Raw genomic sequence first — 115,343 nt, forward strand, 5'->3', positions numbered from 1 at the left:
TATCTGTATTATATCCAATAGCGGATATTCCTGCTTCTTCTGCAGCTTGTAATGGTCCTGCAGTATCTTGATGCTGGGTAATTACGTCTACACCTTCTGCAATAAGTGCCTTTCCTGCTTCTTTTTCTCTAGCTGGGTCATACCAAGTATTAGTCCATTTTACTTTTACTACAGCTTTCGGATTCACTGATTGTACCCCTAGAGCAAAAGCATTTATTCCTCTTATTACTTCTGGAATTGGGTGTGCTGCTGCATATCCTATTTTATTAGTTTTAGTCTTCATTCCAGCAACTATCCCTGAAAGATACCTTGCTTGATAGATACGTCCAAAATAGTTTGACATATTTTCTGAAGTTTTGTATCCAGATGCATGTAGATATTTAACTTCAGGATGTTTCGCAGCTGATGCTTCCATTCCATCCATAAATCCAAAACTTGTTCCTACAATAACGTTAGCTCCTTGATTAATCATTTCTTCACATACTTTTTCAACTTCTGCTAAATCCTCTTTTACTGATTCTTTATACAAAGTTTTTACAGCTAGCTGTTTTTCAATCTCTTTTCTTGCAACATCATGAGAGTAAGTCCAGCCTTCGTCACCTACAGGTCCTACATATATAAACCCTACGTTTATTTCCTTTTTTTGCGTACCTTTTGTCTCAGTTTTCTTATCAGTGCCACATCCTGCAAGCATTAAAGGCATAACTAATGTAAGTACTATTAATAAACTTCCTAATTTTTTCTTCATTGTTAATTCCTCCCGTATAATAAATAATAAGTCTTAGCTAAAAACTATCTTGTTATCTTGTAAAGATTTTATTATGGCTAATGATTCTACTTTAACACCCTCCTTTTCTATGCATATTCTTCCATTTTGAAATGCTTTTTCGATTACAATTCCCACTCCAACCACTTCGGCTTCAGCCTGACGTACAATTTTTATAAGTCCTAATGCAGCATTCCCATTAGCTAAAAAGTCATCAATTATTAAAATCTTATCTTCTTTTTTTATATATTTTTTACTAGTTCTAATTTTATAATTCTTATTTTTTGTAAAAGAAAACACATCAGCTTCATATGTATTGCTATCCAAATTAGTGGCTTCATGTTTTTTTGCAAAAACTACAGGAATGTTACCAAAGTATTGTGCCACAATACATGCTATTCCTATACCTGATGCTTCAACTGTTAATATTTTTGTGATTTCATGTTGTGCAAACCTTTTTTTAAATTCTTTTCCAATTTCATTTAATAGCACTATATCAATTTGATGATTCAAAAAACTATCAACCTTTAAAATTCCACTACCTATTACTGACCCTTGCGTTAATATTTTATCCTTTAATATTTCCATAATCTTCTCCTTTATTAACTATATTTTCAACATACGATTCATTGCAAAACAAAAAACTCCTCTATTAACGGCTTAACGCGTTAGCTAGGGAGTTTATAATAAAAAAATTCATTTTAGAATTATTTAACTATTTTTATTAAAACACCCATAGTCAAGTATTTTACGGCTACTTGGTAGAAACGCTTAGTCCATATTTCTAAGCTTATATGAGTTTGCGAATATTAAGTTTTGTTTTTTATTAATTGTTCGTATTTATAGTTGTATATCAATACTACAACATTTTTTTCGTTAAATCAATATGTATTTAAAAAAATGCTGTACTAGATAATAATCTAGTACAGCATTTTTATACAATTATAATTTAATATTAACCGCAGGAATTCCCCAAATTTCTTTTGCATATTTCTCTACAGTGTTATCACTTGAAAAGATACCCGACTTAGCAATATTTGTAATGGCCATTTGTTGCCAAATGGACTTTTGTCTATATAACCTGTCAATTTCTCTATGTGCCTTTACATAAGCATCAAAATCTTTAAGCACAAAATACTCATCATTGTGTAATAGTAAACTATCATATATGCTCATAAATTCCATTTTAGGAGTTTCTAAAAATCCATTTACCAATTGATTCACTATAGTATTTACTCTTTGATCGCTATTATATATATCATAAGAGTTATAACTTTTATTCTTGTAATATTCTATTACTTCTTCTGATGTTAGTCCAAATAATATAATATTTTCTTTTCCGACTGCTTCAAATATTTCTACGTTTGCCCCGTCTAAGGTTGCTAGTGTTATAGCCCCATTCATCATAAATTTCATGTTACCAGTTCCAGAAGCCTCCTTAGATGCAGTAGAAATCTGTTCACTAACATCAGCACAAGGAATAATTTTCTCAGCTAATGACACACCATAATTTTCAAGGAATACTATCTTTATTTTACCGCGCGCTATAGGATCATTATTTATCTTAGAGGCTATTGTATTAATAAGTTTAATAGTTTGTTTTGCTATATAATAACTTGGAGAAGCTTTCGCACCAAATATAAAAGTTCTTGGAACCATATCTAAATTAGGGTTTTCAAGAAGCTGGTTATATAAATGCATTATATGGAATACATTTAAAGTTTGTCTTTTATAGGAATGCAGTCTTTTTACCTGAACGTCAAATATGGAATTCGGATCAATTTCAGTTCCATAGTTGGTTAATATATAGTTTGAAAATTTTATTTTATTATTCGTTTTTATGCTATGTGTCTTTTCTTGAAAAGCGGTATCCTTTGAATAATCCATTAATTTATGGAGCTCATTTGGAGACTTTACCCACCCATAACCTATAGTTTCCGTTATAAGTTCTGCGAGCTTTTGATTAGAATTTAATAGCCATCTTCTATGAGTTATGCCATTAGTTTGGTTGTTAAATTTTTCTGGGAAGAACTCATAAAAATCAGCCAATTCTTGATGCTTTAATAATTCTGTATGCAATTTTGCAACTCCATTAACAGAATGGCTTCCTACAATAGCGAGATACGCCATCCTTATATATCCATCATAAATAATAGACATTTTATTGACTTTATTCCAATCTCCATTGTACCTATGATACACTTCATTACAAAAACGCCTGTTTATTTCTTCTACAATCATATAAATACGTGGAAGTAATTTTTTAAACATATCTACAGGCCATTTTTCTAGTGCCTCTGCCATAATTGTATGGTTAGTATATGCCATAGTTCGCGTTGTAATATCCATTGCAGCGTCCCAGGATAAACCCTCCTCATCAATTAATAGCCTCATTAGTTCAGCCACAGCTACAGCCGGATGGGTATCATTTATCTGCACCGCCACGTGTTTATGAAACTCACTAAATGAAAGTTTCTTCTTTTTATAATTTCTTAAAATACTTTGTAATCCAGCACTCACAAAAAAATACTCTTGCTTAAGCCTTAGTAATTTACCCTTTTCATAGCTATCATCTGGATATAAAATTTGTGAAATAGCCTCCGCTGAATATTTATTTTCACCAGCTTTTGCATAATTTCCTTGACTAAAGGATGAAAAATCAAAATCTTCCTCCATAGTTTCTGCGCTCCAAAGCCTTAATGTATTTACAGTATTATTCTCATATCCTTTTATTGGAGTGTCGTATGGTACCGCCCTTACACACTCATAATTTTCATGGCTAACTCTTGTTAATCCATTCTCTTTATTTAAATGTACATCTCCACCAAATCTTACTTCTACAGACTTGCTTTCTTTTCTTATTTCCCACGAATTACCATTTCTTAACCAATTATCAGGAACTTCTACTTGATAACCATTTTCTATTTTCTGTTTGAATAATCCATATTTATACCTTATGCCGCAACCATGACCCGGTATCTGCGTAGATGCCATAGAATCTAAGAAACATGCTGCCAATCTTCCAAGCCCACCATTACCGAGCCCCGCATCCGATTCTATATCCTCTATCTTTTTTAAACTAATTCCTAAATCATTAAGAGCATCCTCACAAATATCCTTTATACCTAGATTAACTAGATTACTATCTAGTAATCTACCAATTAAAAATTCCATAGAAAAATAATACACTTGTTTTCCTCTATTTTTTCCATACGCTTTATTACTTTCTATCCATGGTTTAGAGCAATAGTCTTTTACTAGTGCACCTAAAGCATAATATTGATGCAGAGGCGATGCATCAATTTCATCTTCTGCAAACATTGTTTGTAGTTTCTCTACATAGTCCAATTTAAATATTTCTTTATCTATTACTATAATATTCACCACCTAGCAATTTTAAAATTTACTTTTCAGATTAGTATATAATTCCATATAGTTTTCAGCCGAATTTTCCCAACTATTGTTTGAAATCATGGCATTTTGAACTAATTTATTCCAAGACTCTTTGTCTTTGTATAAATCCAGAGCCCTCTTTATAGCATCTAACAATTCTTGACTACTATAATTTTCAAAAGAAAAACCATTACCAATACTAGTATATTTATTATAAGGGATAACGGTGTCTTTGAGCCCTCCAGTTTCCCTGACAATTGGAATACTTCCATATTTCAAGGCTATAAGCTGGCCTATGCCACAAGGTTCAAATAAAGATGGCATCAAAAACATATCTGAAGCAGCGTATATTTGCTGCGCTAGCTCCTCATCGAAAATAATATTTGTAGATATCCTACTTGGGTAAATAGACGCAAAGTATTGAAATATATCTTCATAATATCCTTCACCATTACCAAGCAGTACTATCTGTATTGGAAGAATAAGCAATTCCTGGAGTTTATCCACAATTAAATCTAAGCCTTTTTGTTTCACTAGTCTAGTGGTAATTCCTATCATTGGCATTTCTTCATCTACGGTAAACCCTAGTTTTTCTTGTAGCTTTAATTTGTTTTTCACTTTCTGTTTTATACTTTTTTCATCATAATTGCAAAATATTTTTTTATCCACCCTAGGATCATAGAGATCATAATCTATACCATTTACTATGCCATATATATTTTCAGCCTTTGAGGCTAATAATCCATCTAGCGATTCCCCATAAAAAGGAGTTTGTATTTCTCTTGCATAAGTGTTGCTTACAGTAGTTACTGCATCTGAGAAAACAATCCCGCCCTTCATAAATGATACATTGTCATAAAATTTTAATGCTTCATCATTAAAATATTTCCAATCTAAATCTATTAAATCACCTAGTATCTCTTTGTTGAATACTCCTTGATATTTCAAATTGTGTATAGTGAATACACTTTTTATTTCATTATATCGCTCGTCTTCACTATAATTTTCTTTAAGTAAAGCTGGTACTATTCCAGAGTGCCAATCATTACAATGAATTATATCTGGCACGAAATCCCCCATGTATTTTATAGATTCTAAGATTGCTTTTGAAAAGTAAGAGAATCTCTCTCCATCATCATAATATCCATATATCTCAGGCCTTTTAAAATAATCTTCATTATCTACAAAATAATAAGGCACCTCATCATAAGTCAAATGTTGTAGTCCACAATACTTATCTCTCCAACCAACTTTAACCTTAAAACTAGCTATAGTTTCCATGCAATTTTTAAATGACAAAGGAATTTTACTATATTTAGGTATAATTACTCTTGCGTCAATGCCGAGCTTTCTTAAAGCTTTAGGCAGTGCATATGCAACATCCCCAAGGCCTCCAGTTTTTATAAAAGGATATGCTTCAGAAGCCACAAATAATACTTTCATACTAAACCCCCCATTAAATATATGAAAATAAATAACAAGTAAGTATACTTGTTATTTTGTAAACAAGCATACTTACTTGTTGGTTTGTTAACAAGTAAGTATACTTGTTATTTTGTAAACAAGCTGAACAAGTAAGCATACTTGTTATTTATTTTCATATACCTTATTTTTTAAAATTGTTATGGCCGAAATTTTTTTTCAATAACCACCGGAAAATCTTCATCCCCATTTAGTACTGTATTTTCACTTATAATTGTATTTTTATCAATTATAACATTAGTCAGTTTACAACCTTTTTTAATTTCGCAATTCTGAAATATTATACAATTTTTGATTTCTGCCCCTTCGTGTACCGTCACCCTTCTTGAAATTATACTTTTCTCTATACTTCCTTTTAAAATACATCCATTGGAAATCAAAGCATTACTAACCTTTGATCCATTAAAGTATTTAGTAGGAGCTTCATCTTTACTCTTTGTATAGATTAACCCTTTGTTAAAGAATAATTCCTTGGTTACTTTACCATTTAGCATATCCATACTAGTTTTATAATAATTTTTTACAGAATTTACACATTGGAGGTATCCTTTAAACTCATATGCATTTACATTAAGTTCAGTAATTTCACTACAAATAACTTCTTTCATCGAATTATGATATCCAGTCTGAATGCACTTGTTTACAATAGCTATAAGAGTGCTTTTTTTCATTATATACATTTCCATTGATATATTTAGTTCGTCCTCTGCTCCTATGTTTTTTCCAATGTTCAAAACTTTATTTTCTTCATCAATATATAAAGTGCTACAACTTACATAATGCGTCTTCCCATTATTTGTTTTTTTGTATACTACCGTTATATCGCTACCGGATTCTTCGTGATACTTAGCAGCCTCATTGTAATCCATGTTACATAACATATAAGAAGAAGATATTATTACATACTCTTGCTTAGTTCTATAAATATATTCCATGTTTTCACTTATTGCATCTATATCTTTTAATTGTGATGTTTCTGAGGTAAGATTAAACAAAAATAGTCCATTTATTTTTCTATCTAAATCCCATGGTTTCCCTGAACCTAAATGATCCACTAAGGACCTCGATTTTGTGTTAGTAAACATACCTATATTATGAATACCCGAATTAATCATATTCGAAAGCACAAAATCAATAATTCTATATCTCCCACCTATAGGAATCGACGCTATAGGTCTCGATTTTGTAAGACTTTTAATATTATCTTCTTGCTCATTTAACATTAATATTCCTATATAATTTTTAAGCATGCTCTCACCTCGCAAGTTTTATAATTTAGTTACTTTCTTTGAATCAACCTTAATTTCTCTTCCTTGTTCTATAACAATAATGTCTTCTCCATTGCCAATATGCACATTACGTCTTACGGTAACATTACTTCCTATAATAGCTTTATCTATTACCACATTATTGCCTATTTTAGTATTAGGTAGAATTACGGAATTAGTTATTTTAGTGTTTTTTCCTACATGTACTCCATGAAAAAGCACACAATTGCTTATTTCTCCAAAAACAGTACATCCCTCATTGAGCATTGCATTGTCAATGCTTGCGCTAGGTCCGATATATTGTGGTGGCATCATAGGGTTCACTGTATATATTTTCCATTGATTATCATGTATATCGAGTTCGTTATCGTCAGATAGCAAATCCATATTAGCTTCCCATAAACTTTCAATAGTACCAACATCTCTCCAATACCCTTTGAATGGATATGCATATAATTTTTGATTATTTATCAACATTTTTGGTATTATATTCTTACCAAAATCGTTACTGGAATTTTTATCAAGGTTATCATCTTTTAAAAGCTGTTTAAGAACAGACCATTTAAAAATATAAACTCCCATAGATGCTAAATTGCTTTTAGGCTCTTCTGGTTTTTCATCAAATTCAAAGATGCTGTGATCCTCTCGTGTGTTCATTATTCCAAATCTACTTGCCTCGGCCTTCGTTACTTCTAATACTGCAATGGTAACATCTGCGCCTTTTTCTTTGTGATAATCTAACATTTTGGAATAATCCATTTTATAAATATGGTCTCCTGATAAAATAAGAACATACTCTGGTTCGAAGCTATCGATGTAATTTGTGTTTTGATATATAGCATCTGCTGTGCCGTTATACCAATTTCCACCATCTTGACTTTGGTAAGGTGGAAGTAGACTCACCCCTCCGTTTTTCCTATCTAAATCCCAAGGTGCGCCTATACCTATATGAGAGTTTAAAGCCAAAGGTTGGTATTGAGTAAGAACTCCTACAGTGTCTATATCCGAATTAGAACAATTACTTAAAGAAAAATCTATAATTCTATACTTTCCTCCAAATGGAACCGCAGGCTTTGCTGTGATTTTAGTTAATTGTTTTAGTCTTGACCCTTGGCCTCCTGCCAATATCATAGCTATCATTTCTTTTTTTATCATGCTAGTTCTCTCCTTTCTAAACCTTTACTAATTAAATCATCTCCTGCGGAGCTACAATACTAACTTTTACTAAAGCTAACATCTTACTTAATAAAGATTTTTACACATTTTTACACCTAATTACCTCATCATGTAAAAACACAAAAAAAAATCTTTAGAAAATGCATACATTAATGAGAACAAATACGTTTCATAAAATTTATCTACAAGGTACATAGAATCTTTAGGGATTTTCAAAACAACTAATCAAAGAAAAATATTTGATGGCTTGCCATCCCCAAGAGGCTCATCCACAATTTCGCTTTAAAAATTAGGAATATACCCTCCACTTTAAACATATAAAAATTATAATTTAGTAATTGTATATAATAAATTTTGAATTCTAAAATTTATTAAAACGAAAGCAAAGCCTTATTTAACTGCATTTATTTGAATATTTATAATAATATTTTTATAATGTTTTTATAATTGTATCATAATAATAGGGAAAATATTGGTGGATTTTGCTCCTTATAATAATTATTTATCTACAAGTTTACTAAAGTTTCTTTTAGGATTAGAATATTATTACACTGTTTTAAGTTTCATAATAAAAATATATAAATATTTAAAGATAATTACATTTTTTTTATATCAATAAAATTTTTTTGGGAATAAGTGTTACATTTATAACTATATTACCCGCCAATATTCTGTTAAATATTTACAATTATTTTTCTGTATCAGTTTTTATTACAGATAGCTAAAAATCTATAACTCTATAATCATGCTTTATGATAAAGCTCATAATTATTAAGGCACATTAAAATGAATAATTATTCATTTTAATGTGCCTTAGATAAAATTTCATAGAAATTTACTCATTAGAAATATCCATACCATAAAATATTTCGCCCATTTCCTTTTTTAATTTTTGTATAATATCACATTTTTCATCTTCATTTAAATCTTCTTGTTTAATCTCAAATAAATAATTATCAAGCTCAAAATCGTTTAATATCATTTTAGTATGAAATATATTAGATTGATATATATTCATATCAATTAAGTTGTATTTATTTATAGTTTCTTTTGAAATATAATCTTGTATAGAATTAATTTCATGATCTATAAAATGTTTTTGCCCATCCATATCTCTAGTGAAGCCGCGAACTCTATAATCAATAGTAATAATATCCGAATCAAAACTATCTATTAAGTAATTTAGAGCTTTTAATGGCGAAATAGTACCACAAGTGGCTACATCTATATCTACTCTAAAAGTGCTTATATCATTTTGAGGATGGCTTTCAGGATAAGTATGTACTGTTACATGACTTTTATCTAAATGTCCCACGATATTCTCACGAATCGGAGTTAAAATTCCTCTATTACAGGAAGGATCCACCACATATAATGGAATTTCTTCCTCTGAAATAAGTAATGTTACGCTTGCTCCTTGGGGATCATAGTTCTGCTTTGCAATATTTAGCACACTTGCGCCTATCGTCTCAGTAACGTCGCTAAGAATTTTTGTTAACCTCTCAGCGTTATATTGTTCATCAATATACTCTATATATCTTTTGCGATCCTCTTCTGTTTTTGTATAGCAAATATCATAAATGTTAAAACTTAATGATTTTGTTAAGTTGTTAAATCCATATAGCTTTATTTTATTTTTCTCATTTTTAGCCAACTTTATTCCCCATTTCTATTAGACTTCTTCTAAAGAAAATTATATAACTTATGACTTCATTGTCAAGATATAAATTTATCGTTTCTTTCCATTCTATATAATAAATTGCTTGAAGTATATACTTTTTAACATTATAATTATTTATAATAGCAATATATATAATAGTAATATTTATATTTTTCTACAAATGTATATCATTAGAATCGGAGGTATTAATACAATGTATAAAAAATTAAAAGTTGGATTATTAGGTGGAACTGGATTTGTTGGTCAACGTCTTGTTACACTACTTGAAAATCACCCTTATTTTGAAATAGCTGTTATTGCTGCTAGTGAGAACTCTGTGGGTAAAACTTATTATGACGCAGTAAATAACAGATGGAAACTAGACGTACCTATGCCTGAAAGCGTTAAAAATATTGTAATTAAAAATATAAATGAAGTAGATGTAATAAGCAGCGAGGTAGATTTTGTCTTCTGTGCTGTTAATATGAACGCTAATGAAATAAGAGAAATTGAAGAGAAATATGCAAAGGCTGAAACTCCTGTAGTTTCAAATAACTCTGCACACCGAGGTACACCTGATGTTCCAATGGTTATTCCAGAAATAAATGCTGACCATTTTGAACTAATTAACGCACAACGTAAGCGTTTAGGCACTAAAAGAGGCTTTATTGTTGCGAAACCCAACTGCTCAATTCAAAGTTATGTTCCCGCTATAAGCGCCCTTATGGATTATAAACCCACAAAAATATTAGTTTGCACCTATCAGGCTATATCAGGTTCTGGAAAAATATTTTCAGACTGGCCGGAAATCATTGACAACGTTATACCCTATATAGGTGGAGAAGAAGAAAAGAGCGAGCAGGAACCCCTAAAAATTTGGGGCCATATGGAGAATAATAAGATAGTTAATGCTGCGGAACCTATAATTTCAACTCAATGCATTCGTGTTCCTGTGGCAGATGGTCACTTAGCTGCAGTTTTTGTTTCTTTTGAAAATAAACCATCAAAAGAAACTATTTTAAAGCATTGGGCAAGTTACGAAGGCAAACCACAGCTTTTAGAACTACCAAATGCCCCAGAGCAATTCCTAACTTATTTTGAGGAAAATGATAGACCTCAAGCTAGACTAGATAGAGATATTGAAAAAGGAATGGGCATATCACTTGGAAGACTTAGGGAAGATAAATTGTTTGACTATAAATTTGTTTGCCTATCTCATAACACTTTACGTGGTGCAGCCGGTGGCGCAGTGCTTTCTGCTGAACTTTTAATGAAAGAAGGTTATTTAACTTCAAAATAAAGAGAAAAAAAGTATATATTACGCGTATTGCAATACGATTAATGCATTCACTTGACTAAGAACTACTAATTTTATTTTTAATTAATCTGCTAGAAAACATAAACTCGCTGTCGCTCAAACATATGTTTTTCGAAACGCATCTTAATTAAAAATAAAATAAGAAGTTCTAAAGCTTGCTTCAATGCATTATACGTAATATATACTTTTTTTGCGCCTAAAAATCAGTGTTTTGCGAATATAAAATTCTCTGCCTCTGGGTAGTTCTCTTAGATACATAACAATTATTAATTATTATGTGACCACACTCGACATCCTGCCTCAGGTTCGCTAGCACATCCTTCTGCTTATCTTTTATGTTTTACAACCTTTAAGAGAATCCCCAAATTTTGAGTTTACCTTAATTCAGATTATAAGAATGATATGTCTTAACTTTATAGGTAATTTACCTAAGATAATACTCATTAGCTTTATATCTTATTAATGATCTTAATGAATTCATTATCTAAATGTTCTCTTAGAATATATAAAATTGAATTAAGACTTTTCTTTTCAAAAGCTAAGTCGTTGGGGCCAGCATTATTGTAATACATAATTTTCACTTCATGTGTTTTATTGTAAATTTCCACTCTTTTTACTTGACTCCATGCCGTACTAGAATTGGTACATGCCAAAAAACCGTTCTCATAAATACCTTGTCTTAATTTTGAGATAAGGTAAAATTCAATAAATAAACCTAATCCAAGTAACACCTCAAAAGATTTTTGTCTTTTATAAATCATTAAACTTCATAAGATTGCACCGATAAGAAGCATTACAATACTAAAAATTTTACTGTGCTTGGATTGTATGATTAATTTTCTTTGTTTAACAAGTGATAATATAGTAATGAATAGCATATAAGCCATTTGAATCAATATTGGGATATCTGTTCTATCCATATTTTCTCCTTTCTTATCTAATATAACTTAGTATTATTTCGACGTATCACCATTCTTCTTTTTCCCAACACTCATCAATTAAATGTTCATTTTCCAGCTTCACATTATAGACATAACCTGTCCAGTTTATCTGACTTTTTTAATAAATCTCCTTCTGCTTATCTTTTATATTTTACACCCTTTAAGAGAATCCCCAAATTTTGAGTTTCCCTTAATTTGAATTATAAGAATGTTCCGAAGCAACATCTTTAATCAGCGCCTAAATTTAATACGTAAATCAACCTTTATTAAAGCCCAAGCAATGATTGATATTAAGCAACAACCAAGCCAGACAAAGGATGATATACCTATTTTTCTTAGATACCTAAGGGGAACGTCTTCATTACTGCTACCTATAATTATATTTTTGCTACCCTTCTCTGTGGTAATCTGCTTGCTCGTAGCTCCAATACCCTCCTCAACAGCTTCACCTTGAAAATCACTTGGATATATGTATTCTATATTTTCCAACTTAAAATTAACATTAAATGGACTAGCCAGTGCTACATATATAAGCTTTTTTTTAGATTTATTAAATACTGTACTAATATCTTTATTTATAGAATCTATGTTATCTTTTCTATATGAATTCATTATAGTAAAAATTTCATTATTTCTTGTCTCAATTTGTTTCCAATAAATGTCGGTGCCTATTATAGAAACAGCACCAGATATTATGGTTATTAAGAGAAAGGCTACTGCTATTATTAATGTTTTTTTTGCCTTCTTGTTCACAAACTTAAATATACCAATTAATTCATTTTTAATTTGATTTTCTTCACCAAATCTATTAATTGCAATGGAAATGCTTTCTTCTTCAGATTTTCCTTCAGACTTTAACTCTTCTATCAGTTGCAATAAATGATTTTTCATTTCATATTTTAATGATTCGATTTCTTCTTTATTGCCACCTACATGTTTGTAAACTGAATTAACATACTTATCAATCTGTTCCATAAAATTATACCCCCCTGTAAAATGTATCAATAATTTTTTTAAAAAATATCCACTCAGTTTTTTTATTGTTTAAATAATTCATTCCTTCGGCTGTAATTTTGTAATACCTACGCCTTCCTCCACCACTTTCAGTATCATCCCAATATGGGGAAATTAGCTCGTTATTTTCAAGTCTTTTTAAAACAACATACATTGTTCCCTCTTTAATCTCAAATGTTTCTTGACTTATATTTCTTATCTTTTTGGCAATGTCATATCCGTATAAATCTTCACCTACTAAAAGGCTCAATATTATACTTTCGATATATCCTTTTATCATCTCTTTATTTATTTCCAATTTTTCTCACCTCATAATTACATAATAGCACAAACTACTATATAGTGTACAGTAGTTTGTGCTATATAATTTCACAATAAAAAACACAGAATTAATTAAATCTATGTTTAAGTGACAACTCTTTGCTGCGTCATATTTTACAATGATGTATGTATCGTTCTTTTATGATATAGGAAACAGCTTGCGGAAAACAATGTGGATAACCTTTTTTACAATTAATAGTCAAGATTGATTTTTCATTTGCCAATATTAAATTCAAAGCCTCTGAATAGTTCTCTGGAGACATAACAGTTGTTAATTGTTATGTGCTCACATCCAATGGTATGTATTTTAACAATAAAAGATAAGTAGAAGGTTTAACGACATTTTAGGAGCAAAGTCTAACACTTCTATAAGTGGGGGTTACATACTCTAACAAATAGAAAACTTCAGTGGGAGTATAAATCTCCTTCTAAAATCGTTAATATTGCAGCGACCCAGGAGATGATTTAACACATCTTTCTGCTTATCTTTTATATTTTACACCCTTTAAGAGAATCCCCAAATTTTGAGTTTCCCTTAATCGGGATTAACCCTCTATAAGTTCCAATATTTGTTTAGGGTTTTGAAAAATATAATTTGCATTAATCCCAATTGAGGATTTAGCACCCCATAACGCTAATGCAAAATCTATACCAGCACTGAATGCACAGTCCATATCATACTTAGTGTCACCAATGTAAATTGTCTTTGATTTATCTGCTCCTGATAATTCAATAAATTTTAAAATAGGTTCTGGATTAGGCTTATGTTTTTCTGTATCATCTGCGCAAACTACTAATTTAAAGTAATTGGTTAACCCAAAAGGTACAAAGTCATTTATGTACTCTTTTTTAGTCTTTGAAGTAACTATACCTACTGAAATCCCCCTTTCATTTAATTTAACTAATGTATCCTTAATGTCATCGAAAACTTTTACATGAGAAATATATTCTTTTAAATATCTATTCCATTTATCATTAGACTCGGGGAGATTAGTTATTCCAAGTTTATTTAATGTTACCTCTCCTGGAATACCTAACGCGAATCTTAATTCTTCAAAGCTAAAATTTTTATTAAATTCTTCAAACATTAATTTTTGGAGTGATGAAAGAACTGCAAATTCAGTATCTAAAATCGTACCATCAATATCAAATATAACATAATTATACATTATTAACCTCCGTTGTTAAAATTGAGTAGTTTCACATAGTTTACATACCTACAATTTGTAAACTAGCTATTTAAGCCACTTCTATGATACTAAATATAGATAAGTCAAAAAACAATTAATCTACGATTATCTATCAATCATACATTTGTGGTTAATGCACCCTTCATGAATAATTATACATCAAATGCCCATAATAGTATTTTTGTTTTTTCTTTAATTTAAGGCTCTGACTCTGGGTAGTTCTCTGGGGGGACATAAAAATTGTATTGAAAAAGCGTCAGAGGCTTAGAGTAACTTTTCTTATAATATGCTATTTAGCACAATATATTTTTAGCCAAAGAATTATTTTCTTAATACCCCATCAATTCTTTAACCTTCTCCTTATTTTCTTTATTTGTCAATTTCTCTAACAATATGAAAGCCACTTCCATTGCAGTCGATGGATTCCAAGATGTAATTATATTCTGGTCAATTACTATTGGTTGATTGATAACTTCAACACCAAAATCTTTCAACTGTTTTTGCCTTATTCCATCTCTTTTATTGTAGGTAGTTCCTCTTCTTCCTTTTAAAACTCCACTTTTCCCTAGTGGTAATGCAGCAACACATATTGTGGCTATAGTTTTACCTTTTTTATCAAATCCCCTTAGAATTTCTAAAAACTGTTCGTTATAAGCATCATTATAGAAATCATATTCTATAAATCCTCCTGGAATTGCTAATGCGTCATAATCATCAATATTTACCTCATCAAAAGTGTAGTCTACAATAATCCTTTGATTAAATGTACTGTTTACTTGCTTGGTCCTTCCACATGTAAATAATTGTGTGGATTTATCACCATCAATGTAATTCCATCCAATTACATCAATAAAAACACTTGCTTCAAATGTTTCAAATCCATTTGCCAATAATAATAACACTTTTTTCATATTTATTCTCCTCTTAATTTGTAGATAGTGTAAATACTATCGAAAATAAAATAAACTAACAATACTTAATATTCATAATATCAGCATACACTTGTAACTTTTTTATAAAAACTTTTAATTAATAAATATATGTATACAAAATAAAGTGCAATTTTTATACTTTTAGGAAACCATACATAAACAGATTTCCATGATACTCCCTTAAAAATATATGGAATTAGATATAAACAACTAACGCCTTAATATTAATCTTTGAGTTTTAATTTCTATGGTACCTTTGTGATTTAACACGAAAAACGCTGTAGATAAGTGAATAGTTCTCTAGGGATCATAATAATTATTAATTGTTATACGCTCACATCAATGGTATGTATTATAAGCAGAAGGTTTAACATTTAGAGCCTAGCTCATAGTTTATATATCACCAACGTTTTTCAACTGCAATACGAGTATCTGACAAGAAGCCTATTATTGCCACTATACTCATACAACATTTTTCAAACATTGTACCTAAAAATTGTTGAACAATACCCATTAATCCTAAAGGTAATGTCACCACTAAAAACACCGTTAAAAATTTCGACCAAAATTTATTCATTTTCAAAAGAATTATTTTGCTCCACTAACAACAAATATAGGGTTATTTGCCATTAACATATAACTCTTTCCTTTTGTCTTGCTTACTTGAATTTGTACACATTCTACTTCATAATTTAACGCTTTTAAAGCTTCCATAGCCTTGTACACATTATTTATTGTTATGAAGTTTAAAACAATATTTCTGTTTTTCTTAAGCTTACCTCCGTACTTCTCGATAATATCAGCTATATTTCCACCACTTCCACCTACAAATATAGCATCAAATTCTCCTGTTATATCGGTTTCTATCTCCATGGCTTCTGAACTTAGTATTTCCAGGTTACTCGTTTTAAATTTTTCTTTATTTTGTTTTATAACCTCTAATGCATCAACATCTTTTTCTATAGCGATTACTTCACCACTACTGCATATCTGAGCAATTTGAATACTTACTGATCCTGTCCCCGCACCGATGTCTAATACCCTATAATCCTCTTGAAGCTCAAGTTTTACCACACTTAATATTCTTACTTCTTCCTTAGTCATTGGGCAATTGCCCCTTATAAATTCATCATCTTTAATAAATCTCATGTTTTACACTTCCTTCAATTTTAGAAATTAAGTATTTTTTCTTAATAGATACTAACAAAAGTATACATCGCGTAAAATGCGTTTGAGCAAGCCTTAGTTATTCTTAATTTGTTTTAGTTTTAGATGCGTTAAGAAAAACACATGTTTGAGCGCTAGCGAGTTTGTGTTTTTTAGCAACTGTAAATAAAATAAATTTTAGAATTACTTGGCAAAGCGAACGCATCTGTAGCGATATATACTTTTCGTTATAGCATACAGCAAGAAAAAATTGTTACTTCACATATTGTGCCTGTTATTCACTGAACTCTTATATTTTAAAACTATTAAACGCCTCTAAGAATTTTTCAATATCATTATCAGTATGCTTAACGCATAAGAATATTGCCTCAAATTGAGAAGGTGCAATATTTATTCCACTTTTTATCATATGTTCAAAGTATTTTGCAAATAGCGATGGATCACAAGTTTTAGCATCTTCAAAAGTTTTAACTTCACTCTTCTTTGTAAAGAAGGCTGTAAGCATTGAACCACATCTATTAACTACCATAGGTATACCTTTTTCTTTTGCAATTTCGAGTAGTCCCTTTTGAAGTTTTTCTGAAAGTTTCTCCATGTGCTCGTATTGACTAGGGTTATTATAAAGCTTAGTTAATGTTTCATATCCTGCTGCCATTACCACTGGATTCCCAGACATAGTGCCCGCTTGATAAACTGGTCCCATAGGTGATAATAACTCCATTATTTCTTTTTTCCCACCATATGCACCACAAGGAAGTCCCCCTCCCATGATTTTTGCATAGGTTTCTAAATCAGGAACTATTCCATAAATGCTTTGTGCTCCTTTATATGCCACTCTAAATCCACTCATTACTTCATCAAAAATAAGTAGACTCTTGTATTCATCACATAAATTTCTAAGCTCTAATAAAAATTCTTTTTCAGCTGGTATAACTCCCATATTTCCTGCTACTGGCTCAATTATTATGCAGGCAATATCATCACTATATTTCTCAAACAATGCTTTAACGCTGCTAATGTCATTGTAATTTGCAATTAATGTATGTATAATACTTTCCTCAGGAACACCTGCTGAACCTGGTATTCCCGCGGTCATTACTCCTGAACCGGCTTCAACTAAAAATCCTTCAAAATGTCCATGGTAGCAACCTGCAAATTTTATTATTTTATTCTTTCCTGTATATCCCCTTGCAAGCTTAACTGCACTCATTGTGGCTTCTGTACCTGAGTTAACCATTCTAATCATGTCTACACTATCTACAGTGCTGCAAATGTGCCTTGCGAGTTTTAGTTCTAATTCTGTAGGTGCACCAAAGGCAATAGCACTAGTGCAAGTATTTTGTATAGCTTTTACTACATCATCATCACTATGCCCAAGTATCATAGGTCCCCAAGCACATACGAAATCTATGTATTTATTTCCATCTTCATCATAAATATATGCGCCCTTACCTTTTTTAATAATTGGAGGAGTTACACTTACATCTTTAAACGCTCTAACTGGGCTATTAACTCCACCAGGCATATATTGCTTTGATTCATTAAATATATCTAAATTTCTCATCGTAATTTCCTCTTTTCTAAATATTTAATTTCTAACTATCCCTTAATCCATCTACATAAATCAAGTGCATAATAAGTGATTATCATATCCGCTCCTGCTCTTTTCATAGACATATGCATTTCCATAGCTACAGCTTTTTCATCAATTAATCCCATTTTTGCAGCTGCTTTTACCATAGCAAATTCTCCACTAACACTATAAGCTGCTATTGGCACATCATGTCTATCACGAGCCCATCTTATTACATCTAAATATGATAATGCTGGTTTTACCATTACAATATCTGCGCCCTCTTCAATATCGCATTCTATTTCTCTCATAGCTTCTCTGATATTTGCTGGATCCATTTGATAAGTTTTTCTATCCCCAGACTGTGGCGTTGAGTTAGCCGCTTCTCTAAAAGGGCCATAAAACGCTGACGAGTATTTTGCACTATAAGCCATTATTGATACATCTTTAAATCCATTTCCGTCTAAAATTCCTCTTATTGCAGCTACGTGACCATCCATCATGTCAGATGGTGCTATCATGTCCGCTCCAGCTACAGCATGAGATAATGCTATTTCTGCCATATATTTTAAACTCTTATCGTTATCTACTTTCTCGTTTTCTAATATTCCACAGTGTCCATGACTAGTATATTGACACATACATACATCTGTTATTATAACTAATTTTTTTGATATCTCCCGTACCTTTTTAACTGCTCTTTGAACAATACCATTTTTATCAAAGGCCCCACAACCAACTTCATCTTTATGATCTGGTAATCCGAATAAAATTACTCCACGTACGCCCACTTCTTCAACTTCTCCAATAATTTCATGAAGTCTATCTAATGAAAAATGATAATTTCCTGGCATTGAAGATATTTCTTCTTTAATATTTTCACCTTCTACTACAAAAATAGGAAATATAAAATCTGATGGTGTTAATATCGTTTCTCTTACTAAATCTCTTATGTTACTTGTTTCTCTTAATCTTCTATTCCTTTTGAACACAGTTATCCACTCCTAATTAAATAAATTATCATTTTATCCACAAATTGTTATTAAATCATCACCTGCGAAGCTGTAAATTTTCTCTAAATTAACATTATATTTTTACAAGCTTGCTTATAACCCCTTCTGCACTATATTCATCACATATAATAGCTTCTATACCATTACCTGAAAGTTCCTTTGCAGTTATAGGTCCTATAGCCAGTGCCGTTTTCGATTTTATAACTTCAATACCTACCATTGTAATCATATTTTTAACAGTCGACGGTGAAGTAAATACTATCAAATCTACATCTTTTATTTCATTTTCATATCTTAATTTACCACAAACCGTTTCATATGTGAAAACTTCATCCACGCTGCAGCCAGTACTTCTTAATTCTTCTACCAAATAAGGTCTTGCATCTTTAGATCGAGGAACTAATATTTTATCTTCCGCTTTTACGTATGTCTTCATTTTCTCAAACAAACTTTCAGCAACAAAATGATCTGCAACTATTGCTGCCATAATCCCTCTATTTTTAAGAGCGCTTGCAGTGGCTGGTCCTATGGCTGCAATTTTAGCTTTGAGCTTCCTAATATCAAATTCAATATCCTTTAAGTAATCGAAAAAAATATTCACTCCATTTACACTGGTTAAAGTTAAAAAATCATAACCCGCAAGCTTTGTTTTATAATCATCTAAATTATATGAGGTGTTTTTAAATTCAATGGAATTTATCTCAAGTACTTCTGCACCTAAATCTATTAATTTTTCTCTTAATTCCTTTGATTGCTCTTTGGAACGAGTTATACAGATGTTCTTCCCGAATAAAGGTTTCTTCTCGTACCAATTGAATTCATCATTAAATTTAATTACTTCCCCCACTACGATAATGCAAGGAGAAGATATTTCTGATTTTTGCACCTTACATAAAATATCTTCTAGCGTTCCCACTACCTTCTTCTGTTTTGATGTAGTTCCTCTCATTATTACCGCGCAGAGAGTATCTTTACTTTTTCCATTGGATATAAGATTTCCTGCAATCTTTTCTAGATTTTTAAAGCCCATCATAAAAACCAAAGTTCCGCCAAGTCTTGCTACCGCATTCCAATCAATATTAAGCTTTTCTGCGGTCATTGCAGTGAATATATGGAAACTTTGAGCTATCCCTCTATGAGTGATAGGTATCCCAGCATAATTGAGCACTGATATTGGTGAAGTTATTCCTGGTATAACTTCAAATTCAATGTTCTCTTCAAGAAGTGCTAAAGCTTCCTCGCCGCCACGTCCAAATACAAATGGATCTCCGCCCTTAATTCTTCCAACTACATGTCCTTTTTTAGCCAGTGTTACTAGCATTACATTTATCTCTTCCTGAGTTTTATAATGACAGCCTGGTTCTTTTCCACAATAGTATATTTCACAATCCGCTTTTAAATATTTAAGTATACTAGTACTTGCTAACCTATCATACATAACTGCAGTACATTTTTCTAGCATTCTTATTGCTTTTAGGGTTATTAGTTCCTCATCTCCTGGACCGACTCCCATTAAATAAACCTTTCCCATTAGTATCCCCTTTCTACTTTTTTATATGATTAATTATCTTCTAATATTTTTTTAGCTAGATCAGCACCTAGCTTTATATATTCATTTTTATCTCCTGAAAGTTGTTTTTTTACTATTTTCCCATCAACGTCAAACACACCAAGCATGTGCATAGTTTCTCCTTCAAAATAAGCATATGCTCCTATACAACCATGACAATCTCCATTAAGGGTCGCCATAAAGCTTCTTTCTGCGTCTACGCAAATTCTAGCATCGTAGCAATCTAATTTTCTAATCATAGATACTTGTGGATGGCTTTTAACCATTTCAATACCTAATGCACCTTGGGCTATTGCTGGTACAACTTCCGTTGGTTCAAAATAGTTGGTAATTATATTTTCCATACCTAGCCTTTTTAGTCCTGCAGCTGCAAGGATTATGCCATCTAGGTTTTCCTTTTCTATTTTTGCTATTCTAGTCTGTACATTACCTCTTATAGGTATAATTTCTACATCCGGTCTTAGTGTCTTAATTTGAGCGCCACGTCTAATACTACTAGTACCTATTCTTGCACCCTTAGGTAAGTCATAAAAGCTAACGTTGTTAAATGCAACAAATGCATCTCTAACATCTTCTCTAACTGGAATAGCCACTATTTCAAACTCCTCTGGTATGTCGTAGGGTACATCCTTCATACTATGTACTGCCATATCAACTTTTTGCTCCAGCATTGCAACCTCTATTTCCTTTACAAAAAGACCCTTACCTCCTATTTTATCTAAAGTTACATTTAAAATTCTATCTCCCTTAGTCTCAATAAGTACCTTTTCAGAGTCAATATTAAACTTTTCTTTAATCATAGCTATAACTGTATTTGCTTGTACTTGTGCAAGTTCACTTCTCCTAGTTCCTATATTAATTTTCAAAATTTATTCCTCCTTTAACTTTAACTTTCAATTCTCAACTATCCCAAATTCAGCTTCATAAAACATTTGTAAAATAGTATTTTGCACTCCCTTAGTATAAAAAAAGTGGAAATCTTCACTACATACAAAATTCATAATTTCCTTTTTTACTTCACTCTTCTTTACCATAGTTCTCATGCTACATGTATAATTTATAAAACCTTCATACTCACAAATTTTATCTTCTATGACTTTCGACATGAAAAGTGTTGTTTTAGGGCTACCGTTTTTAGTATGTAATGCAAATTTCATATTGGGTGTACTTCTTTGAACTGGTGTTACAAATAACCCTTGTTTATAATCCCCGCAGTGTACATATAGTTTACTTTTTCTATCGCAGTATTCTTTTATACCATCATTTGTCTCTATATTATCTGTAGCAATAATTACAATATGATTCTGATCCACATATCTTTCATCATATTCACCCTTTATTAATTTTAGGTTATAAATATTTTGTAGTGTGTAAAATTCTAGGCAAAACTCTTTTGATACTACGGTAATATTACAACCTTCCTTTGAGAAAGTTTTACATTTTATAAGAGCTGCCTCTCCCCCACCAACTATAAGTATATTAATCTTATCTGATAGCAGTGAAATCATGGTATAATTTAAACCTGAAAAATCCTGCTTATTATGTCCACGCATTCCTTAGACCTCCCCTTCAAATGTTCCTCCTTTAACACCTCTATAGCTTTGTTTACATAGGCATTTGAAGTACTCTTCAAAAGTATCTCTGCTAATTTTTCATTATCCTTAGTCTCTTTCTTGTGCTTAAAAGTCTCTAGTCTTTCTTTGTAAACACCTTCACCATTGTGTTTTAATTTTTTTATAAAAGGCGATAACTCTTCCATGGTTTTCCACTCTATATACTCTTTTATAGCTTCATCCACAATGTATCTATTATCCCTCATAGAGGCTTCACGTCTTTTGTAGTTGGCATCATGGATATCGCCTAACATATCTATGTCATACACTTCATATAAGGGGTTTTCACTTACTATTTCTTCAATGTCCCTTGGTACAGCTAAATCAAATAATAATAAATGTTTGCTCGGTAACTCCTTTAAGTGAACCACAGTGTGAGGGGCCGTTGTACAAGATATAACACAATCCACCTTTTCATAATATTTATGTATGTCGTTAAACGGTATCATTTTCACCCTCGGATCTTCTATATTAGCCTTATGAATATCCCTAACTGCAATATATAGTAAATTTATTTTTCCCTCTAGTATATATTTTGAAGTTAATTCTCCTACCGCTCCATAGCCTAAAATCATAAAATTTTTGTGTCCCCTATCTATTGCTTCTTTAACTACCATAGAAGATGAAGAAACCGGTATCTCACTTATTTTAGATTTATTTCTAAACTTCTTGCCACAAGCGATAGCATTTTCAAAAAGTCTTTGAAGTTCCTTTTTAGTTGATTTTGAACCTTTTGCAGCTTCATAAGCATCCCTAACTTGCCCTAAAATTTGGTCCTCTCCAAGTAATAGTGAATCAAACCCACAGACCACATCCATTAAATGTTGTATTGCTTTTTCTTCCTTATAATTTTCTACACACTTTATTAAAGACCTATCCCAATTTAATGCCTTAAAAATCTTATCAACAATCTCTTCATCCTTAGATTTAAAATATATCTCTGTCCTGTTGCAGGTACTTAAAATAACTGCCTCTTCGCAAATATTTAAAAGTTCCTCTAAGCACTTTCCTTGGCGTTTTGGTATAATTGAGAGTTTTTCTCTAATTTCTATTTTCACATCATGCTTTAGCCCTATAAGTTGTATCATTATATCATCTCCAAAAATACATCACTATTACTAATATTTCATATATACGCATATTTCATATAACATGCATATTATTATTAAATAAAACATTGCCCCATACATTAATTTTATTGTATCTATTATATGTTCTTTCCCCAAATCGTTTATTTTGTTTCCTATTGTTGGTTTATACATTTTTTCTCCAAAATATTCATTCGTACCACCTAGTCTAACTCCCATAGCCCCCGCTGCTGCTCCTTCTGGATAAGCACAATTAGGACTTTTATGATTTTTTCTATCTCTTATCATCACTTTTATACTGCAAGCAATATTTCCTCGAACAAGTGGTGATGCCAAACAGATTAAAAATCCTGTTATTCTTGCTGGTATAAAATTAAATACATCGTCTGTTTTAGCTGGAAAGAAACCAATATATTTATATTTTTCATTCATATATCCAAGCATTGAATCCATGGTATTTATGCCCTTATACATCATAGCTAAAGGTGCTCCCCCTAATAATGCATAGAGAATAGGGGCTATAACACCATCTGCTGTATTCTCTGCAATGGTCTCCACATCAGCTCTTACTATTTCATACTCAGTAAGGGTTTTTGTATCTCTCCCTACAAGGTACGATAATTTAACTCTTGCGTCATAAATATCATTATTAACTAAAGAATCATAAACCTTCTTACCTTCTTTATGAAGGCATCTAGCAGCTATTGTCGTCCAAAGCAATATTATATTGAGAATATGGTACAACCAAAAAAACTTATTAGAAATTCTCAAAATTATAAAAGGCACTAAAAAACTAGAAAGTGCTACTATAACTACAATAATTCCGCCAAAAACTTTAATTTGACCATTAGTTTTACATATCGTTCTGCCTAACTTATCTAATTTAGAAATAAGCTTTCCTATATAAATCACCGGATGTTTAAACCAATATGGATCTCCAATTAATAAGTCTAACATTACCGCTAAAATTAAATCTATTATGTTCGTCTGAAATAGTATTGCCATTTTAATTCCTCACTATCTTATACTGTTATAATTTTTTAAATAGTTGTTAACTGTCCCTAACTTTTTCTTTTTATTCCTATGATTTTATAGATTGAATCCATATCTACATTATCTCTAACTATATCTGCTAGCTTGTCTAATTCTTTTTCTCTTAGATTTTCATAAACCTTAGATTTTTTAGGTTCCATAGCTTTTTTTACCCTTAAAGTATTAATCATATGTTCTCTAAACTCTACTCCATCAAAAACTCCATGAATATATGTACCCATAACATTTCCACCTGCATTTATTGCTCCATCGAAGGATGACGTATCAGAACCATTCTTATCATAGATTTCAAAAAGTGGTTTTGCATTATGACCATATTTACAAATTCCCATATGTATTTCGTAACCATAAGTTTCTATACTAGTATCCCTAATGTTAATGCTACGAGCCTTTACTCTTGTAGTTATTTTCTCATCTTCAAATATTGTGTCTACGTCTAAAAGCTTCATACCCTCTGTTTCTTTTGAATTTCCCTCTAAGCCATTAGGGTCACTTAAGCTATTTCCTAACATTTGATAGCCTCCACAAATGCCTAATACGTTACCTTGTACACTATATTGCTGAACCGCTTCTGCAAGTCCCGAATTTCTTAAAGAAATTAAATCATCAATAGTATTTTTTGTTCCCGGTATGATAAGGAGGTCTGGTGTGCCCAATTCTCCTTTAGTTGTAACAAATCTAACTGATACATCTTCTTCAGCCTTTAATGCGTCTAAATCCGTAAAATTCGATATATGTGGAAGCTTTATTACAGCAATATCAATAGGTGCAGTAATTTTTTTGTTAAATTCTACTGCACCATCTTCATCTTCGAGTTCCAATCTAAAATAAGGAACTACTCCTGCACATGGAATATGTATAATATCCTCAAGCATTGTAAGTCCTGGCTTTAAGATTTCTAAATCTCCTCTAAACTTATTAATAATAGTGGCTTTAACTCTTTTTTTCTCGGCCTCATTAAGCAAAAGCAAAGTCCCTGCTAGTGACGCAAATACTCCACCCTTATCTATATCTCCTGCGAGTATCACAGGTGCATCTATAAGTTCCGCCATTCCCATATTCACTATATCTCTATCTCTTAAATTAATTTCTGCTGGGCTACCTGCTCCTTCCATTACTATAATATCAAACTTCTTCTCTAATTCTTCAAACTGCTTTTTTAACATGTCTTTGAATTCCAATTTCATATTATGATATTCCATAGCTGTACTATTCCCAAAAACCTTTCCATTAACGATAATTTGGCACTTTTTATCCGAGGTAGGTTTTAATAAAATCGGATTCATATATACCTCTGGCTCCAATCCTGCGGCATAGGCTTGAAGCACCTGCGCACGTCCCATTTCTTTTCCATCCAATGTAATATAAGAATTCAATGACATATTCTGTGACTTAAAAGGACATACTGAAAACCCATCTTGCACAAAAATTCTGCAAAGTGCTGTTACTAATATGCTTTTTCCTACTGATGAAGCGGTTCCTTGAACCATTACTTTAGCCATTACTATTTCTCCTTTCTTCCTGCTTGTATTCTTATTTGGCACACAACAAAAAAACAGCAAGCTTGCGCACCTGCTGTTATGTACAAATTTTTCATTGCACTAACTTGAATTCTACAGTTCTTTCCCGCCGAAAGCTTAATATTACTAATTTAGGCAGGTCTCCTGGCTCTTGATACACTTTCTCTTATCACTTTCCCTTTCAGGTAGTTATATAAGATTTTCTCTCAATTACAGTAGCGGGGGCTGCTGTGGAATTACACCACATTCCCTTTTCACCTTACTAATCATATACTAAAGTAGCTGCATCCACTTTAGTGGCTGATTAATAAAAGGCACCTAAACAAATCTATTCATTTTTAACTAATATAATTCATAATTTTCATTTTTAAAATTTTCAATTTAATACATTTCTATGTAATTAAGTTTATAGCATTATGTTAATCCTGTCAATAAATAAGAATCTAAAATGCTTAAGCCTCATATGGTTATAAGTTATCTCCTGCGAAGCTGCAACAGTTCCACAGGAGATGCATTAATTCGCTAAATTAATTTTGCCTGTAGAAACATAGCTTGTTTGCCTATTTCTGTGAATTTAGCTTCATATTCTGTAACTACGTTATCTTTAAAATCACTCTTATGCAAATCATAGGCTGAAAATAATATTTCAAACCCACACTCTTTGAAATAATCTACTGATTCTTCGAATAACTCTGTATCATCTGTTTTGAACCAAACTTCAGATTCCGGTTTTAAGAATTTCTTATAGCTCGTCAAGAACTTAGTATGAGTTAATCTTCTTTTATTATGTCTGTCTTTTGGCCAAGGATTACAAAAATTTATATAAATTCTGCTTATCTCATCTTTTGCAAACACATCATCAATAAGCATAATGTTCATTGGCATAAGACGTACATTTATGTCTTGTTCCCCTTCAACTTCTCTTACTTCTATAACTTTTCTAAGGGCAAATACCAGAACCTCATCTTTTAAATCAATGCCTACAAAATTGATATCGAGATCTCTCCTGGACTTTTCTGATATAAATCTACCTTTACCGCAACCTAGTTCTAGATGAATTGCATTGTTATTTTTAAACTCTTCATTCCATTTTCCTTTGTGATCATATTGGTGAGTTATTACAATATGACTAGTTTCCAGCTCTGGCCTAGCCCAATATTTTTTTCTTAAGCGCATATATTTTTCTCCTTACATTCTAAATAATAAAAAATCACTATATGATTTTCTTAGCTTTATATTAATATTAAAACATCCCTGCAATATTTAAAAATTGTTTAAATAACCATAACCCTGGCGCTTGCACGATATAAGTAAAAATTGATTGTCCACCAGGTAATATAGGCAATATTAACACCATAAATATTAAGAATTGATACCTATAAATTGTATCTGGTAAATTGTAAAAAAACTTTGGGAACAAATCCCTAACTATATGAGATCCATCAAATCCCGGTATTGGCACTAAATTAAGAAAAAACAAAATACAATTTAGGTACCCTGTAATTATTAAAATTTGGCTAATAATAGTATATAATCCACCATGAATTGGTGGAAATTTCGAAAATAACACAGTAAGAATTGCAAATACAAACCCTAGAATTAGATTAGCAATTGGGCCTGCAACTGAAACTTTCAAATCATCCTTATAATAATTTTTAAATGCACTAGGATTTGTCTGAACAGGCTTTGCCCAACCAAACCCTACTAATATAATCATAAGAAATCCCATTGGATCTATATGTGCGATTGGATTCAGCGTAAGTCTCCCTTGAAATCGCGGAGTTTTGTCTCCTAACCTATCTGCTACGATAGCATGCGCATACTCATGAAAAGTAAATGCTAATAAAATTGCCGGTATCATCAAAATCTTATTTAATATTTGTTGTGTATCCAAATTTATTCCTCCTTATACTCCTACATGGTAGGCAATGTTAATCGCTACTCACCTTGCTAATGCATCTTTGACTTGTTATTTTTTAAGATGTCTACTATCCTATTATAACAAAGTTTATTGTTATTTTGAATTGAATATTCTTAAAATAAAATAATATATCACCACAACTATATCCTTATGAATTAACTTATATCTTCAGATTATAGAAAAAACCTTATCTTAAAAAGATAAGGTCTTAAATAAAACATCATAGTATCGACTACTTAAAAAGAACAAAAGATACTTCTTTATTATTAACCAATGATACTATTCCCTTAGTATACAATTGCAATAATTCTCCTTTATAGCTAGTTTCAGTTCCAGAACTAATATCTTTTATTACAGCTTTCATTGCATCATTTTGATAGACCTTACCAAGAGATGTAACGAATAGATCATTTTTTTTAGAAGGTTTTTGTAAATCAATCACCTTCCACTTTTCAGTGTTTTCTGATGTTTTACCATAATAAACTTTGCTTACCAAATTATCTTTTAATTCTCCAAGATACACATTGTCATCATCATCAGTGCCTATTAAAGTAAGTTTTTCTACGCCTTTAATATTTATAGGTTCCTCAAGGGTGGTAGAATACATTTTATTATAGACTAATCCCTCGTACACCAAATTATCTTCATGGCGCGCTAATGCCATATTACTCACACTCTTTGGTATTGTATCAATTTTTGTCATATCTTTCATTCTTGTAATTCTATATATACTGCTTCCCTCACCACTACTTGAAACTTTTACGTAAATAAATCCTGTTAAAATTGATAATTGAGTATCTTCTACTTCAGCATTTGTATCAGTCCAGGCTAAATCTTTAATCTTCGCTTTTTCACCTTTTGCTACGTCATAAGAATACAATACTAAATTACTAGACTCATCATCACTTTTCTCTACTAAAAGCATTCTATTTCTATCTGGAAGCCATTTATAAAAAGAAATTTTGCTTCCATCTTCCGCCTCTATATTTTTAACGCTTCCATCCTTACAGTTAGCAATTTTTAATTCTTCATTCTCATAATAGCATAAATATTTAGCATCATAGGATGCTAATATATTTTCTACGTTTGCTGGCAATGTAATATCAATATTTTTTAATTTATCGCTTTTATTTTCAACAATTTTTTCCGTAACCATTTTTGAATCAGTAGCTAAAAAATAATGATCTATATAAAATAAACCTAAACATTGCATGGATAATGAAAATATTATCCATATACTTATTCTTTTCTTCCAGCTCATAGTTTCTTCTCCTTTAATTTAAAATGTACTATGCTCAAATTTCACTTCATTACCTACTCTCCACATAAATAATTGAAGGTATAGATCTTTCTCCTAAACTATCACTAGGATTGTTTATAATTTCATCATCATAAAACAAGGTAGAAGAAGAACCTCCATCTAAGTTAGTAGCATTATAAGCCCCATAATTATACAATATATCTTGCACCTCTCTTAAATTAGCACCTAAACTACCTATCTGTCTACCATCGATAACTAATAATATTATTGCTCCATCTTTTCTTTGTCCAATAGCTGTTCTAGGTGCTATACCCTGACGCCCATCACCCGTATTTATAGTTTTATGTCCATTAACTATAAGTGCTGGACCAAAAGATACCGCTTCCATCACTTCAAGCTCTTTCATTTCTTTAATTGAATGAGCTCCAACTAATAAATTTCCCGATTTAGTAAATGCTACAACCTCTGTTTTTTCATTTTCATTTTTTATATCATTAAAAATTTCTTTTCCATTAGACATTATAATTCCTGTTGGATTTGCTCCCGTTCCTGCCCAAAGTGTGTCACCAGCTTTATCTGTAAACGCGCCACCATTAACCGCTGCAATTGCATTATTATCTTTTGCAATATCACTAGTTAATTGCCCTTCCCTTAATTGCCCTTCCTGGTTGAGCTTACTACTATACCCTACTTTTAATCTAGTCGCGTCACTGATTACTAACACATGCCCTTTATATTTTGTCCCTTTAATATCATATCTTTCAATACTATTATCATCTTTATTTTCTACATTTACGCCATCCGAGTTATTTTGAGCTATAGTTTCCACTACTTGGTCCTTCATAATTTCTTTTATTTTTTCATCGGATAAAAATGATGTTGCTAGCCATTGTAATGTAAGAGTGGTCATTGCTGCGCCTACCACTGTAGTCTTTACATTTTTAAACGGACCATAATAAATCATAAATGGGCCTGTAATAGCTGTAAAAGTTAATTCAAATATTATAAAAAATAAAACAAGCGTGCTTTGACTTCTTTTTTTTCTCTTCCCACATTTTTCTATTTTTTTCATCTTTCCCATCCTTTTCTTTATTATGTACTATCATATTATACAATAAAACTATATATTTTAACACATCTTTTAAATGTAATTTTTGTGAATATAAATATCATATGATAAATTAATACAAAAGAGAGTATAAATTTTTATACTCTCTTCTATAGAATTAAATTTTTATAATTTTTTAGAGCCTTCGTATGCTAGGGGCGACCTCTCACATTCATCATATTTCAAAGTTACTTGATAACACAAGTCACTACCCTTCATTTTTTCAGAGGCATAACACAAACCATTTGACCTTGAATCAAGAAAAGGATGATCTATTTGTTCTGGGTCACCTATAAGAATCAACTTAGTTCCCTCTCCAACTCTAGTTATTATTGCTTTAACTTGTTTTGGCGACAAATTTTGTGCCTCATCTATAATTACCCAATTTTTAACTATGGACCTTCCTCTAAGATAAGCAACAGCTTCAGTAGTTATAATTCTCCTATCAAACAAGTCATTTATTTTATCTAATAGTTGCTTCTCATTTTTGTAACGTTCTTTTTCATCAGATTCCACAAGTATCTCTAAATTATCAAATATCGGCCTCATGAATGGTGATATTTTTTCTTGTTCTGTACCCGGTAAAAACCCTATTTCCTCATCCATAGTAACATTGGGTCTGCAGATTAAAATCCTTCTATAATGTTCATTACTATCCTGTAATATTTTTTGAAGTCCTACCGCTAATGAAAATAATGTTTTAGCTGTTCCTGCAGGTCCTTTTATAATTACGAGTGGTGCTTTTACTGAGTCAGCGCTTAAAGCTTCCAGCATAAATTTCTGACCTACATTTCTTGGCGAAACTCCTGAAGGTTTACTTTCCTTATTATAAAGAGGTACTACATTTTTACCATCATATCTAGCGAGTGCTGTTTGTTTAGGATTTTCCATTGAATGAATTATTAAAAATTGATTTGTGTATAAAAATGGAGTGGTATATTCTTCTGTTTCCTCATCATATTTAAGTAAGGCACCAACTTCCAATTTTTTTTTACTAAAAAACTCCTGAAGCTTTTCTGGAGATACAAATACCTCTATTCTTCCTGTATACTGATTGTCATATTCCGGTACAAATTTTTCATAAAAATCTTCTACATTAATATCTACGGCATCTGCCTTTATCCGTTGGAAAATGTCTTTGGTTATTAACCATACATCCTCGCCTTGCTCTTTAAGCCCTTTACATACCTGCAATATTCTATTGTCAGCTTTATCTTTATTCCAAGAATCAGGAATTTTGGTATCATAATGATTCATCTCTACTCTAAGTCTTCCTCCACTTGTTAAATCAATACCCTCATTTAGTTTTCCCTGCTTCCTAAGTTTATCAATAAGTCTAGCCGCATATCTAGCATTAGCCCCTAAATCACTTTTATCTTTCTTAAAACTATCTAATTCCTCGAGTACCACTTCAGGTATTATTACATCATTATCTTCAAAAGATAATATGGCGCTTGGTGAATACAAAATAACATTTGTATCTAGTACATAGGTTTTTTTCAAAATGTCAGCTCCCCCTTTCTCTATTACTAATATATGTTACTTATCCTATAAATGAATTAAAAATAAAATAAAATTTGAAATTCCTATTAATTCTAAATATATTATTTTTTTGACAAGTAATAGTTTTTATTATATAATAAAACCTACAACAGATTTGATAACATTATAGGATGGTGTATATGGATAACATTACAACAATTTTTAAAGAGAAGAAATTAAAACTTACACCTCAACGGATTGCTGTTTATAAATATTTGCAATCAACAAAAGAGCATCCTTCTGCAGAAGTGATTTACAAAGCTCTGCAACCAACGTATCCTACTATGAGTTTAGCTACGGTTTATAAAGCATTGAAAACTCTTATAGAAGTTAAATTAATAATTGAACTTAATGTAGGTGAGGGTAACTTTAGATATGATGGCAATGTGTCTTCACATCCTCACATACATTGCATAAGTTGTGGCAGGGTTGATGACATAGAAGGCATACGTTTTTCAAATATACGCGAAGATGTAAAACAGCATACTAGCTATGAAGTTTTAGAGAGTAAAGTATATTTTTATGGTTTATGTGAAAATTGCAAAATAATTAAATAAAGAAAGAAGTATGAAATCCAATTCATACTTCTTTCTTTATTTACCAAATCATTTATAACTTTCTTTTAATAACTCTTCCCATTCTTTAGAGCTATAACCACCACCTAAAATCTTTTTCAAAGCCAAAAGTACATTGTTTTTGAGTTTATCAGGTAAATTATATAATATAGGTATATTATTATCATTAGCTTTATATATATGTTGAACCATTATTTTACCAATACCTGTGACTTTATTATTTGCGATTTTATTTCCACTTATAATTCCTTTCTGCACAATTCTTGCTTGAACCTCATCACTGTAAATATATTTAATAAACGCATCGGCATTATCGCCATTCTTTGCATTTACAGGAACACTTAATAAAGAATTAATTATAATAGGCCCATTAGACCCATACTTTGAATTATTCTCGTAATCTCCTATTATGCCTATGTTACTTCCATTAAGTTTAGAATTATAATAAGAAATACATACTAATAATGGAGAATCGCCATTATTAAAACCCGTAATATTTTGTTCATTACCTAATTCAAAAGAGTCTTTAGTAATTCCATTATTTTTTGTTAAAGAATCAAATTCTTTAAATATTCCCTGTACATCTTTCAATTTTTTATAAGATTCCTCACCACTATCATATTTTTCCTCAACGTCATGAATACTTATGCTCTTGCTAGCTATTAATGAAAATAGAAATCCACTCGCATCTACATCTCCCGTTAACACTACAGGAGTTTTCATACCCTTACCATTAATTTGCTTTAGCACATTTAACCATTGTTCTAAATTATTAGGGTTAGATATTTTTAGTTTCTCAAGATTCGCTTTATTATATAGTAGCTCAATAGAATATGGCACAACCCCTATTCCATAGTATTTATCTCCTACTCTACCATAAGAACTCATAATATTATAGTATCTATTATTTATAGTATTATCATCATAAGAATCTTTCATATCACTCAAAACTCCATTTTTACTAAGTTCAATAAGTTTATTCCTATTAGTAAAAATCACATCAATTTCTGTTCCTAAATTAATGGTCTCCATGATATCACTTTTATCACCTAGTGCATCATTTAGTTTTACTTCAACATCAGGGTTGTTCTTTTTAAAATCATCAATTAAAAGCTTAATTACTTTTGAAGAAGACTCATCAGTTGTGTCTAAAAATATATTTAATTTTTTTTCTTTTTCATCCATTTTGCATGATGAAAAGCTAAACACCATAGTTAAAACTATAAGAACGCAACATAAATTTTTTAATGATTTTTTCATAAGTTCACCTCACTTTATTAATAAATATGAATCTTTTTTAAATTTATTTAATATAAATTAATTAAACATACAATTGTTACATATAATTTAGAGGGGGGTGTAATATATGAAATTACAGATACTATTTTTTAAGAAGAAAATTGTCTATTATACTTTAGCAATTATTACCTTTACCATAATGCTTACATTTTTTTTGTTTTTCAGAAAATGTTCAATAAGTACGTTTAATGTTGTTAATGAAAACAAAATGATGCAAGCTGATCTAACAGCAGATGGGAATAAGGATATTCTCTACATAAAAACAGATGCAGATAAATATTATATCCAAATAAATTCAGAATCTAAAAGTTATTACCTAGAGCCTTCTAAAAAAAGTAACACAGTGGGAAATTATTATTCACAGTGGCCGATGCGACTTACTTTAATGGACATATCTAGAAATAATACACCTGAAATATTTACTCAAGCATCAGTAAAGGATGAGGCTATTCAGCATGTATTTCTTTGGACCGGAGAAAAATTTGATGATATATTTTGCAGCACAAACAATATTTTAGGTTTTATAGATAGTAAAAATAATAAAACTCCTAAAGTTATATCTGGAAATATTAAAGATGGTGAAATGAACTTAGTCAGTTATATTTTCATTAAAAATAATTTAAAGTCTTTTAACTATAATTATGCCGATAATTATATGGGTAAAAACACCATGTTAGGTTTTGTAAACCTGATGGAAAGCTTTCCATTATCAGAATTAAATATGTCAAAAGAACTTTTCGCACCTTATTTAAATGGTAATGATATTTCACTATTAGGCGATTTATCAAGCCAAAAAATACATTTTACTTTTCAAGATGCTGTTTTCAAAGATTATAATTGGGACAAAGACGGTAATGCCAGTGAAATTCTATGGACATTAAATTTTAAAGGAACTAATACAAATGATTTAAAAGAAACAAAAAACTATACTATAGACCTAATTGTAAAGCTTATGCCTAATGAGAATAAAGTTTCTATCTTCAAGATCAGCTCTGTAACCCTTAAGTAATAAAGCGATATTATTAAGATATACACAATTATAAAAGGGACCGTATTATCGGTCCCAAGGGGGATGGGGGGTTACGCATAAAATAATTATTTTATGCTAATGGAGATTTCAACTCCGATTACATTTATAATATTACCCTTTTTACGGAGTTTTATTCATTATAAAATATATTTAAATTTTTTATATAGAATACACATTTATTTGTAGAAATTCTAATGTCTTGAGGTATCATTTTCCTCTACGATTTTATTGAGCACTTCAATTTTTTTATCATCTACTAGATGAGCTAATATAAAAATAAGCTGTTCCTTATCCTCATCCTCTAAGAATTGTAAAATGCTATGTGTACTTTCTTTAGGACTCGTATGTTTAAATTCAACGTCTTTGCTTTCAAAAGAATCATTATTCGATATGGAATTCATAATATCATCAAGATTTGGATTGTTTAAGTCTAGATTATTTAAATCTATTCCAGATAGCATATTTGAAATTTCGCTTAAATCTATACCACCCATACCTGAAAATATATTTGATAACATGTTATCTTGCCCATCTTCATTTGAATTTACTAAATCATTATTCTCATTAAGATCATTGTTTTTTTCATTACTATTACTATTACCATTATTACGATTACTATTATTACTATTATTACTATTATTATTTTTATTATTTTTATTTTGATTATTTTGATTATTATTACCATTTTGATTATTATTATTATTTTTTGCTGAATTCGATGTTGAATTTACATTTCCTGAATAACTATCCGCTGAGTTGCCTCGCATGTTATTACCTTGCCCTCCTAAACTGTCCATCAAATTTCCTAACATATTATTGTCTTGTCCGCCTAAACTGCCAATTAAATTTCCTAGCATATTATTGTCTTGGCCACCTAACCCAGAAATTAACCCTTCAAGCATATTATTGCCCCCGCCATTATTTCCTCCAAGAAAGCTAGTTAATAATCCCATCAAAGGATTTGCAGAATTTCCATTAATCATTTGTGCTAATGGGTTATTGCCAGAATTGTTATTGTTATTATTGTTGCCGTTGTTATTATTATTGTTACCGTTATTATTACTGTCATTGTTATTATTTGCATTATTATTATTATTTTCATTATTCATATTATTTCTATCATGTTTATGATGTTTTGACATATTTATCACCTCATTTATAAATGGGAGAGCATAAGCTCTCCCTGATTTTTAGAATTAACAACAACATCCTCTCGCTGGTGTTTCAACATTTCTACCTTTACAACAACAACAAACTATGAATATCAATATTAGCAAGAAAGCATTTTTGTTTTCAAGTAGACATGTTCTTTGAAGTATAATTAAGAGTATTAACGCACAACATGGATTTGTACATATACTTGAAAACTGATTTCCATTTCTACATCCACATTCTGATGTTCTATCACAACATCTTCTTACACGACGTCTTCTTTTTGACATATAAAACTCCCCTTCCTGGGCCATGTTTTAATGCACTATTTATTTTAACTCAAGTTAATTAATATTTTAATTTATCTATTTGTGCAATTACAATTATTTATCTAACAATCTTCATCACAGTTATCTAGATTTATAAAATTATTTGTGCATCCTCTGCCTTGTCTACCATTATTGCCACCACATGCGAATATAAGAATTAAGATTATTATCCAGCAACATGCACCGCCGCCGCCGAATCCGCCACATCCGCCACCAAATCCACCAAATCCGCCAAATCCACCTCTACTACTTGAGCCACATCTGCAAAGTTCCTTGCAGTGTTTAGGATCGCATCCGCAGACAGTTCCACTCTCTTGTCCTTGACCCCATCCTCCGCATAAGCATAATAGAATAATGATCCAAATTATTGAGCTTCTTCCGCCGCCGAATCCGCCACATCCGCCACCAAAGCCGCGTCCACAGTCACAGTCTCCTCTGTTGTTACAGTTGCCACCTCCGATGCCACAGTTGCCACCGCCTAAATTTCCTTTGCCACTACTCAAGCCACTTAATAAGCTATTCATATCCATTTACTTGCCTCCTTATTGTTGTTTTACCTTTTAAAATCTTTTTCTTTGGTTCTAATATATACTATTCTTGTAGAAATAAATTGACACAGATTTTCAAATTAAATCATCTTTTCCATGTGCTTAAATCATTACCTGCGATCTGTATATTTTTTACACATGCTAAAGGCAAAAAAAAATAGACCTCATTACTTTATGCACAAAGTACTAGTTTGCACGCCGTAATGTAGGTCTCTTTTATTTTTTATTCTTCTATGTGATCATCTTTAAACATGTTTCCTAGTAACTCTTTTACACCTATTTTCTTTAGTGAGGAAATATTAATAATTTCCTCATTCGCCTCAAGAGCAAATGTTTCCCTTATCAACTTATTATTTTTTACAAGCTCTGCTCTATTTAACTTATCTTTTTTTGTTGCCACTATTACAACTTCATAACCAAAATGTTTAATCCATCCGTACATTAGAAGATCATCTTTAGTTGGCTTACGTCTACAATCCACAAGTAATGCTACCTTTTGAAGTTGTGGTCTACGAATTAGGTAGTCCTCCATCATCTTACCCCATTTAGCTTGTTCAGTTTTTGATACTTTTGCATATCCGTAACCTGGTAAATCAACAAAATAAAAGCTATTGTTTATTAAAAAAAAGTTTATAAGTCTAGTTTTTCCAGGTGTTCCACTAACTTTAACCAGCTTTCGCCTATTTGTTAAAGTATTTATTAAAGAAGACTTTCCTACGTTGGACCTACCAACGAAAGCATACTCTACCATATTATCTGTAGGATACTGGTTAGGTTTTACTGCTGAAATTATGAATTCAGATTGTTTTATCTCCATTATATATCTCTCCAATTAATGCATTTTCAAGCACATGTTCTACTTTACTTGCAATTATAAATTTTAGTTTATTTTTAATACTATTTGGTATTTTTTGTATGTCTTTTTCATTATTTTTAGGTATTATAATTGTATCAATTCCTGCCCTATAAGCAGCTAGCGATTTTTCCTTAAGTCCACCAATAGGCAGCACTCTTCCTGTAAGTGTAATCTCCCCTGTCATCGCTACATTATGTCTTACTTTTTTGTTAGTTAAGGCAGATACCATTGCAGTTATCATAGTTACCCCGGCCGATGGTCCATCTTTAGGCACCGCTCCCTCTGGTACATGAATATGAATATCTTTATTTTTATAAAAATCTTTATCAATATTATATTTGGCTGCATTAGCTCTAACATAGCTGTATCCAGCTTTAGCAGATTCTTTCATAACATCTCCTAATTGACCGGTAAGTTGAAGCTTACCAGTTCCATCCATAGCACTTACCTCTACAGGCAAGATAACCCCACCAACCTCTGTCCACGCAAGGCCTGTTACAACTCCTACTCCATCTTCCTCGTCAGCTTTATCATAGGTATATAAAACTGGACCTAAATATCGTTTAACATGTGAAGTTGTAACATTAACATTAACATTTTCTTTACCCTTTTCTACCGTTTCAGTTATTGCCTTTCTTATAACTGAGGCAATTTTTCTTTCAAGATTTCTAACCCCTGATTCCCTAGTATAATTTTCGATAATGCAATTCACCGAAGAATCGGAAAAAGTTATTTTATCATCATCCATATTATGTTCTTTTAACATCTTTGGAATAATGTGATTTTTAGCGATATGGAATTTTTCTTCTGAAGTATAGCCTGACACCTCAATAACTTCCATTCTATCTAGTAATGGTCTTGGAATGGTATCTAATTTATTTGCAGTAGTTATAAATAAAACTTTCGATAAATCAAAGTCTAATTCTAGGTAATGATCCCTAAAAGTTGCATTTTGTTCACTATCCAAAACTTCTAAAAGCGCATCTGCCGGGTCACCCTTAGAATCACTGCTCATTTTATCAATTTCATCTAATAAGAATAATGGATTTCTATATCCGGCTTGTTTCATGGCATATATAATTCTACCTGGAATTGCTCCCACGTAAGTTTTTCTATGTCCTCTTATTTCAGCCTCATCTTTTACTCCACCAAGTGACATTCTAACGAAATTTCTATTTAATGCATTAGCAACAGACTTTGCTATAGATGTTTTTCCAACTCCTGGTGGACCTACCAAACAAAGTATAGGACCCTTAAGCGTATTACTGATTTTTTTAACTGCTAAATATTCTATTATTCTTTCCTTAACATCCTCGAGCCCATAATGTTCCGCTTTAAAAACTTCTCTAGCCTTGTTAATATCAATGGTATCTTTAGTCACTTTATTAAAGGGTAGTGCTAATATCCAATCCAAATAGGCTTTTGTTACTCCACTTTCAGAAGAATAACTCCCTGAACTTTTCAATCTATTTAGTTCATAAATTGCTTTTTCTTTTGCCTCTTTAGGAAGCTTTGCCTTTTTTATTTTATTTTCATATTCTACTATTTCTCTCTTATCCTCGTCATCTTCTCCTAATTCTTCTTGTATAGCTTTTATTTGTTCTCTTAGGTAATATTCCTTTTGGATTTTATCAATTCTACCTTTAACCTTGGTTCCAATCTTCTTTTCTATTTTTAATACTTCAACCTCATTTTTTAATATAAATAACAATTTTTCTAATCTTTTAATAACTTCTACTGTTTCAAGCAATTCTTGTTTTGTCTCTGGCTTTAGTATTAAATATGAGCTTACCATATCACAATATCTTCCTGGCTCTTCCGTCTCTTCTAAACTGAATAAAGCATCTGGGAAGTTGTTAACTGATAGATTTATGTATTCTTCAAAGGCTTTATCTATACTTCTAATGTATGCCTTACATTCCTTATTATCTTCATACAGTTCATCTTCAATAATTTCTACTTCCACCCGTACAAAAGGTTCCTTCTCTTTGTACTCAAGAATCTTACCTCTCTTTATTCCCTCAACTAGTACCCTAATTGCATCTCCTGGCAACTTTAATATTTGTTTTACGTTACAAATAGTACCAATATTATATATATCCTTCTCTTCTGGTTCTTCAATTTTTGATACTTTCTGTGAACCCAGAAAAATCTCTTGATTATTTAGCATAGCATCCTCTAATGCAAGTATAGATTTTTCCCTACCAACATCAAAGTGCAATACCATATATGGAAATATATTCATGTCTCTTAACGGAATTAACGGAAGAAGTTTTGTAATTTTATCCATTTTTCTCCCTCTTTTCTATATTATATTAATTTTTTTCTATTAATGTAAAATCAAACTTCTACTTTACAAAGAATAGATATCACAAACTATAAATATTTGATCATTATATTTTTATGTTTTTATATTTCGACTACTATAGTATACCTATAATACAATTATTTTTCAATACTACAAAGTTTAAAATAAAAAAGGTAATCTACTATAATTAAATAGTGATCACCTTTTTTTTAAAATATGATTTATCCTTTTAATGATTCAGCTGCTATAACATCCACATCTTTCTCAAATGCAATTGAAATATTTTTAGGATTCTCCTGAAGTAACGCCTCACGAATTACCTCACTAATATTACTCACTGGTATAATCTTAATATTTTCAATACTTTTAAAACTATCTTGCCAATTATCCCTCGGAATAATAACTCTTGTGGCACCTGCTTTTTTTGCAGCAGCGATTTTAGCATTGACACCGCCTATCGGCTTTACATTACCATGAATTGATATCTCTCCTGTCATTGCAACCATATTATCAACTGGCACACCTTTTATTGCACTATATATTGCAGTTGTTATGCTAACCCCGGCTGATGGGCCATCTACTGGTGATCCACCTGGAAAGTTTACATGAATATCATAATCATCACAATCTATATCAAAATATTTTTCGAGTACTGTAACCACATTTTCTACTGATGATCTCGCAGTACTTTTTCTTTTCAATTTTTTATTGCTACTACTTATTTCTTCTTCTTCAATAATTCCTGTAATTTTAAGAACACCTTTTCTAAGCTTTATTTTTTTTGCACTAGCTTCAATTTCCATTACCGCTCCTATATTAGATCCGTAAACCGCAAGCCCGTTTACATATCCAATTTGTGGTTTATCGGATATCATATTTTCGAACCTTGGGGAGTACTGACCATTTTCTATAACCCACTCAACATCCTCAACACTTACTTCATCTCTATCATCGTTAATAGCCATACCACTAGCTAACTGAATTAAATTAACAGTATCACGTCCATTGCTAGAGTATTTACCAACAAGCTTTAATGCTTTTTCACATATTTTAAGACCTATTTTATTTATTGAATTTTCAGCGATTGTTTGTAATTCTTCTGGTAGTAATGCCCTAAAAAATATCTCTATGCACCTTGACCTTATTGCAGGCATTATTTCTTCTGGATTACGTGTAGTTGCACCTATAAGTCTAAAATCAGCTGGAAGCCCTTCATCAAATACTTCTTTTATATAAAGCGGCATGTTAGGATCTTCTCCATTATAATAAGCGCTATCTAAAAATACTTTTCTATCTTCTAATACTTTAAGGAGTTTATTCATTTCTATAGGATGTAGCTCTCCAATTTCATCAACAAATAGAATTCCGCCATGTGCTTTTGTAACCGCTCCAGGCTTTGGTTGAGGTACTCCAGCCGCTCCGAGTGGTCCGGCTCCTTGGTAAATGGGATCGTGAACGGATCCAATAAGCGGATCTGCAATCCCTCTTTCATCAAATCTAACAGTTGTTCCATCTATTTCTACAAACTTAGAACATTCATTAAATGGAGATCGTTCTCTTTTTTTAGCGTCTTCAAGTACTAATCTAGCAGCCGCTGTTTTTCCTACTCCAGGTGGCCCATAAATTATGACATGTTGAGGATTAGGTCCGCATATTGCTGCTTGCAGTGCCTTAATTCCTTTTTCTTGTCCTATAACCTCCTCGAATCTTGTCGGTCTGCTTTTTTCAGTAAGTGGTTCTGTAAGGCTTATGCTTTTCATTTTTCTTAAATTTTCCATTTCTTTTTTGTTTCCTTTATTAACAACCACCTTACTACTTTGCTGACTTTTTAATGCATTAAAAAAATATAATCCAATAACTATTGTAAAAAAAAGTTGTATTGCCATAAGAAGTTTCATTGTCATATTATTTAAAGTTTAATATTTAATATATTAAACTAATCCTCCTTTCTCATATTAAATTTGCATATTTTAGTAAATATTGCATCATTTATATTATGGTCAAGAAATGAATAATATATTCTTCTTATTCCATATATTATTCAAATTTTTAATTTTATAATTTCCTCAAATCGAGTAGGAGCTAAATAATTAATTTATTTAGCGACCTCTCACACCACCGTGCATACCGTTCGGTACACGGCGGTTCAATAGAAATTAATGTTTTAATAAATATGTCTCAGATATAGAAACTAATCCTATATTTTTAAGGTATTTATTGGTCAATGTTTTGTTTAATATAGGGCTATTGGATGTTCTCCAATAGCCTTTCCTTGTATTTGCATATTGCAAAGCTTTATTGTTTGGTATTCCTAATTTAACAAGGTTCCCATATTTTGTTTTAATCTTTTTCCATTGTTTCCAAAAACACATTCTAATTCTTCGCCTTAACCATTCATCAAGTGTTTTAAGAATACTTTTAATGTCTGCAATAGCAAAATAATTTATCCATCCAACTATCACTTGCTTAAGTTTCATAAACCTATATTTCATGCTCATCGCATTACTTCTTGAAGTTAATTCTTTTAGCTTTGCTTTGAATTTGATTATAGGTTTTTGAGGAACTCTCATTCTGTATTCACCTTTTGCTCGGTAAAATGAAAATCCTAAAAATTTAAGTTTCCAAGGTCTATCTACTGTACTCTTTTCTTTATTCACTCTAAGCTTTAACTTTTCCTCAATAAATCTCGTAATACTCTTCATTACTCTATTTGCTGATTTCTCACTTTTGACGTATATATTCGCATCATCAGCATATCTACAAAAGTTTAGTCCTCGTTTTGTTAGTTCTACATCGAGTTCATGTAACATTACGTTACTTAATAATGGGGACAAAGGCCCGCCTTGAGGTGCTCCTTCTTCTGTATTCATAAATACCCCATTTATCATCACTCCACTTTGTAGATACTTTCGTATCAGAGAAATTACTCTACTATCTTTAATATCTTCCGATAGTATCCTTATTAATTTATCATGATTTATCGTATCAAAGTATTTAGAAAGGTCTATATTCACCGTCCATGTATGTCCAGCATTAATATATCCCCTACATTTTTCAACAGCTTGTTTTCCACTTCTTAAAGGTCTAAAACCGTAACTATTATCAGAAAATTTCTTTTCATATACTGGTATTAGAGTTTGTGATATCGCTTGCTGAATAACTCTATCTAATACAGTAGGTATTCCAAGTAGCCTAATTCCACCGTCAGGTTTTGGTATTTCTACCCTTCTTACGGCTAGAGGTCTATATCTACTTTCTAATAATGATTGCCTTAATTCTTGTCCATGCTCTTTTAGATAATGTAGAAGTTCATCTACTGTCAAACCATCAATCCCATGACTTCCTTTATTGGCTTTTACTCTTTTATATGCTTTATTCATATTATCTCTCGATAATATCTGCTCGAGTAAACCATTATCATATTCATTCACATCGTTTCTTCCTTCTTCTGACATAGAGGAAATACTATGCACTTCTACATTACCTTCGAGTTCCACTCTATTCTCTCGTAGAGAGCCTTCTTTATGAAGTTGTCTGCTTTTATCATATTTTCTCGTATCCTTCAAAATTCCAAAACCTCCTATTGTTCAGTCCTTCCCACGCTAACGCGTTTTGCATGGTACTATGACGTCTGCTGACTTCTGATAGTTCAGCCATACATCACTGTATGGGTTGTTATTTCTAAATTCATATCCACAACTTACCTATCAGATCTCCCCGGGTAAGAACGCAATCTTTCACTCCATCTATCTGCTACATTTACACCACTTGTTTCGAATAGTTTTGGGCTTCGTTTTGTATTGCAAACTTACCCACAAGCATATGCCTTATATGTAGTTTCTGTTCGTCAGACCGGAGTTTGGCCGCCAACTTCCTTCAGATTCCATCTCACGATGGACACCCTTGTCTTAAGCTATGCACTTGGCACTATTAACCCGTGCTAGGGACTTTCACCCATTAGATTGCGCCCATGCCGGGCGCACAATAAAAAAAAGACAGATATATAATCCGTCTTTCTTCTACATTAATATTACACCTGCGTAGGTGATGATTTAGTCTTAGTTTACTATGCTGTTTCTGGGCCTTTTTTAGTTTTAATTTTCTGTGCAATCTTTAATTTTTCTCTTTTTCCACTTTCAGCTAAGACTAATTGTGGGTTTCTAGTTCTAATAGTATCCTCATTAACTATTACTTTAGATACTTGTTCATTAGATGGAATATCAAACATAATTTCCTTCATTGTATCCTCTATAATAGATCTAAGTCCACGGGCTCCAGTTTTTCTTTTGATAGCTTCTTTAGCTATAGCTTTTAACGCTTCTTCTTCAAACTCTAATTCTACGTTATCCATCTCAAACAATTTCTTATATTGTTTAATGAGCGCATTTTTAGGTTCACTAAGAATTTTAACTAATGCTTCTTCATCTAACGCTTCAAGAGTAACTACTATCGGAAGCCTTCCTACAAACTCTGGAATTAATCCAAATTTCAATAAATCTCCTGGCATTATAAATTTCAACATTTCTCCTACATTTGCTTCTTCTTTTGATCTTATTTCAGCTCCGAAACCAACAGATGTAGTTCTAGTTCTTTTTTCTATAATTTTATCAAGTCCATCAAATGCTCCTCCACAGATAAATAAAATATTTGATGTATTTATCTGAATAAACTCTTGATGAGGATGCTTTCTTCCACCTTGTGGTGGAACTGATGCTGTAGTGCCTTCTAATATTTTAAGTAACGCCTGTTGAACGCCTTCTCCAGATACATCCCTAGTTATAGAAGGATTTTCAGATTTTCTAGCTACCTTATCTATTTCATCTATATAGATAATACCTTTTTCTGCTTTTTCTACATCATAATCAGCATTTTGTATTAATTTAAGTAAGATGTTTTCTACATCTTCTCCTACATATCCTGCTTCAGTAAGTGTAGTCGCATCGGCTATTGCAAAAGGTACATTTAAATATTTTGCTAATGTTTGAGCTAGTAAAGTCTTACCACTTCCTGTAGGTCCAAGTAATAATATATTACTTTTTTGAAGTTCAACATCACCTTCATTAACATTTGAATTTATTCTTTTGTAATGATTATATACTGCTACAGCCAAAGATTTTTTAGCGGTATTTTGCCCAACTACGTACTCATCTATATATTTTTTTATTTCTGCAGGTTTTGGTAACGACCCTAGGTCTAGTTCAACATCCCCCTGGAATTCATCTACAATTATTTCAGAACATAATTCTATACACTCATCACAAATATACACTCCTGGTCCTGCAATTAATCTTCTAACTTGTTCTTGGGTTTTACCACAAAAAGAACATTTAAGTTGTTTTTTTTCATCAAACTTTGTCATATTTTCACCTCAACTAACCTTATTTCGTTTAATGTTATTTCTTTTTAGATATAACTTCATCTATTAATCCATACTCCATAGCTTCTTGTGCACTCATGAAGTAATCTCTTTCAACATCATGTTGAATTTTTTCAATTGATTGTCCAGTTCTTTCACTATAGATTTTATTTAGTGTAGCTTTAGTTTTCATAATTCTTTTTGCGTGAATATCAATATCAGTTGCCTGACCTTGGAACCCACCTAAAGGCTGATGTATAAGTATTTCGCTATTAGGTAATGCAAATCTTTTTCCCTTTTCACCAGCATTTAATAAGAACGATCCCATGGATGCTGCCATACCAATACAAATAGTTGAAACTTGTGGTTTTATATATTGCATTGTGTCATAAATAGCCATCCCTGCTGTAATTGATCCACCTGGACTATTTATATATAAATAAATGTCTTTATCAGGGTCTTCCGACTCTAAATACAATAACTGAGCAACAACTAAACTAGCAGTGACATCATTTACCTCTTCTCCTAGGAAAATTATTCTATCATTTAATAATCTCGAATAAATATCATAGGATCTTTCGCCCCTATTAGTTTGTTCAACAACCATTGGCACTAAACTCATATAATTCACTCCTTTACTCTAATAATAGTACTGTTTAACTAGGTAATCTATTCCTTAATTCTATCCCAAGTAATTATTTTTTAATCAATTAATTTTATCCTGTATTTAAAATTAATTGCCAGAGAAATATCTGGCAATTAATTCTAGTATAAATTATGCAGTAACTTTTGCACTATCAACTAACATATCTATTACTTTTTCATTTACAACATCAATTTGTAGATATTGTTTTTGCGCTTTCATAATTAAGTCTGCTGTTTTATCTATTTCTTTGTCTCCATATTGCGCCGCAACTTGTTTAGCTTTTTCTAACAGTTCTTCATCACTAGCTTCAAATTTTTCTATTTTCGCTATCTCTGTTATTACTAAATCAGTTTTAACTCTCTTTTCAGCTGCTTCTTTCATGAACTCCCTAACCTTTTCTTCAGTGTTGTTAGTGTACTGATAGTACGATTCAAGATCTAACCCTTGTTGTTTTAATTTCATTTCTAAATCTTTGAGCATTATATCAGTTTCTCTTTTCACCATAATTTCTGGAATATCCATTGCTACGTTAGAACAAACTGCATCTATTACAGCTTCTTCAAATTCTTTCTTTTCTCTATCTGCACTTGATACCTCAAGTGATTTTTTAATGTTATTTCTTAATTCTTCTAAAGTATCGAATTCTGACACTTCTTTAGCAAATTCATCATCAATAGCTGGTAATTCTTTTTCTTTCATGCTTTTAATAGTTACATTAAAAGTTGCAAGTTTTCCATTTAAGTCTTCTCTTCCATATGCTTCTGGAAAATTAACTTTAACTTCTTTAGTTTCTCCAGCTTTTAAGCCTATTAATTGTTCTTCAAAGGTATCAATAAATGATCCTGAACCAATTTCAAGTTCAAAATCTGTTCCTTGTCCGCCTTCGAAAGCTACATCTTCAACAAATCCTTCGAAGTCTATAATTGCTATGTTGCCCATTGCAACAGCGCCATCAAGCTTCTCTTCAACTCTAGCATTTTTTTCTTGCATGCCTTTTAACTGATTTTCAATTTCACCATCTGTTACCTTATATTCAGTTTTCTTAACTTCTAATCCTTTGTATTCTCCAATTTGAACTTCGGGTGCTACTGCAATTGATGCAGTGTATACAAAATCTTTTCCTTCCCCTATTTCAACAATATCAATTTGAGGATAATCCAATGGCTTTATATCATACTCTTTTAAAGCTTCTGGATATGTATCATCACAGCAGAAGTTTATAGCATCTTCAAAGAAAACACCTTCACCATACATTTTCTTTATTATATTCATTGGAGCTTTACCTTTTCTAAACCCAGGTATATTAATAGTCTTTGAGTTTTTTGCACAAGATTTTTTCAAAGATTCATTAAATCTTGTTGCTTCCACCGTTATTTCTAATTTAATAATATTTTTTTCTAATTTTTCCATTTTAATGTTCATTATATTACTCCTCCTAATCGCCACAAATGCTTATTACTTTAAATATTATAACATAACTTTTCATGTATTTACAAATATTCTTAAGCATATTTGCTCAAATAGTCTAATGCTATAATTATAACCAAATTGCTTATAATTTACAAGTTAATTTTGCCAAGCTTTTCTCCTTGCTATAGTATAGAACTGTCACTTATAGAAGTGCGAGGCTTTCCTTCTGAACTATTGTTAAATTTTTCAAGAACAAATTCCTTTGCTTGTGTCAGTTCCTCGCAACTTAAATAATTGCTGCTATAAACTTCTATAGTTCCTTTTCCACTATACTAAACGCTCTTAAGTTTGTTATTTATATATTCATAATCCAAATTACCTTTTCCAGGTAAAAGACAAGGGGAATTTTCATCTCTATCATTAATATGAAGGTTCACTATATTTTCGCCCATAACCTCAATATACTTTTCTATAGAAACATTGGCTTTATACGCTTGTTTAAAATCTAAAGTAAAATATATTGGGTACTTACATTTAGCAGCCAAAAATGTTAAAAACTTTAAATTTCCGGACATACACCAAGATACATTTTCCTGCGCCAATTTAATCCCCATTTCCATTGCAATATAGGAAAGTTCATTATATGTATCTATAACAAATTTAGTATCAAGCTCATTAAAATCTGCACTGCGCATACCATGAAATGTATAACAGCTTGCACCTAATATCTTTGCTGCCCTACAAACCTTTTTAAAATGTTTTAACATGTCCAGGCGTCTTCTGTCATATTTATCAAAAAGATACGGCTCAAATGAACTTGAAAATGCATGAACCGAATTTACATTGAATTCATAGGTTTCTTTTTTTTCAAGTAACCTCTTTAAAAAATCTTCCTCGTACTCACCCGGTGTATTAAAAAATATTTCACCATGATTAAACCCTAACTCTTTCATCTTTTTTATACTGTTTTCCGTACTCAAATTAGGATAAAAACATGCCGAAGATAATCCTATATCCATGCTTAACCTCTTTTCTCTACTGCGTTACTTCACCTAATAAATTTACATACACTACCTGACCATCTACAATTGTTTCAAGCCCCTTTGCCGTTATGTTTTTAAAAGTAATTTGTTTACCAGATAATGACATTACCTGCATATGCTCATTATTTTTTAAATTCACCTTCCATATATATTGAACTTCCTTTTCCTTCATCCAAGGTAATTCACTAACGTATGCAATATTATCTTCATCAATGAACTTAGGTGTAATTGACCAAATATATGTTGGTTTCTCTTTAAGCTTATTTACTTTAGGAAAAACTTCACCTTTACTAGATTTATATTCTTTTTTTGTGATGTCTTTAGTGATTTTATTCACATCAATGTATAGCATATCCTGGTTTTTCGTACTCTGCACTACTATTGCTTTCTTACTTGGACTTATGTCATATGATATATCTTTAGTGTTTGATACACCTTTTATATTTTTTTCGCCTGATTTTACATTATATTCAACGCTAATTTTCTGCCCATCCGAAAATGAAGCAGTAAAGATCTCATTTTTTTCAACCGCTTCCGCTTTTAAAGCAGCCTCTGCCTTTGCTTTTGCTGAAGCCTCTGCAGCTTTCGACTTTTCATCATCTGCCTGTTGTTTAACAACTTCTTCTGATTTTTTTTGTGATTCCGCTGCCTTACTTCCCTTATCCTCTGCATTGATTTTTGGTTTACTTAATAAAAAATCAAAATCTGTAGCTAAAAATATGCTCAACCCTATTATAGGTACAATAATCAATAATAATATTGTTTTTCTTCGTTTTTTCACTTCTTTCTCATAATCCTTACTAAACATGCTAGGCTTCTTCATATAATTTACCTCCATTATAATTGATGCAGTATTATTAATTATACATCATTGTAAATGAAAATAATATGGTTTTTTAAAGATGACATATATGTCTCTTTGTTTATCCCATATCATCTACCCCTTTAGCGATATATATTTTCCAAGTAGTCTATATTAAATAATCTTCTGCAAAACTGCAACATCTAATTTGATTAATAGTCTGCATTGATATAATTTGTTAAAGTTTCAAGTAATTAAGCATATTTTTCTATTATAATCCAATCCAGTATGGCCTTGTTTCATTTTAAAAACATCCTGTTGTTTTTCTTCGTTAAATGTTTAACACTTCTAAAGTGTTGTATTTCAACGTTCGCATAGTCATCTGAATATTCTCAATTTTCCAACTTTTATAAAACACTTGAACTGTTTCATTTTTAATATTACAATATATATATCGACATAATCAATTTAAATTACCACTACTATATATCGATTATTTTATGAATTTGTTGTGATTTTATGTAAAACCAATCACTTTAAAAAATATTATAACATTAATGTAGAGTAGTCACGGAAACTAATATGTAAAACTTAATTATGTATAGAGTCATTATAGTGCTATAAATTTTATGTTCAGAGAGCAGTTAGGAATAAAAATAGGTATAGCAAACAAGCCTACACGATGCAGGAATTTTCAGAAAAAAGTACTTAATTGTCAAACAGCTACTCTAATAAATTTAAAATACTAAAACCTGAAACTTTAAGTCTTGCATCTAGATGAATATTAATTCCAGCAATCATAGTCATAAATGAATAACGTTTTTTACCATGTATTCGTAAAGTATGAATTTTATAATCATTTAGAATACGATTGTTTATACGTTCTGAGCAGGTTCTAGTTTTATAAATAGTTTTCCATTGTTTTGAGCCGCGAGGCACAGGAGTAAACAACCGCAAATCCCATGATGGTTTAGTGTAGATTACTCGCCCATAAGGTGAAGGTGAGCACTGTTCACAGCAAGAGCAACTAGCAACCTTTTTTAAAACTAAAGGGCAACGCCATTTAAGGCGTGAACGACTTTTTTCATAACCGTTATAGACCATTTCATGGCCACCAATACAGATAGGAAATCCTTTTTCATTAATATCTAGAGTAACTGGATATTTTGAATTTCCTTTGTTTTTGGAGTTCAGATCAATAAAGGGATTAATGTTCCATTTAGAACATAATTCATATGTAGGGTAGTTATCATTAGCTGAGTCAAGAACATAATTTGATATAGTGAACTGCGGTAACAGTTCTCTAAATTCAGCTAATGCTACTATTCCAGTGACACTGTCGTGTCTGCTTGCCTCTACAAATCGTAGATAAATAGGTAGATCTATCTTATATTTTTTATTATAGACAGATAAAGCATAGAGAGTGTAGCCATAAAACCAACGATTTTCATGGCTGTCCCAACCCCAATTAGCATTTATGTCAGAAAGTCTACGAGGGCATTTGCAATCGTAAATTCCATTTTCACGGCAGTCACAAACTTTAGAACCATAGTAAGAAGACTTACAGTGAACACAAGTACCATCGCCGCCAACTGTAAGGTTATCTTTTTCTATTAAGTTAAGATTAAAAGAGGGTTCTACAGCAACTAATGAGAATATTTTTTGAAGCAGCCTTTCGGCTCTTAGGGAAAATGAGCGACCAGCTTCAAAAAAATCTGAAATTCTCTTAACAACACCAGTTTTTTTATTAGGAAGCTTTTTATTTTTCCCGGGTGCCTTAATTTTAGAGGGTTTCTTCTTATACGAATATATTTTTTTTAGGTTTACCCTGTCGGTAGACAGATTTGAAAGCCATAATCTAGAGATAAAATCATAATGAGCACCAAGTGATGGGACATTATTTTTAGTGCAGCCTATACAGGTTGCAAGTAACTCACAGGCATGAATCTTTTTAACCCAGTTGGTAATGCTTGTTTCCTTTTGAAAAAGCATTAAAGAAAATGAACGAAATATCTCAGGTTGAAGAGTTGCAGGTCTACCAATATTAGAATAATAAGGTTTTAATATCTCTCTAAGAATATCTAAGTCTAAGCAATACAACTTAGAGATAGAAGGTTCAAGTTCTATAATTTTTTTAGGAAAAGCTTTGTAGAAACATGAGAGATTTAAAATAATAAATTGCTGATAATCAGCATGAGAGCTCCAATTTTTAAGCATAAAATAATCCTCCTATTAAAACATGTCTTTAAGAGGAGGACCGCAAAATTTTACAGGCTTGTCAAGTGTTTTATGCAAAAAAAGTGGGGGAATCAACAAAAATTAATGATACTAAAAATGAGTAATCACAGGAGCTAAGGAGTTTCCGTGAAAGCTCATGTATTATAAGGAGGAAAACAAATGTTTAAACAATGGACAGGCTTTAAAGGCGACCAGTGGAAAGATGAAATTAATGTAAAAGACTTTATTCAAAAAAATTATACCTTATATGAAGGTGATGATAGTTTCTTAGTAGGAACAACTGATAAAACTAATAAAGTTTGGAATAAAGCTAATTCCCTTATTATAGAAGAAATAAAGAAAGGTATTATAGATGTAGAAACTAATGAGGTTTCAGGCATAGATAATTTTGCACCTGGATATATAGATAAAGAAAATGAAGTAATTGTTGGATTACAAACGGATGCACCACTCAAAAGAATAGTAAACCCATTTGGTGGCTTTAGAATGGTAGAGCAATCACTTGAAGAGTATGGCTACGAATTAAACAAGGATATAAAAAAATACTTCCCTAAGTATAGAAAAACTCATAATGAAGGAGTTTTCGATGCATATTCTGATGCTACTAAAGTTGCAAGAAACGTAGGATTATTAACTGGACTTCCAGATGCATATGGTAGAGGAAGAATAATAGGAGATTACAGAAGAATAGCTCTTTATGGATTAGATTATTTAGTAGAGCAGAAGAAAAAAGATTTAAAAGAATTAACAGGACGTGCATCAGATGATTTAATAAGACACAGAGAAGAACTAAGCATGCAAATTAAAGCACTTGGTCAAATAAAAAGCATGGCTTCAAAATACGGCGTTGATATTTCAAAACCGGCTACCACTGCACAAGAAGCTGTACAAGCAGTTTATTTAGGATACCTTGCAGGAATAAAAGAAAACAACGGCGCTGCAATGTCACTTGGACGAACTACTACTTTCTTAGATATTTATTTTGAAAGAGATTTGGCGAAAGGTTTAATAACCGAAAATGAAGCTCAAGAGATTATTGATCAATTCGTAATTAAACTTAGAATGGCAAGACATCTTAGAACTCCTGAATATAATGATTTATTTGGTGGAGATCCAAATTGGGTAACAGAATCAATAGGTGGCGTTGCTCTTAATGGCAAAGCAATGGTAACAAAGAATTCTTTTAGATTCCTTCATACATTAACAAACCTAGGATCAGCACCAGAACCTAACATGACTGTACTTTGGTCAGAAAAATTACCAGAAACTTTCAAAAAGTATTGCGCTAAAATGTCTATCGAAACTGATGCCGTACAATATGAAAATGATGATATAATGAGACCAATATATGGTGAGGATTATGGTATAGCTTGTTGTGTATCTGCTATGGAAATTGGTAAGAGAATGCAATTCTTTGGAGCAAGAGCTAACCTTGCAAAATCTTTATTACTATCACTTAATGGCGGAGTCGACGAATTAAAAGGCAAACTTGTAGTACCTGGAATTGAAAAGACAACTGATGGAATTCTTGACTACAAAACAGTTAGAAAAATGTATTCAAAAGTTTTAAAATATGTTGCGCAAATGTATGTGGATACAATGAATACCATACATTATATGCATGATAAATATGCTTATGAAGCTGGTCAACTTTCTCTTCATGATAGTGATCTTAAATACTTCATGGCATTTGGAGTAGCAGGGCTTTCTGTTGCAGCCGACTCCTTAAGTGCTATAAAATTTGCTAAGGTATCTCCAATAAGAAATGAGAATGGCATAACCGTTGATTTTGAAATTGAAGGAGATTTCCCTAAATACGGAAATGATGATGATAGAGTTGATGATTTAGCTGTTAATCTTATAAAGGAATTCAGCGATAATCTTAAAACACACCCTACATATAAGGGAGCAGAGCATACTTTATCAGCACTTACTATTACATCAAATGTAGTTTATGGTAAGAAGACAGGAGCAACTCCTGATGGAAGAAAACAAGGTATAGCACTTGCTCCTGGAGCAAACCCAACACAATGTAACGATGAAAATGGAGCATTAGCATCATTAAATTCAGTTGCTAAGATTCCTTATAGAAATTATTGCCAAGACGGAGTTTCAAATACTTTTTCAATAGTACCAGCTGCACTTGGAATAGATGAATCTACAAGAATAAATAATCTAGTTTTCCTTTTAGATGGTTATTTTGCACAAAGTGCACACCATTTAAATGTAAATGTACTAAATAGAGAAGTTTTAGTTGATGCTTATGAGAATCCAGACAAATATCCAACACTCACAATAAGAGTTTCAGGATATGCTGTTCATTTTAATAGATTATCAAAAGAACAACAACTTGAAGTTATTAGCAGAACTTTCCATGATAAAATCTAAATAATTTTATATATTATGAGAGGTGCTTATTATAAGCACTTCTCAATTTATATAAAACTAATTGTGGGTTTCATTTTATATTAAAGCAAAAATATTGTTTTTGTTTTAATATGAAATGAATATAATCTAGTTTTGACATTGAAATTTCTTGTAACAAATCTGAAGGAGGAGTATATATGGTAAAAGGTAAAATTCATTCTATAGAGAGCATGGGCCTGGTTGATGGTCCTGGAATAAGAGTAGTAGTTTTTTTTCAAGGCTGCAAACTAAGATGTGCCTATTGCCACAACCCCGATACTTGGAATCTAAGTGGCGGCATTGAAATGACTGCGGAAGAAATTGTTCAAAAAATCATTAGATTCAAACCATATTTTAATAGATCTTCCGGTGGAGTTACTTTCTCTGGCGGCGACCCGTTAGTTCAACCACAATTTCTACTTGAGTGTTTAAAATTATGTAAACAAAATGGTATCCATACTGCCATAGACACAGCTGGTTTTGGTGATGGTGACTATTCAGAGATATTAAAGCATACAGATTTAGTTCTTTTGGATATAAAGCATACAACTGGTCAAGGTTATGTTAATTTAACTGGCAGAGATTCAACTGATGTTAATACATTTTTAGAAGCGTTAAGACACTCTAAATCTAGAGTTTGGGTAAGACATGTTGTTGTACCCGGAATTACAGATTCTGTGGAACATATAACTAAACTCGCGAAAATTATTAGTAAAGAGGTTCCGCATGTTGATAAACTAGAGCTTCTTTCCTATCACGTTCTTGGAGTAAATAAATACGAAGCTTTATCTATCCCTTATAAATTAAAAGGTGTAGAACCAATGGATAAAGTTAAAACTAAAGAACTCCAAACACTAATAAATAATTTACTTAAGATCAAATAAAAATACGAAATTTTTCCTGCATGACTACAAATTAGAGTTTGAAACATGGAAATCCATTAAGGAATTCTAATGTTTCTACTCTTCTTATTTTAAGTCACTTCCGGAGAAGGTTCATGCTATTATGTATATGACGTCGCAAGCAAAACCCATATCAATTATGATGTGGGTTTTGCTATATTAACATCCTGAATATAATTTAAGGTACTAATTGTATAATAAGTAACGATTGACTCAGTTGAATTTTTGCAGTAAAATAATAAACGAACATATGAATATGTGAACATATGAATATATAAACAACTACACATAAAAATATAGATTTTGTTATTGGAGGTTTTCATTTACTTAATCCCTCATCCCACAAATATAAAACTATAGAATTTATAATCTATATAGGAAGATATTTTAGTACAAATCCAAATATTATTAACTCAATAAGGGAGGAAAGTATGCATTTACATTTACAATATAGGATTATTTCAAAATTTTATGATTTAGTAGACGTATTCTACTTTAATTGTACAAAGACCAATCCAAGAAAAGGTATATTGGACTTTATATCAGAGCGAAAATCAAAAGTATTGGAAGTTTGTATTGGAACTGCTACCAACAGTATTATTATTGCAGATAACAGAATAAACACTGAAATAGTTGGCATTGATTTATCTAAAGAAATGTTAGCACTTGCCAAAGAGAAAATAGAAAAAAGGGGAATACGAAATATCGAAACCCTTGTTATGGATGCAACAAATATGAACTTTGATGACAATTATTTTTATGTCGTCTTAATTTCATTAGTTTTACACGAAGTTGATGATAATATAAGGTATGAAATAATGAAAGAATCCAAAAGAGTATTAAAAAACAAAGGCAAAATAGTTGTTGTTGAATGGGCTCAACCTAAAAAACTTATTCAAAAACTTCTATTTTCAATTATTAAACTATTAGAACCAAAGGGATTTAAAGAGTTTTTACAATTGGACATAAAAGAATATGTTGAAAAATTTTCTCTAAAAGTCTTGAGTGAGAAAAAATGTGATTATACTCGAATATTTGAAATTACAAAAGAAGAATAATTTTAGTAACATAGTGCGTTATCTTCTTAAACAACTATTAGCAACCCAATTATATCTTTTTTCTTAGAGAATGCTAATAAAAGTATATATTGCGTAGAATGCGTTCGAGCGAGGCTTAGTAATTCTTAATTAATATTATTTTCAGTTGAGTAAAGAAAAATGCATGTTTGAACGCAGCAAGTTTGCATTTTTTAGCAACTTAAAATAATATTAATTTTAGAATTCCTTGGCAAAGTGAGCGCATTTCAGCAATATATACTCTTCATTACAGCATTCTGTGAGAAAAAAAGATTACATTTATTTTATATTTCTACTACCAGGTTTTATGTAATCTGTTCCAGCTTTACAAAGTGGGCACTCTGATGGATCGTAACTTTCAATATCTAGTTTTATTGAGCTATAGATAGGATAATCAATAGTGCTACTTCCTCTATCTACTATGCAACATATCCCAACTACTTCTGCCCCAAGTTCTTTTAAGACTTTTATTGTTTCTAAAGAAGACTTGCCAGTAGTTACTACATCCTCTGTAATTAAAACCTTTTGTCCCTTTTTAATTTCAAATCCACGTCTAAGTTCGAAGGTGCCGTTTACTCTTTCAGTAAATATAGCAGGCTTTCCTGTTTGTCTACCTACTTCATAAGCTACTATTATACCACCCATCGCCGGGCCTACTACCACATCAAAATCTATATCTTTAATCTTTTCTACTACTACACTTAGTACCTTTTCAGCCTTGTCTGGATACTGAAGCAATTTTGCACATTGGCAATACCTATTGCTGTGTCTTCCTGAAGATAACAGAAAATGTCCCTCAAGTAGCGCACCTGATTCTTTTAATATATCTAAAACATTAATATTCATAGTATCTCCTCCTATATAATCCCTCTAATTTCACTTAGATCTTTAATACCTTCTTTTATCATATACTTCTCAATTCCGTCGATTATATCATTGCAAATATCCGGTTTTATGAAATTGGCAGTTCCAACTTGAACCGCCTCTGCTCCCACCATTATAAATTCTATAGCATCCTCAAAGCTAGTTATACCACCCATACCTACAACTGGTATATTTACAGCTTTACATACTTCATGTACCATTCTGAGTGCCATAGGTTTTATAGCTGGTCCTGATACCCCTGCATATATATTATTAAAAATCGCTTTTCGTTTATGTATATCAACTGCCATACCTTTAAACGTATTTACTAAAGATAATGCATCTGCTCCAGCTTCACAGCATTTATATGCCATATCTACTATGTCCTCTGCATTCGGTGAAAGTTTAACCATAAGAGGTTTCTTGCAAATACTCTTAATTTCTTTCACTGCTTCATATGCTACCTTTGATTTAATTCCAAAAGCCATACCCCCACATTTTACATTAGGGCAGGATATGTTTAATTCGACTATATCTATAGCCTCATTATTTAATTTTCCTATTGCCATTATGTATTCTTCTATACTACCTCCACCAACATTTGCAATTATAGCTGTGTTATATTGTTGCATTTGCGGAAGTTGTGTATTTATAAAATTTTCAATACCTGGATTTTGAAGTCCTACACTATTTAGCATTCCCCCACGGGTTTCATAAATTCGTATTCCATCATTACCTTGCTTTTCATTTATCGTAAGACCTTTACTTGATATGCCGCCAAGTCTTCCAATATCGTAATACTTACTATACTCCTCGCCAAATCCAAAAGTTCCAGATGCAGCTATGACTGGATTTTTTAAATGCACACCGCATAATTCTACTTTAGTCATTAAAAATCAAATCCTTTCCTTCAAAGACTGGACCATCCTTGCAGGTTCTCTTATTTCCACCCACGGTTTTACAAGTACATACAAGACATGCACCTATTCCGCAAGCCATATGGTTTTCCATAGACACATATACTGGCACTTTTGCGTCACAACACATATTTACAACCTTTTTCATCATAATTTCTGGTCCACAGCAAATAACAGTTTCATATTCTTTTACATTTATTATGTCTGTTACGTATCCCTTATGACCAATTTTACCACTTTCTGTGGATAAGTTAATTTTATTTACATATTTTTCCACAGAATCCACAGAATAATCCACAGTCCTAAACCCTGCATACAAATCTATTTCACACGACCTAAGTTTTTTGATCAGATAAACAAGTGGCGCTATTCCAATTCCTCCAGATACAACAGCAATTTTCCCTTTTATTTTTTCCACATCAAATCCATTTCCGAGTGGCCCCATTATCTGAAGTTCATCATTTGCGCAGAGTTTACTAAGATATTTTGTACCTTGACCTACTATTTGGTATAAAAAGCTTATTTTCTCATCATCCACATCATACACACTTATAGGTCTTGGTAATAATGGCTCCATTTCTTTTACCTTTAACATAAAAAATTGTCCTGGTTTTACGTTAAACTTGCCCTTTATAGAAAGCTTATACACGCCATCACTTATTTCAACATTTTCATATGTCTTTTCTACTGAACATATCAAATAAACCCCTCCAGCATTTTAATAAAGAATATATCTTATTTTTTGTTTGCGGCTTTTCTTATTTCGTCTCTCATTTTTATAGCTTCTTCGCGAGCACACTGTTCAAAACGAATTTGACCATTATCTGCTTTCTTGTATGCAAGCAAAATACTTCTAGATGCATTTACTACTCCACCATTCCCATTTTTCAAATATATGGCTACATCTTTCGCTGCTCCACCTTGTGCTCCATACCCCGGTATTAAGAAAAACATTTTTTGAAGATCATTTCTCATCTTTAATCCTTCATCTATATGCGTGCACCCAACTACTCCACCTATGGAGCTATATCCACACTCTCCAATAAATTCACTTCCGATTTTTAATAACTTTTCCCCCACAATATCATAAACCTTTTTATTTTCTTTATTCTCTATGTACTCTATATCTTCTGCTCCTTTATTGGAGGTTCTTACTAGTGAGAATAATCCCTTTTCCTTATTTTTTAAATAAGGAAGATATGGTTCAATACTATCCATCCCCATGTACGGATTTATAGTTATAAAGTCACTTTCAAAATCCCCTTCAAAATGAGCTTTAGCATACATTTGTGCAGTTTTTGCAATGTCTCCTCTTTTAATATCTGCAATCACTATGCCACCTTTGCTTTTTATATAACTCAAGGTGTCTTTGTATACTTTTAAACCTTTTAATCCAAGAGCTTCATAATATGCTATTTGCACCTTATAGCAAGCTGATACATCAAAAGTAGCATCAATTATCATTTGATTAAATCTGTATAACGCGTGCTCCTCATGCATAAACTTATTCCTAAACTCTACTGGTAAATATTCTAAATCCGTATCAAGCCCAACGCATACATGACCGTTTTTTTCTACACTTTTAAATAATTTATCTATAATCAAAGATTATTCCGCCTTTACCATTTTATTTACAAATCAACACTTTGTTTGTTTCTACTTATCTTTATAAATTATTCTCCCTGCCTTAATAGTACACATTACCCTACCTACTACAGCCTTACCCTCAAATGAGGAATTGTGTCCTTTAGATAAAAACTGCGAAGGATCAATGTTATATTTAGATTTAGTATCTAACAGTACCAAGTCTCCATCATAACCTATTTTTATTTCGCCCTTGTTAAATCCCATAATTTTAGCTGGGTTTTTTGACATCAATTCAGAAAGTTTATTTAAAGTAATATGACCTTCTCCTACCAATTTAGTGTAGCATACAGGAAATGAACTTTCTAGTCCTGATATACCAGGAGCGCCCTTTATTTTATCCTCAACACTATGTGGCGCATGGTCAGTAGCTATAACATCCACAAAGCCATCTTTTATAGCTTGTATTAAGAAGCTTACATCCTCAACTTTCCTCATAGGTGGATTTACCCTATAGTTTGTTTCTTCTGTTAATGCTAGATGATGCGGCGTAACTTCACAGGTTATTCGTCCCCCCTGCTGTTTTCCTTTTATAATATCTTGCATAGCTTCTTTTGTACTAACATGAGCTAAGTGAAGTTTACAACCTGTGAATTTTGAAAGGGCTATATCTCTCCATGTCATCATATTTTCAGCAAGCCTTGTATCAACTTCTACTAACTCTTCATTTTCAGCATGAGATATTACTGTTAAATCCTTTTCTTTAGCTTTAACCATTGCCTCAAGCATTATACGACTATCATAAACCCCTTTACCATCATCCGATATAAATCTTACTGAATTGGTTAACTGACCTAGGTGATCTATAGATTTCCCCAATAGATCCTCTGTAATAGATGCACATTGATGAATGTCCAAGAGATTTATTTCCCTAGATTTTTTGAGCACCTTATCTATTGTATCCATTGAGCTACATACTGGTTTTGTATTTGCCATAAGGTTTACCGCAGTATATCCACCCCGCACTGCGGCCTGGCTTCCCGATAGTATATCTTCTTTATATGTATACCCCGGTTCTCTAAAATGACTGTGAAGATCTATAAAAGAAGGGGCTAAAATATATCCCTCTCCATTTATTACCTCACAGTCTTTTTCTAGTTTTTTTCCTATTTCATATATTGTTCCTTTATTTATATAAACATCGCCAATAAAATCCTGTGATGAATCAACTACCCTTGCGTTCTTTATTAACAATTCCATAGTTCTACCATCCCTTCACACTGTATTACGATTTTTTTTGTACGGTCTAAGTCACAATTTAAACCGTACACTTTATATTAATAATTATGTGTTTTATTACGATACAGTAGTATGGTTATTAATCTCATCACAATATATACATCTATACTCGCCCTTTTCACTATTTGCTAAGTAGAAACTATTCAAAATTTCTTGCTCTACAGATGTTATGCATCTTGGATTATTGCATCTTATAACATTATCAATTTTATCTGGCAGCTTTAGTTTAACTTTATTTTCAATTTTTTCTCCAGTTATTATATTTATTGTTATGTTAGGGTCTATAAACCCCAACACTGTAAAATCTATATCAATCTCGTTTTCTATTTTAATTATATCCTTTTTTCCGAGCTTCCCGCTATGTGCATTCATAATAAGCGCAACTGTAAATTCAGCATTATCAAGACCTAAATAGTTGAATATTTTGAGTCCTACACCCGCTTTAATATGATCTATTACTATTCCTCTTTTTATGCTATTTATTGTTACCATTACTTATCCACCCCCAAAAGTTTAGCAATAAGTGCCATTCTTGCATACATACCATATTTTGCTTGTCTAAAGTAACATGCCCTTGGATCAGCGTCGATTTCCACAGCTATTTCATTAACTCTAGGTAGTGGATGAAGAATTATCATCTCTTTCTTAGCTTTTAGCATTTTTTCTTTATCCAGTATATAAATATCTTTAAGTCTTATATAATCTTCCTCATTAAAAAATCTTTCTTTTTGAACTCTAGTCATATATAAAATATCTAAATCTCCAATAACATCCTCTAATTTTTCAACTTCAAGGAACTCCATATTATTTTTTTCCAATACTTCCGATTTAATGTATTTAGGAATTGTTAATTCATTTGGTGAAATTAGTATAAATTTAATGTTTTCATATCTTGACATGGCTTTTATTAATGAGTGAACTGTTCTACCAAACTTTAAATCACCACAAATTCCTATGGTTAAGTTTGATAATGACCCTTTAATATTTCTTATGGTTAAAAGATCTGTTAATGTTTGAGTTGGATGTTGATGCCCACCATCACCGGCATTTATTACTGGCATTTGAGAGTGCATAGATGCAACTTTAGGAGCTCCTTCTTTGGGATGTCTCATGGCTGCAATATCTGCATAACATTCTACTGTCCTTATAGTATCTGCTACACTTTCCCCTTTTGCTGCCGAACTTGATTTCGCCTCTGAAAAACCTAAAACCTGACCTCCAAGTCTTAACATTGCCGCTTCAAAGCTTAATCTTGTTCGTGTGCTTGGTTCATAAAATAATGTTGCCAAAACTTTCCCATCACAGATATGAGAAAAATTTTCAGGTTTTTTAATTATTTCATCTGCATAATCAAAAATCTCCTCAAGCTCTAATATCGTAAAATCCATTGGTTCAATTAAGTGTCTTCCTTTTAGCATATTACATCCACTCCTTCTCAGCCTCTCTGAGCTAAATTTAAAGGTACTATAAGTACTTTTAATATTACATTTACTTCTAAACAAAAAACGCCCTCTCTTTTATGAGAAGGCGTAGTAATATCGCTGTAAAACATCTACTTCCTTCTCAGCCTCTCGGGCAAAATTAAAGGTTCTTTATTCTTTTACCTATAATACTATACATTTTAATCCCTGTCAACATAATTTACCACAAAACCATAGCTCATAAATTTCTAGTTTTAACTTTTTTAATAAGTTAAATTTTAAATATCAAGACTTTTTCAGTTGCCTCATTTCAATGACCTTTTTTTATGTAGTTATTTATATGCTTCAGGCGATATCTCTGATGATGCTTGAATAGTTTTATAATAAACTTTTGTACCATCTTTATTTAAAATCTTCAAATCCCCCTCTTTGGCTCCTTGCTCTAAATTATTCTGCAATTCCTGTTTAACCTTATTCATATCATCATTAATATGCTCTTCTGGAGTATCCGCAAATACATTTACTGAAAATAGTGATGCTCCTGATATTACAAGTAGTAATGCTCCTGTGATTATTCCTTTTTTCTTTGATTTCAAATTTAACATACTCTCAATTCTCCTATTCATTATATTTTTATCATCATTAAAGGGTGATATTAAGCTATTTGATAATTTAAACTGATTATTAAATTTCATTGAGTTTATAAGTGTTAAGGCATAATTTTTTCTTTCATCTATTCCTAGTGATTTTAAGAGCTTTTCATCACAGGATAATTCACAATCTTCATTTAAAATACTTTTTAACTTATAAATTAAAGGATTAAAGAAATGTAATGATATAACTAAAATGCTTAGAAGTTTATATATCCAATCTTTTCTTTTAAAATGAATCAATTCATGTTTTATTATCCATTTTAAATCTTCATCTTCATATGTTCTTTCTGGTAATATAATTGTTGGTTTTACTATACCTATAATAAATGGTGTTGAAATACTACTGCAAAATTTAAGAGGAATATTTCTTTTGATACCCATTTCTTTTTTCGATTTGCTATATATTCTCATGATTTTTACATTGTATATATTTCTTGAAGTCTTTTTAATACTGCTATTAAATTTTTTGTTACATAAAATAATAAATAAAAATATTATTGTAGATGTTATGAAATAAAGATATGGAATTATACTTATAACATGACTAATTTTAGCCATGTTATCATAGATACCACTAGGAATTACATTATCTTTTACCATTAACACATTCTTAGGAACATATATTGAAATTTTAAGGGGCAGAACCATTTTTAAAATTATAACTATACAAATATAGTAATTGAAATTTGCACTATATTTACTAAGTACCTTTTTTCTAAATATTAATAGCAATAAAATCCAAAAGGTTCCTATTAATGAGGCTTCTATAATGTTTTCAAACAATGTTTTTAGCATATTATCACCTATTTTTTATCATTCTATCTAGTTTTTCTAAATCCTCGTCTGATAATATGTCCTTAGTATCATGTAACATTGATACAAGGCTAGTTAAAGAATTACCATGAATATTTTTAAGGAATTCCTTTGTTTCTAAAGACTTATATTCTTTTTCTTCTACCTTTGGAAAATAGTAAAACTGCTTTCCTCGTTTTTCTGCTGAAAGAAAATCCTTTTTTATTAAACGTTTTAGAAGTGTAGCTGTTGTTCCAGCTTTCCATCCCTTTTGAAGAGTGATTATCTCAGCAACCTGGTTTGTTGATAAAGTTTCTTCATTACTCCAAATTAAATTCATAACTTCCAATTCTGTTTGTGGAAGTTTTTTTAAATTCATCATTAAAGCCTCCTTTAATTTAATAATACAAACGTATTATTAAATTGTCAATACATTTGTATTATTTTCTTTAATAAGTATAATTACAACTATAGCTATTTAATCTTTATTATATTAATACCTGACGATTTAAGTCATACCTATGCTACTCTCCTATTTGAGCTAAAGAAGAGCCCAAAATAGTACAAAGTCATCTAGACCATAGTAATATTTCTATTACCTTAAACACCTATACTCATGTACTTGAGATTATGAAGGCGAAGGCTGATACAAAACTTAATGACTTGTATAATTATATGGGGTCAAAATAACCCTCATTTTTTCATAAAATTTTATAAGGGCCAAAAGAGGGCAAAAGTAAAAGCCTTACAAACTTAGTGTTTGCAAGGCTTTGGTGGTGCGCCCAGAGGGAGTCGAACCCACGGCCTTCAGATTCGAAGTCTGCCACTCTATCCAACTGAGCTATGGGCGCATAATAAAATAATTTTTAAAAAGTCTTTAGTATAAATACTAAAGACTTTTATTGGAGCGGGTAGAGGGAATCGAACCCTCGTAATTAGCTTGGAAGGCTAACACTCTACCATTGAGTTATACCCGCATGTTTGGAGCGGGAGACGAGATTCGAACTCGCGACGTTCACCTTGGCAAGGTGACGCTCTACCACTGAGCCACCCCCGCATATTGTTGTTTTTATAAATAGTATTTGGTGCAGGTGAAGGGAGTTGAACCCATACACCCGAAGGCGCTAGATCCTAAGTCTAGTGCGTCTGCCAATTCCGCCACACCTGCATATTATTACTATTTTGGTGGCTTACCGGGGAATCGAACCCCGGACACCATGATTAAAAGTCATGTGCTCTACCAACTGAGCTAGTAAACCTTATTAGTTAAATTCAAACCTATACATCTAAGTAAAGAGTCCGATGCCTTACGGTTTTGAAAGGCATCCCAATTTTAAATGGGGTGGACGATGGGACTCGAACCCACGACAACCAGTACCACAAACTGGCGCTCTACCAACTGAACTACGTCCACCGTATTGGGAATTTTAAATTTATTAAGGTTATATTATTTTCTAATACAATACCCTTTATTTGTAATTTTATTTTTAAATGGGGTGGACGATGGGACTCGAACCCACGACAACCAGTACCACAAACTGGCGCTCTACCAACTGAACTACGTCCACCGTATGGTGCGTCTTAAGGGATTCGAACCCCTGGCCCACGCCTTAGAAGGGCGTTGCTCTATCCAACTGAGCTAAAAACGCTTATATGTTAATGCTCAGTTGAACGTTAACATATTTGGAGCGGGTAGAGGGAATCGAACCCTCGTAATTAGCTTGGAAGGCTAACACTCTACCATTGAGTTATACCCGCATATTATATTTTAATGGTCGGGGTGACAGGGATTGAACCTGCGACCTCATGGTCCCAAACCACGCGCGCTCCCAGCTGCGCTACACCCCGGCATATATTAAAAAATGGTGCGACATCGGGGGCTTGAACCCCGGACACCCTGATTAAGAGTCAGGTGCTCTACCAACTGAGCTAATGACGCATATTGGTGCATCTTAAGGGATTCGAACCCCCGGCCCACGCCTTAGAAGGGCGTTGCTCTATCCAACTGAGCTAAAGATGCTTGTATACTTAAACTAATATGTATAAACATATTTGGAGCGGGAGACGAGATTCGAACTCGCGACGTTCACCTTGGCAAGGTGACGCTCTACCACTGAGCCACCCCCGCATATTATTGTTTTTATACATAGTAATTCATTTGTAAATAGTAATGGTGCAGGTGAAGGGAGTTGAACCCATACACCCGAAGGCGCTAGATCCTAAGTCTAGTGCGTCTGCCAATTCCGCCACACCTGCATATTATTACTATTTTGGTGGCTTACCGGGGAATCGAACCCCGGACACCATGATTAAAAGTCATGTGCTCTACCAACTGAGCTAGTAAACCTTATTGGCTGGGATAGCAGGATTTGAACCTACGGATGCCACAGTCAAAGTGTGGTGCCTTACCGCTTGGCGATACCCCAGCATTAAATGGGGTGGACGATGGGACTCGAACCCACGACAACCAGTACCACAAACTGGCGCTCTACCAACTGAACTACGTCCACCGTATGGTGCATCTTAAGGGATTCGAACCCCTGGCCCACGCCTTAGAAGGGCGTTGCTCTATCCAACTGAGCTAAAGATGCTTGTATATTAGTGTTTAAATAAACATTAATATATTTGGAGCGGGTAGAGGGAATCGAACCCTCGTAATTAGCTTGGAAGGCTAACACTCTACCATTGAGTTATACCCGCATATAGTGGTCGGGGTGACAGGGATTGAACCTGCGACCTCATGGTCCCAAACCACGCGCGCTCCCAGCTGCGCTACACCCCGCTACCCATTAAACTTTAAAACCATTTAATGTCCTAAATTAATCCTGACCTCATAACCATTTAAATTCAATGATTTTTTCTGACGACATGGATTATTCTACACCATATGTTTTAATACGTCAATACTTTTTTTAAAACTTTCTCATTTTGTAGATTGCAATATAAAATGTCCGAAATTTTGAAGAAAAATATAATGTTAAGTTGTAATGGTTTTCTGTTCCATCATATTGGCAGATAAACCGTTGAAAATCCTTCTTGGATAATTGTTGATCCAGTGCTGTATTTGCATAATTTGTTTTTTAGAGAATGCTGAAATATCCACACCTTTTGGGATAAATCGTCGTATCATTTTATTGATATTTTCGTTTGTGCCTCGCTCCCATGAACTATATGGGTGAGCATAATACACTTTAGTTCTCTTTCGTTTATTTCTTACTGAGTTCTCAATACCCTCGAAATCAAGGTTCTCACAGCCGTTATCACAGGTGATTGTTTTAAATGTTTTTGAGAATAACATTCCCATTTTACGCTCCAATTTGTCCAATTCTTTCACGACAGCCGCCTGTGATTTAGATGGTATTTTAAAGACTAACTCCTTACGAGTTACTCTTTCACTTAACACCATTAAGACAGTTTTTGTACCCTGTTTGCCAACTACAGTGTCCATTTCCCAATGGCCTATCTCATCACGTGCAGCTACCGCTGCAGGTCTCTCCGATATGCTAGTTCCTTTGGTATTGTTATACGCTGATCTTATTTTTTTATAGTTTCTCTTTTTAGCATTCTTTTTAACAGGCAGATCTTTGTTACTTATATTTAAAAACAAATTATTATCCAAATAGTTATACACAGTTTTGAAGCAAATAGTTGTTTCAAATTGTAGATCTTTATTTGTGATATTTTGAATAGCTGCATACGGAGATTCGCCATCTATACCAATAGCTTTTTCTAAGTACCTCACCAATTTGTGATCTTTTCCTATTTTTAATGCAGGACCTTTAGCGGCACCTTGTTTGTCATGCTCTGACTGCCCAATTTCTGCGCTATATTCCATTCGAGTGGTTAAGTCACTATTCAATAGTTCTACAATTCCTTTAGCAATTTCACGCCTTATTGTACGTTCTGAACGCCCACCTATTTGCTCCGCAATACGAGTTGAATTAAGTCCCATTTTGTGTAAAGCTTCTAACTTTATGCGTTCCTCGTATGTTATGTGTTTACCTTTTCTGCTCTGTGTGATAAAATCTAATTGACTCATTTGAAATCCTCCCGTATATGTTGGTTTAGTCACTTAACATTATACAAGAGTATTTCTCTTGAGTCTTTATTTTTTGTTACTCTTCGGTCATTTCATTATACAACTTACCAAACTTTCTCATTTTAATATTAAAATAAATCCTATCAACCTGTTATTTTTTATTTTAACTTATTTTAGTCTGATTAAAAAAACTAAAATTTTAGAAGTTCACATTTAAATTCCTAGCTATAAACAACTAGAATCTTATCAAATTTGGCTCTATGCATCCCTGGTTGATACTTATAATAGCAAAGCTCCGAGCTCCATCTCTTGGTAGTGACGCACTTCCAGGATTTATATACCATATTCCTTCTTCAAAATCTATTTTCCCAATATGTGTATGTCCATACAAGACTATGTCAGCCCCCGTTTCTAAAGCCTTATATCTTAATTTAGCCAAACCCTCTTTTACACTATATCTATGTCCATGAGTTAAAAAAAATTTTTTTAAGCAAATTTCTTTTACCCTGTCATTAGGTGTACTTGTAGAAAAATCACAATTGCCTTTAACATTAATTATTTCTCCATTATAATGCTTTCTTATAATGGATATGTCGTCTACATTATCGCCTAAGTGAATCAACACATCTAATCCCTTTATTTCGCATCCTAGCCGTTCTATGCTGCTAATAATGCCATGTGTATCGCTTATAACACCTATTCTCATTTAAAATCACCCTCTTCATTAATATAACGTATGCATCTTAGACTTTTTTTGAGATGCCTAATAATTATACATCATATATTAATTTTTCAAGCTCACCTTTTAGTTTATCTAGTGCCCTTCCCCTATGACTAATAGCATTTTTTTCATTACTTTCCATCTGTGCAAAAGTTTTATTGAATTTTTCCACAAAAAATAGCGGGTCATATCCGAAACCTTCTTCACCTCTAAAATCCGCTGTGATTATCCCCTCTGACTCTCCTTGTACTTTTACTATTTCATCTTTATTAATTATAAGTACCATTGCGCAAATGAATTTAGCTTTTCGCTGTTCTTCTGTTTTGCCATCTAAAAGGTGCAATAATTTTTCATTATTCGCTTTAGTATTTCCGTGTTCCCCCGCAAACCTCGCTGAAAAAATGCCTGGAGCTCCATTTAATGATTCTACTGCTAATCCCGAATCATCGGCAAGTACCATATTCCCATGGGCTATTTTGAAAATTTCACTTGCCTTTATATCTGCATTCTCCATGAAAGTGCTTCCTGTTTCCTCTACATCAATGTTAATATTGGCTTCTTTTAAAGATAGTACTTCAAAAGGAAACCGTGATAATATTTCTTTTATTTCCTTAATTTTATGGTCATTATTACTAGCAACTATTAATCTTCTCATTGTATACTCCTCACAACTCTCTAGGGTAGATAATAATTAGTAATCATTATCTACTCTAAAAGTAATCTATTTTAAAAATTATATACTAAATAACTCATCTCTAGTAGGGGGCAAAACATCTTTGCAAGTTTCATCTTTTACTAATATCCCTCTAGACGCAGTCATTTTTCCTATTACCGTAGCTTGTACTCCATTGCTATTTAATTTATCCACCAATTCTTTCCCAGATGCCACCGTTATTAGCATGCTTCCCGAAGATATAAATTTCAAAGGGTCAATATTAAGTCTTTCACATATTTTATATGTAATATCACTAATTGGCATTTTATCACTATACGCCTTAAATCCTAAATTGCTAGCCTCCGCAACTTCCCATAATGCTCCTAGAACACCACCTTCAGTTATATCATGCATAGAATTAACCCCGAACTCTCCTGCTATACGTCCTTCATTAACCACACTAATACCACTAATATAGTCTTTAGCTACTTCTATTTCTTTAGGAGTTAAAACACCTTGTATCTTGTCTAAATGATCATTTACTATAATTGAAGTTCCTTCCATACAAAGCAGTTTGGTAACGACAATTTCATCTCCGATTTTTGCACCTGAAGTTGCCACAGCACCTTGTGCTTTCCCTTTTCCTATAGCAGTACATGAAACTATTATTTTATTTACAGCTTCTGTAACCTCAGTATGTCCACCTAATATCTCCACATTCAGTTTTTTTGTCTCTTCATCAATTTCACTCATAATATTTTTTATATCTTCTATCGTCGCTGTTGGCGGTACAAGAATTGTAACTAAAATGCCTACAGGCTCAACTCCACAAGAAGCTATATCATTGCAATTTATATGAACTGCTAATTTGCCCATATTTTTATCAGCTCCGGTTATTGGATCTGTAGATACTACGCACTCATATTCGCCAAAATTTATTACACTGCAGTCTTCGCCTATTCCACTTCTAATTCTTACATCGCCCCGGACAACACTTTTATTGTTGTCAATTATTTGTTTTAAGTCATCCCAATTTAATTTTCCAACTTTCATTTAAATTCTTCCTTTCTAATTTCATAAATCTAGCACATTTTAACAATTCTAATCATATTATCTATATAAGTACTAATTATATGGTGGTGTTATGTTGAATTTTCTAGGACCTTTTTTAAAAACCAATACATTAAACAAAACTAACATAAAAAATCAATTTTTCTACTTATCAAAAGAATCATTAAAGGATATAGTTTTCGATTCTAAATGTGGTATATATATTCCCTCACGCGATTTAAAATCTAAATCCTTTTCTAAGATTGATATTAACACAATTAATTTAAATTCTCCACTTTTATGTGTTTACAAAAAAGCAGATGCTAAATTAAAATCGAAAGAAGGCATGTTAAATTGGAATGAGAACAAAGTAAAGAAAGAAATAACTGTTAATAGTAATGCATTCATGACTTTATCACTACTGGAACTCGTAGACTATTATAATAACTTTAAGGACGTCGATGATACAAAATATGATCTAAGCTCTATTTACCTTAAACTTTGCAAAGAACAATTAGAATTTTATGCTTCTTATTTTCGAAATAAAGATGGGCTCTTTGTTGACAAAAAAGATTTAACTAATCCTCTGAACCAAGAATTTAATTTTGAAGATAAAAACAATAAATTCAAATTTTCTGATCAAGCCTTTATGATGTCTGCTTACTACAAATATTCTACTTATAATAACGTAAAACAAGAGCATGAATATAAACAATTTGCTCTAGATATCCTAGATATGTTTGCTCAGTATAAGGAAGAAATTTACAATGTTTCTTTTGAGGAACTCAATAAGATATGCTTAGCATTAAATATTTTTTATAAGTACTCTGGCTTAGAACTATGCGAAACCCTATTGCTAGATTTTTTAGATTTACTTATAGATCAATATAATGCTAAGCCATCTTTAATTGTTAATGCTAAATTAGATCATTCCTGTATGCTTTTTATAAACTGTACGCTTATGTATAATAATACATTAATTCTTAAATTTAAAGATACTAGTGACGATTTATATGAAAAGCTTACAGACTTATACGATGCCGATAAGGGTATCTTGCTAAAGGAAAGTGCTGATAAAGAGACAAATTATACTTGTGATGAGCTCTTATTATACATTTACAGCCAAATCATATATTCTGATTTTAACAATATTGAAGACAATTCTTTCATGCTTCAGGATATTTTCAAACATCAAATTTTGGATTCTGGTATAATTTTAAGCTGGCCTGAGTCGCCCTCTTTAGATAACGCTGAACATTACAGGGATTTTTCACTAAAATCAGAGGATTTGATACAAGAGGATGATTTTAGAATGCCTGAAATCCCCACACCTGAAACCAATGAATTAGCTTCTATATTCATTAAAAATGTGGTATACAATAAACGAAAGGAGAGTTTTAAACAAAGCAAGTTATCTTTTGATAGCAGCAAAAATATGTTTATATTCTTCTTAACAATATTTTTCCACACTCACTAATATTAAGAGTTAATAATTTTCTCTTATATTATGCTATAACAAAAAAGTATATATGGCTAAAATGCATTCTACGCAATATATACTTTTATTAGCATAGTATAAGAAAAAAAGCTTAATTTTATTTGGAATCAGTCTTAGCCTCTTTATAAGCATAATCAAACACTAAATTCCCACTTTTAGTTAAATAAATATCTTTAACATTTTCTCTTTTACATATAACTGTATTGCCTATATATATAGGTATACATGGTAAGTCTTTTGCTAATATAGATTGTGCATGATTATAAATTGTTACTTTATTTTTATCGGTTTTCTCCATCAATGCTTTTTCTATAGTTTTATCATAATCCGAACTCTTATATCCATAAATATTATCTTTTGAATATGATGTCCATTTAGTAAAGAATTTATAAATGTCTCCATATTCCTCATCATTTTTTGAAAATACTATATCATAATTTCCCTCTTTAAGTACTTTTTCGAGTTCATCTTTTGTGTATCCAGTGCACACTACCTTTATACCTAAATATTCTTTAATATTTTTAGCTATTTCCTTGCTTATTTTAGTATCAAAATTTTTATTTTCATATACCATAACTAATTCTTGTTTTTCTTCATAATTACTACTTTTTTTTAAATATTCTAAGCCTTTAATTTTATTCTGGGATGCATTAAAAATCACTTTACCACTATTGTCATTAGACCTAGTAAAAGGTGTATAATTTATTGTTGGAACCGCTACATCTTCTGATATGGTTTCTATAATTAATTCCCGATCTATAATTGAACCAATTGCATTTCTAAAATTTATATCTACTGAATCTCTTTTTTCTAGTATATTTTTAGTTTTTAGATTGAAATTCATATAATACATGCTCTGCGATAGTTTAACTTCAGTTTTATTTTCCGTGCTAAGGGCACTTACTTCACTTATTGGTGGACTTACAAGTACATCAATTTTTGAGGTATCACTATACTGCGAAGTTTCAAAATTTGCTAAAGCTTTCTCTTCATCCTTTATAGAAGTAAATAGCATTTCATTACTAACAATTTCATTGGCTCTCCAATACTTTTCGTTCTTTACTAATTTTATTTCTCCATCTTTGTTTACCTCTTTTATAATAAATGGACCACTATATTGAATTTGACTGTAGCTATCTTTCCAGTTCCTTGTATCCATATTATTTCCCCTTAAAGTGAAAACTGGATTGCTAAGGATATTTATAAAGTTCTCATTAGGATTATTTAGCCTTATCTCTAATGTTAAATCGTCCTTTGCAACAATACCAACATTTTCAAAATCTACTTTTCCTGCACTAAAATCCTTAGCCCCAAATATGCAATATAATTGCTTAGCATAAATATTTCCTTTTTCCAATAAAATGTTGTGAAAGAACCTTTTAAAATCATCAGCTTTTATAGACGTTCCATCGTTATAATGTAGATCTTTTCTTAATTTAAAGGTATACCCTATTTTGTCCTTACTAACCTCAATTTTTTCTGCCATGGCCGGTACAATTTTGCCATCTTTATCTTCTCTTACTAATCCTTCAAATAAAACTAATAACAAGTCTTTTTCGCGAACACTATCATTATTTGTCATAAGCAAGTCTGCCGGCAATTCGCCCAAGTTATAAACTAAATATTTTCTAGATGTTGTTGGTTTTACTTTCTTTTGAATACATCCACTGGTTAGCATCGTCATAAAAATCAACATTATACATAATAACTTTTTCATAATTACCCCCAATATGTGTATTATTAAGAGTATTAACTTTTCATATATGAAATAATCAAATATACAATAAAAAAAGTATATATTACTATTAATACATTCACTTCGCTAAGAACTACTAATTTTATTTCAATTAATTCCTGAAAAACATAAATTCGCTGTCGCTCAAACATATGTTTTTCTTAACGTATCTTAATTAAAAATAAAAAAAGAAGTTCTAAAGCTTGTTTCAATGCATTATACGCAATATACACTTTTTTTTGCGCTTAATTCTGTAATATATTTTAACTATATATTATATAAATGAATACATATAATCATTGTACTGTGTAAAATTGACTTGTTATTTATCTTAATGTACATTATTATATTAATATGTACTTACAGATTTTATATATGTAAGTATTTAGGAGGCCTATTCCATGTTAATCCTGACTATAAGAATTTTTTCTATATTTTCCATGTTAATTTTTATGCTTACATCGATATGGGGCTTTATTTTATTAATTAAAATATTTAATCAGTTAAGATATAAAAATTATTTACTGGAAAAACTTCTACAAAACGCCTCTAGCTCATCTTCAAAACAGAGACACAAGGAATATCCTAAAGATGATTTTAAAGTCGAAGATATTTCTAGTCCAGGTGAAAAATAAATATTAGTAGCGCAACATAAAGAAGACGTCATTTGACGTCTTTCTTACATTTTCCACACTATTTTAACATATTTACTAGTTCTTCTTCAGATATGACTGTAATTCCAAGCTCTTGAGCTTTGGTAAGCTTACTTCCGGCATTCTCGCCTGCTAAAACGTAACTGGTTTTATTAGAAACAGAACCTGATACTTTTCCTCCATGATTTTCTATTATCAATGTGGCATCACTACGCCCCATTGACGTAAGGGTTCCAGTTACTACGAATGTTAACCCGTTAAATAGATTATCGACCTGATTTGAGTCTTCTACGGCCATATTTACGCCATACTCTTTTAACCTATCAATTATTTCTCTGTTTTTATTATCTTCAAAAAATCTTAGTACACACAAAGCACTTATTTCACCTATATCAGAAACCTCTATTAGTTCATCCAATGTTGTATTTTGCAAACATTCAATAGATTTATAATGCTTCATTATGGATTTCGCTGCTATCTTACCAATATTAGGAATTCCGAGGCCTGTCAGCAATCTTTGTGCTTCATTTCCCCTTGATTTGTCTATAGCATCTAGTAACTTATCTGTATTCTTTTCTTTTCCAATTATACCTTTCTCTATAAGCTCCGCGCGGTAATTAAACAGTGAATATACATCTGCTACATCTTTAATATATTCTAAACGGATAAGTTCCTTAATATAAGCCGTACCAAACCCTTTTATATCCATAGCATTCCGACCAACAAAATTAATTATGTGTCTTTCTAATTGAGCCATACAGTTAGGATTTGTACATTTGATATCAGCCGTATCTTTTTCACGGACAGTAGGTGTTCCACATACCGGGCATCGGTCTGGAATTTGGAATCTATTTAACTTCTCAGAACGTTTTTCTTTGACTACAGCCTTAATTTTCGGGATAATCTCTCCTGATTTGTATACAACAATTATATCTCCAATCCTTATATCTAAATCATTGATAAAATCTTGGTTATGAAGAATTGCTCTAGATACAGAAGTTCCGCATAAACGAATTGGCTCAAAAATTGCTGTAGGAGTAATTCTTCCGGTTCTTCCTACTGATAGTTCAATATCAATCAATTTTGTTTCTTTTTCTTCTGGAGGGAACTTATATGCTATAGCCCATTTGGGAACTTTTGAAGTATTACCAAGCTTTTTTCTATCTTCCAAGTTATCAATTTTTATAACAACTCCGTCAATATCGTATGCTAAATTACCTCTATCTTCTCCTATAGCCTGGATAGTATTCCACACTTCATCAGCTGTTTTACATTTCACATAATTCTCAATAACTTTTACACCCTGTTTTTTTAACCATTCATAGCCTTCGGTATGTGTTTTAAATTCAATTCCTTTGGAGTCTTGAATATTAAAAATAAACAGAGATAATTGTCTTTCCTTTGTTATTTTACTATCTAACTGCCTCAATGTACCAGCAGCACAGTTTCGAGGATTAGCAAATATCTTTTTCCCTAATAGCTCTTGCCCCTCATTAACCTTATCAAACGCAGCACTTGCCATATATACCTCACCACGAATCTCGAGGTATGGCACTTGCTCTTTCAGTTTCCGCACGACATCCCCAATTACTTTAGCATTTTCAGTGACATCTTCACCTTGAATGATTCCATCACCGCGAGTTACAGCTACTGTTAATTTACCTTCTACATAACGTAGTGACATTGACAAACCATCAATTTTAAGTTCAACAACAAATGTTGGATCACTAAGTTCTTCAATCATTTTATTTACATAGGCATAGACTTCTTCTTTTGTAAATACGTCTTGCAAACTGAGCATTGGTACATTATGTTTTACTAATACCCCAGCTTTTCTTTTAGCGTTCCCACCTATGTTTTGAGTCGGGGACTCTAATGTGATAAGTTCTGGATATTCTTTCTCTATTGCTTTAAGCGCAAGCATCAATTGATCATATTCATAATCTGATATTTCCGGATTATCTTGGTTGTAATATCTATCACTGTGATATTTAATTGTCTTTTTTAATTCTTCAATTTCATCTTTTACACCAATTTTCATAAACTACACCCTTTCCCACGAAATCAACGTTCATCTGCTAGGTATATGAAATAAAATAACTAGCACACTCACTAGCTATTTTATCCAAAATGCCTTAGCGCATTCAAATAAATAGCAAATCAGTATGCTAGCCCTATTTTCATGTGCCTTATAACATTTCTAAAGGCGCTTTATCTAATATCAGCTTTTTTATTCCCATGTTATCAAACGCTATTGAAATCATTGTATCATTATCAGAACTCGATTTTGACACTATGGTACCTATTCCAAATTTAGTATGTCTAACTTTCCTACCTACCGTAGCTTCTCTATTCATAGCATTCTCACTATTGACACTTCGCTGCCCTGGATCATTTCCTTTCGCTGTAGCTGATGCATAATCTTGAGGCGAAGTTTTACTTAGTAGTCCATGCGGATTATAATTTTGTGAATTTCCAGTGTTTTTTCTCTTTAATACCTGCACAGTCCTATTCTTAGCTCCCCCGATAACTTCTTTTAAATCCGGAGAAATTTCACTGATAAAATCAGAAGGCTGATACCCAACATTTCTTCCAAATACCATTCTACTCTCGGCAGATGTTATGTAGAGCTTCTCCTCCGCCCTTGTTATAGCAACATAGCACAGGCGCCTTGATTCTTCCATTTCAGTAAAGTTGTTAAGCGAAGACATGCCGGGGAATATCCCATTTTCCATACCAACCATAAATACTACTGGAAATTCTAACCCCTTTGCACTATGAACAGTCATCATTGCCGCAGTCTCTACTGTTTCATCAGGGTCATCAGTGCTCGAACCTAAACTTACTCCTTCTAAGAATGTTAAAAGCGACTTATCTTCTGAAGTTCTTTCAAATTCTACAGCATCTGATACTAATTCCTTTATATTCTCTACCCTGCTCTCATCCTCTGGTTCCTTAGAAAGTTCTAATTGCTTTAAATACCCTGTATCACTTATTATAGATTTAATTAACTCAGAGACTGTTCCTGTTTCATTTTTGGCCATAAAGCTATTCATAATACTTACAAACTTATTTATAGATGCTTTATTTCTAGTTGTCAATGTAGGTATAAAATCTACATCTAGAATAGCACTATACAAGCATTGATCTATACCTGTTGCAAATTCTTGAATCTTTTGAATAGTTGCATCTCCTATACTTCTTTTAGGCACATTTATAATTCTTTTTAAAGCGATATCGTCAAGTGGGTTATTAATAAGCTTTAAATACGCCATTATATCCTTTATTTCTTTTCTATCATAGAATTTTAATCCTCCCACTATTCTATATGGAATCAAATTTTTTCTGAAACTCTCCTCAAAAATACGTGATTGAGAATTCATCCTATATAAAATTGCAAAGTCCTTATAGCTTCTATTTTCCTCAGTCATAATTCTCTTAATTTGACTTGCTACAAAATTTGACTCGTCTCTATCTGTAAACGCTCTATATAAATTAATTTTCTCTCCACAATCTTTTTCAGTCCTTAGAGCCTTATCTTTTCTTTGAGAATTATTCCTTATAACTTCATTAGCTGCCATAAGTATATTTCCGCAAGATCTATAATTTTGCTCGAGCTTAACAACCTTTGCCTTTGGATAATCTTTTTCAAAATCTAAGATGTTGGTGACATCCGCACCTCTCCAAGCATAAATACATTGGTCATCATCTCCAACTACGCATATATTTTCACGCTCATCTACTAAAAGCTTTATAAGCTCATACTGTGCTTTATTTGTGTCTTGATACTCATCAACCATAATGTACTTGAATTTTGAATGATAGAAATCCAAAACTTCCTTATTATTTTTTAAGAGTTCAACTGCTTTAAAAATTAAATCATCAAAATCTAGTGCATTGTTACCTTTTAGTCTTTTTTGATAAAGAACATACACATCAGCGATTTTGTTTTTTCTATAATCGCTTTCATTTTCTTTTTTAAATTTTTGTGGACTAATAAGTTCGTTTTTAGCACTCGATATTTTACCTAAAATTTCTGAATCTGTTAGATCTTTTTCATTTATTTGAAGTTCCTTCATACACTGTTTAATCAAACTTTTTTGATCATAGCTATCATAAATAGTGAAATTCTTATTATATCCCAGCCTATCTATCTCTCGCCTTAAAATCCTAACACAACTAGAGTGAAAGGTAGAAATCCACATATTATCCGCTATATTGCCTACTAAAGAACGCACTCTGTCCTTCATTTCACCAGCCGCTTTATTAGTAAAAGTTATGGATAAAATTTGAGACGGATATATAGCTAAATCCTGAATCATATGCGCAATTCTATAGGTCAAAACCCTAGTTTTCCCAGATCCCGCTCCAGCTAATATTAGCAATGGGCCATCAACTGTTATTGCAGCCTCGCACTGCTCTTTGTTTAACAAACTTTTCAAATCCATGAAACCACTCCTTATATATTATATTAACCGTCCCTCTCTATCCGCATCTAAAATGTCGTTAAAAATGAATACACTTATTTCGCTAATTCCAAACGCTCTAATATAAGTTTATACCCATCACTACCATAATTTAATGCTCTGCCGATTCTACTTATTGTAGCAGTACTTGCCCCTGTTACACCTGCTATATCCAAATAGGTCCTTTTATCTGCTAACATTCTTGCTACTTGAATCCTTTGCTCAAATGCTTTAATTTCATTTATAGTGCATAAATCTTCAAAAAATCTATAGCATTCTTCCTTTGTTTGAAGGCTTAAAATGCCATCAAAAAGGAAATCCATATCATTACTTTCTAATTTAGAACTGTATTCACTCATCATCCTTCACCTCTAATAATCATAGATTCATATATACTATTAAATCATCTACTGGGTCTCTACTCATCACCTGAACACTTAAAAATCATATAAAAAAATGCAGCTTATTAAATTTTTTTAAATAAACTGCTGTGAAGTATAAAATATTTATTTGATTGTACCTAAATTATTACTTAGATAAGTATATTATTTAACTAAATTTAACATCACTGTAGTTATAGCAAAGAAAATTGCTGAAACTACTGTAATTCTTACTAGTACTGATTCTGCTGTTTTTGTTTTATTTTTCGCAAAAAAAGTTTCAGAAGTTCCTCCTATAAGGCCACTTAATCCATCTGATTTACTAGGTTGCATCATAACGGATACAATTATAGCAATTGAAGTTATAACCTGTAAAACTACTAGAAAACTATGCATGTGTACACCTCCAATTCATCGAATACATAATTATTTTAGCATACTCTAAGACAGTTTACAATGAATTGTAAAATTTAAGAGTATAGCCTATAAAGACTATACTCTTAATTAATTATCTATTTATGTTATAGAATGCTTTCAATCCTCTGTACTCAGCCATTTCTTCTAATTCTTCTTCTATTCTTAATAATTGATTGTATTTAGAAACTCTTTCGCTTCTAGCTGGGGCACCAGTTTTAATTTGTCCTGCATTCATAGCTACAACTAAGTCAGCTATTGAAGTATCTTCTGTTTCTCCTGATCTATGAGAAACTACTGCAGTATATCCTGCCCTTTCAGCCATTTCTATAGCATTTAGTGTTTCAGTTAATGTACCTATTTGGTTTAATTTTATAAGAATTGAATTTGCAGTTTTTCTTTCAATTCCCATTTTTAATCTGTCAGTGTTGGTTACAAATAAATCATCTCCAACTAATTGAACTCTATCTCCTATTTTATCAGTTAAGTACTTCCAGCCTTCCCAATCTTCTTCAGCCATTCCATCTTCAATAGATATAATTGGATATTTGTTTACAAGTTCTACATAGTAGTCAGCCATTTGCTCTGGAGTTAATATTCTTCCTTCTGAAGCTAAGTTGTATTTTCCATCTTCAAAGAATTCAGAAGCTGCTGGATCAAGAGCAATATAAATATCTTTTCCAGGAACATATCCAGCTTTTTCTATAGCTTCTATTATGATTTTTATAGCTTCTTCGTTTGATGATAAATCTGGAGCAAATCCACCTTCATCACCAACACCAGTCGCTAGTCCTTTAGTTTTTAATAATGCTTTTAATGAGTGGTAAACTTCTGCACTCATTCTTAAAGCGTCCTTAAAAGAAGTTGCTCCAACTGGCATAACCATAAACTCTTGTAAGTCTACATTATTGTCAGCATGGCTTCCACCATTTATAATGTTCATCATTGGAACTGGTAAAACCTTAGCATTTACTCCACCAATATATTGATATAGTCCGAGTCCTAATGACTCTGCAGCCGCTCTAGCACATGCAAGAGATACTCCAAGAATTGCATTAGCACCTAGTTTAGCCTTATTAGGTGTGCCATCAAGATCTATCATTGCTTTGTCAATTGCTATTTGATCATATACATTCATTCCAACTATCTCTTCAGCTATTAGATTGTTTACATTATCAACGGCTTTTAAAACTCCTTTACCGTTATATGTATCCTTGTCTCCATCTCTTAACTCTACCGCTTCAAATATGCCAGTAGAAGCGCCTGATGGTACTGATGCTCTTGCTATCGTTCCATCTTCGAGTGTTACTTCAACTTCAACAGTTGGAAATGCTCTTGAGTCCAGAATCTGTCTTGCATAAATATCAATTATTTCAATAAAGTTTTTCATGTTATCTAACCTCCAAATTTTTTCTCTATGTTATTATATCCTAAGTTAACTTAAGTTAATCCTATACTTTACGGAAACTTAAGTTAATCTTAGATAATACATTATTCAATTTAGTTTTCTTTTAACCTATTTAATTAAAGATTTTCCTGTCATTTCACTTGGTATACTGAGTCCCATAGCTTGGAGCATAGTTGGTGCAATATCCGCCAATATTCCACTATCTTTTAGACCATTACTGTGATTTGAAACGTATGTGAATGGAACTAAATTTGTAGTATGTGCTGTCATTGGCTTTCCAGACGAATAATCAAGCATTTGTTCAGAGTTTCCATGATCTGCAGTTATAAATACGCTGCCGTCCTTGCCTAGAACGCACTCAACAATTTTTCCAAGGCATTCATCCACTGTTTCTATAGCTTTTTTAGCAGCTTCAAAAACGCCTGTATGACCTACCATATCTGGGTTAGCATAGTTAAGTATAATCATGTCGTATTCATCTGTTTCTAGTCTCTTTAATAATTCTTCTGTAACCTCTTGCGCACTCATTTCTGGCAATAAATCATATGTTGCTACTTTAGGTGATGGAATTAATGCTCTATCTTCATTTACATTCGGAGCCTCAACACCTCCATTAAAGAAGAATGTAACATGGGCGTATTTTTCAGTTTCAGCTATTCGGAGCTGTTTTTTACCCATTTTACTAACATATTCTCCAAGCGTATTAGTGTAACTTTCTGGCGTATACGCTACATCAACGTTTTCTATAGTTATATCATATTGCGTAGTACATACAAAGTTCAAATTTAAAGTTTCTCTTTTAAAACCATTAAATACTTTATCATTTAATGCCCTAGTAAGTTCGCGAGCTCTGTCCGGTCTAAAGTTAAAGAATATTACACTATCGTTATTACTTATAGCTGAAACAGGCTTATTATTTTCCATTATAACAGTCGGAAGAACAAATTCATCTGTCTTATTATCATGGATAGCTTTTTTAACTGCCTCTATTGCTGAGGTATTTTCCTCACCCTTAGATAAAACCATAGCATTATATGCAAGTTCAACTCTTTCCCATCTCTTATCTCTATCCATAGCATAATATCTACCACATACAGTAGCAATTTTACCCACGCCTATTGTATTCATATATTCTTCGAGTTCTGCTATGTATTGTAGTGCTGAACCTGGTTGCACATCCCTACCGTCTAACAATGCATGAACATAAACATTTTTAGCACCTTTATCCTTAGCAAGCTTTATTAAAGCTTTTAAATGATCAATATGAGAGTGAACTCCTCCATCTGACAATAATCCTAAAAGATGCACCGAAGAATTCGCCTTAATAGCTTTATCTATAGCTTTATTAAAAGCAAGGTTTTCAAAAAAGTTTCCTTCTTCAATTTCTTTTGTTATTTTCGTAAGTGCTTGATATATAATTCTACCAGCACCTATGTTTAAGTGGCCAACTTCTGAATTTCCCATTTGACCCGCTGGTAGTCCTACCTCTAGGCCACTTGCATTTAATTTCGTACTTGGATATTTCTTTATTATTCTGTCATAGTTTGGCTTACTGGCCGCAACTACTGCATTTCCATCTACGTTACTTGATAATCCGAATCCATCTAAAATCATTAGCATTACTGGTTTTTTTGACATTTTTGTTCCCCCATCCGTTGTTTCTAAAATCAAAATACATGTATATGTATCAATAGTTCACAGTTATAATTAACTAACTAAAGTAGATTAATCTACTAAAGTAGCTAAATCCACTAAAGTGGCTGCATCTACTAAAGTAGTCTAGCCACATTAGTGGATTCATTTACTATAACATCTTAATAATTTACTATTCCTGCGAAGTCTTGTGCCTTAAGGCTAGCTCCTCCGATTAATCCACCATCTATATCTGATTTACCCATTTGTTCTTTTATAGTTGTTGGTTTAACAGATCCACCATATTGAATTCTAACTTTTTCTGCTACTTCTGCTCCGAACATAGCTCCAACAGTTGCTCTTATAAATGCAATTGTATCATTAGCCTGATCAGCAGTTGCAGTTTTACCTGTACCTATTGCCCAAATTGGTTCATAAGCAATAACCAATTTTTCCACTTGTTCTTTTGTAAGTCCTTCTAAATCTAATTTTACTTGACTAGCTAAGACTTTTTCTGTAATATTTCCTTCTCTATCACTAAGAGTTTCCCCTACGCAAAGTATAGGAATAATACTATGGCTATAAGCAGCTTTAATCTTTTTGTTTACAGTTTCATCAGTTTCATTGAAATATTGTCTTCTTTCACTATGACCAATTATAACATATTCAACGCCCATATCTTTTAGCATTCCTGGTGCAATTTCACCTGTAAAAGCACCATTTTCTTCAAAATGCATGTTTTGAGCTCCTACCTTTATATTTGTACCCTTACTTGCCTTTATTACTGCGTCTAAACATAAAAATGTAGGACAAACTACAACATCACATTTTGCATCTTTAACTAACGGTTTCATTTCCTCAATTAAAGTTACAGCCTCAGCTACAGTTTTATTCATCTTCCAATTTCCTGCAATTATACCTTTTCTCATCAAAAAACCCCCAAGTATTCTTTTATTGTAAGTAATAATTATTAGTATTGTTATCTGGACAACAATTAATGTATATTAAAATATTTAAAATGTCTTATTTAACTTTAACTATTTATTTGTAAGAGCTTCAATTCCTGGTAATAATTTACCTTCTAAGAATTCAAGAGATGCTCCACCACCTGTAGATATATGAGTCATTTTATCTCCAAATCCTAATTGATTAACAGCTGCTGCACTATCTCCACCACCTATTATAGTAGTTCCATCAACTTTTGACATAGCCTCAGCTACTGCTATTGTTCCCTTTGCAAAATTCGCAAATTCAAATACTCCCATTGGTCCGTTCCAAACAATAGTTTTAGCCATGCTAATAGCGCCTTTATACATCTCACAAGTCTTAGGTCCAATATCAAGTCCCATAAACCCATCAGCAATATTTTGACTTTCAGTAACTACTGGCTCTGCTTCAGCTGAAAATCTATCTGCAACAATATTATCTACAGGTATTAAAAATTTAACTCCTTTTGACTCAGCTTTTTGCATCATAACTTTAGCATATTGTACTTTATCTTCTTCAACTAGTGAACTTCCGATAGAATATCCACCAGCTTTTAAGAATGTATAAGCCATTCCTCCACCAATTATTAAAGTATCAACTTTTTCAAGCAAATTTTCGATAACATTTATTTTATCAGAAACCTTAGCTCCACCTAAAATTGCTACGAAAGGTCTAACAGGGTTCTCTATTGTATCCCCTAAAAATTTTAATTCCTTTTGAATTAAATACCCACATACTGAAGTCTCAATAAATTGTGTTACTCCAACTGTAGAGCAATGAGCCCTATGAGCAGTTCCAAAGGCATCATTTACAAATACATCTGCAAGGGACGCTAATTCCTTTGAAAAGTTTTCTGTATTTTTAGTTTCTTCTTTTCTATATCTTGTGTTTTCTAATAATAGAACATCTCCGTCTTTCATTTTTGATACGGCAGATTTTACATTATCACTAACTACATTTGGGTCTGCTGCAAAGACTACTTCTTTTTTTAACATTTCGCTTAATTTCTTAGCAACTGGCGCTAAAGAAAGCTCAGGTTTTGGTTCTCCACTTGGTTTTCCAAGATGTGAACATAAAATAACTTTTGCACCTTTTTCTATCAAATAGTTTATTGTTGGCATTGCACCTACTAATCTATTTACATCTGTAATTACCCCATCTTTTAATGGTACATTAAAATCGCATCTTACTAAAACTTTTTTACCTTTAACCTCAATATCCTCGATTGTTTTTTTATTGAATTGCATACACATTCTCCTCCCATATGGTTTATAATACAAGTTTCTTATAATTTAATCACATTCATATAAATAGACTACCCTACTATCTTACTATTTACTACTCTCTTACTATTTATTTGAATGTACCTTGTATTAATAAAATATAAAAAGGTCCGGTTCCATAGACTAACTATAAAACCAGACCTTAATACTATACTTACAGTTTCCTACAGTTTTATAATAAAATTAAATTTTATAGTCTGTCTGCAACATATTTAGTTAAATCTGCTAATCTGTTTGAATAACCTGCTTCATTATCGTACCATGAAACAACTTTAACCATATTTCCTTCGATAACCATAGTTGACATAGCATCAACTATAGAAGATCTTTCGTCTCCTTTAAAATCAATTGAAACTAAAGGTTCTTCACAACAACCAAGTATTCCTTTCATTTCAGTTTCAGCTGCTTTCTTAAATGCTGCATTTACTTCTTCTACAGTAACATTCTTTGAAACTTCGCAAACTAAATCTGTACATGAAACTGTTGGAGTTGGAACTCTTAATGAGAATCCGTTTAATTTTCCTTTTAATTGTGGTAAAACTAATGCTACTGCTTTTGCTGCTCCTGTTGTAGTTGGAATCATTGATAGGTTAGCTGCTCTTGCACGTCTCATATCACTATGTGGAGCATCTAATAATCTTTGATCTCCAGTATATGAATGAATTGTAGTCATTAAGCCTTTAACTATTCCAAATTCTCTGTCTAAAACTTTAGCAAATGGTGCTAAACAGTTTGTTGTACATGATGCATTTGATATTACGTTATGTTTTGCTGAATCATATTTTTCTTCGTTAACTCCCATAACTATTGTAATATCTTCATTTTTTGCTGGTGCAGATATAAGAACTTTTTTAACACTTACACATAAATGATCGCTTGCTTTAGTAGCATCTGTAAAGAATCCTGTTGATTCTAATACTATTTCTACTCCAAGTGAACTCCAGTCAATATTCTTTGGTTCTCTTTCTGCAAATATTTTAATTTCTTTTCCGTTAACTACTATTGCACTTTCTTTAGCTTCTACAGTTCCGTCAAATTTTCCGTAAAGTGAATCATATTTTAAAAGATGTGCGAGTGTCGCAGCATCTGTTAAATCATTAATTCCTACTACTTCTAATTCTGTTGAATAATTTTTTACTAGTGCATTAAATACATTTCTTCCTATTCTTCCAAATCCATTAATTCCTACTTTTACCATCTTGGCAAAACCTCCTAAATTTTATTAACCTAATTATATGTAAATATATAATTTTTTCATTAATCAAATCATTATATAGTTTACTCTCTTTTCTCTATAATATTTACTATTTCTTCTGCAGCCGCTTGATCAATTATTAAAACAGTGCTTAAGCGGTTGATTTCAGTAGCGATGATGGCTCTAGCTTTATTTTTTCCAGCCGCTACTGCGATTAGTGTTTTGCTGTCTGTAACATCTTCATTTTTCACCCCAATAGTAGGTGTAGAATGAACTATTTCTCCTAATTCATTATAGTATTGACCAAAAGCTTCTCCTACTGCACCTAATTCTTCAAGTTCCTTTATCTCTTTTTCAGGTACTTCTCTTTTCATAGCCATATCACTGGCGATACCTATTCCATAAATAAGAATATCAGCACTTCGAATCTTATCAATTATACTTTTTATACTTTTTTCATTTACTATAGTTTTTAAAGCATCATTGCTCAAATTATCAGGTACATGTAGTAATTCGTAATTTCCACCAATTTTATCTGCTAGCCTAGCCACTAAAGTATTAGCTTGAATTTCTACATTTCTGGCCATACCGCCCCTGGCCGGAAGCACTAAAACATTGGTATATTTGTTATTTTTAGATAAATTGTCTACAACTTCCTTAACTGTTGATCCACCTGTTATTGCAATTATACTGTTATCTTTAATAATATCCATAACATAAATTGCAGCTACCTTCCCAACTTCTTTAAGGACACTTTTATCAATTTCAACGTTCCCGGGAACAACTATAACTTGCTGTAGCTTCAAATGTTTCTCAATAAATTTCTCGATTTTAGACAACCCTTTTATCTCATGAATAAATCCTTTTAACTGATCTAAAATTTCTTCACCATCAGTTGTTATAAACATACCCAGTGCATTAACCTCAATCAAGTTTTGGGACTTTAGAAAGTTTATTTCATTTCTTACTATTCTCTCGCTTATGCACATCTGATCTGCTAAAATTCTTCGTCCTATAGGTTGATTATAACATATCATCCTTAATATATCATGTCGTTTTTCAAGAAGTTCTATTAATTCAGGCACTATTTTTTGTTGTAATTTTAATATACTCTCCACTTGAACACCTTTCTGGACTTTTTAAGTCCCAGCTTATATTTTTTGCTCCCACAAACATTATAGATGAAATACCAACTTTTTTAAATTAGTATTTGCAAAAAAGATGTTAACATTTTGTTAACGGCATGATTAAATCATCTCCTGCGTAGCTGAAATATTAAAATCTTTTCCGCTTACAAGAACTTTTAATTTCAAGTTCTTCCCTATATTTTGCTACAGTTCTTCTTGAAATATTCATCCCTTCTACATTTAATCGATTACAAATAATTTGATCTGATAAGGGCTTCTTTTGGTCCTCATTATACACCATTTCTTTAATAGTTTTCTTAATATTAGTTGTGGATACATCCTCACCACCTACAATTGACGCAATGCCATTAGTAAACAAGTCTTTTATTTTAATGACTTTCCCGTTATTTATACTAACATATTTCTCCCTAATTGCACGGCTTATAGTAGATTCATGCATTTCTAAATTGTTAGCAATCTTTTTAAGCGTCATTGGTTTTAAATATTCAGCGCCTTTATCGAAATATTCCTTTTGAACTGCCAAAATATCTTCCAAAACTCTATATACAGTGTTTTTCCTTTGTTCAATACTTTTAATAAGAAACACTGCGCTATTAATTTTATCTTTTACATATTCTACAGCTTCTATATCATTTTCATTTTTAATAATTTCTTTATACAAACTATTTATATTCAATTTAGGAAGTACATCTTCATTCATAGAAATAAAATATTGGTCATCAATTTTATTAATATAAGCATCAGGCACAATATACTTAACCGTCTCACCAGTATAAAATCCTCTTGACGGCTTAGGCTCTAAAGTTTTTATTATATCTCCATATTTTTGAACCTCAGAAATTTTAACATTTAGTTCCTTAGCTATATCATTGTATTTATTTTCTCCCAATAATTCTAAATACTTATCAATGATTATATAAATATTTTCATCATCTATCCCCAGATTATGTAATTGAATCCTTAAACATTCCCTTAGGTTCCTAGCTCCAATTCCTTGTGGCTCTAAAGATTGGAAAATTTCAAGTGCAATTTCAGCATTCTCGTTTGTTATTCCGAGCTCCCTACATATATCAGATAAATCTTCCGATAAATAACCTTTGGTATCTAAGTTCTCCACCATATATTTGCATATTTCTAAAATTTCATACTGCTCTGTTAGTTCTCCTATTTGCTCTTTAAGATAATCCTTAAGAGATTTTTCCTCTGCAATATAATAAAATGGCGAAATTTCCTCATTTTCATTCTTTGCAGCATAACTCTTTACTTTATAATCATCCTTGCCAAGATATTTAATTATTTCTTTATAATCAAATTCATTATTGTTATTACTTTTGTGGTTTTGCAAGTCTTTTTCCTCCAGCACTGGATTCTCTTGCATCTCTTTATTTACATATTGTCCTAGCTCATACGCTGACATTTGAAGAAGTTTAACAGACATTTGCATTTCTTGAGTCATTATTAATTTTTGTTCTTGAATCAAATTTAAACCAAAATTAATGTTCATTTTATTATCACCTCATCTTTGGTTGCTATTTATTTTCATGTACCTCTCATATTATAAATATTATAACATAGCTAATGATATAAACCTAGATTATGCATTAAGCTAGAAATAAAAATAAAAAATCTCAGCACAAATTTCTACAACAGCAGAAAACGTAAGCTAAGATTTTTTATTTTTAAAATATTATCTAGATCCTTTAACATATGGTTTACCACTCGCAAGGGGGCCTGTTGTTTTTCCAACAAATCCTGCAAGTGCAATCATGGTAAGTACATATGGAATAACATCATATACTTCTGTAGGTAAATTCCAGCTAAGTCCCTGTGCAAAAATATTAAATGCACTACCAAAGGCAAATAACAAACTAGCCCCAAGCGCTCCGAAAGGTTTCCAATTACCGAAAATAACAGCCGCTAAGGCAATAAATCCACGTCCTGCAACCATTCCTTCTCTGTAAAGTGGTGTTATTCCCAGGGATAATGCTGCTCCACCGAGCCCTGCTAGCATTCCTGATAAAATAACACATAAATATCTTATCTTATAAACATTTATTCCTAAAGTATCAGCCGCCTTTGGATGTTCTCCTACAGCTCTAATTCTAAGTCCTAAAGGTGTTTTATATAGTATATAATGCGAAACAAATACTAAAATAATCGCGAGTATTACAAACCAGTTTAGCTGCGATATTAAATTGCCTATTATTGGTATATTTTTAATCCAATCCGGTATGTTATATGAAAGTCCTGTTACTATATCTGTTTGGCCACCTTTACCACCAAATAACTTAAATATTAAGAAACTCGCAAGGGCAGTAGAAAAAAGATTTATAGCAGTACCTGAGATTACTTGATCTGCACGCAAATGTATGCTCAGCACAGCGTGTATTAGTCCCAAAACACCCCCTGCTATCACCCCAAAAAGTATTCCCATTGCTGGACTTCCAGTGGTGTAACTTCCATATACCGCAAAGAAAGCGCCTATTACCATCATACCTTCGAGGCCTATATTAACCACACCTGATTTTTCTGAAAATATACCACCCAGTGCTGCAAAAATTAGAGGCGTAGCTATTCTTAAAGTTTGCGCAAACAAATTAATTAAAATAACACTACTCATTTGTAATCGCCCCCTTCTTTTTCTTCTCAGAGAAGTATTTAACAATATAATCTGTTGCTACAAATATAATAATTATAGCTTGGATTAAATAAACTATTTCTTTTGGTATTCCGTTTAATTGAAGGGTTCTAGAACTACTATTTAATGTTCCAAATAATAAAGCTGATGCTATACATCCAATAGGATTGCTCTTTGCAAGTAAAGCAACTGCAATTCCATCAAACCCATAAGAGGGAAGTGCCATGAAATCTTTTGCATTATGAAGCACGCCTGCAACATGCGTTGCCCCACCAACTCCGGCTATTGCACCAGAAATCACCATAGCCAAAACAGTATTTTTCGCTACATTAATCCCACCATATTCTGCAGCATGTGGATTTATACCAACTGCTCTTATTTCGTAACCAACAGTGGTTTTCCATAATAACCAGAATATAAAGATAGCTACTGCTATGGCAAGGAATATACTAATATTAGCTCCACTACCGCTAACAAACCTATGAATTTCTGCACTCTCTTGTATATTAGGAGTACTTGCTTTACCTTCCACTCCAAAACTAGTTCTTAAAATAATAAAATTGGCTAAAGCCATAGATATATAATTCATCATAATTGTGTTAATAACTTCATGAGTGCCTACTTTAGCCTTTAAATATCCCGGGATTGCTCCCCATACTCCTCCGGCTAAAAGTCCTGCTAAAATAACTAAAACTATATGAATTACTGGATTTAGTCCTGGCAATGTTCCAACAACAGCAGCTGCCATCATTCCAAGTATAAATTGACCAGCAACACCTATATTAAATAATCCACATTTAAATGCTACAGCATTTGCAACTCCTGTAAATATTAATGGAGTAACTTCTGAAAGGGTAACGAAGGTTACTCTAGTATTACCAAACCCACCTTTATATATAAGTCCAAATAAATCACCTAAAGCTGAAAAGTATTGTAATATAGAATATCCTTTTGCCCACATTACAAAGAATACAGCAACAAATATAGAAACGATTATAGAAAAGAAAGGGAAAGCAAGTGTTTTAATGATATTTTTTGCTATACTTACAAAATTACTATTTTCACTTTCTACTTTATTCATTATCTTTAGCTCCTTCCGGTGTTTTATTTAGATTACCACCAGCCATAAGTATACCAAGTTTTTTCTCTGTTGCATCACATCTATCGAGTATATCTACTATTCTGCCATCATACATTACGGCAATTCTATCTGATAATGCCATTATTTCATCAAGTTCTAATGATACTAATAAAATCGCCTTACCCTTATCACGTTCTACAACTAATCTTTTGTGAATATATTCAATTGCACCAACGTCAAGACCTCTCGTAGGTTGTGCTGCTATTAATAATTCCGGATCTTTTGAAATTTCTCTAGCTGCTATAAGTTTTTGTTGATTACCACCTGATAATGATTCCGCATTTACATCTGCATTTGGAGTTCTAATATCAAATTCGCTAATAAGTTCATCACAGTGTTTTCTAATTTCTTTGTAATTCATAACTATGCCTTTACTGAAGGGTGCATTTTTATGAATTCCAAGCACTGAGTTTTCAAATAGAGAATAATCTAATATAAGCCCTCTTTTATGCCTATCTTCTGGTATATGGCCGACACCTACTGACATAATATCTCTTGGTGACTTACCATATGTATTTTTACCGTTTATTATAATGCTTCCACTCTTAGGCTTTTGAAGTCCAGTTAAAACTTCTAACAGTTGAGATTGACCATTTCCATCAACACCAGCTATCCCAAGAATTTCTCCACCATATACTGCTAAGTTTAAATTTTGTACTGCAGGTAATCCTCTGTGATCACTTGCACAAAGATTTTCAATTTTCAATATTTCGCCGCGAATTTGAGCAGGATTTTTCTCTACAGTTAGATTAACTTTTCTGCCTACCATAAGCTGCGCTAATTCGTCTATACTTGTTTCTTTAGTCTTTACTGTTCCAGTTACTGCACCTCGCCTAATTATAGTAACTCTATCACTCATACTCATAACCTCTTTTAATTTATGAGTTATCAGTATTACGGATTTTCCTTCTTTTTCAAGATTTTCAATTATGATTCCGAGTTCCTCAATTTCCTTTGGTGTTAAAACTGCTGTAGGCTCATCTAATATTAAAATTTGTGCACCTCTATATAGCGCCTTTAGTATCTCTACCTTTTGTTGTTGCCCTACAGAAATATCTTCTATAACCGCGCTTGGGTCTATTGCGAAACCGTACCTTTCTGAAATTTCTTTAACATCATGTATCGCTTTGCCCATATCAATTTTGAATCCTTTTTTAGGTTCAATACCCAACACAATATTTTCCGCAACAGTAAAATTATGTACAAGCATAAAATGTTGATGAACCATTCCTATACCTAACTTGATAGCATCATTTGGAGTAGATATATTCACTAGGTTACCGCTTACATAAATCTCGCCTTCTTCTTGTTTATATAGACCATAGAGAATATTCATAAGGGTTGTTTTTCCTGCGCCATTTTCACCAAGAAGAACGTGTGTTTCGCCTCTTAATAGTTCAAAATTTATGTTGTCATTGGCAATGGTTCCTGGAAAAATCTTTGTTATGCCCTTCATTTCAATTACCTTTTCCATTGGATTTCCTCCTTAAAAAGATTATTCATCACCTGTGGTGCTGACATCATCTTCACCTAAAATTTTCATTATTCTTAGAAAGAGCTAGATGTAACACATCTAGCTCTTATTGTATACTAAAAACCATAAATCAGTAAATGAAAATTTTTATTTATTGATTTTTATTTAAAATCCATTGCTCCTTTTCTATTTACTGGAACAACTGTTTCTCCAGCTATAACTTTATCTTCATATTTTTTAACTTCATCCAAAACATCTTTTGGTACGTTTTTATTAGATGTATCAGCTATTCCTACGCCTTTTTCTTTTAACCCAAGATTAGTAACTGTACCACCTTTAAATTCGTTTTTAATTTGAGCTTTAGCTTGATTGTAAGTTGCTGTATCAACTCTTTTTATCATACTTGAAAGTATAATATCAGAATACTGTGGAACTGTTAAAGATTGATCCATATCAACTCCTATAGCCCAAACTGTCTTCCCTCCATCTTTTAATTCTTTAGCCGCTTTAAATAAACCAAGTCCAACTCCCGCTGCTGCATGATAAATTACGTCGCAACCGCCTTGATATAATGATTTAGATAATTCATAACCTTTTGCTGAATCATTGTAACTATCTGCATATTTTACAGTTGTTCCTGCACTCTTACCATCTATGCTCAATAATCCTTTTGCAGCTTCTGGATTAACTGCTTTAACACCAGCTGCAAACCCAACTTCAAATCTATTTATTAATTCATTATCTTTTCCACCAATAAATCCAATTTTATTAGTTTTAGTCATTTTCCCAGCAATAATTCCCATTAAAAAAGATCCTTCTTGCTCTTTAAAAGTAATTGATGCTACGTTTGGAAGATCAACAACTGAGTCTATAATTGTAAAGTTTTTATCAGTATGAGTTTTAGCAACCTCTGTCATTGCATCTGCAATTTGATATCCAACAGCAAAAGTTAGATTTGAACCCTCTTCGACTAATGACTCTAAATTTGCTGAATAATCCTCTTTCTTTTGAGCTTCAAGAGCATGGTACGTGAAACCGTCTTCAGATTGCGCCTTTTTAACCCCTTCATCTGCTGATTGGTTAAATGCCTTGTCGTTTAATCCACCTTCATCAGTAGAAAGTCCTACAACTACAGTACTTTTTTGTGTATTTTTTACAGCTTCCTTCTTAGTTCCACAGCCAGCAAACAATGTTGTAACTATTGCCATTGATGTAAGTACTGCAACTATCTTTCTTTTATTCATAATAAATTCCTCCCTAAGTAATTAACTAATTAATTAAACAATATTATTGCTTCGCAGTATGTATTCTATAAACATTAAAAAAATCCTTTTTATTTTAGAATATTTTTATTTGTAATCTTTATCTGATGCTAAAGTATATTATATGCTATATATAGATTTTTTATTACTTGCCTATGTTTTTATTTAAAACTAATTATTACAATTTTAAAGTATTTTTTTAGAAAGGACACTCATAACTGAAATTATGGGTATTCCTTCCGAATTTACAAACTAATTAAATCATATTTTCAATGTAATATTCAGCATGGGTAGATGCTATCGCCCCATCTGCTGCTGCTGTAATTATTTGTCTTAGTAATTTTGCTCTTATATCTCCTGCAGCGTATACTCCAGGTATATTAGTTCTCATTTCTTCATCAGTGATAATTTCGCCTCGTTTATTCATGGTAATCTTCCCTTTAAACAATTCCGAAATTGGAAGGTATCCTACAAATACAAAACATCCATCTGCTTTTAAATCGTGAGTTTCACCAGTTTTAATATTTTTAAGTACTAATCCCTCCAAGCTTTCTTCGCCCTTAGCCTCCGTAACTACTGTATTCCAAACAAACTTTATTTTTGGATTATTAAAAGCTTTTTCTTGAAGTGACTTAGCAGCTCTGAGCTCTGCTCTTCTATGTATTACTGTAACACTTTTCCCAAATTTAGTTAAGTATATAGCTTCAGATATAGCTGAATCTCCACCTCCTAGCACTGCAATGTCTAAATCTTCAAAGAAGTCAGCATCACAAGTTGCACAATAAGAAACTCCTTTCCCTCTTAATTCTATTTCATTTTTAAATCCACCAAGTCTTGGGCTCGCTCCCGAGGAAATTATAATTGTTTTAGCCTTGTAAGTTTCTTTCATACATTTGATTAACTTAATGTCACCTTCGAGCTCAACTTGCATAACCTCTTCTTTAACGAATTGTGTTCCAAATTCTTTCGCTTGCTGTTTCATTCGCTTGCTTAATGATGCCCCTGTACAATCTTCAATGGAGCCTGGGTAATTATCTATTTCATTAGTTGTAGCAACCTGTCCACCAAACTCTCCTCTTTCAATAATTAAAGTGTCCATTTTTGATCTTGATGCATAAATGCCAGCAGATAATCCTGCAGGTCCGCCGCCAATAATTATAGTATCATAAATATGTACCATACGCTTAACCTCCTCACTTTTTTATTTACTTAGTAAAAATTTCAATATTCTTCAACGTAAAAAATGCCACAGGCACCTTCACCTGCATGTGTCCCCACAACGCATCCAACCGAGCATTCTATAAAGTCCATTTCACGTTCACTCATATGAGACCTCAAACTCCCTAGAATATCTCGGTCACTAGCTTGCAATAGAATACTTGTCTCTCCACTTCTAGTCCCTGTTTGCTCTAAATTTTTCAAAATAGTTTTTATTGCTTTTTTGCTTCCACGAACTTTATCTATTACGGCCATTTCACCATCTTTTACAGTTAAAATTAATTTTATCCCGAGTAGCCCGCCTATCGCTCCAGCAGTTTTAGACAATCGACCACCTTTAACTAAATTATTTAATGAATCAAAAGCAAGCGCACTTTTCACATGAGGTATTGTTTGTTTAACTTTTTCTTCTATTTCAAATATATTACATCCCTCTTCTTTTAATTTACAGGCTTTTAAAACCAAAATTCCAAGACCTGATGTAACATTATAACTATCAATTGTGATAATATCTTCTGATGATAACATGCTTTTAGCCATACATGAAGATTGATAAGTCCCACTCATTTTTGAAGATAAATGAATAGAAACTATCTTATATCCCTCATCTAAATATTTTTTATAGCATTCATAGAATCTATGTGGGTTTACCTGAGTGGTCACAGGGAACTGCTCAGAATTATTCATTTTATATAAATATTCTTGTAAACTAATATCCTCGCCATCCCTGTAAGTTTTGTTTTCTATGTTCACGAGTAGTGGTAAAACTTCTATATTATACTTATCAATAATGTCTTTATTTAAATCGCACGTACTATCTGTTATGATTTTAATCTTTTCCATTCCTATCTCCTTGTTCGTCTCTTGGGGATATAACAGTTGTTAATTGCTATGCACCTTATTTCATATTCTTAAACCCTATTTGCCTAAGTGCTTCATATGTCACAATAGCTACTGTATTGGAAAGATTAAGGGACCTAGTTGTGCTATTTATCATAGGCACTTTTATACACCTTTCAGGATCGCTACCACGAACATTATCTGGAAGGCCTGATGACTCTCGACCAAAAATTATAAAATCCCCGTCTTTATATTTTACATCTGAATATAATTTTGAAGCTCTTGTTGTAGAATAGTAGAAAGTTGACTCTTTATATTTTTCTCTAAGAGCTTCATATGTATCATGTATCTCTAAACTCAAATAAGGCCAGTAATCGAGTCCCGCTCTTTTAAGTTGCTTCTCCTCTAAACTAAATCCTAAAGGTTTTATAAGATGAAGTTTGCAATCAGTTAGTACGCAAGTTCTTCCTATATTACCAGTGTTTTGTGGAATTTCCGGTTGAAATAAAACTATATTTAAATTCACAATAAATCCTCCTTACCCTTCTTTTTCAGTATAAAACATATAAATATCTAAAACCATATTACCCTAAGTATAGCTAATAGTAAAGATGCAGCTAGTCTACATTCTCTGGGTTATATCATCACCTGTGGTGCTACTATAATAATTTCTCTATGGTCTCAGCTCTTTTAAACGATCTAGATATTATTTTCTTTGGATAACCCATGTACTCTAAAAGTTTTATAGCATTTCTTGTTTGAGAAACTCCTTTTTTTATCTTATAATCAAAACTTAATCCTTTACTCGTATCAACCTTTTCACTAAAATAATAAAACTCATAATTTTCTTTTAGAATGTTCACTAATTCTCTATCATGAGTCGCTACAATAGAAACAGATTTTCCATTGTTTATGTATGTTAGTATTTCCGCCGACATTGAAATTCTCTCTATTGGATTTGTACCCCTAAATATCTCATCTATTGGGCAAAATACAGCTGCATCCTTTTCTAGCGCTTTGATTATTCTAAGAATTGCTTCCGCCTCTGCCATATAGAAACTTTTTCCCTTTGTTAAATCATCATTAGGGCTAATTGATGTAACTATGTTAAAAAAAGGAGCTTCGTAACTCTTAGCCAAAACAAAATCAAAGCATTGAGCCAAAATTATATTTACCCCTAGCATTCTTAGAAAAGTCGACTTCCCTGCCATATTTGTGCCCGTAAGCACAATACCTCCATTTTCTATGTTAATTGAGTTTGCAACAGCCTTGTCTATGAGAGGATGTATTCCCTCTTTTATAGTTAACTTAACCGGCTTTATAAACTTAGGTTTTACATACTGCTCACCTAAATTATGCTTATAACCCGCGATAGAAATTAAGGCTTCTACTTCACCAACTGCACCGTAAAGGTCCATTAAAACTTCTTTTTCTTCTTTTATCCTATGAGATATAGAATAATAAGCAGTTTCTTCAAGGAGAAATATAACAGATATGAATTCAAACAATCCTTGCCACATATTTATAAATCCTATTAATCTTATGTTTCTATCTATATCCTTTACAGATTTAAGCATTATCGTTATCTTATCTTTATAATAAACAATATCTTTATTATTTATGCTTACAATTTTTTTAGCTGCCTTAATATTTTTTTGCAGATAAAAAATGCCATTAGATTTAATTTGCCTTACTTCCGAAGAGTTTATTAGCATATTAATAGACGCGATTCCAAACAAAACTATCATAAATTTAATATTCACAAATATGGCAAGCAAGATCGCTATTAATGGTAATATCTTTCCAATAAAAGTATAAATATAATATTTAGTTTTATTTATTATAAGGTCAGTTTCAATCATATCTAGAAAACTATTTTTTATATCACTACCTAATTCAAGGAAAATGCACTGAAGGCTTTCTCTTAATCTGTCATTTTCTTTAAATGACTGAATTAGTTTCCCCCTTTTTTTCAATTTTTCTTCCTTCATTAAAGGATTTCTAAGCATTGTGTATAAAGCGGCTTCTCCAGGGCTACTATATGCTCTATCCAATTTTTCGTACACCTTATTCATATCTAAATCGTCCCATGTTTGATTATCTAAGGTATATTCATCTTTTTTATGTATACTAAAAAACTTCTTAATCTTCTTAAAATCTCTTTTCTTATCCATATCTCCCTTATAATCACTTCTTATTGAATGTAAATACCTATTACTCATAGTAAAATACTCCTTTAGTTTTTTTTAAACTATTTCATCTAAACTACATTATAGCAAAATCCGATACATATTTCCAATGTTTATTATAAATAAATAAGTTCTGAACCCTTGATAATCAAGAGTTTCATAACTTTCATATACACTTAATCCTATATATGTAGAAGTCTTAAAATAATTTTGCTATAGCAGCAAATCTTTCAGCCTCTTTATAATTTTTCTCACACTGGTTACACTCCCCTATTAATCCATATATCTTGCCGTTGTATGGATTAATATAAAGTGCAGTTTTTAAACTTCCTAATGCTTGAGTACAATTACCTTTAGCCATTTGATTTTCAGCTTTATTAATATAATAGTTTTCATCCTTAACCCCTTCTATAAGTTCGGGCTTTATTTTAACTAAATCCTTTAGCAGTGAATCTATCCTTTTAACAGAAAAGGGTTTTTGAAGATAAGTTACAGCACCAAGTTTTGTACAATCTATAGCATTTTTCACTGTGGCAAAGGCTGTCATAATAATTACTGGACAAGATATATTCATAGATCGTATTTGTCTTAAAACCTCTGTACCAGTCATTTCTGGCATTCTAATATCTAAAAATATAAGATCTAAATCTTTCTTTTCTTCAATTATTATTTCAAGTGCATTTTTTCCATTACCTGTAGATATAACCTCACATCCTCGTGATTCTAAACATGTTGTTAACAGCACCCTTATATTTTTTGTGTCATCTGCAACTAAAATTTTACTTTTCATAACGCACGCCCCTTTTTATTTCTAGAAATAGGAAGGGTAAATGTAAAGATACTACCCACATCAAGTTCACTTTCACACCATATAGTTCCCTTATGGGCATCCACTATTTCCTTGGCAATAGAAAGTCCAAGACCTACGCTCCCAGACCAATAATCATTACTTTTAATTTGCACGAATTTCTCAAAAACTTTATCTTTATATTCGGTTGGCATTCCTTCACCAGTGTCTTTGACAAATAAATGAACCATATTGTTTTTCAAATAAGAACCTATGGATATCACATCTCCTAAATTAGAATGTTTAAAGGAGTTTGAGACTAGGTTATTTAACAGCCATTCTAATTTTTCCTTGTCACCAAGGACAAGAGGAAGTTTCTTTTGTTCATAGTTCATTTTAATACCCAGAGATTTTGCTTGTGCCTCATAGGATTTACAACAATTTTCTATAATATTTTTAATATTACAAGGTTTAATATTAAAAATAGTTCTATCAGATTGAATACGAGATAACCGAAGAAGATTAGTCACTAAATCTGAAAGTTTTTCACCATCTTCTTTTATGGTGTCTAACACTGTTACTTGTTTTTCATTGAGCTTGCCAATATGTTTATCATGAATAAGTTCAATACCAATCATAATTGAGGTAAGCGGAGTTTTAAATTCATGAGATACAGTATCAATAAAATCTATCTTTATTTTTTCTAATTGTTTTAATTCAGTAACATTTTTCATCAAAATAACTACACCATCTATTCCTAAACTACTATCTTTAATTGGATTTACTGTAGTATTAAAAAAATATGTTTTTCCCTTTGTAGACACTTTTATAGTTTTCTCTTCATTTTGCAAGTTATTAATTACTGAAAAAACATGATCATAAAGATCAAAATTTCGAATACTATCTAAAAAATGTGTGTTAACCACTTCATTTTCTTTAATATTAAAAAAATTTTCACAGGACTTATTAAGAAGCATGATTCTAAAATTCACATCCAGCACTATTATTGGATCAGGAATACTTTTAACTATAGTAAGAGACCTATTTTTCTCTGCCATTAAAGAACCTTTACTACTTTTTTCATATTCAAAAAGCTTTCTAGTCATTTCATTAAATTCAGTAGCAAGCGTTCCTATTTCATCGTTATAAAATACGGGAGCTTGAGTGCTTAAATCCCCATTTTTAACGGATTGAATAGTACGGATAAGAGCTCTTATAGGCTTCAGTGCCCGATTTATATAAAAAATAGATATAATAAAGCCTATTATTATTATGGGAATAGATAATAGATTAAAGCAAATACAAAAAAAGCTAACCTGCTTAACTTTAATTTTATCTTTAATTATAGTTTTTTTTCTAATTTCAACAATATCTCTTAGGTCTTTTTTCACATCATTAGCAGATAAAATCATTGATGAATTATGAGTTTTAATAGAATCAATGGTATTGGTTTTTGTATCAATTTGAGAATAGAGTTTTACAAATTTAAGATAGTTTGTATTGATTTTATTCATTAATATCTTCTCATTTAGATTTGTAACTCGGGCACTTTCCGTATTAAAATACATATAAAATTTTTGATTGTTGTCATAAAATAAATTAACGCTATTTTGGTAATCATTTTGAAATATTGCTTTAAGTTGATTATCAATGCATTCATCCATATTATTTGATGAATCTACAATTTTGTAACTATCCAGTTCAACATTATCTATGGATCTTCTTACTTCAAATATATTATAAATTGATACAGCACTAACTAAAGTAATAATTATAGTTAGAACTATGTAAAACACTGCAATTTTCCCTCTCAAAGTCTTAATAGAAAACCCCTCCCAATCAAGTAACTTTTTAGTGATTCAATGTATTTTATGGTTATATTTGTGAATTAGTCAACTAACACTCTACACATTAAATTGGATTAATTCTATGTAAAAGTAAGCATACCCTCTGTGAAGTTCCTATTTTGAACTATAGTAAGATAAATATTCTTAAAATATAAATTTAACAAACAACTAATTTTCAACTATACTTCAATGCATACGGAATAAATATCCATTAGTTTATGATTTTCAATAGTAAAATAGGAGGGTACTTAATGAGTAAATATAATTATTTTAAAGATTTTAGAAGTAATGTTATAAATCAATATGAGCAATGCAGTGCATATAAGTTGCTTTGTGACAATGAATCATACAATCCAAGCAGAGATCTAAATACAAAAGAGGATATTAATCATGTTCCTTTTATTGCGACCACCCTTTTTAAAAAGTCATCAGGGCTATATTCAAATCTTCTTAGAATAAATACAAAGAATCTTGAAAAGTGGACAGTTTCTAGTAGTACAAGCGGAGATCCTAGTGTAGTTGGAAGAAATCTTCCAGATCTTTTAAAAATCCAGGAATTGATGCGTTGCGATAAAAAGACACTTCGACCTCGATTTGATTATGAATGTGTTTTTTATCCAGAACCAGAAGTAATGAGAATGCATAATAGTGAGAATTTGTGTGATAAACCAACAGAGTCCTATATTGGAAACCTCCTTGATTTATTTGATTTTGGTAAAAGTACACTTTTCTTATTAAAGCCTTTTGAAGGTAATTTCCAAGTAGATATAGATGAATTTGAGAAGTTTATTACTAATCATAATAATAAAGAAGATTATCTTTTAGTTGGAGGGTCCACCCTAATATTTTATAATACTATTCAATATTTAATGGATAAAATGGAGCCTGTTAACCTTGGAAAGAATGTTTTAATTCATACTGGAGGAGGTGGTTGGGATGGTAGAAAGGGATCTGTAAATATTGGGAATAAAATTGAGAGATGGAGATTTGTAGAAACTGTATCACGTTTTCTCGGAGTACCGGAAGAAAATTTTATTGATTCATATTCTTTTACAGAAAATAGTTTCGTTATAACAGGTCATTATTCAAAGAAGCATAAGGATTATCTCTTCCATGTACCTAGCTGGGGAAGAGTAATCATAAGAGATGTAAAGACTCTTAATCCATTAAATAAAGTTGGAAACAAAGGATTTATTCAAGTACTAAATGCATATGGTACTGATACTTTTGCAGGTGCATCCGTGCTTGTAGATGATATTGGAGAAATAGTTTCTACAAATAGATGCCCAGATTGTGGCAAAGATGAAATGACCATAAAGATTCTTGGAAGAGTTAAAGGAGCAGAGGCTAAAGGCTGTGGTGCAACACTTAATGTATCAGGAGGTAAAAAATGAGAATTGAATATACAGTAGGAAAGACAATTTTAGAAAAAGATATAAATGGGTTAAAGCTAGAATTAAATTGTACAGATGAAGAACAGATAATTAGCGAGATAAAAAGACTTAATTCAAATAAGAAAGCTGCTCATGATATATCTACAGAAAGAACTATAGAAACTTTAGATAAATGTGCTAAACTATGGCTAAATAGAGAATATTCTCAGAAACATATTGATGCTTTGGCTACAATAACCAATCAAAGTCCGCAACTTGTAGCCTATGAACTTGAAGGAAGTATGTCAATGCTTTTAAGAGATAACATTGAAAAAGAAATTTTAGAAGAACTAGGGGATAGTGATGTACTTGATAATTGGGCAGAAACAAGCTATGGGTATTGCCATAGACAACCTAGAGGATTAATTTTCCATAACGTATCTGGTAATGCATTCATCGTAATCCCTGTAAGTATTTCTATGGGCTTATTATCAAAGAATTGTAATATAGTTAAAGTATCAGGAGATGAACCATATTTTGCATATGCTTTTTATCAAAGTCTATGCGAAATTGATAGCAGTATAAAGGATAGACTTTCAGTAACTTATTTTGATAGTTCCTCCTCAAATATATATGAAACTTTAGTAAAAGAAAGTGATTGTGTAGTACATTGGGGCGGAGCATATTCTGGTGGAATAATGGCTGGATTATGTGCTAAACATCAAACACATCTTATTATGCATGGTCCTAAAATTAGTTTCGAGGTAATAGATGAAGAAAAAGACTTGGAAGTTGTTGCCCAAAATATAGGAAGCGATATTGTATTTTGGGAACAAAAGGCCTGTTTATCTCCAAGAATTATTTTTATAAATAAAGATATAGACAGGATTTTTTTTGCTTCTGAGCTTGCTAAGTCCCTAGAGAATTTATCAAGTGTTTTACCTAAAGCATACTTGAATCCATGGAACTCAGTAAAAACAATACAAGATAGGCAATATTGCTTATTGAAATATGGCCTGAAAAATGAAACAAAAGTATATTCTTCAAAGAATGCTGACTATACAGTAGTTTTAAATGAAACATTACCAGATAAAGAAGATATAGATAGATGCTTTAATAGATTTATTTTTGTTAGCCCTTATGAAAGTAAGGAAGAACTTTATAATTATGTAGAAAAAAACATTAAAGATTACCTTCAAACTATGGGTTATAATGGATCTGATATTGAAATTATTGAAAACATGACTCAACTTGGAGTAAGCATTGTAACTAAGCCAGGTTTTATGTCTAGGCACTATCCAGGCACATCTCATGATGGAATGTTTAATTTACAAGAAATGACTTATGTAGTAAGCAGGCAGCTGTAATGACAATTCTCTATATGGAGGTAAACTAAATGAATTTTAAAGATAAGAATATTATACTCACAGGTGCCTCTTCGGGTATAGGCAATGAGGTATTAAAAAGATTAGGTGTGTATAATGCAAATGTAATAGCAGTTGGTAGAAATGTAGAAAAAATAAATAACTTCGGATCCTATGTAATACCATATTCCTGTGATGTATCTAATAAGGAAGAGATGGATAAGCTGTTTGAATATGCAATAGCTACTTTAGGTCATGTGGATATATTTATAGCTAATGCAGGTTTTGCCTATTGTGAAGAAATACTTGAGCCAGATTGGGGTCACATTGAAGATATATTTAAAACTAATGTAATTTCCCCTATTTATGCTTTTGAAAAAATGAAAAAACTCAATAAAGGAAAAGAATATCATGTAGCCATTACCTGTTCGGCTGTTAGTAAAGTCCCTTTACCAGGATATTCCTTATACTGTTCTACCAAAAGTGCAATAGATGGCTTTGGACGCGTCCATAATTATGAAATTAGAGATAAAGGCAGACTTTCACTAATTTATCCTATTGCTACAAGTACTAACTTTTTTAAAAGAGCTGGAGATAAAGCACCAGTACCTTGGCCAGTTCAGACAGCAGATAAAGTTGCTGAAAGCATAATAAAAGGTATTGAAAAAAACAAAAAATCTATATATCCATCAAAGGCATATGCAGTCACCCTTGGCCTTAATAGAATATTACCCTTTTTATATCCCATTTATGCTAGAATTCAAGCAAAAAAATTTATTAAATGGATAGAAAATAAAGCCTAATCATTGAAGTTGACTGGAGTAACTTCCTACAACTCAAAATTAGCCTTTCATTCCACTCTTTCAAGGATGGAATGAAAGGCTTACTATTACACTTCTAGCACAAATTTCTCAATAACCTTCGCTACTCCATCATTATTATTAGTATCAGTAATATATTTTGCAGCTTCTTTCACGAACCCATCTCCATTTCCCATAGCAACTCCAAGTCCTGCAATTTTGATCATAGATAAGTCATTTTCACTATCACCTATACAAATAACCTGTTCACGATTTATTCCATAATAATCAGCTAAAATCTTAACCGCATTTCCCTTTGATACTCCCTTATTTGTTACTTCAAAATTATCGAAATGAGAGCTTACCACTTCAAAATTATCCATATCTCTTAATGATATTTTTGCTTTTCGGATTTTTTCTGTATCCTCATCTACCCCTATCCCTTTAAAAATTTCAGTTTCATATTTCTTAAATATCTCATTCCACTCCTTCACGAGCACTACTTTGATCTGCTTATCCTTTGGTAGTGTTTTATTAACTCCCGCATAAAAAGATGTAGAATATGTTAAATTTTCCGTAAAAATCATGTCTTTGGTATAAAAATGCGGATAAATCTCATACTTTTTAAACACAGATAGCAGTTTTTCGCATTTTTCCACACCTAACGCTTCATTGTAAACTACTTCATCTCTATCTTTTTCCCTAATATAAGCACCATTCGCAGCTATTACCGGTGATTTAACTCCCAAGAGATCCGAGAAAAAATCAGCAGAGGCAAAAATTCTTCCCGTACATACCGCAATCTTTACGCCCTTTTTATTAGCTAGCCTTATAGCGCTAAGATTCCTTTCACTAATAGTTTTTTTATCATTTAGAAGTGTACCATCCATATCTATACATATCAATTTGTAATCCATATTTTTCATTCTCCTTCTTAAGTTTTTTTATTAAATCATCTTCTGAAATGTCATTAAGAAGAGAACATAACGTTAATTAAACGTTATGTTCTCTTCTTAGTACCAACTTTTATAGTTCCATTAATAACGTTGAATGTATCATTATTTATAACCTGTGTACCAATTAGCTTACCATTTTCGTAAGTTTTTCTATACACTTTGACTTTAAATCCTGCATAACCCGTCTTAACAATTTCTTTTTCATCCTCGTACTTAGTTGGATCTTGTATTGTTTCGGTCTTTGGCTGAGTAACTTCCAATACTTCACTTACAATTTCATAAGTTCTTTTAGTTAATGTGGAATTAGAATAAATGTTAAATGAGAGATTTCTGTTTGATATAACACCTTCAATGTATATTGGATACTCAAATGTGTTTTTAAACTTATAATCTAGATTGCCATAATCAACTGTAGCATCTTGTCCTTTTGGGATATAACCCGAAGAAATTGTATGATGAATTCTTTCTACAGAAAGAATTTCAGTTGTAAGCATTGCATTATACAGAGTAGATGAAACCTGGCATATTCCCCCACCTAACCCTTGCTCTAATTTATCTCCAACAATTACGCCAGCGGTTTTATATCCTCTTGCTGCAGTTCTCTCTCCTACAATTCCATTAAAGCTAAAGACATCTCCTGGCATAAGTAGTGTCCCATTTATACTTTTAGTAGACAACTCTATATTTGTAGCTCTGCCTTCTTGTGAACTTGCAAAGTTCGTACTATAGCTTGAAATTTTTGTATTTATCGCATTTAAGGAAGCTTCCGTAACTTTAGGACTTAATTTCTTTACTGGAGCCGTGATACTTATATCATCTCCCGAGAGAAGACCATTTATTTTACTTTTAATTTCTTTTTTCAATTTTACTGATTCTAACTGCTTTCCATAAGCGTCACTTGTAACACTAAAGTTTCCACTGCTAACCATAGTTATAGTTGCATTTACTGGATCTTTATTTATATCTTTTGTCATTTCCTCTAATATTTTATCAACAGCCTTATCATTATATTCAAAGGTCAGCTTTATTTGCTTATCATCAGGATTTTTAATAGCTTTATATCTTTGTAACATATTCATGTCACTTCCATAGCTCATTGCCTGCTTTATAGCTTCATCAATATTATATTTTGCGTCTAGCATTGAATAGTCCAAGGTATATTTTTTATCTTCATTTACTATTGTAATTTTTTTCTTAATCACCTTACTTGAGTACTTTTCCTTCATTATTATTTGGGCTTGTTCCTTAGTTTTACCTGTTAAGTCTTCATTTTCTATTTTGATTTTAGGTAAAATCAAAGAATCCCATTGTTTTACTTTAAAATAAGAGTAGCTAGTAAATATAATTGCACCTAACAACACTAAAATTCCTAATACTATAATTGCTTTTTTCTTCATATGTAATCTCCTTTTCTACTCAAGCATATTATACTACAAAGAATCTAATATTCCTATACTTTCCCCCTATTCACTCTTGCTTATTTGTTAACTTAACTTAATATTTCAGTTCCAATCAAGTGCCTTTTATGGTAAAATTAAACTTATACTGATTCCATTTTAAGGAGTGATAATATGAACTATAATGAAGATAAAATTAAATACTATTTAAAGAACATTTTATCAATATCTAGTCCTTCAGGTTATACACAAAAAATTATGGACTATATAAATGATGAGCTTAATATTCTAAACGCAGCACATTTCATTACTAATAAAGGTGCAATTGTAATCACCTTAAAAGGCAAAAATAACGATTACCAAAGAACACTTTCTGCTCATGTGGATACACTTGGTGCAATGGTTAAAAATATTAATTCCAGTGGTTCTTTAGCATTAGATCCTATAGGTGGATACATGATGAATTCAATAGAAGGTGAAAATTGCGCCATAGAAACTATTGATGGTAAAACCTTCACCGGAACTATCCATTGCACAAAACCTTCAGTGCATATTAGTGGTAATGATGCTCGTGAACTTAAAAGAACCCCTGAAAACATGGAAGTAATTCTTGATGAAAAAATTTCTTCAAAAAAAGAAGTGGAGGAATTAGGCTTAAGCGTCGGTGATTTCATTTGCTTTGATACGAGAACACTCTTTACCGAAAAAGGTTTTATAAAATCTAGGCACCTAGATGATAAGGCTTCAGTTGCAATTCTCCTTTATGCTATAAAACACATAGTGGAAAATAACATTGAACTTCCATATACAACTAATATATTTATTAGTAATTATGAAGAAGTTGGACATGGAGCTTCTGCATCAATTCCAGAAAACACTAAAGAGTTTGTATCAGTAGATATGGGTTGCCCTGGTCTTGATCAAAACTCATCTGAGTATAGTGTTTGTATTTGCGCTAAAGACTCATCAGGCCCTTATGATTTAGATCTAAGGAAAAAATTAACAAATATATGCAAAAAAGAAAACATAGATTATAAAATAGATATTTATCCACACTATGGTTCTGATGCTTCTGCTGCTCTAATAGCTGGATGGGATATTAAGACAGCTTTAATTGGTGCCGGAATTTTCGCTTCACATGGATATGAAAGGACTCATATGGATTCCATATTATGTACTCTAGATCTAATAATTAAATATTGCACACAAGAATAATGCATATAAAATAGTAGTAGAAATTTTCTACTACTATTTTATGATTATTCTAGCTACAAAATCTATGTTTACCAATTACTTTTATAAGTGTGCGTGACCATATCCACTTATTAGTAGCCGTTGCGGGATTAAAATAGAATACTGCACCATCTGAGGGGTCCCATCCATTTATTGCATCCCTTGCAGCCCTTACGGAACTTTCTTCAAGTTTTGCATTTATTTGTCCATCGACTATAGCTGTGAATGCCCCTGGTTGATAAATTACTCCCGCTATTGTAGCCGGGAATCTTGCATCTCTTGTTCTGTTTAAAATTGTTGCTCCAACAGCCACCTGACCTTCATAAGGTTCTCCTCTAGCCTCCCCATTTATGAGCATTGCTATTAAATCCACATCCTTATTATTTGTTACGTTTTGGCCGGAAGCTGATCCACCAGGAGTTGATGTACTAACCGAAATACCCATGGCCGCAAGTGTTTGTTTTCCTGCAATTCCATCTGCATCTAATCCATTACTACCTTGAAATGCTTTAACAGAAAGATATGTATTGTAACCATATATTCCATCAACACTATCCTTATGGTATCCCCATTGTTTTAGTTTAGTTTGAATTTGTTTAACTTGTTCACCACGCGCGCCATATTTGTAAACCTGTGCCATAACTTTCATACTAGAAATATTAAGGTAAATTTCATTTGCAAAATATGTAATTAAAACTATCATAACCACAGCACTACATCTTTTAAATAATTGCTTTTTACTCTTCAAATTAATTCCTCCTTAGAAAACAATCTATAAATTTCATTAACATTAATAGTTTGTTCTAAATTCCAAAAAAAATACACTATGCTACTATAATCTAATTAAGTAACACAGTATATTTTTAGAATTAAATTTCTGCATTATAATATTTAAAATACTCTAGTGAGTTATCTTTTATTATTACCTTAAAATGCTTATTTTCTCTTAAAATTCGACATTTTATAATCACAATCTAACATTTATAAACTTTTACAGTTCATATTTTTCAATAGTTATGTTAATATTATTAAATACAGTTAATACAAGACAACTAGCTTTAATTTGAGAGTTGAAAATTGAGGGTTATGGTTGGTTTTTATGAAAACCTGAAAAATATTAAACTATATTTTAAACTCGCAACTTTCCACTATCAATTCTCAACTAGTCTATTAGGAGGATTAAATGATATCAAATAAACAATTTTTACCTATTAGCATGAATGATTTGAAAGAAAGAAATATATCTCAATTAGATTTTATAATAATTACAGGGGATGCATATATTGATCATCCCTCCTTTGGAACTGCTATAATCGGAAGAACCTTAGAAAGAGAAGGCTTTACCGTAGGTATTATCGCCCAGCCTAATTGGGAAAGCGTTGATGATTTTAGAAAACTTGGAAAACCTAAATATGCATTTATTATAAATTCAGGTAATATAGATTCTATGGTTAATCACTATACTGCAGCAAAGAAAAAAAGACACACTGATCTTTATTCACCAGGTGGCAAGTCAGGTCATAGACCAGATAGAGCAGTAATTGTGTATTGTAATCGCGCTCGCGAAGCTTTTAAAAATGTTCCAATTATAATTGGTGGAATAGAGGCCAGCCTTAGGCGGTTTGCCCATTACGATTATTGGGCTAATAAAGTAAGACGAAGCTTATTAATTGATGCTAAAGCAGATTTACTAATCTATGGTATGGGAGAAAAAACTATAGTTGAAATGGCTAATCTTTTCAAGTATGGCATGAGTATTGATAAAATGACTACCCTTCGTGGAACTGTCTACGCTTCAAAAGATATTAGTGAACTTAAAGACTTTATAGAGGTACCTTCTTTCGAAACTGTTTCCACTGATAAAAATGCTTATGCAGAAAGCTATAAATTACAGTCTTTGGAACAAGATGACATAAGAGGAAAAGTAGTAATACAAAAACATAATGATCGATATGTAGTACAAAATGCTCCTCAAATTTCTTTAACGCAAAATGAAATGGATATAACTTATGGTCTGCCGTACACTAGAACATATCATCCTATATATGAAGATAAGGGCGGTATTCCTGCAATAATTGAAGTTGAATTTTCTATAACCAGCCATAGAGGTTGTTTTGGTAGCTGCTCATTTTGCGCTTTAACCTTTCATCAAGGTAGAGTTATTCAAAATAGAAGTCAACATTCTATTATAGATGAAGCAAAGCTTTTAACTACCTTAAAAAATTTCAAAGGATACATTCATGATATTGGTGGGCCTACTGCAAATTTTAGACATAGAGCTTGCAAAATCCAAGAAAAAGTAGGTGTATGCCGAGATAAACAATGTATGTTCCCAACTCCATGTAAAAATCTTATTATCGACCACACTGAATATTTGGATTTATTAAGAAAAGTTAGAGTAATTCCAAACATTAAAAAAGTTTTTATTCGTTCTGGAATAAGATATGACTATTTAATTTCTGATAAAAACCCTAAGTTTTTTGAAGAATTGTGTGAACATCATATTAGCGGACAATTAAAAGTAGCACCTGAACACATAAGCGACAAGGTACTAGACCAAATGGGAAAATCAAAGCAAGAAGTATTTGACCGTTTTGTTAAAAAATATTCGCAGACAAATAAACAATTGGATAAAAATCAATTTTTAGTACCATACTTTATGTCAAGCCACCCTGGTTGTGACTTAAATGAATCAATTAAATTATCAGAATATATAAAAGAAATGGGATATACTCCTGAACAGGTCCAAGACTTTTACCCAACACCCGGGAGTTTATCTACCACAATATTTTACACCGGAATTAATCCTTTCACGAATGAGAAGGTTTATGTTCCAACTGAGCAAAAAGAAAAAAATATGCAAAGGGCTCTGATGCAATTTAAAAATCCAGATAACTATAATATTGTAAAAGAAGCACTAATAAAAGCTCATAGGGAAGATTTAATTGGTTTTGATAAAAAATCATTAATACCGCCAAGACCTATGAAGGCAAATACTAATTCCAAATTTAAAGGGAATAAAAATTCTAAAGTAAGTCCTTTAAAGACCGGGTCAAAACCCGTTTCAAATACTACTTCAACAACCGTTTCAAAAACTGACTCAAAAATTAGTCCTAGCAAAAAAAGAACTAGAAAATAAAAAAGCATATATGACTACAAACTTATTTGTAGTCATATATGCTTTTAAAATTTTCACCTGCGTTGCTATAACATTAACGATTTTGCCTTTACTTTTTAAACTTTATTAAACCATAATCTATGGTTATAATCCAAGAAATATCGCCTAGCAATAACCATGGGAGATTTCCATTTATTGAAGTTAGAATTACTGAAATAATTGTAACAATAGAAGATATTATTATTATTGCTGATCCTAGTTTATTAGAATATGTTTTGTTAAAAAGTTCTATACCTTTAATAATAAAAACTGCATTTATTATAAGTAGTCCAATATAACAATAACCTTCTAGTTGTAATTCTATAATGTATCCACAAAGGATTGATACATTAATATCTGAAGCAGATTTATATATCATAATGCAGTATACTACAGACAACATTAAGCAGATAAATAAAATCTTTTTAAGTTTAATTTTATTGTTTCTTGCAAATATAAACACTGAAATAACGCCACATATTGGTATGCTAAGTAAATTTGTGAATACCAAAGGTTTTAATAAATATAAATAATTTTGATTTTTTATAACGGAAAGGATTATTAAAGCTATGTATCTAAACGTCATTAAAATTAAAGCAATAAGACTTATTATTTTAATTTTTTTAGGTGCATAAATCAAACTAGAAATTATACCTTCATACAATAAAAAAAACACTATCAACAGCAGTAAAAAATATATACTCATTCATATACTCTCCTAAAATTGCTACTATTAATATTTATTAATTTATGTTTGATATTATGCTTAATTTACTTTATTTTAGTACCTAATATAGATATTCCACCTTTTTCACATTCTATAAGGAGTGGGAAATCGGGTCCTCTTTCTCCATCTATATCTGTACCAATACCTTCGAAGCATTCTATTTCTAATCTATTAGTCTTAAAATAAACAATTCCTTCTATATTTTCTAAGTGCTCATTTCGAATCATTTTAATAAAAATATTTAAGATATTCTTCATGTTTCCAGCCTTTATAATAATTACATCTAAAAGTCCATCGTCCACCTTAGCTTTATATGCAAATTTTAAATTTCCTGCAGTTTGTCCATTGAACACTAACATTAAATACATATTTCCATCAAAAGAAACTTCATCTGAACTAACTTTTATTTTTAGTTTTCTAAAATTAGGTAACTGTTCAATTCCTTTTATATAATATGCAAGTTTTCCTATAGTGTTTTTTAGATCCATATCCATTTTTTGTGATATATCTGTAAATAAACCTGCACTCGCTACATTCAGAAAATATTTATCATTTATTTTCCCTATATCTATTTTTTTTGCATCGCTTGTTAATATTTGATTGCATGCCTTTTCAACATCTTGAGGCATTCCTATATAATTTGCAAAATCATTTGCAGTACCTGCGGGAAGAATTGCTATAGGTAAATCAATATTTTTTTTTTTCATCTCATTTACTACAGTATCTAAAGTTCCATCTCCACCTGCTATTAAAATGTATTTGTAATTTTTGTCTATATCAAAAAAAGCATCTGATATAGGATTTTCATTGCATATTCTATATGGCACTATCGTGTGCTTATATTTTTGATGAATCATTATTATCTTATCTAAATCTGATGCTATAGTATTTTCTCCAGAATATGGATTATAAATAAATTTTACCTTGTTCATTACATTCTCCCCTATTTCCGTTTAAATTTAATATGTTATTTATAAACATTATACCTCTTTAAAAATGAATCCACAAGATTTACCTTTCCTGTGGATTTTTAGTTAATAAAATAAAAGTCAATAGTAATTTAACATATAATTGCGCTAATAAATTACATTTTTTATTTATTTTTTAACATTCTCATTAAATATTCTGTGTGCATGGGATAGAAATATCACTGAGTACGTCCCTAGCCTCTTCATGAAGCTTTGGTTCTAATGCCACATCCCCTAGCGAAACCATCCCAACTAATTGATCCTTTGCCGTTATTGGTAGCCTTCTTATTTGCCTTTCACTCATAATCCTAATAGCATCATCCACATTCATATTTTGATCTCCTACTACTGGGTTAGAAGTCATAATATCTCGAACTTTTTGCGTTTTTACATCCTTGCCTTCTGCCACGCATCTAAGTATTATATCCCTATCCGTTACAATACCAATCACTTTCTCCTTTGTTTTTACAGGAATTGATCCTATATTATGTTCTTTCATAAGCTCGGCTGCATGCTTTGCAGTATCATCTACAGATAAACTTAAAACGTCTTTAGTCATTATTTCAGAAACTTTCATTTTATATTCCTCCTTCTTAATTTTTTATGTTAGATAAAAATTACTAATATTATTATTTTAACCATAAATAAATGTTAATATTAATATTTTTTTATTATATTTTTCCTTGACCACCCAATAATAAAATTTATGATTTCATACTTAAATGTTTCTATAATATGATGTATAATTTAAAGTATGATTTTATATTAATATATTAGTGAAATTTTATTATTTTAGGAGTGATATTTAGTGAAGAAATCCTCTATACCCAATATTCTTACTTTTGGAAATTTAATTTTTGGTTTATTATCCTTGCTAATGACTTTTCAAGCTAATTACAAATTATCTGTAATTTTTATATTATTAGCTGGTTTTATGGATAGATATGATGGCCAAGTAGCACGCTTTTTACAAGTATCTAGCGCTTTAGGAAAAGAATTGGATTCATTAGCTGATCTAGTATCTTTTGGCGTTGCACCTTCTTTGCTTATATATAATTTATATAATTTCATTTCCTTAGGCTATTTGGGTTATATTTGTTTTTTAGTTTTCCCTGTAGCTGGTGCATATAGACTAGCACGATATAATAACTCTAAATTTAATAATGTTTATACTGGTATCCCTATTACTATTTCTGGAATGCTTTTAGCACTCTATGCTTTCGTGACTTTAAATTCTCCACACAATTTCCCTCTTACTATTATTATAATATTTATACTCTCTTATCTTATGGTAAGTAAATTTCAAATAAAAAAAGTGTAAGAAATATAATATTTCTCACACTTTTTTAACGACATCTCATCTCAGAAGGAAAGTCCACAATTTTATAACAGGAGATGCTTAATAGCTCCGCAGGAGATGCTTAATAGCTCCGTAGGAGATAATTAATCTTTTAACCTTAGCTCCTCGTCAATCTCTGTTTCTATATACTCTGTTTGAATCTTGCAGTTCATAACCTCGGTCTTAATTTTGCAATAAGACATATAACTATAACCCGCATCGTCTAGCACCTTTATTGTTTCGTCTATAATATCCCCCAAATTATCAGCTCTTTTTAATGCATCCTTAACCTCACTTTTTTTAGATAGTGCAATTTTATTTAATTCATCTGCTCCACCTATTAATAGCCTATAAGAACTAACTAGTTTAGTTAAAATATCTGCTAAATTATTTACATCATCGTAATAATTCTGAATTACTCTTCTATGTGCCAAATAATCACCTTTTAGTTTAATTATATTATTATATATAACTATTTATGCTTAGGTGCATTAAAATAAATAACAAGTCAAAGGTGTGACTTGTTATTTATCTGAATTTACCTAGACAATATAATAATATGCTAAAGTAATTATGATATAGGTAGTAATTAAAATACTTCCTTCTAGCCAATAGGTTTTCCCATCTTGAAAGACTAAAAAAGACATACCTACAGCTATACTACACATTATTATGTGAAAGGTTGGAAATAGAAGTGTCATATTTAACCCCATAAAACAAGAAAATATTACAAGCACAGGGGTAACAAAAAGTGAAATTTGGATGCTTGATCCTATAGCTGTTTCTAAGCTCATATCTACCTTATTTTGCATTGCACACATTATTGTAGAAACATTTTCTCCTATATTACCCAAAAGTGGAATTAAAATTATACCTATGAACTCTTGGGATATATTATAGTTTTTAGTAAACTCTCTAATATTATAAATTAGCTTATCACTTATAAAATAAAGTAATACAGATATACAAATTAAAATCATTACACTTTCAATAACTTTTTTATTCACGACAACTTTTTTTTCTTCTTTATCCACGCTTACAACAAACAAATTGTTATGAGTATACAATGAGAATATTAGTCCTAAGATATAAATACCTATCAGTAAAAAAGCAACTTTCACACTTATGGATATAAGTACCGAGTCCTTAACTACAGAGTATCTATTTAATGTTGCTATAACTACCATGGAGGACAAGGCCAATAGTAACATATTGAAATTTGTTCGTGCTATTATCCTATTGAAATTCTGCTGCCTGAACTTAAATCCTCCAAACACTACCGCAATTCCAAGACCCAAAAGCATATTGTTTACAATTGACCCAATTAAAGAAGCTTGAACCATAGGTATCATTCCATACTTTATTGACCATATTCCCATCATCAGCTCTGGAACATTGCCTACTGTAGCAGCTAAAAGCCCCCCTTTTTTTTGCCCTATATAATCTGAAATGCTAGTGGTTTGATCTCCTAGTAGAATAGCTAACGGAACTATAGCTATAGAATATATTATTGTATTTATTAAACTTGAAGAAGTGCTTATAAACATTAATGCAATTACACCGATTATAAAAATATAGGTTTTTTTCATTCACAACACCAAACTATCATTATTTTGCACTTTCATTTACGTATTCTTCATCAATCCCCTCAAAAATATCTTCACTAATATTTCTGTATGTGTTATACACTTCATTTTCATCTGTATTGTACCACTGCATTTCTATCCCTCCCTTTAATTAGTTATCTCCTTTATTATTCTATTCATTATGATTTTAAAGGTTACTTTACTAAGTGATGTGATATACAAAAAAGAGGGACACCCCGTTTAGGATATCCCTCTCTTAACTTCCAACAATATATTTATTTAAGCGAACCTTGTTTTAATAATATTTTTTTTGCAAGTTCAAGTCCTGTAGGAGTAGTTGCAAGCCCGCCCATAGCTGTTTCTCTTAATTCACAAGGTAATTGTTTT

The 115,343-nt window shown here is 31.7% G+C and carries 98 protein-coding genes, 20 tRNA genes, 1 pseudogene and 2 riboswitches (2 of these 121 running past the window's edge); of the genes and pseudogenes, 14 read left to right on the forward strand and 105 right to left on the reverse strand.

Annotated features, from left to right (window positions below; genetic code table 11):
* From ACWJKS_RS14570 to speD, 7 genes are all read right to left on the reverse strand, one after another.
* Window positions 1-748: the 5' portion of a BMP family ABC transporter substrate-binding protein gene (locus ACWJKS_RS14570; RefSeq protein WP_165411647.1), read on the reverse strand. Its footprint begins 359 nt before the window's first position; the window shows 748 of its 1,107 coding nt (coding positions 1-748); the start codon lies at window positions 746-748; its stop codon lies off the left edge, out of view.
* 33 nt (window positions 749-781) lie between these two features.
* A complete protein-coding gene (locus ACWJKS_RS14575; protein ID WP_165411646.1) occupies window positions 782-1,354 on the reverse strand; it encodes a xanthine phosphoribosyltransferase in 573 nt (190 codons plus the stop codon).
* Window positions 1,355-1,482: 128 nt separating this feature from the next.
* Window positions 1,483-1,584, reverse strand: a riboswitch (purine riboswitch).
* 124 nt (window positions 1,585-1,708) lie between these two features.
* Entirely contained in the window at window positions 1,709-4,141 is a 2,433-nt protein-coding gene (locus ACWJKS_RS14580; protein WP_216302037.1) for a glycogen/starch/alpha-glucan phosphorylase, read from the reverse strand.
* A 21-nt stretch (window positions 4,142-4,162) separates the two neighbouring features.
* Window positions 4,163-5,602 carry a glycogen synthase GlgA gene (gene glgA / locus ACWJKS_RS14585; protein ID WP_220286065.1) on the reverse strand — a complete coding sequence of 480 codons (1,440 nt, stop codon included), beginning with the start codon at window positions 5,600-5,602 and terminating at the stop codon, window positions 4,163-4,165.
* A gap of 179 nt (window positions 5,603-5,781) precedes the next feature.
* Window positions 5,782-6,891, reverse strand: coding sequence for a glucose-1-phosphate adenylyltransferase subunit GlgD (glgD, locus tag ACWJKS_RS14590; protein ID WP_216301948.1), 1,110 nt, complete (start codon window positions 6,889-6,891; stop codon window positions 5,782-5,784).
* A gap of 18 nt (window positions 6,892-6,909) precedes the next feature.
* Window positions 6,910-8,064 carry a glucose-1-phosphate adenylyltransferase gene (locus ACWJKS_RS14595; protein ID WP_216301947.1) on the reverse strand — a complete coding sequence of 385 codons (1,155 nt, stop codon included), beginning with the start codon at window positions 8,062-8,064 and terminating at the stop codon, window positions 6,910-6,912.
* 856 nt (window positions 8,065-8,920) lie between these two features.
* Window positions 8,921-9,739: an adenosylmethionine decarboxylase gene (gene speD, locus ACWJKS_RS14600; RefSeq protein WP_462959844.1), complete on the reverse strand. Its 819-nt coding sequence runs from the start codon at window positions 9,737-9,739 to the stop codon at window positions 8,921-8,923.
* A gap of 220 nt (window positions 9,740-9,959) precedes the next feature.
* On the opposite strand from speD, the gene asd reads away from it, so the two are divergent.
* Window positions 9,960-11,045, forward strand: coding sequence for an aspartate-semialdehyde dehydrogenase (gene asd / locus ACWJKS_RS14605; RefSeq protein ID WP_462959845.1), 1,086 nt, complete (start codon window positions 9,960-9,962; stop codon window positions 11,043-11,045).
* Between the two features lie 467 nt (window positions 11,046-11,512).
* Here asd and ACWJKS_RS14610 read toward each other — a convergent pair whose 3' ends face one another.
* From ACWJKS_RS14610 to ACWJKS_RS14705, 20 genes are all read right to left on the reverse strand, one after another.
* On the reverse strand, window positions 11,513-11,824 hold the full coding sequence (locus ACWJKS_RS14610) for a hypothetical protein (protein ID WP_462959846.1): 312 nt from the start codon (window positions 11,822-11,824) through the stop codon (window positions 11,513-11,515).
* A gap of 411 nt (window positions 11,825-12,235) precedes the next feature.
* Entirely contained in the window at window positions 12,236-12,979 is a 744-nt protein-coding gene (locus ACWJKS_RS14615; RefSeq protein ID WP_462959847.1) for a permease prefix domain 1-containing protein, read from the reverse strand.
* 4 nt (window positions 12,980-12,983) lie between these two features.
* Window positions 12,984-13,316 (reverse strand): PadR family transcriptional regulator, encoded by a 333-nt coding sequence (locus ACWJKS_RS14620; RefSeq protein ID WP_216301942.1) that lies wholly within the window; start codon window positions 13,314-13,316, stop codon window positions 12,984-12,986.
* A 568-nt stretch (window positions 13,317-13,884) separates the two neighbouring features.
* Entirely contained in the window at window positions 13,885-14,508 is a 624-nt protein-coding gene (locus tag ACWJKS_RS14625) for an HAD family hydrolase (protein WP_462959848.1), read from the reverse strand.
* A 350-nt stretch (window positions 14,509-14,858) separates the two neighbouring features.
* Window positions 14,859-15,440, reverse strand: a complete 582-nt coding sequence (locus tag ACWJKS_RS14630; protein WP_462959849.1) for a DJ-1/PfpI family protein — start codon at window positions 15,438-15,440, stop codon at window positions 14,859-14,861.
* Window positions 15,441-15,861: 421 nt separating this feature from the next.
* The gene (locus ACWJKS_RS14635) at window positions 15,862-16,044 is read right to left on the reverse strand and encodes a hypothetical protein (protein ID WP_462959850.1); all 183 of its coding nucleotides are present in this window, start codon (window positions 16,042-16,044) and stop codon (window positions 15,862-15,864) included.
* Between the two features lie 5 nt (window positions 16,045-16,049).
* Window positions 16,050-16,610 carry a precorrin-6Y C5,15-methyltransferase (decarboxylating) subunit CbiT gene (gene cbiT, locus ACWJKS_RS14640; protein WP_462959851.1) on the reverse strand — a complete coding sequence of 187 codons (561 nt, stop codon included), beginning with the start codon at window positions 16,608-16,610 and terminating at the stop codon, window positions 16,050-16,052.
* A 307-nt stretch (window positions 16,611-16,917) separates the two neighbouring features.
* A complete protein-coding gene (hemL, locus tag ACWJKS_RS14645) occupies window positions 16,918-18,192 on the reverse strand; it encodes a glutamate-1-semialdehyde 2,1-aminomutase (protein ID WP_462959852.1) in 1,275 nt (424 codons plus the stop codon).
* Window positions 18,193-18,227: 35 nt separating this feature from the next.
* Window positions 18,228-19,193, reverse strand: coding sequence for a porphobilinogen synthase (hemB, locus tag ACWJKS_RS14650; RefSeq protein WP_462959853.1), 966 nt, complete (start codon window positions 19,191-19,193; stop codon window positions 18,228-18,230).
* A gap of 94 nt (window positions 19,194-19,287) precedes the next feature.
* Entirely contained in the window at window positions 19,288-20,745 is a 1,458-nt protein-coding gene (cobA, locus tag ACWJKS_RS14655) for a uroporphyrinogen-III C-methyltransferase (protein ID WP_462959854.1), read from the reverse strand.
* Between the two features lie 29 nt (window positions 20,746-20,774).
* Window positions 20,775-21,650 (reverse strand): hydroxymethylbilane synthase, encoded by an 876-nt coding sequence (hemC, locus tag ACWJKS_RS14660; RefSeq protein WP_462959855.1) that lies wholly within the window; start codon window positions 21,648-21,650, stop codon window positions 20,775-20,777.
* Window positions 21,651-21,677: 27 nt separating this feature from the next.
* Complete coding sequence (locus ACWJKS_RS14665; protein ID WP_462959856.1) at window positions 21,678-22,337, reverse strand: NAD(P)-dependent oxidoreductase; 660 nt, start codon at window positions 22,335-22,337, stop codon at window positions 21,678-21,680.
* Window positions 22,301-23,485, reverse strand: a complete 1,185-nt coding sequence (hemA, locus tag ACWJKS_RS14670; protein ID WP_220286079.1) for a glutamyl-tRNA reductase — start codon at window positions 23,483-23,485, stop codon at window positions 22,301-22,303. Before hemA ends, ACWJKS_RS14665 begins: the two co-directional genes overlap by 37 nt.
* A 30-nt stretch (window positions 23,486-23,515) precedes the next feature.
* A complete protein-coding gene (gene cbiB / locus ACWJKS_RS14675; RefSeq protein WP_216302036.1) occupies window positions 23,516-24,466 on the reverse strand; it encodes an adenosylcobinamide-phosphate synthase CbiB in 951 nt (316 codons plus the stop codon).
* Between the two features lie 80 nt (window positions 24,467-24,546).
* A complete protein-coding gene (locus tag ACWJKS_RS14680; RefSeq protein ID WP_216301928.1) occupies window positions 24,547-26,040 on the reverse strand; it encodes a cobyric acid synthase in 1,494 nt (497 codons plus the stop codon).
* A gap of 135 nt (window positions 26,041-26,175) precedes the next feature.
* A riboswitch (cobalamin riboswitch) is annotated at window positions 26,176-26,390 on the reverse strand.
* 190 nt (window positions 26,391-26,580) lie between these two features.
* Window positions 26,581-27,234, reverse strand: coding sequence for a tRNA (guanosine(46)-N7)-methyltransferase TrmB (trmB, locus tag ACWJKS_RS14685; RefSeq protein WP_462959857.1), 654 nt, complete (start codon window positions 27,232-27,234; stop codon window positions 26,581-26,583).
* Between the two features lie 67 nt (window positions 27,235-27,301).
* The gene (locus tag ACWJKS_RS14690; protein ID WP_462961083.1) at window positions 27,302-27,919 is read right to left on the reverse strand and encodes a site-2 protease family protein; all 618 of its coding nucleotides are present in this window, start codon (window positions 27,917-27,919) and stop codon (window positions 27,302-27,304) included.
* Window positions 27,920-28,211: 292 nt separating this feature from the next.
* Window positions 28,212-29,240, reverse strand: coding sequence for a hypothetical protein (locus ACWJKS_RS14695; RefSeq protein WP_462959858.1), 1,029 nt, complete (start codon window positions 29,238-29,240; stop codon window positions 28,212-28,214).
* Window positions 29,241-29,289: 49 nt separating this feature from the next.
* The gene (locus tag ACWJKS_RS14700; protein WP_462959859.1) at window positions 29,290-30,312 is read right to left on the reverse strand and encodes a phosphodiester glycosidase family protein; all 1,023 of its coding nucleotides are present in this window, start codon (window positions 30,310-30,312) and stop codon (window positions 29,290-29,292) included.
* A 162-nt stretch (window positions 30,313-30,474) separates the two neighbouring features.
* A complete protein-coding gene (locus ACWJKS_RS14705) occupies window positions 30,475-31,851 on the reverse strand; it encodes a PhoH family protein (protein ID WP_462959860.1) in 1,377 nt (458 codons plus the stop codon).
* A 179-nt stretch (window positions 31,852-32,030) separates the two neighbouring features.
* Here ACWJKS_RS14705 and perR point away from each other — a divergent pair, with 179 nt between their 5' ends.
* On the forward strand, window positions 32,031-32,447 hold the full coding sequence (gene perR, locus ACWJKS_RS14710) for a transcriptional regulator PerR (protein ID WP_165411623.1): 417 nt from the start codon (window positions 32,031-32,033) through the stop codon (window positions 32,445-32,447).
* 48 nt (window positions 32,448-32,495) lie between these two features.
* Here the strand turns inward: perR and ACWJKS_RS14715 are convergent, their stop codons facing one another.
* A complete protein-coding gene (locus ACWJKS_RS14715) occupies window positions 32,496-33,725 on the reverse strand; it encodes an ABC transporter substrate-binding protein (RefSeq protein WP_216301923.1) in 1,230 nt (409 codons plus the stop codon).
* A gap of 106 nt (window positions 33,726-33,831) precedes the next feature.
* Between ACWJKS_RS14715 and ACWJKS_RS14720 the strand changes: the two genes are divergently transcribed.
* A complete protein-coding gene (locus tag ACWJKS_RS14720; protein WP_462959861.1) occupies window positions 33,832-34,773 on the forward strand; it encodes a VCBS repeat-containing protein in 942 nt (313 codons plus the stop codon).
* Window positions 34,774-34,985: 212 nt separating this feature from the next.
* On the opposite strand, the gene ACWJKS_RS14725 is transcribed toward ACWJKS_RS14720, so the two are convergent.
* The 13 genes and pseudogenes from ACWJKS_RS14725 to ACWJKS_RS14785 all read right to left on the reverse strand — a co-directional run bounded on the left by ACWJKS_RS14725 (window position 34,986) and on the right by ACWJKS_RS14785 (window position 51,461).
* Window positions 34,986-35,936, reverse strand: coding sequence for a hypothetical protein (locus ACWJKS_RS14725; RefSeq protein ID WP_462959862.1), 951 nt, complete (start codon window positions 35,934-35,936; stop codon window positions 34,986-34,988).
* A gap of 54 nt (window positions 35,937-35,990) precedes the next feature.
* Window positions 35,991-36,236, reverse strand: a complete 246-nt coding sequence (locus ACWJKS_RS14730; protein ID WP_165412004.1) for a hypothetical protein — start codon at window positions 36,234-36,236, stop codon at window positions 35,991-35,993.
* 101 nt (window positions 36,237-36,337) lie between these two features.
* Window positions 36,338-36,805: a hypothetical protein gene (locus tag ACWJKS_RS14735; protein WP_253198077.1), complete on the reverse strand. Its 468-nt coding sequence runs from the start codon at window positions 36,803-36,805 to the stop codon at window positions 36,338-36,340.
* A gap of 241 nt (window positions 36,806-37,046) precedes the next feature.
* Window positions 37,047-37,640 (reverse strand): ribosome biogenesis GTP-binding protein YihA/YsxC, encoded by a 594-nt coding sequence (yihA, locus tag ACWJKS_RS14740; RefSeq protein ID WP_165412005.1) that lies wholly within the window; start codon window positions 37,638-37,640, stop codon window positions 37,047-37,049.
* Window positions 37,621-39,969 carry an endopeptidase La gene (gene lon, locus ACWJKS_RS14745; RefSeq protein ID WP_462959863.1) on the reverse strand — a complete coding sequence of 783 codons (2,349 nt, stop codon included), beginning with the start codon at window positions 39,967-39,969 and terminating at the stop codon, window positions 37,621-37,623. Before lon ends, yihA begins: the two co-directional genes overlap by 20 nt.
* Before the next feature lie 239 nt (window positions 39,970-40,208).
* Window positions 40,209-41,891, reverse strand: coding sequence for an ATP-dependent protease LonB (gene lonB / locus ACWJKS_RS14750; RefSeq protein WP_165412007.1), 1,683 nt, complete (start codon window positions 41,889-41,891; stop codon window positions 40,209-40,211).
* Between the two features lie 252 nt (window positions 41,892-42,143).
* Window positions 42,144-43,553, reverse strand: a complete 1,410-nt coding sequence (ltrA, locus tag ACWJKS_RS14755) for a group II intron reverse transcriptase/maturase (RefSeq protein ID WP_258280593.1) — start codon at window positions 43,551-43,553, stop codon at window positions 42,144-42,146.
* 500 nt (window positions 43,554-44,053) lie between these two features.
* Complete coding sequence (gene clpX, locus ACWJKS_RS14760) at window positions 44,054-45,346, reverse strand: ATP-dependent Clp protease ATP-binding subunit ClpX (protein ID WP_165412008.1); 1,293 nt, start codon at window positions 45,344-45,346, stop codon at window positions 44,054-44,056.
* 34 nt (window positions 45,347-45,380) lie between these two features.
* The gene (clpP, locus tag ACWJKS_RS14765; protein ID WP_216301919.1) at window positions 45,381-45,965 is read right to left on the reverse strand and encodes an ATP-dependent Clp endopeptidase proteolytic subunit ClpP; all 585 of its coding nucleotides are present in this window, start codon (window positions 45,963-45,965) and stop codon (window positions 45,381-45,383) included.
* Between the two features lie 153 nt (window positions 45,966-46,118).
* Window positions 46,119-47,411 (reverse strand): trigger factor, encoded by a 1,293-nt coding sequence (tig, locus tag ACWJKS_RS14770; RefSeq protein ID WP_462959864.1) that lies wholly within the window; start codon window positions 47,409-47,411, stop codon window positions 46,119-46,121.
* A 170-nt stretch (window positions 47,412-47,581) separates the two neighbouring features.
* Window positions 47,582-48,418 (reverse strand): annotated as a pseudogene (locus ACWJKS_RS14775) (sugar phosphate isomerase/epimerase family protein).
* A 16-nt stretch (window positions 48,419-48,434) separates the two neighbouring features.
* The gene (locus ACWJKS_RS14780; protein WP_462959865.1) at window positions 48,435-49,265 is read right to left on the reverse strand and encodes a hypothetical protein; all 831 of its coding nucleotides are present in this window, start codon (window positions 49,263-49,265) and stop codon (window positions 48,435-48,437) included.
* Window positions 49,266-49,967: 702 nt separating this feature from the next.
* On the reverse strand, window positions 49,968-51,461 hold the full coding sequence (locus tag ACWJKS_RS14785) for a hypothetical protein (RefSeq protein ID WP_462959674.1): 1,494 nt from the start codon (window positions 51,459-51,461) through the stop codon (window positions 49,968-49,970).
* 180 nt (window positions 51,462-51,641) lie between these two features.
* On the opposite strand from ACWJKS_RS14785, the gene pflB reads away from it, so the two are divergent.
* The 3 genes from pflB (at window position 51,642) to ACWJKS_RS14800 (ending at window position 55,848) form a co-directional block, all read left to right on the forward strand.
* Window positions 51,642-53,870, forward strand: coding sequence for a formate C-acetyltransferase (gene pflB, locus ACWJKS_RS14790; protein WP_462959866.1), 2,229 nt, complete (start codon window positions 51,642-51,644; stop codon window positions 53,868-53,870).
* Window positions 53,871-54,046: 176 nt separating this feature from the next.
* Window positions 54,047-54,772: a pyruvate formate-lyase-activating protein gene (gene pflA / locus ACWJKS_RS14795; protein WP_216301915.1), complete on the forward strand. Its 726-nt coding sequence runs from the start codon at window positions 54,047-54,049 to the stop codon at window positions 54,770-54,772.
* 449 nt (window positions 54,773-55,221) lie between these two features.
* Window positions 55,222-55,848, forward strand: a complete 627-nt coding sequence (locus ACWJKS_RS14800; protein WP_462959867.1) for a class I SAM-dependent methyltransferase — start codon at window positions 55,222-55,224, stop codon at window positions 55,846-55,848.
* A 297-nt stretch (window positions 55,849-56,145) separates the two neighbouring features.
* Here ACWJKS_RS14800 and pyrE read toward each other — a convergent pair whose 3' ends face one another.
* The 33 genes from pyrE to ACWJKS_RS14965 all read right to left on the reverse strand — a co-directional run bounded on the left by pyrE (window position 56,146) and on the right by ACWJKS_RS14965 (window position 69,864).
* A complete protein-coding gene (gene pyrE, locus ACWJKS_RS14805) occupies window positions 56,146-56,712 on the reverse strand; it encodes an orotate phosphoribosyltransferase (RefSeq protein WP_462959868.1) in 567 nt (188 codons plus the stop codon).
* Between the two features lie 11 nt (window positions 56,713-56,723).
* Window positions 56,724-57,620, reverse strand: coding sequence for a dihydroorotate dehydrogenase (locus ACWJKS_RS14810; RefSeq protein ID WP_462959869.1), 897 nt, complete (start codon window positions 57,618-57,620; stop codon window positions 56,724-56,726).
* Window positions 57,613-58,347 carry a dihydroorotate dehydrogenase electron transfer subunit gene (locus ACWJKS_RS14815; protein ID WP_462959870.1) on the reverse strand — a complete coding sequence of 245 codons (735 nt, stop codon included), beginning with the start codon at window positions 58,345-58,347 and terminating at the stop codon, window positions 57,613-57,615. Before ACWJKS_RS14815 ends, ACWJKS_RS14810 begins: the two co-directional genes overlap by 8 nt.
* Window positions 58,348-58,382: 35 nt before the next feature.
* Window positions 58,383-59,252 carry an orotidine-5'-phosphate decarboxylase gene (gene pyrF / locus ACWJKS_RS14820; RefSeq protein WP_216301910.1) on the reverse strand — a complete coding sequence of 290 codons (870 nt, stop codon included), beginning with the start codon at window positions 59,250-59,252 and terminating at the stop codon, window positions 58,383-58,385.
* A 51-nt stretch (window positions 59,253-59,303) separates the two neighbouring features.
* Window positions 59,304-60,491: a dihydroorotase gene (locus tag ACWJKS_RS14825; RefSeq protein WP_462959871.1), complete on the reverse strand. Its 1,188-nt coding sequence runs from the start codon at window positions 60,489-60,491 to the stop codon at window positions 59,304-59,306.
* A 96-nt stretch (window positions 60,492-60,587) separates the two neighbouring features.
* A complete protein-coding gene (locus ACWJKS_RS14830; RefSeq protein ID WP_462955235.1) occupies window positions 60,588-61,022 on the reverse strand; it encodes an aspartate carbamoyltransferase regulatory subunit in 435 nt (144 codons plus the stop codon).
* Window positions 61,022-61,948, reverse strand: a complete 927-nt coding sequence (gene pyrB / locus ACWJKS_RS14835) for an aspartate carbamoyltransferase (protein ID WP_462959872.1) — start codon at window positions 61,946-61,948, stop codon at window positions 61,022-61,024. Before pyrB ends, ACWJKS_RS14830 begins: the two co-directional genes overlap by 1 nt.
* Window positions 61,949-62,283: 335 nt before the next feature.
* The gene (locus tag ACWJKS_RS14840) at window positions 62,284-63,399 is read right to left on the reverse strand and encodes a M56 family metallopeptidase (protein ID WP_220319589.1); all 1,116 of its coding nucleotides are present in this window, start codon (window positions 63,397-63,399) and stop codon (window positions 62,284-62,286) included.
* Between the two features lie 4 nt (window positions 63,400-63,403).
* Window positions 63,404-63,778 carry a BlaI/MecI/CopY family transcriptional regulator gene (locus tag ACWJKS_RS14845; protein ID WP_462959873.1) on the reverse strand — a complete coding sequence of 125 codons (375 nt, stop codon included), beginning with the start codon at window positions 63,776-63,778 and terminating at the stop codon, window positions 63,404-63,406.
* Between the two features lie 392 nt (window positions 63,779-64,170).
* Window positions 64,171-64,247, reverse strand: a tRNA-Arg gene (locus ACWJKS_RS14850).
* A gap of 52 nt (window positions 64,248-64,299) precedes the next feature.
* Window positions 64,300-64,373, reverse strand: a tRNA-Gly gene (locus ACWJKS_RS14855).
* Window positions 64,374-64,378: 5 nt separating this feature from the next.
* Window positions 64,379-64,453, reverse strand: a tRNA-Gly gene (locus ACWJKS_RS14860).
* A gap of 26 nt (window positions 64,454-64,479) precedes the next feature.
* Window positions 64,480-64,564 (reverse strand) — tRNA-Leu (locus ACWJKS_RS14865).
* 15 nt (window positions 64,565-64,579) lie between these two features.
* A tRNA-Lys gene (locus ACWJKS_RS14870) sits at window positions 64,580-64,655 on the reverse strand.
* Between the two features lie 79 nt (window positions 64,656-64,734).
* Window positions 64,735-64,810 (reverse strand) — tRNA-His (locus ACWJKS_RS14875).
* A gap of 78 nt (window positions 64,811-64,888) precedes the next feature.
* A tRNA-His gene (locus tag ACWJKS_RS14880) sits at window positions 64,889-64,964 on the reverse strand.
* A gap of 4 nt (window positions 64,965-64,968) precedes the next feature.
* Window positions 64,969-65,045 (reverse strand) — tRNA-Arg (locus ACWJKS_RS14885).
* 35 nt (window positions 65,046-65,080) lie between these two features.
* Window positions 65,081-65,154, reverse strand: a tRNA-Gly gene (locus ACWJKS_RS14890).
* Between the two features lie 14 nt (window positions 65,155-65,168).
* Window positions 65,169-65,244: transfer RNA gene (locus ACWJKS_RS14895), tRNA-Pro, on the reverse strand.
* Between the two features lie 15 nt (window positions 65,245-65,259).
* Window positions 65,260-65,335: transfer RNA gene (locus ACWJKS_RS14900), tRNA-Lys, on the reverse strand.
* A gap of 4 nt (window positions 65,336-65,339) precedes the next feature.
* Window positions 65,340-65,416, reverse strand: a tRNA-Arg gene (locus ACWJKS_RS14905).
* Window positions 65,417-65,449: 33 nt separating this feature from the next.
* A tRNA-Gly gene (locus ACWJKS_RS14910) sits at window positions 65,450-65,524 on the reverse strand.
* Window positions 65,525-65,567: 43 nt separating this feature from the next.
* A tRNA-Leu gene (locus ACWJKS_RS14915) sits at window positions 65,568-65,652 on the reverse strand.
* 15 nt (window positions 65,653-65,667) lie between these two features.
* Window positions 65,668-65,743 (reverse strand) — tRNA-Lys (locus ACWJKS_RS14920).
* A 4-nt stretch (window positions 65,744-65,747) separates the two neighbouring features.
* Window positions 65,748-65,822, reverse strand: a tRNA-Gln gene (locus ACWJKS_RS14925).
* Between the two features lie 8 nt (window positions 65,823-65,830).
* Window positions 65,831-65,906 (reverse strand) — tRNA-His (locus tag ACWJKS_RS14930).
* Window positions 65,907-65,910: 4 nt separating this feature from the next.
* A tRNA-Arg gene (locus ACWJKS_RS14935) sits at window positions 65,911-65,987 on the reverse strand.
* Between the two features lie 35 nt (window positions 65,988-66,022).
* Window positions 66,023-66,096, reverse strand: a tRNA-Gly gene (locus tag ACWJKS_RS14940).
* A gap of 6 nt (window positions 66,097-66,102) precedes the next feature.
* Window positions 66,103-66,178, reverse strand: a tRNA-Pro gene (locus tag ACWJKS_RS14945).
* Between the two features lie 195 nt (window positions 66,179-66,373).
* Entirely contained in the window at window positions 66,374-67,435 is a 1,062-nt protein-coding gene (locus ACWJKS_RS14950; RefSeq protein ID WP_462959495.1) for an IS30 family transposase, read from the reverse strand.
* Between the two features lie 235 nt (window positions 67,436-67,670).
* The gene (locus ACWJKS_RS14955; RefSeq protein WP_462959874.1) at window positions 67,671-68,141 is read right to left on the reverse strand and encodes a metallophosphoesterase; all 471 of its coding nucleotides are present in this window, start codon (window positions 68,139-68,141) and stop codon (window positions 67,671-67,673) included.
* Between the two features lie 64 nt (window positions 68,142-68,205).
* A complete protein-coding gene (locus ACWJKS_RS14960) occupies window positions 68,206-68,811 on the reverse strand; it encodes an XTP/dITP diphosphatase (RefSeq protein ID WP_220286090.1) in 606 nt (201 codons plus the stop codon).
* Window positions 68,812-68,889: 78 nt separating this feature from the next.
* Window positions 68,890-69,864 (reverse strand): AIR synthase family protein, encoded by a 975-nt coding sequence (locus ACWJKS_RS14965; RefSeq protein WP_462959875.1) that lies wholly within the window; start codon window positions 69,862-69,864, stop codon window positions 68,890-68,892.
* 91 nt (window positions 69,865-69,955) lie between these two features.
* Here ACWJKS_RS14965 and ACWJKS_RS14970 point away from each other — a divergent pair, with 91 nt between their 5' ends.
* Complete coding sequence (locus ACWJKS_RS14970; protein WP_462959876.1) at window positions 69,956-71,338, forward strand: hypothetical protein; 1,383 nt, start codon at window positions 69,956-69,958, stop codon at window positions 71,336-71,338.
* Between the two features lie 118 nt (window positions 71,339-71,456).
* Here the strand turns inward: ACWJKS_RS14970 and ACWJKS_RS14975 are convergent, their stop codons facing one another.
* On the reverse strand, window positions 71,457-73,076 hold the full coding sequence (locus ACWJKS_RS14975; protein WP_462959877.1) for a peptide ABC transporter substrate-binding protein: 1,620 nt from the start codon (window positions 73,074-73,076) through the stop codon (window positions 71,457-71,459).
* Between the two features lie 419 nt (window positions 73,077-73,495).
* On the opposite strand from ACWJKS_RS14975, the gene ACWJKS_RS14980 reads away from it, so the two are divergent.
* A complete protein-coding gene (locus tag ACWJKS_RS14980) occupies window positions 73,496-73,729 on the forward strand; it encodes a hypothetical protein (RefSeq protein WP_220286093.1) in 234 nt (77 codons plus the stop codon).
* Window positions 73,730-73,787: 58 nt separating this feature from the next.
* Here the strand turns inward: ACWJKS_RS14980 and ligA are convergent, their stop codons facing one another.
* The 21 genes from ligA to ACWJKS_RS15085 all read right to left on the reverse strand — a co-directional run bounded on the left by ligA (window position 73,788) and on the right by ACWJKS_RS15085 (window position 100,005).
* Window positions 73,788-75,782, reverse strand: coding sequence for an NAD-dependent DNA ligase LigA (gene ligA, locus ACWJKS_RS14985; protein ID WP_462954360.1), 1,995 nt, complete (start codon window positions 75,780-75,782; stop codon window positions 73,788-73,790).
* A 154-nt stretch (window positions 75,783-75,936) separates the two neighbouring features.
* Window positions 75,937-78,195, reverse strand: a complete 2,259-nt coding sequence (gene pcrA, locus ACWJKS_RS14990) for a DNA helicase PcrA (protein WP_462959878.1) — start codon at window positions 78,193-78,195, stop codon at window positions 75,937-75,939.
* A gap of 74 nt (window positions 78,196-78,269) precedes the next feature.
* A complete protein-coding gene (locus tag ACWJKS_RS14995; protein ID WP_216301902.1) occupies window positions 78,270-78,572 on the reverse strand; it encodes a YerC/YecD family TrpR-related protein in 303 nt (100 codons plus the stop codon).
* Between the two features lie 186 nt (window positions 78,573-78,758).
* Window positions 78,759-78,989 carry a preprotein translocase subunit SecG gene (gene secG, locus ACWJKS_RS15000; RefSeq protein ID WP_216301901.1) on the reverse strand — a complete coding sequence of 77 codons (231 nt, stop codon included), beginning with the start codon at window positions 78,987-78,989 and terminating at the stop codon, window positions 78,759-78,761.
* Between the two features lie 112 nt (window positions 78,990-79,101).
* Complete coding sequence (gene eno, locus ACWJKS_RS15005; protein ID WP_165412702.1) at window positions 79,102-80,397, reverse strand: phosphopyruvate hydratase; 1,296 nt, start codon at window positions 80,395-80,397, stop codon at window positions 79,102-79,104.
* Window positions 80,398-80,523: 126 nt separating this feature from the next.
* Window positions 80,524-82,053, reverse strand: a complete 1,530-nt coding sequence (gpmI, locus tag ACWJKS_RS15010; RefSeq protein WP_216301900.1) for a 2,3-bisphosphoglycerate-independent phosphoglycerate mutase — start codon at window positions 82,051-82,053, stop codon at window positions 80,524-80,526.
* Between the two features lie 176 nt (window positions 82,054-82,229).
* Window positions 82,230-82,976, reverse strand: a complete 747-nt coding sequence (tpiA, locus tag ACWJKS_RS15015) for a triose-phosphate isomerase (RefSeq protein WP_220286094.1) — start codon at window positions 82,974-82,976, stop codon at window positions 82,230-82,232.
* Between the two features lie 108 nt (window positions 82,977-83,084).
* Complete coding sequence (locus tag ACWJKS_RS15020) at window positions 83,085-84,281, reverse strand: phosphoglycerate kinase (protein ID WP_462953621.1); 1,197 nt, start codon at window positions 84,279-84,281, stop codon at window positions 83,085-83,087.
* Window positions 84,282-84,507: 226 nt separating this feature from the next.
* Window positions 84,508-85,515, reverse strand: coding sequence for a type I glyceraldehyde-3-phosphate dehydrogenase (gene gap, locus ACWJKS_RS15025; protein WP_165412698.1), 1,008 nt, complete (start codon window positions 85,513-85,515; stop codon window positions 84,508-84,510).
* 80 nt (window positions 85,516-85,595) lie between these two features.
* Window positions 85,596-86,630 carry a sugar-binding transcriptional regulator gene (locus ACWJKS_RS15030; protein ID WP_216301897.1) on the reverse strand — a complete coding sequence of 345 codons (1,035 nt, stop codon included), beginning with the start codon at window positions 86,628-86,630 and terminating at the stop codon, window positions 85,596-85,598.
* A 157-nt stretch (window positions 86,631-86,787) separates the two neighbouring features.
* Window positions 86,788-88,158 (reverse strand): RNA polymerase factor sigma-54, encoded by a 1,371-nt coding sequence (gene rpoN / locus ACWJKS_RS15035; protein ID WP_187351418.1) that lies wholly within the window; start codon window positions 88,156-88,158, stop codon window positions 86,788-86,790.
* A 189-nt stretch (window positions 88,159-88,347) separates the two neighbouring features.
* Entirely contained in the window at window positions 88,348-89,280 is a 933-nt protein-coding gene (locus tag ACWJKS_RS15040) for an ABC transporter permease (protein ID WP_216301896.1), read from the reverse strand.
* Window positions 89,273-90,379, reverse strand: a complete 1,107-nt coding sequence (locus ACWJKS_RS15045) for an ABC transporter permease (protein ID WP_216301895.1) — start codon at window positions 90,377-90,379, stop codon at window positions 89,273-89,275. Before ACWJKS_RS15045 ends, ACWJKS_RS15040 begins: the two co-directional genes overlap by 8 nt.
* Entirely contained in the window at window positions 90,372-91,913 is a 1,542-nt protein-coding gene (locus ACWJKS_RS15050; protein WP_462955223.1) for an ABC transporter ATP-binding protein, read from the reverse strand. Before ACWJKS_RS15050 ends, ACWJKS_RS15045 begins: the two co-directional genes overlap by 8 nt.
* A 161-nt stretch (window positions 91,914-92,074) precedes the next feature.
* The gene (locus ACWJKS_RS15055; RefSeq protein WP_216301893.1) at window positions 92,075-93,157 is read right to left on the reverse strand and encodes a BMP family lipoprotein; all 1,083 of its coding nucleotides are present in this window, start codon (window positions 93,155-93,157) and stop codon (window positions 92,075-92,077) included.
* 274 nt (window positions 93,158-93,431) lie between these two features.
* Window positions 93,432-94,355, reverse strand: coding sequence for a thioredoxin-disulfide reductase (gene trxB / locus ACWJKS_RS15060; protein WP_462959879.1), 924 nt, complete (start codon window positions 94,353-94,355; stop codon window positions 93,432-93,434).
* 41 nt (window positions 94,356-94,396) lie between these two features.
* The gene (locus ACWJKS_RS15065; RefSeq protein ID WP_216301891.1) at window positions 94,397-95,236 is read right to left on the reverse strand and encodes a DegV family protein; all 840 of its coding nucleotides are present in this window, start codon (window positions 95,234-95,236) and stop codon (window positions 94,397-94,399) included.
* A 55-nt stretch (window positions 95,237-95,291) separates the two neighbouring features.
* Window positions 95,292-95,759: a tRNA (cytidine(34)-2'-O)-methyltransferase gene (locus ACWJKS_RS15070; protein WP_216301890.1), complete on the reverse strand. Its 468-nt coding sequence runs from the start codon at window positions 95,757-95,759 to the stop codon at window positions 95,292-95,294.
* A gap of 133 nt (window positions 95,760-95,892) precedes the next feature.
* Window positions 95,893-97,455, reverse strand: a complete 1,563-nt coding sequence (locus tag ACWJKS_RS15075) for a MutS-related protein (RefSeq protein WP_462959880.1) — start codon at window positions 97,453-97,455, stop codon at window positions 95,893-95,895.
* Window positions 97,456-97,621: 166 nt separating this feature from the next.
* The gene (locus ACWJKS_RS15080; RefSeq protein ID WP_220286097.1) at window positions 97,622-98,212 is read right to left on the reverse strand and encodes a response regulator; all 591 of its coding nucleotides are present in this window, start codon (window positions 98,210-98,212) and stop codon (window positions 97,622-97,624) included.
* Complete coding sequence (locus ACWJKS_RS15085) at window positions 98,209-100,005, reverse strand: ATP-binding protein (RefSeq protein ID WP_462959881.1); 1,797 nt, start codon at window positions 100,003-100,005, stop codon at window positions 98,209-98,211. The genes ACWJKS_RS15080 and ACWJKS_RS15085 overlap by 4 nt, the downstream gene beginning before the upstream one ends.
* 302 nt (window positions 100,006-100,307) lie before the next feature.
* Here ACWJKS_RS15085 and ACWJKS_RS15090 point away from each other — a divergent pair, with 302 nt between their 5' ends.
* From ACWJKS_RS15090 to ACWJKS_RS15100, 3 genes are read left to right on the forward strand one after another with little or no spacing between them, the layout of a single operon-like run.
* Entirely contained in the window at window positions 100,308-101,450 is a 1,143-nt protein-coding gene (locus ACWJKS_RS15090; protein ID WP_462952797.1) for a LuxE/PaaK family acyltransferase, read from the forward strand.
* A complete protein-coding gene (locus ACWJKS_RS15095; protein WP_462959882.1) occupies window positions 101,447-102,796 on the forward strand; it encodes an acyl-CoA reductase in 1,350 nt (449 codons plus the stop codon). The genes ACWJKS_RS15090 and ACWJKS_RS15095 overlap by 4 nt, the downstream gene beginning before the upstream one ends.
* 29 nt (window positions 102,797-102,825) lie before the next feature.
* Window positions 102,826-103,596 carry an SDR family NAD(P)-dependent oxidoreductase gene (locus ACWJKS_RS15100; RefSeq protein ID WP_216301885.1) on the forward strand — a complete coding sequence of 257 codons (771 nt, stop codon included), beginning with the start codon at window positions 102,826-102,828 and terminating at the stop codon, window positions 103,594-103,596.
* An 86-nt stretch (window positions 103,597-103,682) separates the two neighbouring features.
* Here ACWJKS_RS15100 and ACWJKS_RS15105 read toward each other — a convergent pair whose 3' ends face one another.
* Both ACWJKS_RS15105 and ACWJKS_RS15110 read right to left on the reverse strand, forming a co-directional pair.
* Window positions 103,683-104,510, reverse strand: coding sequence for a Cof-type HAD-IIB family hydrolase (locus tag ACWJKS_RS15105; protein WP_216301884.1), 828 nt, complete (start codon window positions 104,508-104,510; stop codon window positions 103,683-103,685).
* A gap of 83 nt (window positions 104,511-104,593) precedes the next feature.
* A complete protein-coding gene (locus ACWJKS_RS15110; RefSeq protein ID WP_462959883.1) occupies window positions 104,594-105,946 on the reverse strand; it encodes a VanW family protein in 1,353 nt (450 codons plus the stop codon).
* A gap of 174 nt (window positions 105,947-106,120) precedes the next feature.
* Here ACWJKS_RS15110 and ACWJKS_RS15115 point away from each other — a divergent pair, with 174 nt between their 5' ends.
* Entirely contained in the window at window positions 106,121-107,161 is a 1,041-nt protein-coding gene (locus ACWJKS_RS15115) for a M42 family metallopeptidase (RefSeq protein WP_220319579.1), read from the forward strand.
* A gap of 49 nt (window positions 107,162-107,210) precedes the next feature.
* Here ACWJKS_RS15115 and sleB read toward each other — a convergent pair whose 3' ends face one another.
* Window positions 107,211-107,927 carry a spore cortex-lytic enzyme gene (gene sleB / locus ACWJKS_RS15120; RefSeq protein ID WP_369811880.1) on the reverse strand — a complete coding sequence of 239 codons (717 nt, stop codon included), beginning with the start codon at window positions 107,925-107,927 and terminating at the stop codon, window positions 107,211-107,213.
* 438 nt (window positions 107,928-108,365) lie between these two features.
* On the opposite strand from sleB, the gene ACWJKS_RS15125 reads away from it, so the two are divergent.
* Window positions 108,366-110,318 carry a YgiQ family radical SAM protein gene (locus tag ACWJKS_RS15125; protein WP_462961084.1) on the forward strand — a complete coding sequence of 651 codons (1,953 nt, stop codon included), beginning with the start codon at window positions 108,366-108,368 and terminating at the stop codon, window positions 110,316-110,318.
* Between the two features lie 88 nt (window positions 110,319-110,406).
* Here the strand turns inward: ACWJKS_RS15125 and ACWJKS_RS15130 are convergent, their stop codons facing one another.
* The 3 genes from ACWJKS_RS15130 to ACWJKS_RS15140 all read right to left on the reverse strand — a co-directional run bounded on the left by ACWJKS_RS15130 (window position 110,407) and on the right by ACWJKS_RS15140 (window position 112,608).
* Complete coding sequence (locus ACWJKS_RS15130; RefSeq protein WP_462959884.1) at window positions 110,407-111,042, reverse strand: hypothetical protein; 636 nt, start codon at window positions 111,040-111,042, stop codon at window positions 110,407-110,409.
* 65 nt (window positions 111,043-111,107) lie between these two features.
* The gene (locus ACWJKS_RS15135; RefSeq protein ID WP_216301880.1) at window positions 111,108-111,995 is read right to left on the reverse strand and encodes a YegS/Rv2252/BmrU family lipid kinase; all 888 of its coding nucleotides are present in this window, start codon (window positions 111,993-111,995) and stop codon (window positions 111,108-111,110) included.
* 184 nt (window positions 111,996-112,179) lie between these two features.
* Window positions 112,180-112,608 (reverse strand): CBS domain-containing protein, encoded by a 429-nt coding sequence (locus ACWJKS_RS15140; RefSeq protein ID WP_216301879.1) that lies wholly within the window; start codon window positions 112,606-112,608, stop codon window positions 112,180-112,182.
* Between the two features lie 231 nt (window positions 112,609-112,839).
* Between ACWJKS_RS15140 and pssA the strand changes: the two genes are divergently transcribed.
* Entirely contained in the window at window positions 112,840-113,352 is a 513-nt protein-coding gene (gene pssA, locus ACWJKS_RS15145; RefSeq protein WP_216301878.1) for a CDP-diacylglycerol--serine O-phosphatidyltransferase, read from the forward strand.
* Between the two features lie 122 nt (window positions 113,353-113,474).
* Here the strand turns inward: pssA and ACWJKS_RS15150 are convergent, their stop codons facing one another.
* From ACWJKS_RS15150 to sdaAA, 3 genes are all read right to left on the reverse strand, one after another.
* Window positions 113,475-113,804 (reverse strand): hypothetical protein, encoded by a 330-nt coding sequence (locus ACWJKS_RS15150; RefSeq protein WP_216301877.1) that lies wholly within the window; start codon window positions 113,802-113,804, stop codon window positions 113,475-113,477.
* 108 nt (window positions 113,805-113,912) lie between these two features.
* Window positions 113,913-114,959, reverse strand: coding sequence for a calcium/proton exchanger (gene cax / locus ACWJKS_RS15155; RefSeq protein ID WP_165412673.1), 1,047 nt, complete (start codon window positions 114,957-114,959; stop codon window positions 113,913-113,915).
* A 272-nt stretch (window positions 114,960-115,231) separates the two neighbouring features.
* Window positions 115,232-115,343, reverse strand: the 3' end of a protein-coding gene (gene sdaAA, locus ACWJKS_RS15160) for an L-serine ammonia-lyase, iron-sulfur-dependent, subunit alpha (protein ID WP_216301876.1). Its footprint extends 779 nt past the window's final position; the window shows 112 of its 891 coding nt (coding positions 780-891); the start codon falls outside the window, past its right edge; its stop codon occupies window positions 115,232-115,234.

The sequence above is a fragment of the Clostridium sp. CM038 genome (genome assembly GCF_055081105.1).

Coding starts and splice junctions, on each gene's coding strand:
- ACWJKS_RS14575 (WP_165411646.1), bottom strand. CDS start 1,354: ATGGAAATATTAAAGGATAAAATATTAACGCAAGGGTCAGTAATAGGT.
- glgA (WP_220286065.1), bottom strand. CDS start 5,602: ATGAAAGTATTATTTGTGGCTTCTGAAGCATATCCTTTTATAAAAACT.
- glgD (WP_216301948.1), bottom strand. CDS start 6,891: ATGCTTAAAAATTATATAGGAATATTAATGTTAAATGAGCAAGAAGAT.
- ACWJKS_RS14595 (WP_216301947.1), bottom strand. CDS start 8,064: ATGATAAAAAAAGAAATGATAGCTATGATATTGGCAGGAGGCCAAGGG.
- asd (WP_462959845.1), top strand. CDS start 9,960: ATGTATAAAAAATTAAAAGTTGGATTATTAGGTGGAACTGGATTTGTT.
- ACWJKS_RS14610 (WP_462959846.1), bottom strand. CDS start 11,824: ATGATTTATAAAAGACAAAAATCTTTTGAGGTGTTACTTGGATTAGGT.
- ACWJKS_RS14615 (WP_462959847.1), bottom strand. CDS start 12,979: ATGGAACAGATTGATAAGTATGTTAATTCAGTTTACAAACATGTAGGT.
- ACWJKS_RS14625 (WP_462959848.1), bottom strand. CDS start 14,508: ATGTATAATTATGTTATATTTGATATTGATGGTACGATTTTAGATACT.
- ACWJKS_RS14630 (WP_462959849.1), bottom strand. CDS start 15,440: ATGAAAAAAGTGTTATTATTATTGGCAAATGGATTTGAAACATTTGAA.
- cbiT (WP_462959851.1), bottom strand. CDS start 16,610: ATGAGATTTATTAAAGATGATGAATTTATAAGGGGCAATTGCCCAATG.
- hemL (WP_462959852.1), bottom strand. CDS start 18,192: ATGAGAAATTTAGATATATTTAATGAATCAAAGCAATATATGCCTGGT.
- cobA (WP_462959854.1), bottom strand. CDS start 20,745: ATGGGAAAGGTTTATTTAATGGGAGTCGGTCCAGGAGATGAGGAACTA.
- ACWJKS_RS14665 (WP_462959856.1), bottom strand. CDS start 22,337: ATGCGTGGACATAATAAGCAGGATTTTTCAGGTTTAAATTATACCATG.
- hemA (WP_220286079.1), bottom strand. CDS start 23,485: ATGATACAACTTATAGGGCTAAAGCATGATGTGAAAATAGAAATTAGA.
- ACWJKS_RS14680 (WP_216301928.1), bottom strand. CDS start 26,040: ATGGCTAAAGTAATGGTTCAAGGAACCGCTTCATCAGTAGGAAAAAGC.
- trmB (WP_462959857.1), bottom strand. CDS start 27,234: ATGCGCTTAAGAAAAAAATATTGGGCTAGGCCAGAGCTGGAAACTAGT.
- ACWJKS_RS14690 (WP_462961083.1), bottom strand. CDS start 27,919: ATGATACCGGCAATTTTATTAGCATTTACTTTTCATGAGTATGCGCAT.
- ACWJKS_RS14695 (WP_462959858.1), bottom strand. CDS start 29,240: ATGAGCTGGAAGAAAAGAATAAGTATATGGATAATATTTTCATTATCC.
- ACWJKS_RS14700 (WP_462959859.1), bottom strand. CDS start 30,312: ATGAAAAAAATAGAAAAATGTGGGAAGAGAAAAAAAAGAAGTCAAAGC.
- perR (WP_165411623.1), top strand. CDS start 32,031: ATGGATAACATTACAACAATTTTTAAAGAGAAGAAATTAAAACTTACA.
- ACWJKS_RS14715 (WP_216301923.1), bottom strand. CDS start 33,725: ATGAAAAAATCATTAAAAAATTTATGTTGCGTTCTTATAGTTTTAACT.
- ACWJKS_RS14720 (WP_462959861.1), top strand. CDS start 33,832: ATGAAATTACAGATACTATTTTTTAAGAAGAAAATTGTCTATTATACT.
- ACWJKS_RS14725 (WP_462959862.1), bottom strand. CDS start 35,936: ATGTCAAAACATCATAAACATGATAGAAATAATATGAATAATGAAAAT.
- ACWJKS_RS14730 (WP_165412004.1), bottom strand. CDS start 36,236: ATGTCAAAAAGAAGACGTCGTGTAAGAAGATGTTGTGATAGAACATCA.
- ACWJKS_RS14735 (WP_253198077.1), bottom strand. CDS start 36,805: ATGGATATGAATAGCTTATTAAGTGGCTTGAGTAGTGGCAAAGGAAAT.
- yihA (WP_165412005.1), bottom strand. CDS start 37,640: ATGGAGATAAAACAATCTGAATTCATAATTTCAGCAGTAAAACCTAAC.
- lon (WP_462959863.1), bottom strand. CDS start 39,969: ATGGATAAAATTACAAAACTTCTTCCGTTAATTCCGTTAAGAGACATG.
- lonB (WP_165412007.1), bottom strand. CDS start 41,891: ATGACAATGAAACTTCTTATGGCAATACAACTTTTTTTTACAATAGTT.
- clpX (WP_165412008.1), bottom strand. CDS start 45,346: ATGACAAAGTTTGATGAAAAAAAACAACTTAAATGTTCTTTTTGTGGT.
- clpP (WP_216301919.1), bottom strand. CDS start 45,965: ATGAGTTTAGTGCCAATGGTTGTTGAACAAACTAATAGGGGCGAAAGA.
- tig (WP_462959864.1), bottom strand. CDS start 47,411: ATGAACATTAAAATGGAAAAATTAGAAAAAAATATTATTAAATTAGAA.
- ACWJKS_RS14780 (WP_462959865.1), bottom strand. CDS start 49,265: ATGAAGAAGCCTAGCATGTTTAGTAAGGATTATGAGAAAGAAGTGAAA.
- ACWJKS_RS14785 (WP_462959674.1), bottom strand. CDS start 51,461: ATGCTTAAAAATTGGAGCTCTCATGCTGATTATCAGCAATTTATTATT.
- pflB (WP_462959866.1), top strand. CDS start 51,642: ATGTTTAAACAATGGACAGGCTTTAAAGGCGACCAGTGGAAAGATGAA.
- pflA (WP_216301915.1), top strand. CDS start 54,047: ATGGTAAAAGGTAAAATTCATTCTATAGAGAGCATGGGCCTGGTTGAT.
- ACWJKS_RS14800 (WP_462959867.1), top strand. CDS start 55,222: ATGCATTTACATTTACAATATAGGATTATTTCAAAATTTTATGATTTA.
- pyrE (WP_462959868.1), bottom strand. CDS start 56,712: ATGAATATTAATGTTTTAGATATATTAAAAGAATCAGGTGCGCTACTT.
- ACWJKS_RS14810 (WP_462959869.1), bottom strand. CDS start 57,620: ATGACTAAAGTAGAATTATGCGGTGTGCATTTAAAAAATCCAGTCATA.
- ACWJKS_RS14825 (WP_462959871.1), bottom strand. CDS start 60,491: ATGGAATTGTTAATAAAGAACGCAAGGGTAGTTGATTCATCACAGGAT.
- ACWJKS_RS14830 (WP_462955235.1), bottom strand. CDS start 61,022: ATGGTAACAATAAATAGCATAAAAAGAGGAATAGTAATAGATCATATT.
- pyrB (WP_462959872.1), bottom strand. CDS start 61,948: ATGCTAAAAGGAAGACACTTAATTGAACCAATGGATTTTACGATATTA.
- ACWJKS_RS14840 (WP_220319589.1), bottom strand. CDS start 63,399: ATGCTAAAAACATTGTTTGAAAACATTATAGAAGCCTCATTAATAGGA.
- ACWJKS_RS14845 (WP_462959873.1), bottom strand. CDS start 63,778: ATGATGAATTTAAAAAAACTTCCACAAACAGAATTGGAAGTTATGAAT.
- ACWJKS_RS14950 (WP_462959495.1), bottom strand. CDS start 67,435: ATGAGTCAATTAGATTTTATCACACAGAGCAGAAAAGGTAAACACATA.
- ACWJKS_RS14955 (WP_462959874.1), bottom strand. CDS start 68,141: ATGAGAATAGGTGTTATAAGCGATACACATGGCATTATTAGCAGCATA.
- ACWJKS_RS14960 (WP_220286090.1), bottom strand. CDS start 68,811: ATGAGAAGATTAATAGTTGCTAGTAATAATGACCATAAAATTAAGGAA.
- ACWJKS_RS14965 (WP_462959875.1), bottom strand. CDS start 69,864: ATGAAAGTTGGAAAATTAAATTGGGATGACTTAAAACAAATAATTGAC.
- ACWJKS_RS14970 (WP_462959876.1), top strand. CDS start 69,956: ATGTTGAATTTTCTAGGACCTTTTTTAAAAACCAATACATTAAACAAA.
- ACWJKS_RS14975 (WP_462959877.1), bottom strand. CDS start 73,076: ATGAAAAAGTTATTATGTATAATGTTGATTTTTATGACGATGCTAACC.
- ACWJKS_RS14980 (WP_220286093.1), top strand. CDS start 73,496: ATGTTAATCCTGACTATAAGAATTTTTTCTATATTTTCCATGTTAATT.
- pcrA (WP_462959878.1), bottom strand. CDS start 78,195: ATGGATTTGAAAAGTTTGTTAAACAAAGAGCAGTGCGAGGCTGCAATA.
- ACWJKS_RS14995 (WP_216301902.1), bottom strand. CDS start 78,572: ATGAGTGAATACAGTTCTAAATTAGAAAGTAATGATATGGATTTCCTT.
- secG (WP_216301901.1), bottom strand. CDS start 78,989: ATGCATAGTTTTCTAGTAGTTTTACAGGTTATAACTTCAATTGCTATA.
- eno (WP_165412702.1), bottom strand. CDS start 80,397: ATGAAAAACTTTATTGAAATAATTGATATTTATGCAAGACAGATTCTG.
- gpmI (WP_216301900.1), bottom strand. CDS start 82,053: ATGTCAAAAAAACCAGTAATGCTAATGATTTTAGATGGATTCGGATTA.
- tpiA (WP_220286094.1), bottom strand. CDS start 82,976: ATGAGAAAAGGTATAATTGCAGGAAATTGGAAGATGAATAAAACTGTA.
- ACWJKS_RS15020 (WP_462953621.1), bottom strand. CDS start 84,281: ATGCAATTCAATAAAAAAACAATCGAGGATATTGAGGTTAAAGGTAAA.
- gap (WP_165412698.1), bottom strand. CDS start 85,515: ATGGTAAAAGTAGGAATTAATGGATTTGGAAGAATAGGAAGAAATGTA.
- ACWJKS_RS15040 (WP_216301896.1), bottom strand. CDS start 89,280: ATGAGTAGTGTTATTTTAATTAATTTGTTTGCGCAAACTTTAAGAATA.
- ACWJKS_RS15045 (WP_216301895.1), bottom strand. CDS start 90,379: ATGAATAAAGTAGAAAGTGAAAATAGTAATTTTGTAAGTATAGCAAAA.
- ACWJKS_RS15050 (WP_462955223.1), bottom strand. CDS start 91,913: ATGGAAAAGGTAATTGAAATGAAGGGCATAACAAAGATTTTTCCAGGA.
- ACWJKS_RS15055 (WP_216301893.1), bottom strand. CDS start 93,157: ATGAATAAAAGAAAGATAGTTGCAGTACTTACATCAATGGCAATAGTT.
- trxB (WP_462959879.1), bottom strand. CDS start 94,355: ATGGTACATATTTATGATACTATAATTATTGGCGGCGGACCTGCAGGA.
- ACWJKS_RS15065 (WP_216301891.1), bottom strand. CDS start 95,236: ATGGAAAAGATTAAAATCATAACAGATAGTACGTGCGATTTAAATAAA.
- ACWJKS_RS15075 (WP_462959880.1), bottom strand. CDS start 97,455: ATGAGTAATAGGTATTTACATTCAATAAGAAGTGATTATAAGGGAGAT.
- ACWJKS_RS15080 (WP_220286097.1), bottom strand. CDS start 98,212: ATGAAAAGTAAAATTTTAGTTGCAGATGACACAAAAAATATAAGGGTG.
- ACWJKS_RS15090 (WP_462952797.1), top strand. CDS start 100,308: ATGAGTAAATATAATTATTTTAAAGATTTTAGAAGTAATGTTATAAAT.
- ACWJKS_RS15095 (WP_462959882.1), top strand. CDS start 101,447: ATGAGAATTGAATATACAGTAGGAAAGACAATTTTAGAAAAAGATATA.
- ACWJKS_RS15100 (WP_216301885.1), top strand. CDS start 102,826: ATGAATTTTAAAGATAAGAATATTATACTCACAGGTGCCTCTTCGGGT.
- ACWJKS_RS15105 (WP_216301884.1), bottom strand. CDS start 104,510: ATGGATTACAAATTGATATGTATAGATATGGATGGTACACTTCTAAAT.
- ACWJKS_RS15110 (WP_462959883.1), bottom strand. CDS start 105,946: ATGAAGAAAAAAGCAATTATAGTATTAGGAATTTTAGTGTTGTTAGGT.
- ACWJKS_RS15115 (WP_220319579.1), top strand. CDS start 106,121: ATGAACTATAATGAAGATAAAATTAAATACTATTTAAAGAACATTTTA.
- ACWJKS_RS15130 (WP_462959884.1), bottom strand. CDS start 111,042: ATGAGTATATATTTTTTACTGCTGTTGATAGTGTTTTTTTTATTGTAT.
- ACWJKS_RS15135 (WP_216301880.1), bottom strand. CDS start 111,995: ATGAACAAGGTAAAATTTATTTATAATCCATATTCTGGAGAAAATACT.
- ACWJKS_RS15140 (WP_216301879.1), bottom strand. CDS start 112,608: ATGAAAGTTTCTGAAATAATGACTAAAGACGTTTTAAGTTTATCTGTA.
- cax (WP_165412673.1), bottom strand. CDS start 114,959: ATGAAAAAAACCTATATTTTTATAATCGGTGTAATTGCATTAATGTTT.